The sequence below is a fragment of the Vibrio sp. Of7-15 genome (assembly GCF_022347565.1).
In the GTDB taxonomy this organism is placed as follows: domain Bacteria; phylum Pseudomonadota; class Gammaproteobacteria; order Enterobacterales; family Vibrionaceae; genus NORP241.
This window is the reverse complement of sequence record NZ_JAKRGH010000001.1, coordinates 173,015-288,357: the sequence shown is the minus strand read 5'-3', so window position 1 is coordinate 288,357 and position 115,343 is coordinate 173,015. Positions and strand designations below refer to the sequence as shown.

General features: G+C 41.0%; 84 protein-coding genes and 1 pseudogene (1 of these 85 cut by a window edge). 35 read left to right on the top strand and 50 right to left on the bottom strand.

Annotated features, from left to right (window positions below; translation table 11 throughout):
• The 9 genes from MHO82_RS01115 to gcl all read right to left on the bottom strand — a co-directional run.
• A protein-coding gene (locus MHO82_RS01115) for a hypothetical protein (protein WP_239182006.1) crosses the window boundary here: on the bottom strand, window positions 1-342 show its 5' portion. Its footprint begins 78 nt before the window's first position; 342 of the gene's 420 nt are visible here — the first part of the coding sequence; it begins with the start codon at window positions 340-342; its stop codon lies beyond the left edge, outside the window.
• Between the two features lie 173 nt (window positions 343-515).
• Complete coding sequence (locus tag MHO82_RS01110; protein ID WP_239182005.1) at window positions 516-902, bottom strand: hypothetical protein; 387 nt, start codon at window positions 900-902, stop codon at window positions 516-518.
• A 342-nt stretch (window positions 903-1,244) separates the two neighbouring features.
• Window positions 1,245-2,183 (bottom strand): LysR family transcriptional regulator, encoded by a 939-nt coding sequence (locus tag MHO82_RS01105; protein WP_239182004.1) that lies wholly within the window; start codon window positions 2,181-2,183, stop codon window positions 1,245-1,247.
• A 147-nt stretch (window positions 2,184-2,330) separates the two neighbouring features.
• Entirely contained in the window at window positions 2,331-3,515 is a 1,185-nt protein-coding gene (locus MHO82_RS01100; protein WP_239182003.1) for a matrixin family metalloprotease, read from the bottom strand.
• 279 nt (window positions 3,516-3,794) lie between these two features.
• Window positions 3,795-4,406, bottom strand: a complete 612-nt coding sequence (locus MHO82_RS01095) for a TetR/AcrR family transcriptional regulator (protein WP_239182002.1) — start codon at window positions 4,404-4,406, stop codon at window positions 3,795-3,797.
• Window positions 4,407-4,622: 216 nt separating this feature from the next.
• Entirely contained in the window at window positions 4,623-5,891 is a 1,269-nt protein-coding gene (locus MHO82_RS01090; RefSeq protein ID WP_239182001.1) for a glycerate kinase, read from the bottom strand.
• A 341-nt stretch (window positions 5,892-6,232) separates the two neighbouring features.
• Window positions 6,233-7,147, bottom strand: a complete 915-nt coding sequence (locus tag MHO82_RS01085; protein ID WP_239182000.1) for a 2-hydroxy-3-oxopropionate reductase — start codon at window positions 7,145-7,147, stop codon at window positions 6,233-6,235.
• 10 nt (window positions 7,148-7,157) lie between these two features.
• A complete protein-coding gene (gene hyi, locus MHO82_RS01080) occupies window positions 7,158-7,940 on the bottom strand; it encodes a hydroxypyruvate isomerase (protein ID WP_239181999.1) in 783 nt (260 codons plus the stop codon).
• A gap of 30 nt (window positions 7,941-7,970) precedes the next feature.
• Window positions 7,971-9,746 (bottom strand): glyoxylate carboligase, encoded by a 1,776-nt coding sequence (gene gcl / locus MHO82_RS01075; protein ID WP_239181998.1) that lies wholly within the window; start codon window positions 9,744-9,746, stop codon window positions 7,971-7,973.
• Window positions 9,747-10,075: 329 nt separating this feature from the next.
• Here gcl and aceB point away from each other — a divergent pair, with 329 nt between their 5' ends.
• The 6 genes and pseudogenes from aceB to guaD all read left to right on the top strand — a co-directional run bounded on the left by aceB (window position 10,076) and on the right by guaD (window position 18,612).
• The gene (gene aceB, locus MHO82_RS01070; RefSeq protein WP_239182271.1) at window positions 10,076-11,695 is read left to right on the top strand and encodes a malate synthase A; all 1,620 of its coding nucleotides are present in this window, start codon (window positions 10,076-10,078) and stop codon (window positions 11,693-11,695) included.
• A gap of 80 nt (window positions 11,696-11,775) precedes the next feature.
• Window positions 11,776-12,207: a heme-binding protein gene (locus MHO82_RS01065; RefSeq protein WP_239181997.1), complete on the top strand. Its 432-nt coding sequence runs from the start codon at window positions 11,776-11,778 to the stop codon at window positions 12,205-12,207.
• A gap of 315 nt (window positions 12,208-12,522) precedes the next feature.
• Window positions 12,523-13,968, top strand: coding sequence for a xanthine dehydrogenase small subunit (gene xdhA / locus MHO82_RS01060; protein WP_275440445.1), 1,446 nt, complete (start codon window positions 12,523-12,525; stop codon window positions 13,966-13,968).
• The gene (gene xdhB / locus MHO82_RS01055; RefSeq protein ID WP_239181996.1) at window positions 13,961-16,357 is read left to right on the top strand and encodes a xanthine dehydrogenase molybdopterin binding subunit; all 2,397 of its coding nucleotides are present in this window, start codon (window positions 13,961-13,963) and stop codon (window positions 16,355-16,357) included. Before xdhA ends, xdhB begins: the two co-directional genes overlap by 8 nt.
• Before the next feature lie 75 nt (window positions 16,358-16,432).
• Window positions 16,433-17,197 (top strand): annotated as a pseudogene (gene xdhC / locus MHO82_RS01050) (xanthine dehydrogenase accessory protein XdhC); the annotation flags it as partial.
• Window positions 17,198-17,298: 101 nt separating this feature from the next.
• A complete protein-coding gene (gene guaD / locus MHO82_RS01045; protein ID WP_239181994.1) occupies window positions 17,299-18,612 on the top strand; it encodes a guanine deaminase in 1,314 nt (437 codons plus the stop codon).
• Window positions 18,613-18,705: 93 nt separating this feature from the next.
• Here the strand turns inward: guaD and MHO82_RS01040 are convergent, their stop codons facing one another.
• Window positions 18,706-21,018: a hypothetical protein gene (locus MHO82_RS01040; protein ID WP_239181993.1), complete on the bottom strand. Its 2,313-nt coding sequence runs from the start codon at window positions 21,016-21,018 to the stop codon at window positions 18,706-18,708.
• A 323-nt stretch (window positions 21,019-21,341) separates the two neighbouring features.
• Window positions 21,342-21,467 carry a hypothetical protein gene (locus MHO82_RS25730; protein ID WP_275440444.1) on the bottom strand — a complete coding sequence of 42 codons (126 nt, stop codon included), beginning with the start codon at window positions 21,465-21,467 and terminating at the stop codon, window positions 21,342-21,344.
• Window positions 21,468-21,772: 305 nt separating this feature from the next.
• Between MHO82_RS25730 and MHO82_RS01035 the strand changes: the two genes are divergently transcribed.
• Both MHO82_RS01035 and MHO82_RS01030 read left to right on the top strand, forming a co-directional pair.
• Entirely contained in the window at window positions 21,773-22,408 is a 636-nt protein-coding gene (locus MHO82_RS01035; protein ID WP_239181992.1) for a CatB-related O-acetyltransferase, read from the top strand.
• Window positions 22,409-22,629: 221 nt separating this feature from the next.
• A complete protein-coding gene (locus tag MHO82_RS01030; RefSeq protein WP_239181991.1) occupies window positions 22,630-23,397 on the top strand; it encodes a transporter substrate-binding domain-containing protein in 768 nt (255 codons plus the stop codon).
• An 18-nt stretch (window positions 23,398-23,415) separates the two neighbouring features.
• On the opposite strand, the gene MHO82_RS01025 is transcribed toward MHO82_RS01030, so the two are convergent.
• Entirely contained in the window at window positions 23,416-24,186 is a 771-nt protein-coding gene (locus MHO82_RS01025; RefSeq protein ID WP_239181990.1) for a helix-turn-helix domain-containing protein, read from the bottom strand.
• Between the two features lie 127 nt (window positions 24,187-24,313).
• Here MHO82_RS01025 and MHO82_RS01020 point away from each other — a divergent pair, with 127 nt between their 5' ends.
• Window positions 24,314-25,561 (top strand): MFS transporter, encoded by a 1,248-nt coding sequence (locus MHO82_RS01020; protein ID WP_239181989.1) that lies wholly within the window; start codon window positions 24,314-24,316, stop codon window positions 25,559-25,561.
• Window positions 25,562-25,664: 103 nt separating this feature from the next.
• Here the strand turns inward: MHO82_RS01020 and MHO82_RS01015 are convergent, their stop codons facing one another.
• Window positions 25,665-26,501, bottom strand: a complete 837-nt coding sequence (locus MHO82_RS01015; protein WP_239181988.1) for a bifunctional allantoicase/(S)-ureidoglycine aminohydrolase — start codon at window positions 26,499-26,501, stop codon at window positions 25,665-25,667.
• Between the two features lie 176 nt (window positions 26,502-26,677).
• On the opposite strand from MHO82_RS01015, the gene MHO82_RS01010 reads away from it, so the two are divergent.
• Window positions 26,678-27,544: a LysR family transcriptional regulator gene (locus MHO82_RS01010; protein ID WP_239181987.1), complete on the top strand. Its 867-nt coding sequence runs from the start codon at window positions 26,678-26,680 to the stop codon at window positions 27,542-27,544.
• Between the two features lie 64 nt (window positions 27,545-27,608).
• Here the strand turns inward: MHO82_RS01010 and MHO82_RS01005 are convergent, their stop codons facing one another.
• Together MHO82_RS01005 and MHO82_RS01000 are read right to left on the bottom strand one after the other, a co-directional pair.
• Window positions 27,609-28,439, bottom strand: a complete 831-nt coding sequence (locus MHO82_RS01005) for a transporter substrate-binding domain-containing protein (RefSeq protein ID WP_239181986.1) — start codon at window positions 28,437-28,439, stop codon at window positions 27,609-27,611.
• A 208-nt stretch (window positions 28,440-28,647) separates the two neighbouring features.
• On the bottom strand, window positions 28,648-29,211 hold the full coding sequence (locus MHO82_RS01000) for a porin family protein (RefSeq protein WP_239181985.1): 564 nt from the start codon (window positions 29,209-29,211) through the stop codon (window positions 28,648-28,650).
• A gap of 243 nt (window positions 29,212-29,454) precedes the next feature.
• Here MHO82_RS01000 and MHO82_RS00995 point away from each other — a divergent pair, with 243 nt between their 5' ends.
• Both MHO82_RS00995 and elbB read left to right on the top strand, forming a co-directional pair.
• Window positions 29,455-30,231 (top strand): class I SAM-dependent methyltransferase, encoded by a 777-nt coding sequence (locus MHO82_RS00995; protein ID WP_239181984.1) that lies wholly within the window; start codon window positions 29,455-29,457, stop codon window positions 30,229-30,231.
• A 60-nt stretch (window positions 30,232-30,291) separates the two neighbouring features.
• A complete protein-coding gene (gene elbB, locus MHO82_RS00990) occupies window positions 30,292-30,942 on the top strand; it encodes an isoprenoid biosynthesis glyoxalase ElbB (protein WP_239181983.1) in 651 nt (216 codons plus the stop codon).
• 125 nt (window positions 30,943-31,067) lie between these two features.
• Here elbB and MHO82_RS00985 read toward each other — a convergent pair whose 3' ends face one another.
• The 3 genes from MHO82_RS00985 to norR all read right to left on the bottom strand — a co-directional run bounded on the left by MHO82_RS00985 (window position 31,068) and on the right by norR (window position 35,647).
• Window positions 31,068-32,129, bottom strand: a complete 1,062-nt coding sequence (locus MHO82_RS00985) for a hybrid-cluster NAD(P)-dependent oxidoreductase (protein WP_239181982.1) — start codon at window positions 32,127-32,129, stop codon at window positions 31,068-31,070.
• Between the two features lie 67 nt (window positions 32,130-32,196).
• A complete protein-coding gene (gene hcp / locus MHO82_RS00980; RefSeq protein ID WP_239181981.1) occupies window positions 32,197-33,858 on the bottom strand; it encodes a hydroxylamine reductase in 1,662 nt (553 codons plus the stop codon).
• 247 nt (window positions 33,859-34,105) lie between these two features.
• Complete coding sequence (gene norR / locus MHO82_RS00975; protein WP_239181980.1) at window positions 34,106-35,647, bottom strand: nitric oxide reductase transcriptional regulator NorR; 1,542 nt, start codon at window positions 35,645-35,647, stop codon at window positions 34,106-34,108.
• 157 nt (window positions 35,648-35,804) lie between these two features.
• Between norR and MHO82_RS00970 the strand changes: the two genes are divergently transcribed.
• The 4 genes from MHO82_RS00970 (at window position 35,805) to MHO82_RS00955 (ending at window position 42,481) form a co-directional block, all read left to right on the top strand.
• Complete coding sequence (locus MHO82_RS00970) at window positions 35,805-36,989, top strand: NnrS family protein (RefSeq protein WP_239181979.1); 1,185 nt, start codon at window positions 35,805-35,807, stop codon at window positions 36,987-36,989.
• 171 nt (window positions 36,990-37,160) lie between these two features.
• Entirely contained in the window at window positions 37,161-37,940 is a 780-nt protein-coding gene (locus MHO82_RS00965) for a transporter substrate-binding domain-containing protein (RefSeq protein ID WP_239181978.1), read from the top strand.
• Between the two features lie 140 nt (window positions 37,941-38,080).
• Window positions 38,081-38,932 (top strand): BLUF domain-containing protein, encoded by an 852-nt coding sequence (locus MHO82_RS00960; RefSeq protein WP_239181977.1) that lies wholly within the window; start codon window positions 38,081-38,083, stop codon window positions 38,930-38,932.
• A 153-nt stretch (window positions 38,933-39,085) separates the two neighbouring features.
• The gene (locus MHO82_RS00955; protein ID WP_239181976.1) at window positions 39,086-42,481 is read left to right on the top strand and encodes a S41 family peptidase; all 3,396 of its coding nucleotides are present in this window, start codon (window positions 39,086-39,088) and stop codon (window positions 42,479-42,481) included.
• A gap of 56 nt (window positions 42,482-42,537) precedes the next feature.
• On the opposite strand, the gene MHO82_RS00950 is transcribed toward MHO82_RS00955, so the two are convergent.
• Window positions 42,538-43,272: a GntR family transcriptional regulator gene (locus MHO82_RS00950; protein WP_239181975.1), complete on the bottom strand. Its 735-nt coding sequence runs from the start codon at window positions 43,270-43,272 to the stop codon at window positions 42,538-42,540.
• 190 nt (window positions 43,273-43,462) lie between these two features.
• Between MHO82_RS00950 and MHO82_RS00945 the strand changes: the two genes are divergently transcribed.
• Together MHO82_RS00945 and MHO82_RS00940 are read left to right on the top strand one after the other, a co-directional pair.
• Window positions 43,463-44,548: an endonuclease/exonuclease/phosphatase family protein gene (locus MHO82_RS00945; RefSeq protein ID WP_239182269.1), complete on the top strand. Its 1,086-nt coding sequence runs from the start codon at window positions 43,463-43,465 to the stop codon at window positions 44,546-44,548.
• A gap of 247 nt (window positions 44,549-44,795) precedes the next feature.
• Window positions 44,796-45,821: a leukocidin/hemolysin toxin family protein gene (locus MHO82_RS00940; protein ID WP_239181974.1), complete on the top strand. Its 1,026-nt coding sequence runs from the start codon at window positions 44,796-44,798 to the stop codon at window positions 45,819-45,821.
• Between the two features lie 58 nt (window positions 45,822-45,879).
• Here the strand turns inward: MHO82_RS00940 and MHO82_RS00935 are convergent, their stop codons facing one another.
• Together MHO82_RS00935 and MHO82_RS00930 are read right to left on the bottom strand one after the other, a co-directional pair.
• Window positions 45,880-47,178, bottom strand: coding sequence for a GGDEF domain-containing protein (locus MHO82_RS00935; RefSeq protein ID WP_239181973.1), 1,299 nt, complete (start codon window positions 47,176-47,178; stop codon window positions 45,880-45,882).
• A 111-nt stretch (window positions 47,179-47,289) separates the two neighbouring features.
• Window positions 47,290-48,183 (bottom strand): LysR substrate-binding domain-containing protein, encoded by an 894-nt coding sequence (locus MHO82_RS00930; RefSeq protein WP_239181972.1) that lies wholly within the window; start codon window positions 48,181-48,183, stop codon window positions 47,290-47,292.
• Window positions 48,184-48,314: 131 nt separating this feature from the next.
• Here MHO82_RS00930 and MHO82_RS00925 point away from each other — a divergent pair, with 131 nt between their 5' ends.
• Entirely contained in the window at window positions 48,315-49,202 is an 888-nt protein-coding gene (locus MHO82_RS00925; protein ID WP_239181971.1) for a DMT family transporter, read from the top strand.
• 106 nt (window positions 49,203-49,308) lie between these two features.
• On the opposite strand, the gene MHO82_RS00920 is transcribed toward MHO82_RS00925, so the two are convergent.
• The 3 genes from MHO82_RS00920 to MHO82_RS00910 all read right to left on the bottom strand — a co-directional run bounded on the left by MHO82_RS00920 (window position 49,309) and on the right by MHO82_RS00910 (window position 54,147).
• A complete protein-coding gene (locus tag MHO82_RS00920) occupies window positions 49,309-52,437 on the bottom strand; it encodes a leucine-rich repeat domain-containing protein (RefSeq protein ID WP_239181970.1) in 3,129 nt (1,042 codons plus the stop codon).
• A 412-nt stretch (window positions 52,438-52,849) separates the two neighbouring features.
• Window positions 52,850-53,827: a Gfo/Idh/MocA family oxidoreductase gene (locus tag MHO82_RS00915; protein ID WP_239181969.1), complete on the bottom strand. Its 978-nt coding sequence runs from the start codon at window positions 53,825-53,827 to the stop codon at window positions 52,850-52,852.
• Window positions 53,824-54,147, bottom strand: a complete 324-nt coding sequence (locus MHO82_RS00910) for an antibiotic biosynthesis monooxygenase (protein WP_239181968.1) — start codon at window positions 54,145-54,147, stop codon at window positions 53,824-53,826. The genes MHO82_RS00915 and MHO82_RS00910 overlap by 4 nt, the downstream gene beginning before the upstream one ends.
• Before the next feature lie 104 nt (window positions 54,148-54,251).
• Between MHO82_RS00910 and MHO82_RS00905 the strand changes: the two genes are divergently transcribed.
• Window positions 54,252-55,130 carry a LysR family transcriptional regulator gene (locus tag MHO82_RS00905; protein ID WP_239181967.1) on the top strand — a complete coding sequence of 293 codons (879 nt, stop codon included), beginning with the start codon at window positions 54,252-54,254 and terminating at the stop codon, window positions 55,128-55,130.
• 27 nt (window positions 55,131-55,157) lie between these two features.
• Here MHO82_RS00905 and MHO82_RS00900 read toward each other — a convergent pair whose 3' ends face one another.
• Window positions 55,158-56,054 (bottom strand): LysR family transcriptional regulator, encoded by an 897-nt coding sequence (locus tag MHO82_RS00900; RefSeq protein ID WP_239181966.1) that lies wholly within the window; start codon window positions 56,052-56,054, stop codon window positions 55,158-55,160.
• A 128-nt stretch (window positions 56,055-56,182) separates the two neighbouring features.
• On the opposite strand from MHO82_RS00900, the gene MHO82_RS00895 reads away from it, so the two are divergent.
• Window positions 56,183-57,247 carry an HlyD family secretion protein gene (locus tag MHO82_RS00895; RefSeq protein WP_239182268.1) on the top strand — a complete coding sequence of 355 codons (1,065 nt, stop codon included), beginning with the start codon at window positions 56,183-56,185 and terminating at the stop codon, window positions 57,245-57,247.
• Window positions 57,248-57,250: 3 nt separating this feature from the next.
• A complete protein-coding gene (locus MHO82_RS00890; protein ID WP_239181965.1) occupies window positions 57,251-58,801 on the top strand; it encodes a DHA2 family efflux MFS transporter permease subunit in 1,551 nt (516 codons plus the stop codon).
• Between the two features lie 70 nt (window positions 58,802-58,871).
• Here the strand turns inward: MHO82_RS00890 and MHO82_RS00885 are convergent, their stop codons facing one another.
• The 5 genes from MHO82_RS00885 to MHO82_RS00865 all read right to left on the bottom strand — a co-directional run bounded on the left by MHO82_RS00885 (window position 58,872) and on the right by MHO82_RS00865 (window position 70,669).
• Complete coding sequence (locus MHO82_RS00885) at window positions 58,872-59,456, bottom strand: hypothetical protein (RefSeq protein ID WP_239181964.1); 585 nt, start codon at window positions 59,454-59,456, stop codon at window positions 58,872-58,874.
• A 328-nt stretch (window positions 59,457-59,784) separates the two neighbouring features.
• Window positions 59,785-60,057: a hypothetical protein gene (locus MHO82_RS00880; RefSeq protein ID WP_239181963.1), complete on the bottom strand. Its 273-nt coding sequence runs from the start codon at window positions 60,055-60,057 to the stop codon at window positions 59,785-59,787.
• Between the two features lie 30 nt (window positions 60,058-60,087).
• On the bottom strand, window positions 60,088-66,072 hold the full coding sequence (locus tag MHO82_RS00875; protein WP_239181962.1) for a toxin TcdB middle/N-terminal domain-containing protein: 5,985 nt from the start codon (window positions 66,070-66,072) through the stop codon (window positions 60,088-60,090).
• A gap of 56 nt (window positions 66,073-66,128) precedes the next feature.
• Window positions 66,129-69,395, bottom strand: coding sequence for a hypothetical protein (locus tag MHO82_RS00870; RefSeq protein ID WP_239181961.1), 3,267 nt, complete (start codon window positions 69,393-69,395; stop codon window positions 66,129-66,131).
• Between the two features lie 395 nt (window positions 69,396-69,790).
• Window positions 69,791-70,669 (bottom strand): LysR family transcriptional regulator, encoded by an 879-nt coding sequence (locus tag MHO82_RS00865; RefSeq protein ID WP_239181960.1) that lies wholly within the window; start codon window positions 70,667-70,669, stop codon window positions 69,791-69,793.
• A 268-nt stretch (window positions 70,670-70,937) separates the two neighbouring features.
• On the opposite strand from MHO82_RS00865, the gene MHO82_RS00860 reads away from it, so the two are divergent.
• Window positions 70,938-71,768, top strand: a complete 831-nt coding sequence (locus tag MHO82_RS00860) for a CPBP family intramembrane glutamic endopeptidase (RefSeq protein WP_239181959.1) — start codon at window positions 70,938-70,940, stop codon at window positions 71,766-71,768.
• An 89-nt stretch (window positions 71,769-71,857) separates the two neighbouring features.
• Here MHO82_RS00860 and MHO82_RS00855 read toward each other — a convergent pair whose 3' ends face one another.
• A complete protein-coding gene (locus MHO82_RS00855; RefSeq protein WP_239181958.1) occupies window positions 71,858-73,951 on the bottom strand; it encodes a hypothetical protein in 2,094 nt (697 codons plus the stop codon).
• Between the two features lie 613 nt (window positions 73,952-74,564).
• On the opposite strand from MHO82_RS00855, the gene MHO82_RS00850 reads away from it, so the two are divergent.
• The 4 genes from MHO82_RS00850 (at window position 74,565) to MHO82_RS00835 (ending at window position 80,262) form a co-directional block, all read left to right on the top strand.
• Window positions 74,565-75,296 carry an SDR family oxidoreductase gene (locus MHO82_RS00850; protein WP_239181957.1) on the top strand — a complete coding sequence of 244 codons (732 nt, stop codon included), beginning with the start codon at window positions 74,565-74,567 and terminating at the stop codon, window positions 75,294-75,296.
• Window positions 75,296-76,183 (top strand): amidohydrolase family protein, encoded by an 888-nt coding sequence (locus tag MHO82_RS00845; RefSeq protein ID WP_239181956.1) that lies wholly within the window; start codon window positions 75,296-75,298, stop codon window positions 76,181-76,183. Before MHO82_RS00850 ends, MHO82_RS00845 begins: the two co-directional genes overlap by 1 nt.
• Before the next feature lie 113 nt (window positions 76,184-76,296).
• The gene (locus tag MHO82_RS00840; protein ID WP_239181955.1) at window positions 76,297-79,401 is read left to right on the top strand and encodes a S8 family peptidase; all 3,105 of its coding nucleotides are present in this window, start codon (window positions 76,297-76,299) and stop codon (window positions 79,399-79,401) included.
• A 111-nt stretch (window positions 79,402-79,512) separates the two neighbouring features.
• Window positions 79,513-80,262, top strand: coding sequence for a metallophosphoesterase (locus tag MHO82_RS00835; RefSeq protein WP_239181954.1), 750 nt, complete (start codon window positions 79,513-79,515; stop codon window positions 80,260-80,262).
• Window positions 80,263-80,386: 124 nt separating this feature from the next.
• On the opposite strand, the gene MHO82_RS00830 is transcribed toward MHO82_RS00835, so the two are convergent.
• Together MHO82_RS00830 and MHO82_RS00825 are read right to left on the bottom strand one after the other, a co-directional pair.
• Window positions 80,387-81,751, bottom strand: a complete 1,365-nt coding sequence (locus MHO82_RS00830) for a BspA family leucine-rich repeat surface protein (protein WP_239181953.1) — start codon at window positions 81,749-81,751, stop codon at window positions 80,387-80,389.
• A 63-nt stretch (window positions 81,752-81,814) separates the two neighbouring features.
• The gene (locus tag MHO82_RS00825; RefSeq protein ID WP_239181952.1) at window positions 81,815-83,191 is read right to left on the bottom strand and encodes a leucine-rich repeat domain-containing protein; all 1,377 of its coding nucleotides are present in this window, start codon (window positions 83,189-83,191) and stop codon (window positions 81,815-81,817) included.
• 487 nt (window positions 83,192-83,678) lie between these two features.
• Between MHO82_RS00825 and MHO82_RS00820 the strand changes: the two genes are divergently transcribed.
• The 3 genes from MHO82_RS00820 to MHO82_RS00810 all read left to right on the top strand — a co-directional run bounded on the left by MHO82_RS00820 (window position 83,679) and on the right by MHO82_RS00810 (window position 87,629).
• The gene (locus MHO82_RS00820) at window positions 83,679-84,050 is read left to right on the top strand and encodes a hypothetical protein (RefSeq protein ID WP_239181951.1); all 372 of its coding nucleotides are present in this window, start codon (window positions 83,679-83,681) and stop codon (window positions 84,048-84,050) included.
• A gap of 772 nt (window positions 84,051-84,822) precedes the next feature.
• Entirely contained in the window at window positions 84,823-86,355 is a 1,533-nt protein-coding gene (locus tag MHO82_RS00815) for a phospholipase D family protein (protein ID WP_239181950.1), read from the top strand.
• A 284-nt stretch (window positions 86,356-86,639) separates the two neighbouring features.
• Window positions 86,640-87,629: an immunity 49 family protein gene (locus MHO82_RS00810; protein WP_239181949.1), complete on the top strand. Its 990-nt coding sequence runs from the start codon at window positions 86,640-86,642 to the stop codon at window positions 87,627-87,629.
• A gap of 17 nt (window positions 87,630-87,646) precedes the next feature.
• On the opposite strand, the gene MHO82_RS00805 is transcribed toward MHO82_RS00810, so the two are convergent.
• The 6 genes from MHO82_RS00805 to MHO82_RS00780 all read right to left on the bottom strand — a co-directional run bounded on the left by MHO82_RS00805 (window position 87,647) and on the right by MHO82_RS00780 (window position 93,489).
• Window positions 87,647-89,014, bottom strand: a complete 1,368-nt coding sequence (locus tag MHO82_RS00805; protein ID WP_239181948.1) for a sensor histidine kinase — start codon at window positions 89,012-89,014, stop codon at window positions 87,647-87,649.
• Between the two features lie 17 nt (window positions 89,015-89,031).
• Window positions 89,032-89,775 (bottom strand): response regulator transcription factor, encoded by a 744-nt coding sequence (locus MHO82_RS00800; RefSeq protein ID WP_239181947.1) that lies wholly within the window; start codon window positions 89,773-89,775, stop codon window positions 89,032-89,034.
• A gap of 255 nt (window positions 89,776-90,030) precedes the next feature.
• Entirely contained in the window at window positions 90,031-90,720 is a 690-nt protein-coding gene (locus MHO82_RS00795) for a spondin domain-containing protein (protein WP_239181946.1), read from the bottom strand.
• Window positions 90,721-90,730: 10 nt separating this feature from the next.
• Window positions 90,731-91,393, bottom strand: coding sequence for a spondin domain-containing protein (locus tag MHO82_RS00790; RefSeq protein WP_239181945.1), 663 nt, complete (start codon window positions 91,391-91,393; stop codon window positions 90,731-90,733).
• 83 nt (window positions 91,394-91,476) lie between these two features.
• The gene (locus MHO82_RS00785) at window positions 91,477-92,658 is read right to left on the bottom strand and encodes a mandelate racemase/muconate lactonizing enzyme family protein (RefSeq protein WP_239181944.1); all 1,182 of its coding nucleotides are present in this window, start codon (window positions 92,656-92,658) and stop codon (window positions 91,477-91,479) included.
• Window positions 92,659-92,721: 63 nt separating this feature from the next.
• Complete coding sequence (locus tag MHO82_RS00780) at window positions 92,722-93,489, bottom strand: class II aldolase/adducin family protein (RefSeq protein ID WP_239181943.1); 768 nt, start codon at window positions 93,487-93,489, stop codon at window positions 92,722-92,724.
• Window positions 93,490-93,979: 490 nt separating this feature from the next.
• Here MHO82_RS00780 and MHO82_RS00775 point away from each other — a divergent pair, with 490 nt between their 5' ends.
• The 3 genes from MHO82_RS00775 (at window position 93,980) to MHO82_RS00765 (ending at window position 100,206) form a co-directional block, all read left to right on the top strand.
• Window positions 93,980-95,110 carry a hypothetical protein gene (locus MHO82_RS00775; protein ID WP_239181942.1) on the top strand — a complete coding sequence of 377 codons (1,131 nt, stop codon included), beginning with the start codon at window positions 93,980-93,982 and terminating at the stop codon, window positions 95,108-95,110.
• A gap of 69 nt (window positions 95,111-95,179) precedes the next feature.
• Entirely contained in the window at window positions 95,180-98,998 is a 3,819-nt protein-coding gene (locus MHO82_RS00770) for an RHS repeat domain-containing protein (RefSeq protein ID WP_239181941.1), read from the top strand.
• Window positions 98,995-100,206 (top strand): RHS repeat-associated core domain-containing protein, encoded by a 1,212-nt coding sequence (locus MHO82_RS00765; protein WP_239181940.1) that lies wholly within the window; start codon window positions 98,995-98,997, stop codon window positions 100,204-100,206. Before MHO82_RS00770 ends, MHO82_RS00765 begins: the two co-directional genes overlap by 4 nt.
• Window positions 100,207-100,290: 84 nt before the next feature.
• Here the strand turns inward: MHO82_RS00765 and MHO82_RS00760 are convergent, their stop codons facing one another.
• The 3 genes from MHO82_RS00760 to MHO82_RS00750 all read right to left on the bottom strand — a co-directional run bounded on the left by MHO82_RS00760 (window position 100,291) and on the right by MHO82_RS00750 (window position 102,007).
• Window positions 100,291-101,211: a DUF808 domain-containing protein gene (locus MHO82_RS00760; protein ID WP_239181939.1), complete on the bottom strand. Its 921-nt coding sequence runs from the start codon at window positions 101,209-101,211 to the stop codon at window positions 100,291-100,293.
• 150 nt (window positions 101,212-101,361) lie between these two features.
• Window positions 101,362-101,679, bottom strand: a complete 318-nt coding sequence (cutA, locus tag MHO82_RS00755) for a divalent-cation tolerance protein CutA (RefSeq protein ID WP_239181938.1) — start codon at window positions 101,677-101,679, stop codon at window positions 101,362-101,364.
• A 40-nt stretch (window positions 101,680-101,719) separates the two neighbouring features.
• Window positions 101,720-102,007, bottom strand: a complete 288-nt coding sequence (locus tag MHO82_RS00750; RefSeq protein WP_239181937.1) for a hypothetical protein — start codon at window positions 102,005-102,007, stop codon at window positions 101,720-101,722.
• 223 nt (window positions 102,008-102,230) lie between these two features.
• On the opposite strand from MHO82_RS00750, the gene MHO82_RS00745 reads away from it, so the two are divergent.
• Window positions 102,231-104,150, top strand: a complete 1,920-nt coding sequence (locus MHO82_RS00745; RefSeq protein WP_239181936.1) for an alkaline phosphatase D family protein — start codon at window positions 102,231-102,233, stop codon at window positions 104,148-104,150.
• A 75-nt stretch (window positions 104,151-104,225) separates the two neighbouring features.
• Here the strand turns inward: MHO82_RS00745 and MHO82_RS00740 are convergent, their stop codons facing one another.
• The gene (locus MHO82_RS00740) at window positions 104,226-104,849 is read right to left on the bottom strand and encodes a DNA-J related domain-containing protein (RefSeq protein ID WP_239181935.1); all 624 of its coding nucleotides are present in this window, start codon (window positions 104,847-104,849) and stop codon (window positions 104,226-104,228) included.
• A gap of 175 nt (window positions 104,850-105,024) precedes the next feature.
• Entirely contained in the window at window positions 105,025-106,446 is a 1,422-nt protein-coding gene (gene treB / locus MHO82_RS00735) for a PTS trehalose transporter subunit IIBC (protein WP_239182267.1), read from the bottom strand.
• A 223-nt stretch (window positions 106,447-106,669) separates the two neighbouring features.
• Between treB and MHO82_RS00730 the strand changes: the two genes are divergently transcribed.
• On the top strand, window positions 106,670-107,635 hold the full coding sequence (locus MHO82_RS00730; protein ID WP_239181934.1) for a LacI family DNA-binding transcriptional regulator: 966 nt from the start codon (window positions 106,670-106,672) through the stop codon (window positions 107,633-107,635).
• Window positions 107,636-107,679: 44 nt separating this feature from the next.
• Here the strand turns inward: MHO82_RS00730 and MHO82_RS00725 are convergent, their stop codons facing one another.
• From MHO82_RS00725 to MHO82_RS25840, 6 genes are all read right to left on the bottom strand, one after another.
• On the bottom strand, window positions 107,680-108,594 hold the full coding sequence (locus MHO82_RS00725) for a bifunctional methylenetetrahydrofolate dehydrogenase/methenyltetrahydrofolate cyclohydrolase (protein ID WP_239181933.1): 915 nt from the start codon (window positions 108,592-108,594) through the stop codon (window positions 107,680-107,682).
• Window positions 108,595-108,735: 141 nt separating this feature from the next.
• Window positions 108,736-109,527, bottom strand: a complete 792-nt coding sequence (locus MHO82_RS00720; RefSeq protein WP_239181932.1) for an HD domain-containing phosphohydrolase — start codon at window positions 109,525-109,527, stop codon at window positions 108,736-108,738.
• A complete protein-coding gene (locus tag MHO82_RS00715) occupies window positions 109,514-109,909 on the bottom strand; it encodes a DUF1987 domain-containing protein (RefSeq protein WP_239181931.1) in 396 nt (131 codons plus the stop codon). The genes MHO82_RS00720 and MHO82_RS00715 overlap by 14 nt, the downstream gene beginning before the upstream one ends.
• Before the next feature lie 2 nt (window positions 109,910-109,911).
• Complete coding sequence (locus tag MHO82_RS00710) at window positions 109,912-110,466, bottom strand: SiaB family protein kinase (RefSeq protein ID WP_239181930.1); 555 nt, start codon at window positions 110,464-110,466, stop codon at window positions 109,912-109,914.
• A gap of 38 nt (window positions 110,467-110,504) precedes the next feature.
• Window positions 110,505-112,664, bottom strand: a complete 2,160-nt coding sequence (locus tag MHO82_RS00705; RefSeq protein WP_239181929.1) for an ABC transporter substrate binding protein — start codon at window positions 112,662-112,664, stop codon at window positions 110,505-110,507.
• A gap of 465 nt (window positions 112,665-113,129) precedes the next feature.
• Window positions 113,130-115,241, bottom strand: coding sequence for a plasmid pRiA4b ORF-3 family protein (locus MHO82_RS25840; protein WP_239181928.1), 2,112 nt, complete (start codon window positions 115,239-115,241; stop codon window positions 113,130-113,132).
• Between the last annotated feature and the right edge of the window lie 102 nt (window positions 115,242-115,343).

The window sequence follows — 115,343 nt, the reverse complement described above, 5'->3', positions numbered from 1 at the left end:
AGCTTCCACCCGTTTGTACTTTCGAAAGTAATCAAATACCACAGGGGTAGTGCAGATGTATTCCTTTAACTTATTAGTGTAAAACAACGTTTTCGAGCTGAACTCATCGGGTGACTGAGGCATATTTGAAAAGTTGACATTCAATATTACGTAATCAGCACCACGAAAAAACTTTTTAAGTACCGATTGCTCAGGCTGCCCAGTGGTAATCTCAGCTATATCAACGGCAATAGTCTCATCGTCTCCCTGAACTTTGAAAAAATTAAAAACTAGCGTGACTCCAATAGCAAGTAGAACTCCGATCATACGAATTGCTTGCTGCTTCTCCCGCGTGATGACCATAATTTCCTCATGTTAAATAATGCTAATCTAAGCAGCTTGTTAGAGGATACAAATTCTACAAACTAAGTGCGGCAGCTATGTCAGGCGACCTACACTTATCGTATGTATTCAGCACCTTTTAATCAAAGTGGATTCTTCTCTTCTTTCAAACGAAAGATTAGAGCTTATCTTAACTAGCTACCCGAATAGAGGGCAATGGCTACACGTAATATCTCTTCCCACGGGATATTGCTTTTTCCTCCAAATGATGGGCAATTTGCGTTTATCGCATGCTTTTGAGCGTCAGTTAAATGCTCGCAACAGTTACGCTGAGCCCCCAGCCGGCTAACGCCATTAGCACAAGTCGCATATAAGCGGAATCTTATTTCAGCAGGAATATTAGGCTCTGCTGGCTTAGGAAGGCAAACACCATCAGGGAAGTGTGTTAACCCATTTATTGAACCGCATTGATACGGAGGTTGGTTAGATGCTGTATATTGAAAATTTTGTGCTATTGCAGGAGCAATCCACCCAAAAAGTAAAATTGCATTCAGCACTATTACCATCGCTATTTTATTCATAGACTCCACCCATGCATACAATAACTAAATAATTCCGATAGCTTTTATTAGTTAATTTTTCAGACATAATCGTCCACCTAGGCAGTAACAATTTCCAATTCATCACATATCTAAAAACCTGAATGAAGACAATAAAAACAGTCACATCAGTATATTTAGTTGGGCATTATAAATAATAGATATTAATAACAGTTACGTTCAATAATTAATTATCATTACATATAAATAACAAATATATCATTAGCAATATTCTGCTAGTGCTCCAAGAAAGTAATATTTTTCAGTATTACCAACTACGATCCTCAGCGATCTCACGATTAAAGAAAATAGTTCTGCCAAGGATTACTCATCAATTTCTTGCAATGCTTTGGCTCTTTGCTGACAGCATTTTTCTTGAATGAATTGCTGAAACTTACGAATGGTTGGACTTAAAATTCGGCGATCGGCACACACCATATAAAGCGGAGCATTCTCTCCGTCCCATTCTGGTAACACCCTTACCAACTTTCCATCAATTAAGTCTTGGCTTACGTCCATTAACGACTTATTAGCGATCCCACGACCATTAAGCGCTAACCGACGGATCACATCACTGTCATTACTCGATGGGTTGCCCTGAGCAAGAATAGTTTCTTCTTCCCTACCGTTTTTCTCGATATTCGGAAGTAATCGCCAGTTGTTGTATAAACTGTCTGATGTCATATAACACAAGCAGTTATGAGCCAGAAGATCTTTTGGAATCTTTAGCTCTGGATGTGAAGCAACATAATCAGGAGAAGCGCACAGTACTCTCGCGTTACTGCCGCACAATGGAATCGCGATCAGGTTCGATTCCGCAGGCTCACCATAGCGAATCGCAATATCGACAGGCTTAGAGTACATGTCTGTCAGGCTGTCAGAGAGTTCGACTTTTACCGATACTCGCGGATGATCTTCAATAAATTCATCGATCCAATAGATCAAGAGATTACGGCCAAAATCCGAAGGCGCTGCAAGGTGCAAGTTCCCCGATAATTCACCACGCGATGAAGAAATCAAATCTAAACCATCTTGCAACGTACTCAGTGCTAGAGAAGTTTTATCTAAAAATATTTCGCCTTCACTGGTTAGCCTCAAACTGCGTGTTGAGCGCACAAACAAAGGAAAACCGAGCTGCTCTTCAAGGCGCTTTGCCGAGGCACTGATCGCCGCTGGCGTCATGTCCATGCTGTTGGCCGCTTTGGAAAAACTGCCCTGCCTTGCCGTTTCGACAAAAATATTAAGATCGTTAAGTGCTTTCATTTACTATCCGAGCTAGTGTGAATAAACCGATAGTAAAAGATATGTACGCAGAGATAAATTGATAAATGACATGACGATAGTTTTAAAAGAATTAGATAGTAAGCAGAGTAGAAACAACACCTCATGCTTACTACCTTCAAGTTACTATTACCAATACATCACCGCACTTTCGCCTCTAACATGGCTATAGTAGAGGCGAATTCGTAAAATATATTCACGCCCCGCAACAAGACGTAATTTCAAACTGGCATTTCTACTCCAACCACTATCATCATCGCTGGCTACATGTTCCAGAGTACCATTATTATCTTCAAATAAGACCATAACTGTATCTGATAACCCAAATGTTTGAATTTGATATATTCTTGTTATTTCAGGTCTAATTGCCAAATTAATCTGCTCTGATGGGTTAATATTTAACCTTCTAGCTTCAAGAAACCTTAGTTCATCATATGGTGAACTATCTTCCGGATAAAATAGCCTTACTTGTTCCTTATCATTTTCTGATAGACCCGGCTCGGGATTTAGACCATTTTGGTATAGCTCTGGCCGCAATATTAACCCTCCACGGATACTGTATTGCATAATGGAATTTGGATCCCACTCAGACCCTTCAACACTTTCAGGGCTAAGAGTGCGAAGTACATTATGAAAGGTTTTTTCTCGTGACCAATAATTTGGTGGCCCCATAAAATAACGGTAAACAGCCTCTTCATCCCACTCAATACCTGAAAATGGATTTTGCTGAGCATGATTAAAGCCTAATGTATGCCCAATTTCATGTAAGGCTGTATCCATTCCTGACTGACCATTTAGCTTCCAGCCAAAGTTCATTGTTCTTTTGCTTTTAGGAATTCCCCAAATATCTCTACCAACATAAGACCAAGCTCCATCCCCTTGCTCAAAACCTATTCTTATGTCCGCTTCATCAAGACGATTTACCTTTGTAAATGAAAGCCCAATACCTACATTTTTCCATTCATCAAACGCATCTTCTACTATCCTTTGCTGCCCAAGATCCCCTTTCCATGGACCTTTTGTGAAAAAGCAGTATTTTAGCTCCGTTCCATTGACCCATTTTTTCTCTATTGTTCGAATTAAACTTTCTCGTTCAAATTCTATATCCTTGTCCAGTTCACGTACGGGAACGATAGGGAGTCCACAACACTCAGAAGAACCATCCTCATCATTATTTTGATCTTGGTGACAACAATATTCATGTTTACTTTCATTCCTAGCTTTCATTTCACGCTCAATAATTTGTAATCGAGTGCAAATTAATTCCAATTTATCATTAATATTTTCACCCGAATTTTTCTTACTATTATTCATCTATCCACCCTCTTTGATAAGTACCATCACAGTAATAACAATAAAGTCAATAGTAGTAATACCTTCATGAATGACCAAATTTAAAGACATAGGTGAACAAAAATGAAGTCAGTAAAGGTGTAGAGGATACTTAAAGAGAATTTATTTTAGACTCAGCATGATATGCCAGAATAATTAAAGTATTTATTCTGGCTTGTTTTATTTACTAGAAAAGCGCAATGGATGAAAGAATTTATAATTCAAATACATATACCAAATCATGTCATATAATTAATAGTTCTATCTATTTTTAACATCACAACCATTCAGCACAAACTGAGTTAAGAACTCAGCGGCTTCTGCGTAATCTTCGTTATCCAGCTCGTCTTTGTCCATCACGTTACAGATCTGCCAGCTGAAATCGGCGTACGTCTGAGTCGATGCCCAAATGGTGAACATCAAATGTTGTGGTGATAACTTGGCAATGGCACCTTGCTCTACCCAACTTTCGAATTTCGCGATGATCATCTTAGACTGGGCTAACAGCTCATCAGCAATGTCTTGGGGAAGGTATTTTGCTCCCGACATCACTTCATTCGCAAACACTTTAGAGGCGTATGGGTGATCTCGTGAAATACGCAATTTCGTTTTGATGTATTCCGTTAGCGCTTCCGCCGGATCGTCTAATTGTTCAATAGGTTTAGACGCCTCTAACAAAGGCTCAATCACGCTTTCTAACACCGCGCGGTATAAAGCGTCTTTGGCTTTAAAGTAGTAATACACGTTTGGTTTAGGGATATCTGCTTCTTTGGCAATATCCGCCATCTTGGTTGCCGCATAACCTTGCTGTGCAAATAATCGACAAGCCACATCAATAATAAGGTCTTGATTTTTTGCTCTAATCCGTGACATTAGGTTACCTTCTGAACTCCTTTTAACGCATAGTAATGTATCCGTAAGAAGGGATAAAGCCTTCGATTTCTATTACATTAAAAATATGAATAAAAAAAGGGAATAACAAGCAATACCTATCCTGTTATTCCCAAAAGGCATGAACACCATAAAAGTCATACCATGAACTTCTGTCAGCGCTTTACTCACCAAGGAGTTAAATCGCGGGGTTAAAAATTAGCTTGGCAAAATTAAAATCGCTCTAAAATCGTTAACATTGGTGAGTGTCGGGCCTGTGGTGACCAATCCGTTTAAATGAGAAAAAAAGTGATAACCATCGTTATTATCGAGGAAGTCTTGCGCTTTTAGCCCAAGCACTTGGCTTTGCTGAAAAGAGCTTGGCGTAATTAACGCACCTGCGTTGTCTTCTACGCCGTCGATCCCGTCCGTATCAGCTGCTAATGCATAAATCTGCGCATGGCCTTTCAATTCATTAAATAAGCTCAGTAGAAATTCGCTGTTTCGACCACCACGGCCATTACCCGTTACAGTTACTGTGGTTTCCCCGCCAGAAATCAACACACAAGGTGCACTAAACGGTTGATTATATTTTGCAATTTGTTTAGCAAGGGCAGCGTGCACTTTTGCTACGTCTTTCGCTTCCCCTTCCATACAATCACTTAAAATATGCGCAGGGATCCCCAAACTTTCTGCCTTTTTGGCACTAGCCTCTAATACCGATTGAGGCGTCGCAATAATATGGAATTCGCTATTGTCCAAGCATGCATCGCCTTCTTTCACGGTTTCAGATTCTGGGTTGTTTAACCATGAAAACACTTCCGGAGAGATATCAATTTGGTAACGCTCCAGAATAGCTAATGCTTCAAATCGCGTGGTCGGATCCGCCACCGTCGGGCCAGAGGCAATCACACTCGGGTCATCACCCGGTACATCCGAAATTGCCAGAGAAATGAGTTTGGCAGGAAATACGGCTTTCGCTAATCGCCCACCTTTAATGGCCGATAAATGCTTACGCACACAATTCATCTCATCAATGGCTGCCCCTGATTTGAGCAGCGCTTTGTTAATGGCTTGCTTCGTACTTAAACTGATGCCCGGTGCCGGTAAGCTCAATAACGCCGAACCGCCCCCCGACATTAAACAGATCACCACGTCTTTGTCTGTCAGCCCAGAAACCAACGACAAGATACGCTCGCCCACTTCTTTGCCCGCCGTATCTGGCACTGGATGCGCCGCTTCTATCACTTCGATGGTTTTACATGGCGTAGTGTGGCCATAGCGGGTCACCACCACGCCCTCTAATTCCCCTTGCCATACTGCTTCAAGCTCGGCAGCCATCGACGCTGCTGCTTTGCCTGCCCCAATCACCACTGCTTTTCCTGTTGTGTCTTCGGGTAAATACGGCGCAATATGGCCTTGCGGCAGTGCCTCTTCGACAGCACATTCAAAAAGGGATAACAATAATTGGCTTGGTTCAATATTCATGCATAAGCTCCCTGCTCATCAGAGTGTATTCGCCGTTGTGGTCTATTAGCCGTAACAAGAGCGACTGGTGATATCTCGTCTTAAAAACAAAAAATAAGTATAAAAAAGAAAGAATCCCGAAGCAGAACTCGATGGCCTGTTACATTAAGTAAGCTGTCTACCAGCAGCTACTTACACCCAGTTGCTTCGGGAACGCGCGTAAAGGAGACTAAATAACGCGTTTTATTTAAATATACGCTTGAAGTATTACCGTGTTACCTAAAGAAAAATTACTATGACGTTTAACTATGTATCAAATAGCTATGTATCAAATCATGTATCATAAAATTAAGCATCAGAGCCTATTTTCTGATGTCATGATGAGCCAATTGCTCGATAGCACAAATCAGTGCCGAGTGATCCCAATTTTCACCTCCCATTTCTACACATTGATCAAACAAACCTTGGGTCATTACCGTATTTGGTAAACTCACTTGCAGCGCTTTCGCCCCTGAAATGGCCAGGTTTAAATCCTTTTGATGAAGCGCAATTTTAAAGCCCGGATCAAACGTGCCGTTGATCATGCGCTCGCCATGCACTTCTAAAATTTTAGAGTTGGCAAAGCCCCCCATTAACGCCTGACGAACACGCGACGGATCGACTCCTGCTTTTGAGGCGAATACCAGAGCTTCTGATACGGCTTCAATGTTTAGCGCAACAATGATTTGGTTCGCCACTTTACACACTTGGCCCGCACCGTTGTCGCCCACTAATGTGATGTTTTTGCCCATAACTTCAAACAGCGGTTTTGCTTGCTCAAAGCTGGCTTCTGAGCCACCGACCATAATAGTTAGCGCTGCGTTAATCGCACCCACTTCACCACCAGATACCGGAGCATCTAAATATTGAGCACCAGACTCTTCCACGCGTTTCGCGAACTGCTTAGTTTCTACTGGCGCGATTGAACTCATGTCGATCACCAGTTTGCCCGCACTTACCCCTTCTTCAACACCATTTTTCCCAAACAGAACCTCTTCCACTTGTGGTGTGTTTGGCAGCATTAAAATAATCACGTCGGCTTGTTCAGCGGCCGCTTTAGGAGTAGCACACACCTCTGCACCGCCATCGACCAGATCTTGCGGAGCTGCATTGTGATGCTCAGAAAGAACCAACTGATAACCCGCTTTTTGCAAATTTTCAGCCATGGGTTTCCCCATAATACCAGTACCAATGAAAGCGATGGTTGATGCTGTGTTTGAAGTTATTGCTTGCGTCATGGTTCTCTCCTTAAATTTGATTAAATGATTTTAGCCAGCCAAGCCCTGCTTGAGTGGTGGTTTTTGGTTTGTATTCACAGCCCACCCAGCCCTGATAGCCAATATCATCAAGATGTTGGAACAAGAAAGCGTAGTTAATCTCTCCAGTTCCCGGCTCATGGCGGCCAGGGTTATCAGCCAATTGAACATGTTGTATTTGGCTAAGATTCTGGCTAAGGGTTGGCGCAAGATCCCCTTCCATGATCTGCATGTGGTAAATATCGTATTGCACACGCAAATTTGTACTGCCCACTTGCTCAATCACATCCAGCGCTTGCTGAGTATTGGTTAAGAAAAAGCCAGGAATATCGCGTGTGTTAATGGCTTCAATCACCAAGCTAATGCCTGCTTTTTCAAGCTCATTCGCGGCAAACGTTAAGTTTTGTACAAACGTAGCGGTTGCTTGTTCTTGGCTTACCCCATCAGGCACAATGCCCGCTAAACAGTTCACTTGGCTACAACCCAGTGCTTTTGCGTATTCAATGGCTTTTGGTACACCTGCTTCAAATTCAGCGGTTCGACTTGGGTCAACGGCGATGCCACGATCCCCTGCATCCCAATCGCCTGCCGGCAGGTTAAACAGCACTTGCTGCAAGTTATATTGCTCTAGCTTTTGCTTAATCGCATCGGCTTCAAAAGCATACGGGAAAAGGTATTCTACCCCTTGAAATCCCGTTTCTGCCGCCAGCTCAAAACGATCTAAAAAATCGTATTCTGTGAATAACATGGATAAGTTTGCTGCAAATCTTGGCATCCTATGTCCCTTCTTGTTATTGGCTTAAAATTATTGATTGAATGTAATGGCTGTTGGCGCGTCTTCACTGCCTTCTGCCAACGGTTCAAATTCGTTGATGTTGTTAATTTCTGTTCCCATCGACACGTTAGTCACACGCTCTAAGATCAGCTCAACCACAACAGGCACTTTATGTCTATTCATCAAAGTCTTGGCTTGTTCGAAAGCCACTGAAATATTTTCAGGCTCTGTTACTCGAATGGCTTTACAACCCAAACCTTCAACCACCGCCACATGATCAACACCATAACCATCCAGCTCTGGAGCATTCTGGTTTTCAAACGCCAGCTGGACACAGTAATCAATATCAAATTGGCGCTGAGCTTGGCGAATCAAACCTAGGTAGGAGTTGTTCACCACAACATGTATATAAGGCAAGTTAAACTGTGCCCCTACAGCTAGCTCTTCAATCATGAACTGGAAGTCATAGTCACCCGAAATAGCAACGATTGGGAGATCTGGATCCGCCGAACGTACCCCTAGCGCTGCTGGAATGGTCCAACCTAGCGGGCCAGCCTGACCACAGTTGATCCAGTGTCGCGGCTTATACACATGCAGGAACTGAGCAGCGGCAATTTGTGATAAGCCAATGGTACTCACGTAACACGTATCTTCACCGAACGCTTTGTTCATTTCTTCATAAACACGCATTGGCTTCATTGGAGCTTCTTCAAAGTGTGTTTTACGAAGCATGCTTGATTTACGGTGCTGACATTCGCTTAGCCAATCGCTGCGATCTTTCAATTTGCCTGCGTTTTTCCATTCAGTGGCCACTTCTACCAATAGCTCTAGCGCGGCTTTCGCATCAGACACGATACCGAGATCCGGGCAGAATACGCGGCCAATTTGGGTTGGCTCAATGTCAATATGAACAAACTTACGCCCTTCCGTATAAACATCTACCGAACCGGTATGACGGTTTGCCCAGCGGTTACCAATACCAAATACAAAATCAGAATTAAGCAGTGTTGCGTTACCATAACGATGCGCCGTTTGTAGCCCCACCATACCCGCCATTAGCTCGTGGTTATCTGGGATCGAGCCCCAGCCCATGAGTGTTGGGATCACGGGAATATTCGTAATTTCTGCAAAGCGTTGCAGCAACTCAGACGCGCCAGCATTAATCACACCGCCACCTGAAACCAACACAGGATTATTTGAGTCATTCAGCATACCAAGTGCTTTTTCAATTTGGCTGCGACTTGCTGTTGGTTTATACGCTTCTAATGGTTCGTAAGTGTCGATATCGAACTCAATTTCCGCTAATTGAACATCCAGAGGTAAATCAATTAACACCGGGCCCGGACGACCAGAGCGCATTAGATGAAATGCTTGCTGAAACGCCCTTGGCACTTGCGCAGGTTCCAGTACCGTGGTGGCCCACTTCGTCACTGGCTTAGCAATAGTTTCAATATCTACCGCTTGGAAATCTTCTTTATGTAATCTTGCGCGAGGTGCTTGGCCTGTAATACACAAGATTGGAATTGAATCTGCCGATGCCGAGTAAAGGCCGGTGATCATATCGGTTCCCGCGGGGCCTGAAGTACCAATACACACGCCAATATTCCCTTGTGTGGTTCGTGTATAACCTTCAGCCATGTGAGAGGCCCCTTCAACATGGCGGGCCAGAACATGATCAATCCCCCCTAAGTTTTTCATTGCAGCATACATAGGGTTAATCGCCGCTCCCGGCACACCAAACGCAATGTCTATACCTTCACGCTTTAACACTTCAACTGCTGCTTCTATCGCTTTCATTCTCGCCATACTAAACTCCATTTACAGATTGTATACAATTTCAATCATGATTGTATTCTAAGCATTGTTATGAAAATTAAGCAAGGTTTGATTTACAAATAAACAACAATATTTGTATTACATTTCCGACAAAACCCAATGAAAACGATAAAAATCAAACGAATAATAAAAAATTAATTTTTTATCAACAGCGAACAATGAAAACAAAATGTTAAATATTTTTTGCTTTATTCAAAGTAAAGAGATATAAACATCAATAGATAACAACAATAAATGTACACAATAAAAATTATTATTGTTTTAAAGGAGACAAACATATGATTTCAAATCAAAGAACAATGGAGCAACAAGGAATGAGGATTGATGTACTTGGCGATACAAGTAGAGATGAGTATCAACAAATTTTATCCACTGAAGCACTCGCTTTTTTAGATAGCTTAGTAAGCCAATTTCAGTCGAAACGTGATGAATTATTAGCCGCACGTGAAGAGACGCAACGTCGTTACGATAATGGTGCACTTCCGAATTTTCGTGAAGATACACGCCATATAAGGGATGACAAAAGCTGGCAAATTGCTGATATTCCAGGACCACTACAAGATCGTCGAGTAGAGATCACCGGCCCTATTGATCGAAAAATGGTGATCAATGCTCTGAACTCTGGTGCAAAAGTCTTCATGTGCTGTTTTGAAGATGCTTCTGCTCCAACATGGCAGAACATGGTTGAAGGCCAAGTTAACCTACGTGATGCCAATGCCAAAACCATCAGCTATTACGATCAAGCCAAATCTAAAAAGTACACATTAAACTCAGATCCCGCTCTACTGATTGCCAGACCTCGTGGTCTTCACCTACCAGAAGATCATATTCACTTCAATAATCAGCCTATTGCAGGTTGTTTAATGGATTTTGCTCTCTACTTTTTCCACAACTACCAAAGCCGAGCTAAACAAGGGCTTGGTGTGTACTACTACATTCCAAAACTAGAATGTATGGAAGAGGCACAATGGTGGGATGATGTATTTCGCTTTACTGAAAACTACTTCAACGTTGAAACAGGTACCATTCGCGCAACAGTATTAATTGAAACCCTACCGGCTGTTTTCCAAATGGATGAAATTCTTCATGCGATGAAGGATCACATTGTGGCCATGAACTGTGGTCGATGGGATTATATTTTCAGTTATATCAAGACTTTAAATAATCACTCAGACAAGATCTTGCCTGATCGCCACACCGTTTCCATGGACAAACCTTTCTTAAATGCTTATAGCCAACTGCTGGTTCGTACGTGTCATCAGCGTGGTGCACTGGCGATGGGAGGCATGTCTGCTTTCATCCCTAACAAAGATCCTGAAGTCATGAAACAAGTATTGGCTAAGGTAGTGGAAGATAAGCAACGCGAATCCCTTAACGGCCATGACGGCACTTGGGTTGCTCACCCACATTTAGTGGATACCGCCATGAACATTTTTAACGAAAATCTGACCGGCAGAGCAAACCAGCTGGACTTCGATTCAAGCTATGTTGGCGAAATCACCGCAGACACTCTATTAGCTCCAAGCGATGGTGTACGTAATGAAGAAGGGGTGCGTAAAAATATTCGTATTGCCCTGTATTACATTGAATCTTGGATCCAAGGGATCGGCTGTGTACCGATTTACGGCTTAATGGAAGATGCTGCCACCGCCGAAATTTCTCGTGCCAGCATTTGGCAATGGATCCATCATGGCATTCATCTCGATGACGGCCAAGTCTTCACTAAAGAACTATTCCGTAACTGGCTATACCAAGAGTTGGATACCATTAAATCCGAAGTTGGTGAAACCCGTTATCACAACGGTCGTTTCGAAGAAACTGCGAAACTCTTTGATGAGATTTCCACCTCCCCCGACTTCTCGGCCTTTTTAACCTTACCAAGTTACTCATTATTAACAGATAAACATAAATTAACCTAACGTCACTTACTCTGTTTGCTGTTATTTACACTGTAAATGGCAGCAAATGTGTAATACGAGAGACACAGTCAGGAGATAACATGATCAGTTTGACACTTCAGCAAGCTCTGGCGATCACCCACGGCACTTTTGATGCCGGCGTATCTCAGAAAAGCGCCCCACTCACCGTTGCAATACTCGACAGTGGTGGGAAACTTATTTCCCTTCAAAGACAAGATGGCTCTAGCATGATGCGCCCTGATATCGCTATTGCTAAGGCTTGGGGTGCCCTCGCTCTTGGCTGCTCCTCTCGTAAATTGGCGCAAGATGCCGATAACCGACCCGCCTTTATTTCGGCAGTAAACGTACTGGCTAATGGCAATATGGTTCCTGTGCCGGGTGGCTTATTAATTAAAGACAGTGAACAAAATGTGGTTGGCGCTGTTGGCGTCAGTGGAGATTTGTCTGATCTTGATGAAAACTGCGCTTTAAAAGGTATTCAACACGCCGATCTATATTCTGATGAACTGTAGTTCTATACCTAAAAACATAAAATGTGACAACGTCACCTGAAAATTAAAATTCTATAAAATAAAGGCTTACAGCACTCCGTTTTAAGCCTTATCTCACATCCGAATAAAACTCAACAAGTTAATTACAACTTGCGCTTTGTCATGTCTGATACAAAATCTCATGCAGTAATAACATACTGATTATTAATCATTTGTTTAATATCATATTTATCAAAAATTGTGTTACAAAAGTGTGAATGAATAATTGACTTTTAAGTCAATGTGAACAATTATTGACCTAAGAGTCAGAAAAATTACAGCCTACAAGGAGGTCTCTTGATTAAGTTCTTACTCAACCAGACAGTGCAACAAGAAGATCAACTCTCGCCAAACATGACGGTGTTGAATTACCTGCGTACGAAAGTGAATAAAACGGGAACAAAAGAAGGTTGTGGTTCTGGCGACTGTGGCGCATGTACCGTGGTTCTGGGCGAACTTGTAGATGGACAATTACAATATCGCTCTGTGAACTCATGCCTAACGTTTGTTTCTGCCCTACACGGCAAACAATTGATCACAGTAGAAGATCTGCAAAACAGTCAAAGTCTGCACCCAGTACAACAGGCTCTGGTTGAGTTTCATGGCTCACAATGTGGTTACTGTACACCGGGCTTTATCATGTCAATGTTTGCTCTGGGTAAAAACCACCCAAATGCAAATAAAGAAGAAATTTTAGAGTCTCTTGCCGGTAACCTGTGCCGCTGTACTGGCTATCGCCCAATCGTGGATGCGGCCATGTCGTTAAGCCAAGAGAAACCGATTCTTGATCAGTTCACCCAACTCGAGCAGAAAACCATTGCCGCTCTAAAAAGTTTAAGTGATGAGCCAGCAACCCTTGAATTCAATAACTTAAAGAGTTTTTCACCAACCAGTACTGATGAGCTAGCTCAATTGCTTCAAGATCATCCTTCAGCACGAATCGTCGCTGGTGGTACTGACTTAGCATTAGAAGTCACGCAATTTCGCCGTGAAATAGAAACCTTAATCAGCGTTAACAACGTTGAAGACATGAAAGTGCTGGAAGAAACAGACAAAGAGATCGTGATTGGTTCAAACCTGCCAATCAGTGATAGTTATCAAATGCTCAGTCAATATTACCCCGATTTTGGGGAGTTGCTGCATCGCTTCGCCTCTTTACAGGTTCGTAACCAAGGTACTTTCGGCGGTAACGTGGCCAATGCTTCCCCAATTGGTGACGCACCACCACTGCTGATTGCACTGAATGCAAAGCTGAAATTACGCCGTGGTAAGCAAAGCCGTATTATTCCAATTGAAGACTATTTCATCAGCTATAAAGTAACGGCTCAGCAAGCTTCTGAGTTTATTGAACAAATCATTATTCCAAAACCAGAAACAAACAAAGAATTTAAAGCGTACAAAATATCCAAACGCCTTGATGATGACATCTCTGCGGTGTGTGGTGCGTTTAATTTAGAAATTCATAAAGGCACGGTGGTGTCTGCCCGAGTTGCTTTTGGCGGCATGGCAGCAACCCCAAAACGTGCCTCAGGATGTGAGCAAGCCTTAATAGGTAAAGCATGGTGTTTAAGCACGGTCAAAGCAGCAATGGTGAGCTTAGAGTCTGATTTTGAACCACTTTCAGATTTCAGAGCCAGTAAAGAGTACCGCAGTGCAACCGCCGCTAACCTGCTCTACCGTTTCTTCATTGAACAGCAAAATACCAACAACCAAATTGAAACAAGGGTAACGTCTTATGTCTAATCATAATCAAACAGCCATGAGCTATGACGACATGCTCACGCTGTATAAAAAGGATTTAAAAACGGGTGTAGGTAAAAGTGTTAAACACGACAGTGCTGCCAAACAAGTGACGGGCGAAGCCATCTACATTGATGATCGTTTAGAGTTTCCTAATCAGCTTCATGTTTACGCACGTTTAAGTACTCACGCCCATGCCAACATCACCAAAATAGACGTTAGCCCGTGTTATGAATTTGAAGGTGTTGAAATCGCCATTACCAGTAAAGACGTACCAGGACAACTAGATATTGGTGCGATCTTACCGGGTGATCCTCTCCTTGCTGATGGAAAAGTTGAATACTATGGCCAGCCTGTGATTGCCGTTGCGGCAACCGATATTGAACTCGCACGCAAAGCCGCTCATGCCGCGATTATCGAATACGAACCACTGCCTGCGGTACTGGATGTAAAAGAAGCCTTAGAGAAAAAACTGTTTGTCACAGAAAGCCACCAGCAAAAACGTGGCGACTCTGATACTGCCATCCAAAATGCGGCCCACGTATTAGAAGGTGATTTAGAAATCGGCGGCCAAGAGCACTTCTACCTTGAAACACAGATCAGCAGTGTAATGCCAACGGAAGATGGCGGTATGATCGTGTATACCTCCACTCAGAACCCGACTGAAGTGCAAAAACTGGTATCGGAAGTGATTGGCGTCCCTATGCATAAAGTCGTGATCGACATGCGTCGTATGGGGGGTGGTTTTGGCGGTAAAGAAACCCAAGCCGCCAGCCCTGCCTGTTTATCCGCCGTTGTGGCGCATTTAACGGGTAAGCCAACCAAAATGCGTTTGTTCCGTACCGAAGATATGATCACCACGGGTAAACGCCACCCTTTCTACAATCAATACAAAGTGGGCTTTGATGACAACGGCCGTATTGAAGGGATTGATATTGTCGTCGCTGGTAACTGTGGTTACTCACCAGACCTGTCCAGCTCGATTGTCGACCGTGCCATGTTCCATTCTGATAATGCTTATTACCTAGGTAACGCTACAGTAACCGGTCATCGCTGTAAGACCAATACGGCATCCAACACTGCTTACCGTGGTTTCGGTGGCCCACAAGGCATGATGACCATTGAACATGTGATGGATGAAATTGCCCATTACCTAAAAAAAGATCCTTTAGAAGTTCGTAAAGTGAACTACTACGGCCACGACGAACGTAACGTTACTCATTATTATCAAACCGTTGAAGATAACTTCATTCATGATATTACCGCCCAGCTAGAGGAAAGCAGTGAGTATCATGAACGCCGCAAAGCCATTGATGAATACAACAAAATCAGTCCGATTCTAAAAAAAGGCATAGCAATTACCCCAGTGAAGTTTGGTATTTCTTTTACCGCGACTTTCTTAAACCAAGCTGGCGCACTGGTACATATTTATACGGATGGCAGTATTCACCTTAACCATGGTGGTACTGAAATGGGGCAAGGGCTGAACACCAAAGTCGCCCAAATTGTAGCGCAAGAGTTCCAAGTTGATATTGAGCGCATCCAAATTACCGCAACCAATACCGACAAAGTGCCAAACACCTCGCCTACAGCGGCATCATCAGGGGCGGATCTCAATGGTAAAGCGGCACAGAATGCGGCTCAAACCATTAAAGGTCGCCTTATTGAATTTGCCAGCAGCCACTTTAAAGTCAGCCCAGAAGAAGTCACTTTCAGCAACGGTATGATCCAAATTCGCGACACATTGATGACATTTGAAGAGTTCGTTCAGCTCGCGTATTTCAACCAAGTGTCCCTATCGAGTACGGGCTTCTACCGCACACCGAAGATTTACTATGATCACGAACAAGCTCGCGGTCGCCCGTTCTATTACTACGCTTACGGCGCTTCTTGTTCAGAGGTCATCATCGATACCTTAACGGGCGAATACAAAATCTTACGCGTGGATATTTTGCACGATGTGGGCGCATCACTGAACCCAGCTATCGACATTGGCCAAATTGAAGGTGGCTTTATTCAAGGTGTTGGCTGGTTAACCACGGAAGAGTTGGTATGGAACGATCAAGGTCGATTAACCACTAATGGTCCGGCGAGTTACAAAATCCCAGCCATTGCCGATATGCCAATCGATTTTCGCACTCACTTGTTAGAAAACCGCAGCAACCCTGAAGACACCGTCTTTAATTCAAAAGCCGTTGGGGAGCCACCGTTTATGTTGGGTATGTCGGTATGGAGCGCAATGAAAGATGCCATCACCTACGTGGCAGACAATGGCGCCATTCCTAAGCTAGATACACCAGCTACCCCAGAGCGCGTACTGTGGGCAGTAAAAGCCGTTCAGCAAGAGGAAGTAACAGAGCAAGAAGCCACTGTAGAGCTGAATAAAGAGTAATTGAGTACCGAGCCCCTTGCTCTTTGCCTTCCCCCGACTTATTGAAGGCAAAGAGCAACTTACAAGGAGTTTATTATGTTCAACGACAACTGGATCCATGAGCTAGCAAAACTAGAACAAAAAGGCGAAGCTTGTGTCATGGTCACGGTATTGGAAGACAAAGGCTCAGTCCCCCGCGATGCTGGCACTAAAATGCTGGTCACTCGTGACAAATTAATTGCCACCATTGGCGGTGGTCATTTAGAGCATTTAGCCACAAAAATGGCCCGTGAAATGCTGTTAATGGGCGATAACCACTTAAAAATAGAACGATTTAACCTAGGTGCTCGCCTCGGCCAATGTTGCGGCGGCATGGCTACATTAAGCTTTGAGCCTATTGGCCAACAACAGAAACACCTTGTTTTATTTGGCGCAGGCCACGTTGCGAAAGCACTGCTGCACATTGTGGCGACGCTTCCATTCAAAGTCACCTGGGTAGATGAGCGTGAAGAAGAATTTCCTGACTCTCTGCCTGCCAGCGTCACCAAACTGGTGAGTGATGATCCCGTCGCCGAAATCAAATCCATGCCAACCAACAGCTATTATTTGGTCATGACCCACAACCACCAGCTGGATTTTGAGTTAACCCGCGCGATTTTGAACCGCAACGACAGCGCCTACTTTGGCGTGATTGGCTCAAACACCAAGCGCAAAAAGTTTGAATATCGTCTAACCGAACGAGGTTACGATCAAGCCGCCTTAGAGCGCATGATCTGCCCTATCGGTATTGCTGAAGTGAAAGGAAAACACCCAGCTGAAATAGCTGTTTCTGTTGCTGGCGAGCTGATCGCTCATTACCAGAATGCACAACACAACAGCACTGAAAACGCCGAGAAAACACTGGAACAAACGCAACAAGCCATCAATAAGATTGCGTAACCCACACGAAAAGGAATAGAACAATGACATCCGAGAAAGTTGCTTATCACTCTGCCATTTTGCACAGTATCGCCGATCCAAAAGATGTGGGGCTAGATAACTCCTATCAATACTTTAACGATGGCATCATGGTGGTTGAAAACGGCCACATTACCGATATAGGTGCTGCCAAAGACGTACTGAGCCGACAGCCAACCGATCTTGTGATCAAGCAGTTTGCCAACAAGCTGATCACCTCAGGCTTTATTGATACTCATATCCATTACCCACAAACGGGGATGATTGCCTCTTATGGTGAGCAGTTGCTCGACTGGCTCGAAAACTACACCTTCCCAGAAGAACAGCGCTTTCAAGATCCAGAATACGCAACGAAAGTGTCGAACATCTTCTTAGATGAGCTCGCTCGCAACGGCACAACCACTGCCCTTGTTTTTGGTACTGTGCATAAAGAGTCTGTCAATGCGTTTTTCACCGAAGCCAAAAAACGCAAACTAAGAATGATCGCAGGTAAAGTGCTCATGGATCGCAACGCGCCAGAGTATTTAACCGACACGCCTGAAATGGGCTACTACGACTCTAAAGAGCTTATCGAACGTTGGCACCACAACGATCGCCTATTGTATGCAGTAACGCCACGTTTTGCGCCGACAAGTACCAATGAGCAGCTAGCAACGGTAGGACGCTTATTAAAAGAATACCCAGATGTGTACATGCACACCCACCTCTCTGAAAACAAGAAAGAAATTGAATGGGTATTGGATCTATTCCCTGACCGCGACAGCTACCTAGACGTATACGACTATTATGGCCTACTGCACGATCGCTCTGTATTTGCCCACGGTATTCACTTATCAGACTGCGAATGCCAACGCCTATCAGACACCGGCTCAGCCATCTCTTTTTGTCCAACATCCAACCTTTTCTTAGGCTCAGGGCTATTCAACCTACCTAAACTAGAAAAATTCAATGTGAACGTGGGCATGGGCACCGATGTGGGTGCGGGGACCAGTTTTTCCATGCTTCAAACCATGAGTGAAGCTTATAAGGTCATGCAGCTGCAACAAGAAAAACTGCACCCGTTTAAATCTCTGTTTTTAGCCACATTGGGTGGTGCTAAAGCATTACGCTTGGAAGATAAAATAGGGAACTTAGAAGTTGGGAAAGAAGCCGACTTTTTAGTGATGGACCTTCACTCTACCCCACTGATGACGTTTAGAATGGAACAAGCGAAAACTCTTGAAGAACAGCTGTTTGTTTTGATGAGCTTAGGAGATGACCGAAGCATCGCTGAAACCTATGTTTATGGTGAACAAGCGTATAGTAGTAAGTCTAAATAAAGCGTAAAAAACTCAATCGTACTAAGCCCGTATCTTTTTGAATGCGGGCTTAAAATGATAAAGGCGAATAAAATCATTGATCATGGTTGGAGTTTACCTCTTCTTACAAGCTACTATTATTGCAGCTCTCTGATTTTCAGGTTTAATAGCATACTGGGGATACAACTCAGTTAATGGTAGCCTTATAATATATTTCTTATCCGAATTAGTTAAACCTATAACATAATCCATTCTCTCATGCGATAGTTCAATATTCCTAAGGTAAGCATGATCAATGCTAGCGTGGCCAGAAACAAAGACATCTATTTGTTCATAACCATATCTCTCTATGTAATCGTCATACCGCCTCTTTATATATTTACCTATCGCGTTTTTTTTCATATCAGTATTAATTTCCCCCATATCAATACCAAACACACTTTTTTTGCTATTAATATCAACTTCTCTTTTATCAAAAAAAATAGTAACTTCACTTACATCACCTATTTTATCTTTATAATAAAAGTCTTTAGTTATATCAAAGCTAATAAAATCCCTATCAATAATTAAGCTATATTCTAAAACTACATTATCTGAATTATTCTCAAAACTAGCCTCTAGGTAATATGACCCCGGTTCTCCATTTTTCGCTTTATCATAACATCTAATATAGTCACCCAAAAAATCACGCCCATCATTGATATTTTCCTTATTATAAAACACATAAAATGAGTTATTATTTGTCAAATTTTGTTTGCTACTATTAATACTTTTACAATCATCATACTTGTTCTTTGATATACAATTGACATTTTTAATTGGAATCCACTTTCTTGTCATACTATTTACATTTATTTCTGTAGAGTCTAATTCATCAACTAAATAGTAACCACTAAATATAGATATCAATTTATACTTATCGTTCCAGTTTGTATAAACAACTTCATTAAATTCAGGCATGATTTCATTTTGAATTTCCAAACCAATCCAATCCAATCCAATCCAAACTAGAAATGTCATACAAATAAAGAAAAAGATATTTAATACTTTCTTTGGGTTAGTTATTTTTTTACTGGTTCTTTTTGATTTAACCCCATAACCTGGAGGAGTAAAAAAAATGCTTCTTACTAAACGTCTTACTAGTACATATAAAAAATAGAATATAATTAAAATAATGTAGAAAAATATTGATGTAAATGAAAATAAAAATACATCTTCTTGAGATATATATCTATACCATTCAAAAAAATTTACGTCAAAAAAAAATAAATAATTAACAAACCCATATACATATGCAATAGAAACTAACAATGTCGGGTATCCCAGATTAAATGTATCTACCCATAAAATGAAATTTGATTTCTCTAAAATTTTTGATTCTTTCAACCTATCAATCCATGAACTAAGATCATCTTGCTTCTCTTGAGCTAAGGATATCAATTTTCTTGCTTCTTCTTCAAATTTTAATTTCTTAATTATTTCATTTTTGTTTTTATTAAAAGAGGTACGATTAAATAAACTTAAAGAGATATTTAATATTTTCATATCATAATAATTTAATAAATTAACTGATGAATTCAATTTATTACTAATATCAATAATTTTACAATCAATAGATGATAATTCATCTTTTATTTTTATCATTTTATTATCTAGGCTATTTTTTTCAAAAATTGTTTCTTCCTTCAATCCATTTAACCTTTTAATAATATCACTAAAATATTCATCAAAAGATTCAATGTAACTTTCTCCTTGAAAAAAATCTTCCTTTTTAACCTCTCTATTGAAATAATGAACTATTCCTTTTAATTTACAATCAACAAACTTTTCAAAAAACTTTTCTTTCTTTATGAATTTTTTATAATCAATAAGTATCTTCTTCCTTTTCACCTCACCTTGATTATCTTCGTAGAGTAATTCTTTAATACCTTTAAAGTAATAATTTAATTTTATTTTTATGATTTCTTTATTGTCACTATAGTAATTAATACCGTTATCTATATTAATTACTACACCCGACAAATTAACAAAAGACTTACCATATTCATTTAATTTAATAGAAAAAAAACTAAGATCTTTACATAGTAACTCTTCACATGATTTAATATAATACATTAAATCTATTGCTCTTCTTTTAGATTTAGTTATTTCTAACTTAATGCTTTCACTTCTAGCCTCAATCTCTCTAATTACCTTCTCATTAGTCGAAAGTTTATGAAACACTATATTCTCTATAATATTAATTTCATTTATTCTATCTTTAAAACTTATAATGTTTTTTTCTTTAATCTCATCCACATAACTTAAGTTACGGACTTTTTCTTCTACTAATTCCACCTCTCTTCTTATCACACATAAATCGTCATCAATATTATTTAATATCAACTCGATCATTCTTATATGATTTTTTATATTGTAGTATTCCATATCTAATTTACATCATTGTTAATAAAATTCAAAGGATAGCAAAATTCATACCCCTATTAATTTTCAACAAGTTAATGTTTAAACTAATCTAAAATGTAAAAAAAATGACACGAGTGCCTTTATAACAAGACATAAATTCAACATAAATCATTTAAAGTCAAACAGTTAAATAAAATTGAAGTTGTAAAATTTACAGGTATATATGATATATACTTGAATAAGAATGACTTTATTTTTTAAAAATACACACAACTTGATTTTATAAATCCCATTAAGGGTGTAATCATGTTGACTCTCACTTTTTAAGGTGTACCATCACTTCTCTAACCCACATAATCGTAAAGGAGATGCACCATATGACTTCCATCAAGCGTATGCAGCAATGTATCTTCTTTCTGATCGCCTACCTTAAGCGCCCCCTGCTCGCTTAGCTGAGGCAGTGAAGACATTTTAATTCACTGCCGCATGACAAACTCATCACTTCACATTAATCCAGAACTTTTACTGGTGAGTTCTGTGTGATTTTTTCATGCGAAAAGCTTCAATTCGATTATTGAAGTCATTTTATAGCGCGCTTCCAAGTGGCACTCATAGTTTAAGTAATATAGCTGTTTATATAATACTGCGGCTTAAGTACTAATGAATGATATGGGCTTAAACGAAATACCTCTTGGATGCGCTGCCTTTATAAGCTAATGAACTGAACCATTCCGCAATACAGACAGGTTCATTAAAGCGAACAGGAGTCACAGCGATGACAGTAAAACACTGGTCTAAAATGGAAATGCTCCATGAGACAGTCAAAAACAAAAATATCTCAATTAAAGGGACACACAGCTACTACAGCGATGCCTACGACAATGGGTTCGAGCAATCTGTAGTCCGCTACCTTCATGGCGATGAGATCAGTAAGCACTGGGAGCCTAGGTGGGAAATAGATAAGTTAGCCATTGGTGACTATGTTTGCATTGGTGCCGAAGCCGTGATTTTAATGGGTGGAAACCACACACATCGCGCAGATTGGATTTCCCTCTACCCGTTTATGGATAACATCGAACAAGCGTATGAATCAAAAGGCGATACAATACTAGGAGACGGCTGCTGGATTGGAATGCGAGCTATGATCATGCCCGGCGTACACATTGGTGAAGGGGCCATCGTAGCCGCAAACAGCGTCGTCACAAAAAGTGTCGAACCCTATACTGTTGTTGGAGGAAGCCCTGCAAAGAAAATTCGTTTACGTTTCCCTGAAGAAGATATCAAACGCTTACTCGCTATGAAGATTTATGACTGGCCAGAAACAAAATTTGAAGCCTTACGAGATGTTATTTGCAGTAATAATATTGATGCTCTTGAACGGGCTCATTCCCAGTTTCAAGAACAAAAATAAGAGGCTTTAGCGAGTTAAAAACACCACTGTAATTGCATCTAAAGCAGGTGCAATTACACCCTATAGTGATATCTCTTCCACTCTGCTCAATGAAACTCTAAGCACATGCAATATAAACAAAATTTTGTACTCACAAGCAGGCTGAGATCGTCTCTGTTATTGAATTAACCTTTTGAAGCACTACGATTAATAATATAAGCAATTTCAAAGGCGCTTCTATTATGTTGCAACAACTAAAAGCATTAGTGTTAGCGAGTCTTTTCATAGCCAGCGCCTTGGCTGTTGCAGACGACAGTGTTTTGCCAAAAACTACTCTCTCACCGAGCCATACAATTCGTATCAGTGCTGGTGAATGGCCACCTTTTATTGGCCCCAACCTTGAAAATAATGGCTTTATTGCCGAAATCATCAGAGAAGTATTTGCAACGCAAGGTTATCAGGTTACGTTTCATTTTCTGCCGTGGTCGAGAGCCTATCACGAAGCCAAAGTAGGTAACTACGATGCCACTGCAATATGGATGTACGACGAAGAAAGAACCAAGGATTTCATCTATAGCGATCCCGTGAGTAATGAGGAGTTTGTCTTTTTTTATCATGTAGATAGTGAATTTGACTGGCACGAAATTGAAGACATTAAAGGCATGCATTTGGGTGGTGGATTAGGCTATAGCTACGGTGAAGAATTAAATGAACTGATCGAAAATGAAGACGTAAAAATGAGCCGCGTTAATAAGCTCCAACAGAATTTACTACGTTTAGCACACAAGCGAATTGATTTATTACCCGAAGAAATACATGTCGCTTACCACATGCTTAAACAGCAAGACCCAAAAATCCAGCGACAGATCACTCATCATCCTATGCCATTTCTACTTAATGCTAACTATCTGTTGATTCCTAAAATAGGTGAAAAAAGCCCTGAAATCCTTTCCATTTTCAATCAAGGATTAGAAAAGTGGAAAACGGGCAATAAAACCCATTCGCAATAATGCCCTATTATTTAACATTTAAAACTCTTCATCCAAAACATGGATCTCCGGAAATTTATCATGAAAGGCACCTTTCGCCGCCATAAAACCAAAAGTATAGGGGCTTACTACCAGCCCTTCACGCGCTTTTCGATCCTGACTGTGGCCAAGTAAGTTAAACATCCAATCATCCAGCTTGTGAGTGATGTCCAAAAACTCTTCATGGGTCAGCTCTGCTTTTAATGTAATCAGAAACGCCTGATCATCTTCGACTGGTAAATCAATCACCCTTTCCTGCAAACGAGTCAGTACTTGGCTGGTAAAATAAATCGGGTATTTTGAGCCTTTTTCAAAAGAGGTATGTGTGGGCACACAAAGCTTACACTGGTTATCAAGCCCTAGCTTAATCAGGCCAACCTGTTCTAACTTCCTTAAATATAAGTACGTTGATGCTTTGTCTAACTGGTGACGCTCTGCAATCTCTTTTGCTGTTCGGTGCTCTGTTAACTCAATCCAAAAAGTATGTAGAGCTGGGCAATCAAAAAATGCCTGATCTTGCTCTTTGGTAAACAAGGGGACGGTGTTGATATTGCGCTCCGCCTCTTCCAGCAGTTTCGATAATGTCAACTTCAAGAAAGCACTAATAGCAATGAGCCTTTGCATTGAAAGTGATTGATGGTTATTCAGCAGTCGCTTAATGCTCACCTCAGAAATACTCAAATGACTTGCCAGCTCTCGGTACGACATCCCCTCTTTCTTCAGCTCTCTTTTGAGAATACTGCACACCTCTTGTGCCAATCTGCTCTCCATAACTCCCCACCATAACTCTAATCGACACCATAAGTATCAATATACTACCTTTTCCATAAAACCATTGAGCAAAAGAATCATGGTGAGAGACTGTTCATGTTTATAAAAATAGATAGAGAGACAATACATGGATAGAAATGCGCTCACGCTCCGCTATGGCTTTCACCAAGCTCTGCACTGGTTAATTGTCGGCATTGCCATCCCTGTATTGGTGCTAATCTTCCAATCTCGTGGGCTCAACCTTCAAAAAATAGGCCTAGTCATGGCGGTATGGGTTGGCAGTACCGCCGCATTAGAAATTCCCCTCGGTGGTGTTGCAGATAAATACGGCCGTAGAAATACGTATTTATTCTCATTATTGGTTAATGTATCGGGCTGCATTACTCTGTACTTTGCAACGGATCTTAAGCTTTTACTCTGCGCTGCATTTTTACTGGGTAGCGCCCGCGCCATTTACTCAGGCACCCTAGATGCTTGGTTTTACGATAGTTTCCAGAGTCTTCCGGGAGAGCAGGCATTTTACAACGCTGTTGCCAAAGTCAATGTAATGGTCACGATTGGACTCGCAGCCGGCTCACTCATTGGGGGGTTACTGCCGGATTACGTTACCAGAGCTTCGCTAGAAGTTGGCACTGTTTATGATTTGAATATCATTTTAGTTGGCCTTGCTAATCTCATGTTATTTACTCTTACTTTGTTCATCATTAATGAGAAAAGTGCTTCTCAGCCTACTTCTGTAGACAGTAAATCAAATAACCTCGTTCGCCATAGTATTAATGTGATCAAAAAGTCGTTTACTCACCCTGTATTAAAAAGGCTAATGCAAACCACCCTTGTCTATGGGATGGTATTAAGCAGTGCAGAGAATTTTTGGCAGCCTTATTTATCAGAAATCGTCAATAACACTGGCTATGGCGTGGCTGTATTTGGAGTAATTTCGGCTCTGTATTTCCTTATGTCTGCCGCTTCATCACTCGTATCTGTACCGTTACTCCGCCTCTTTGATGATTCACATAAAATGCTTATGTTTGCCACTCGTGGGTTATCTGGCCTTGTGTTCGTTGCATTAGCTTTCAGTGACAATTTGTATTCCTTTACCTTCTATTACCTTACCTTTTTCTTCTTATTTACTGTTGGTAATAATTCCGAGAGCGTTTTACTGAATGACAATACACAAGAAAGCGATCGCTCTACCATGTTGTCGATTAGCTCTTTTATCGTTACTTGCGGTGCTGTTATTGCCTCACTCTTGCTGAGTTATGTATCAGAGCATTATGGCATTACTATCAACTGGGTAATGTGTGGGATGCTGCTGACAATAACTTCGGTATTATTTGTTTTCATTCCAGAGAAAAACACCGCAGTAAAGGCTTAGCGTAATTATCTTGGTATCACCGCAGACGCCATTACTTTATTCAGATATAAAAAATCCGATATCTATCCCATGTAATAGATATCGGATTTTATGATAGAAAGAATTAATTTCTCGGGCGGATAAAAGGCATATGGCGGTTCACGTCTTTATATAAAAGATAACGGAACGGGCCTGGGCCACCGGCATAACAAGACTGTGGGCAGAATGCGCGAAGCCACATAAAATCGCCAGCTTCCACTTCTACCCAATCTTGGTTTAAGTGATACACGGCTTTACCTTGCAGTACATACAAGCCATGCTCCATGACGTGAGTCTCATCAAATGGGATCACGCAACCTGGCTGGAACGTAACAATGTTAACGTGCATGTCATGACGCATGTCTGTTGGCTCCACAAAACGTGTTGTAGCCCAGCCATTGTCGGTATCGGGCATGGCAATTGGGTCGAGGTCATTTTCATTGGTCACAAAAGCGTCTGGCACTTCCAAGCCATCCACAAACTGATACGCCTTTCTCACCCAGTGAAAACGCACAGGTTGATCACCATTATTATGAACCGTCCAGTTACAACCCGGTGGAATAAACGCATAGCCACCTTCTGTCATGTGGTGTGCTTCACCCTCAATGGTGATGTCCATTTCACCAGCAACCACAAACAGTACCCCTTCTGCATTTGGGTCAAGCTCTGGCTTATTTGAACCACCAGCGGGGTCTATCTCTACAATGTATTGTGAAAACGTCTCAGAAAATCCGCTCAGTGGCCGAGCAATCACCCACATGCGCATGTTTTCCCAAAATGGCAGAAAGCTGGTCACAATATCGGTCATAACACGTTTAGGAATAATCGCGTAAGCTTCAGTCAATACCGCACGATCGGAGAGCAATTGCGTTTGCGGAGGAAGGCCCCCCTGTGGTGAATAGTACTTGTGTTTATCAGTCATATCTTGTGATCCTTCAATACAAGAGAGGTTATTTATAATAGGCTGGCATCCTGAATCCATTGCCTAGATATGCGTAATTTGGTGAGCTAGTAATAGTATGCACCAAAGTATAATGATTGATAATTTAAATAATTTAATTATTATCAGTGGAATTACCACTAGTTAGAGGCAATGGAATGCAGCACACTTTAGATCCGGTTTTGTTACGCAGTTTAGTGGCGGTGGTGGATACCGGCAGCTTCACCCGAGCCGCAGAAAGTATTCATTTAACGCAATCAACAATCAGTCAGCAAATCCGCAAGCTAGAAGCACAATTAGGCTGTGAGTTACTAACCAGAAAAAAGCGCCATACCACGGCAACGTTAGAGGGCGAACGAGTGGTGACTTATGCGCGTCGAATTTTAGCCATGATGGAAGACGCCATCACGCAAACCGCAATCAATGCCGAGCAAAGGCCCATTCGTCTTGGCGTTCCTGAAGATTTTGCAACTCATGAATTGATGCCAACCTTAACTCGCTTTGCCAAGGAATTTCCAAATGTCCGGCTGGAAGTAAAAAGTGGCATGTGCAGCGATATTTGGACACAATTTCAAAACCAAGACGTAGATATCGCCTTAATCAAGCATCGCTTAGGCAGCGCGCAAGGCATAGCAAACTGGCCTGAACCCTTATGTTGGATTGATAGCCAGCAAGAAAATAACCTAGACCAAGACACCATTCCTCTGGTGGGCCTACCCAGCACAGGGCTTTATCGCAGCGAAATGGCTCATACCTTTGACTCATTAGGGAAAAAATGGCGCATGGCTTACATTACCACTAGCTTATCAGGGGTGGGATGTGCAGTAGAAGCTGGCTTAGGTATTTCACTATTACCAAAACGCTTAGTAACGGATAAACACCGCATTTTGGGACAAGAGCAAGGGTTGCCTGAGGTGGCACCACTGGAGTTATTACTTCATGTTGGGCAACAACAATCTAACCACATGAGGTTACTTTCGGAATACTTAACTGAAGCGTGCGACAACATTTTTGAGCACGTTTAAGAGAGAAGTTCTTTATAGCAACTTAACAAAGTACCAGAGCCATTAAAAGTGGTGGAAAAACAGATCAGTACCGAATAAACCTGTTAACAATGTTTTGAATTTCTCCACTTTTCTTCATTTTGTAAATCTCAATGTCAAACTTGATTGAAAAATCTTTTTTAAATGGGAAATTTTTCTCTGCATTAATATCTGTATACCCTAAGTACCCTTCGTTACTGGAAATAACAGCGATTTCTTTTAAAGTAATTTCGCTCTGGTTATATTCATCATACTCACCCGATTCTTTCATTTTTTTCAAATACCAAGCGAAAGGTATTCTTGAAGTGACGGTACAATCCGCTCTTCCCGACAGTAGAAAAGGGATCGTTCCTTTTATACTATTAAAAAGGTGTAAGTTTATTTTTTTCTCTTTTGCCATCCGGGCAAATTTTTCACCCGCTCTCCCGTCACCTCGCCACATAACGAATCTCAGCCCCTGATAGTCATCTGGATATACAGATCGTGGTCTAATCAAGACTTTTTCATTACAGATCACTACATCATGTTGAGTAAAAAGCGGAAGTGAATACGGCCAAATATAAGGGCGTTTAGGCTCCGATTTTGTCAACCAATCATGAGCGTGAAAATACGGTGGCAAAATTGCAAACGCGACCCCAGATTCTGCCTCTCTTTTTACCCTAGCCCAAGGAGCTGTGTTGAAGGACACAGTATAATCCGGCATTCGAGATATCGCTTTTTTTACTATCTCAATATAAACCCCGGTTAATTGCCCCTGTACATCTCTAAATACAAACGGAGGTAATACATCAGACGTGGACACTTTCACTTCTTGTGCCGCTAAAACGACTGAGCTTGAACTAAAATAAATGAGAAAGCAGAAAATGATTTTTTTCATACGATACAAACCTATGAAATATAAACACAGCTTCTAGTATAGCGTTACCCATTTCTATCGATTACCAATTAACGATCATATCAAAAACTAGGGTATACAGCCCTACATCACAAAAGCGCTTAGTAACCCCAATCTCCTTCTCAATAATACCTGCCTTGTGTATAAAAAGCAGGCAATATCACTATTTATTGATTAGAATCTAAGCGTCTTAGAATTTATACGCAACGCCAATGTAGTTAGTGGTGAATTCAGCATCTTCTGTTACATTATCAAAACGTGTATCGCCTTGTTTATGGCCAGCTTTTACCATAAAACCGTTACTAAATTCATAACCAATTTCTATACCAAATACAGATCCCGATCCTTCACGTGTATTCATAAAACCAACGGCTGCATTCATCAGATACTCTTTCATACCGAGTAAACCAGCAACATAAAAGCCATCATGGTCATCAAGATTAAAGTAATACTTAGGTTTTACATTTAAACCCAATCCATCAAAATCTAAACCAAGCCCTTCACCTAAATTTTGGTATTCAGCTTCAAGTGCAATCACAATACTTTCATTTAACTGATAGTCATAACCCGCTTGCAACGTATAACCACCTGACAAATCCTTTGTAACACTAGGTGTGCTAAGTTCAGTCGGTGCAGCATCCACACCTATATAAAAACCACTACGATCAATCTCATATAAAGATTCTTCAGAATCAGCCAAAGCCGAATTTGATACAGCCAACATCATCAAACTACAAATAACTGCTTTTTTCATTTTTATTCCATTTATAAAGTTGATATGAAATCGAGCTGTATTCTATTGATTGAATTTATAAACACAACAGGTATATCAACTTAATTTATAGCTATATCGCAGCTTTTATTCCCGATCAAATAAGTGGTTAACATAAAATTTACAAAGACAAGGATTTCGTATTAAAAACATACAGCTATTGAACTGAACTCATAAATGTAATATTTACGTCTGTAATACATATCCCAATAGGAAACTAAATAAATGGACTATTTAGAAATCAATAAAAAAGCATGGAATCAAAGAACAAGAGTTCATGTCGAATCAAAGTTTTACGATGTTGCCGGTTTTCTAAAAGGCAATAACCCTCTTAACAGCATCGAGCTAGAAGAACTTGGCGATGTAAATAATAAAAGCTTACTCCATTTACAATGCCATTTTGGTTTAGACACATTGGGCTGGGCACGCCTTGGTGCTCATGTCACTGGAGTCGACCTCTCCTCTGTCGCCATAGAAAAAGCCAACCACATCGCGCAGCAAGCACAGCTTAACGCCGACTTCATCTGTTCAGATGTGTATAAATTTGGTCATGCTGATGATAAGCAATTTGATATTGTCTTTACGTCTTATGGGGCCTTGTGTTGGTTACCCTGCTTAAAAAAATGGGCTCACACTGTCGCCAATCGCTTAAAAGATGGCGGCACCTTTTACATTGCAGAATTTCATCCTATTTATGATGCGCTGGAAGGCTATTCATATTTTCATAATAGCGAACCCGATGTAGAAGAAGGCGGAACTTACACTGAAAACTGCACTGGGGAGACGTCCACGATGGCTTCTTGGGCTCACCCATTAAGTGATGTAATCAATGCGCTTATTCAAGCGGGCATTCAAATAGACCATGTTAATGAATACCCATACAGCCCCTATAACTGCTTTGATAATATGGTAGAAATCGAGCCCAATCGGTTCTGTATTTTAAAAGAAGGCAACCCTGTACCACTTATCTATACAATTAAGGGAACTAAAAAGCCGAGCTAATGCCGAAAAGAGTGCTTAGTTATATCAGTGGCTAATTACCTACTTATAAAGGGACTCATAATGAAAAAAATTGCCGTAATTTTAAGTGGTTCAGGTGTTTTTGATGGTGCTGAAATTCATGAATCGGTACTGGCATTGCACGCTATTGAAAAAGAAGGCGCAAGCTGGCACTGCTTTGCACCAAATGTAGATCAGCACCATGTGATCAATCATATTACTGGCGAAGAAATGTCGGAAACACGCAACGTTTTAGTAGAAGCAGCTCGCGTGGCCCGTGGTAATGTACAAGATGTTGCCCAACTCAACGTTGCCGAGTTTGATGCGCTATTAGTACCAGGTGGCTTTGGCGCTGCGAAGAACTTATCCGACTTTGCCTTTAAAGGTGCTGAATGTCAGGTTCACCCAGATGTAGAAAAAGCATGTAAAGCGTTTGCCACAGCGAACAAACCAGCTGGCTACTTATGCATTGCACCAGCGCTGATCCCGATTATTTATGGATCTGGTGTAAAAGGCACGATTGGCCAAGATGAAGCTACTGCCTCGGCATTTAACCAATTAGGCGGAGAGCACATTAACTGCTGTGTTGATGAGATCGTATATGATGACAACCACCATGTACTCTCTACCCCTGCTTATATGCTGGCTGAAACCATTTCGCAAGCAGCAAGTGGCATTGATAAACTAGTACACCAGTTAGTGAAGTTAAGCTAACGAAAAAACAGGCTGTGTTTAAATGCAGTGGCTATTCTTGTAAGTGCTACGTAGATGTTCAATCAACACGCAATAAACAAGACATGCTATCCATATGAAGAGACAAACACAGCCTGCAAAACTGATTAGTTCAAACTGATCTCTACATCAGATAATGCTCGGCTAGAGCACGCTAATACAAACCCTTGCTCAATCTCTTCTGGGGTTAATGTTTCAGTGCTACTCGATTCCACCATTCCCACTTTCACTTTACATTTACATGAACCACACACACCGCTACGGCACGCTGCAATCACAGGGATCCCGCCTTTTTCCAAGGCATCAATCAATGCGGTGCCTTTATCTACACTGTCTGAGAAACCAAAGTCTGGTACAGAGATGGATACCACACCCGTGTCTTCTCCTTGCTCTTCATCGGTCACGTCTGAGTTTTGAGGTTTTAACGCTGGCGTAAAACTCTCTTGATAAAAATGCGTCATATCGAAGCCAGTCACTTCTATGTAACTTTTTACGTCTTCCATAAAACCAATTGGACCACATAAGAATACGGTTCTTTGTGTAAGATCTGGGCATAAAGATTCCAGCCAATCTTGATCCATTCGCCCTTGCTGAAAACGGCTGTTAGTGGTGTTTTTCAACAATACATTTAAATGAAAATGTGGATGTTTATCCGCAAGCTCTAGTAAATTTTTCAAGTAAATGAGGTTATCTTCATCACGCGCGACATGAATAAAGTTAATGTCGATATTAGGCTGATTCTCTAACCAATTTTTAGCCATCGACATAACCGGAGTGATCCCACAACCTGCGCTGATCAGCACAACCTTATCACCATGCTGACAATCCATACTGTTAAACTCCCCCGCAGGAGACAAAGCCACAGCAGAATCGCCAAGTTTAAAGTGATCGATAAGGTGATTCGATACAATCCCTCCATCAACTCGTTTTACTGTCAGCTGTAATCGATCTTGTTTGGGTAACGAGCTGATCGAGTAGGCACGGTGCTCTTTTTGTCCATTAATATCGACACCAAGGGTAATAAACTGGCCAGGTTTAAACTCAAAATGGCGAGGAAGGCCATCGTCACCCTGTGATTGAAAAATAAAACTGGCGGTATCGGGGGTTTCCATCCAACGCTCTACACACACCAATGGCATGCTTGGTTCCCAACATTCAGATAGGTACATAACTTGCTCTTATAATGAAGAAAATAAAAAGCGATAAGTGCGCCAAAACCCACTTACCGCATAAAGGCTAGGCCGCTAGAATGGTCGCGAGATCGCTGTCCACATTACCAATGCTTCGCATATCAAACTTCTCTTGAATAATGGCCAGCAGATTGTCAGTTAAGAATGCAGGCGCCGTTGGACCGGTATAAATTCCTTTTACACCAAGTGCAAACAAGGTAAGTAGGATCACAATGGCTTTTTGTTCAAACCACGATAACACCAGAGTCAGAGGCAATTCGTTAATATCACAATCAAACTCTTTAGATAAGGCAAGTGCAAGCTGAATCGCTGAGTAAGCATCGTTACATTGGCCTACATCCAGCAAACGAGGTATCCCGTTAATGTCGCCAAAGCTATTCTTATTAAAGCGGAACTTGCCACACGCCAAGGTTAAGATCACGCTATCTTCAGGGGCTTTTTCCGTAAATTCGGTGTAGTAACTGCGTTCAGATTTATCGCCATCACACCCCCCTACTAAGAAGAAATGGCTAATGTTGCCTTGCTTAACTTGATCCACCACAGCAGGAGCTGCTGCCATCAGTGCGTTTCGGCCAAAGCCAACGGTGATCATGTGCTCTATTTCGTTATGTTTGAAGCCTTCTTGAGCTAACGCACACTCAATCACAGCGCTAAAATCATCCCCTTCCACATGTGCAACACCCGGCCAACCCACAATACTACGAGTGAATAAGCGATCCGCATATTGGCCAACGTTTGGATTTAATAAACAGTTCGATGTCATCACAATTGCGCCTGGGAAATTAGCAAACTCTTTTTGCTGATTTTGCCAAGCACTGCCGTAATTACCCACAAGGTGAGGGTATTTCTTTAATTCAGGGTAAGAATGGGCAGGTAGCATCTCACCATTGGTGTACACGTTAATGCCTTTACCTTCCGTTTGTTGCAGAATTTTCTCTAGATCATGTAAATCGTGGCCCGACACCAAAATACATTTACCAGCAACGGTTTTCACGTTCACCTGAGTTGGCTCTGGGTGGCCAAACGTACTGGTTTCACCCGCATCCAGCATCTCCATAACGCGATAGTTCATCAGGCCAATTTGCATGGAGGTTTCCAGCAACGCATTCAGATCCGTTGGTTCAGTGCCTAACCAAGCCATAATACGGTGGTATTCAGCAAACACCTGCTCATCAGTTTGGCCCAGAACTCGTGCATGCTCCATGTATGCCGCCGCACCTTTTAAGCCATACAAGCACAATAAACGTAGGCCGATCACATCTTCATTTACACTTTCGTGACCACGGTTTACAGCCGCTTGATCCGCAATAGCTAAAATGGCTTCGGCTGTTTGAGGAAGTTCGAACTTCGCAGCAGGCGACAGCTCAGGTAACTCTTGATTTGATAACAGTGCCACCGATTTTACTTTTTCTTCTAAGCGCTGTTTATATTCTTGCGATTGCTTCGCCATTTCTACAATGCGCTCAGGATCGAAGTTCACGTTGGTTAATGTGGCAAAAAACGCCTTTGGTGCCCAGCGATCAATATCTGGATCCACAATCCCCATCACGCGGCCCAGCTCAGCCCAAAAAGACACCCCTTGAAGAGAGAAAACAAGTACATCTTGCAAGTCTGAAACTTCAGAGGTTTTACCACACATCCCCTTTGCATAAGAGCACCCTTTAGAGACAGGTGTTTGAATAGTTTGCTCACATTGAATACAGAACATATTGGCTCCAACTTATTGTTATATTTGAAATTCGCTTATTTGAATTTATTTCGTTGGTAGCCCTAGAGCAGGTTATGTGCCAAAAATTAACCTGCTGTTTTATAAGGTTTTTATCTTTTACCCTTGCTTGACTTGATGTTATTTTAACAACAGGTTGCGATGTAAAAAAAACATCAAAACAATCACAACTAATTGTTTATAAAGATATTAATAACATATTTCTCGCCAATTCGTAACGTTACACTAACTACTTAATCCCTAGCTTTTTACCCATTTTGTATAAATTACCACGATCCATTTTCAGAAATTCTGCAGCCTTAGCCCATATGCCCCCCGATTGAGCTAACGCATGCTCGATCAGCTGTTTTTGGTACTGCTCAACAGCTTCACGCATCACAATAGGCTCACTCGGCATGGCCGATTTGCTGGTTTGACTCAGCTCTGGCTCAGAGGCAGCGGTGACATCATCACTAATATGGCCATATGTAATCACCGTTTGCTGATCCTGAATGGCTCTTAGCCCAGCGCGCATCAAAGTATGTTCTAGCTCACGCACATTCCCCACCCACGGTTGAGACTCTAAGTACGACAAAGCTTTAGGATGAATATGAAGGGCATCTACATTAAACTGATGGCGAACCTTGTCTAAAATATGCCCTGCAAGAACCGCAATATCTCCTTCACGTTCACGAAGTGGTGGCACAGAAATAGGGAACACATTTAAGCGGTGGAATAAGTCTGAACGAAACTGCCCTCCTTGTACTTCTTGCTCTAGATCTCGGTTCGTTGCAGCAATGATCCGAACATCAATCAACAGGTTTTTATCGGCCCCAACTCGTTGTACTTCACCTTGCTGGATCACCCGCAATAGCTTAGCTTGCAGCAGAAGTGGTAACTCACCTATTTCATCTAAAAAAATAGTACCACCATCGGCCAATTCAAATTTACCCGCCCGTTGTGAATTCGCACCAGTAAACGCCCCTTTTACATGCCCAAACAGTTCACTCTCTGCAATTGATTCTGGTAATGCCGCACAATTGACATACACCATGGGCTTATCACTGCGTTGAGATTGAGCATGAACCGCATGAGCCACCAGCTCTTTACCTGTGCCCGTTTCACCGCTGATGAGCACCGCAAAATTAGATTGTGCCACCATACGAATACTATCTCGAAGGCGCTGTATTTCTGGGCTCACTCCCACCAGCTGACCACCTTTATTTCTGGCCTCTTCAATCAATAACTTATTGATGCTTTGCTGACGTCGGTTCGTTCGCTTCAGGGCATCCATCATTGTAATGTTACGAATGGTCGCCGCCGCGAGAGCTGCAAAGGTTTCCACCGTAATATCATCCACTTTCTTGAAAGCCCCGACTTCCATGGCATCTAAGGTTAACACCCCCACCAAATTATCCTCTACATAAAGACTACACCCCATGCAATCGTGCACGGCGATAGAGCGATTTGGGTCTTCTTCTAATAAACCATCAAATGGATCGGGCATGTCTGAGCTAGCAGGAAACCTTACAGGCTTCTTACTCTGTAAAATCGCGTCTAACCTTGGATGTGTTTTTGGGAAAAATCGCCTTCCAAGCACTTCTTGTGACAGCCCACTCACCGCCACTGGCTTTAAAAAACCTTCTTGATCAAGAATAAACAGCGCACTGGCATCACAAGGAAGCACCTGATTTAACGATGCGATTAAGCGTTGATAATGATGCCCTGATGGTAAATTCACGTTCAGATCTAACGCGATTTGTAATAAAACTTGTTCTATTGAAGCGGTCATAGGCTTACTTCTTGTAAGGATACTTTATTTAGCCTACCAGAAACGATGTTATTTTCACATCGTCAATATTTATACAAAAGTGAAAAAGCTTATAAATCAATAAATTAAAAGTCGGCACATATCTTGATATATCAAAAGAAACGATAAAGGAGTTTTTATGATAAACATTGTTGACCGTGCCGTTGAAGAGCGTATTCCGCCCATTTTACGATTAGGCTTTCGTCCATTTTTCTTATTAGGTTCCATTTACGCCATTATTGCCATTGTGATTTGGGTGTGGGCGTTTCGTCATGGTCAGCCAAGTGCCCTAAACGTACCTGCACTGTGGTGGCACGTTCATGAAATGCTGTTTGGTTTTGCCATGGCGATTGTCGCAGGCTTTGTATTAACCGCCGTACAAAACTGGACAGGGGTAAAAGGCACGAGCGATAAAAGATTGGCAATCATTGTTGGCCTCTGGCTATTGCCACGGCTTCTATTCTGGACGCCCACTCCTCTGTGGCTTATTGCCAGCATAGAAGCCCTATTTTTAGCCGCCGTCGCTTTTGAGATTGGCTTTCGTGTTTTCCAAACCAAAGGCTGGCGTAATTTATTCTTTGTGCCTTTGTTTGTTTTAGCACTCATCGCTAATTTTGCTAGCTACGCCACCATTAAAGGACTACCACCATTCCCAGCCTCAGCAGTGTGGCAAGCCATGTTGTGGTGGTTTGTGTTGTTATTATCAGTCATGGGGGCGCGTGTTATTCCATTTTTCACAGCCCGTAAATTTAACTTTGAAAAAGCCCAACCTCAACTTTGGTTAGATATCGCGGCCAATCTTCCTATTGGTTTATTGTTTCTTCTGAGCTTTTTCCCGCTAGCTGCCGCCGATCTTTCTGCTTCCCTTATGGTATTTGCAGGTTTAGCACAACTGGTGCGCTTTGCACGCTGGAAACCCTACCTCACTCTAAGTGAACCACTCGTATGGTCGCTGCATACGGCTTATTTGTGTATTCCGGTGATGTTATTGATCCGTGGATTGAGCAATGACGCTTTTGTTAATCACACCATGATCCACCTATTTGCAGTCGGCAGTATTGGAGGATTAATTCTTGCTATGATTGCTCGCGTGACCATGGGGCATACTGGCCGCCAGATTTACAAAGGCCCAAGAATGTGGCCTGCTTTTCTCGCTATTTTCTTGGCTGCCATTGTGCGCAGTATTGGGATCGTCATCTGGCCTGAATACACATTCTCGTTGATTTCGCTAGCCGCTTTGCTGTGGTGTGGGGCTTTTGCGCTGTATGTTTGTCAATTTGGCTTAATGCTTTGTAAACCAAGACTCGATGGCCACCCAGGTTAAAAATACCCGCCTAAAAACATAAACAACACTGGCTTCTGCTCTTGAGAGACCTCTCATCCTACCGCCCTCTTGAGCAGAGGCACCTTACCAAGCCTTAACTATACTTAACCAGTAAATACACGACGTTAAATGCCAATGTATTAATAGTATCTACGTAAAACTGGTGATTACATGCCCATCAAACCTGCCTTGCTTATCTTCTTTCTGCTTTGGCCACTGCTTTCTTATAGTAGCAAAATTACATTTTATACTCATAGCATAGAGGGTAAGTTTTATATTGATGAGAATGAAGAGCTAAGAGGGATTGCTCACTCAGGTCGACGGGCTTTTAATATTGAACTCATTAGAGAAATGATGGACTTGGTTAATCACAGTCCGAAGATCATCCACAATACCACTTTCAAACGTGGCTTTAACGCTGTTGCGAACACCAACAACATCGCATTCTTTAATATGGCACGCAGGCCAGACAGAGAAGGAAAAGTACAATGGGTAGGCCCTTTACAAACCGATACCATTATCGCCTATCAATTATCCAGTTCACCGCAAGACATAACAGATCTGGAAACGGCCAAAAAAGCGCCTAGTATTTGTGTACTAAGTAGTGGCAGCCATGAAAAATTTTTGAAGAAAAACCACTTTACTAACGTCATATCCGGCACCAGTTATGAAAACTGCTTTCGACTTTTAAAGCTTGGTCACACAAGGCTTGCTGTCGTTGCCAACACCAGCCTCCATGAAACATTGACCATAACCCAAATTGCCCCAGATGAAGTGACCAGCGCTTTTGTTCTCTATGCCTCACAAGGTTATTTAGGGCTATCGAATAACATCCCTCAAGAGATCGTGATGAAATGGCAACAAGCATTGGATGAATTGAAACAAAACGGCCGCTACCAACAGATAATGACTCAATTTATGGAGCCAGATGTAGCAACAGAAGCGAACTAAACACTCTGATATTTTGGGTTTAAGACCCTAGCTTAATGCCCAACTTATTATGAATCGCTATCTAAAATACCATTTAGCCATTTTACTTATCAGCTACACTTACCCTGTACATAATTTTAACCGAGATGCTTGGCTCAATAATGAAAACAATTCTGCTTGCTGATGATAACGAATTTATTCGAAAAAAAATGACAAGGGAGCTCAACAAACTCGGCTACAACACATTCTGTGTTCAAAATGGTACAGATGCGGTGTCTTTTTTAAATATGGTAAAAACAGACATGGCCGTCGTAGATATGAATCTCCCCGAGCTGAATGGCTTCCAACTCATCTCCTACATTAAAGAGCATACCTCCACCACAAAAATCATTGCTATTACCAGTAATCGTCATGTGAACTTAGACATTGCCAGCCGACTCGGGGCCGATATGGTACTAACTAAGCCCATCCCTGCCGAAAAGTTTCAAAATGCAGTCATACAACAATTCAATCAAATTAATGAGCTTTTAGAACTGTTTCCCCCTCCCGTACCACAAAAACCCAAGGCTGCGAATACTCCCCCTTTGCATTTGCTCGTATACACCAGTGAATACACCGGGAAAGATGAAGACATAAATAACGTTTTAAAGGATATTATTAGATATTCAAAAATAAATAACCGCCAATATAATATTACCGGATTACTTTTTTATCACTCACGCAGTTTTGTTCAAATCCTTGAAGGACAAGACAACGATTTAGAAGAGTTAATGTCTATTTTAGAGTCGGATCCTCGCCATAAAAACATTATTAGGATTGTTTACGAGCCTATTGAAAAAAGAGCGTTTTCAGATTGGAACATGAGCTCGTTCGATTTATCCGATCATATTGACATTAACGCAGATAAACTCTGTACAATAAAAGAAATGTACAAAGAAAGTTTGAAAATAAAAACAAACATTCTTGTACACTTTTATACTGCTATGCTGCGTGCCGAAGACCTAAGCACATAAAAATAAGCAACTTTTGATTTAATAATCCTTCCTATCGACGTAATATCACTTACTTACGCAGCTACTTGTGTAACGCCATACACTACAATCAATTATAAAGCTGTTAACAACATAAATATCACTATTGCCTGAATTCAGGAAGGACCCACTTAAATGCATTCTCCTTTTCGAAGCTTGTTTTCTCGAAGCTCTTTCATCAATACGGTCACACTCACTACGGCATTAACAGCCGCAGTAGTTGTGCCAAACCTTGCCTTAGCTAATAATGACCCTTTATGGTTGCGAAACAGCGCCATATCACCCGATGGCACAACTCTCGCTTTTACTTACCAAAGTAAGATCTACTTAATGCCCAGCGAAGGTGGACAAGCACATGCCATCACCTCTGGCGATTTTTACCCGCATTCACTGCTTTGGTCACCAGATGGCGACAAAATAGCCTTTGCCGCTAACCCTTATGGCAACGATGATGTCTTTGTCATGTCACTAGAAAAAGGCAGCCTAACCCGATTAACTTGGGATTCTGCCGATGATACCCCGGCTTCTTTTAGCCCTGACAGCCAATCTGTTTTATTTAACTCATCGCGTTTAACAGCCGAAAAGCAAGATTTTTACAGCCTGCCTTATTACTACTTTGGGTTTAATGGTAATCAGCTTTATTCTGTTGATCTTGAAAGTAATCAAACAAAACAAATACTACCGCTACCTGCCAAACATGCGGTATGGAGTCCAAGGAAAACAAAGCTTATCTATAATACTCCACACCAAGATCAGGCTTATCGTAAACACCAAACGTCACGGGCTGTACCAACGATTTGGCTGTACGATAGCGCAACAGAACAGCACAAACAGATCACAGAACCACGAGTTGCTGCTCAATCACCAATATGGAATCAAGATGAAACAGGGTTCTATTATTTAAGTGAACGCAGTGGTAACTTCAATGTATGGTTCTATAGCTTAGCTGACGAACAAAGCACCCAGCTCACTAAGCACGAATTTCACCCAGTCCGTCATTTATCAGTAGCCCAAAACAATACTGTCAGCTACTCCTATAATGGTGAGCTGTACCGACTCACACTGCCTACAAAAACAGATGACAAGGCTGAAAACACAACAGCCATCGTTACCGCAGATCTTCCTCAGCCAGAAAAGATAGCCGTGCGCATCGCGTCTTTCTCTCCAAAGAATGTATCGTATTTTGAGGACAGTTATGCCGATGATTTTATCCCATCAAACGACGGTATTGAGTTTGCGATTACCAGCTATGGCGACATCTACGCGTTTGACAGCGACAAAGAAGTGATTCGACAAGTAACACGCACAGCTAGTGAGGAAAAAGATCCAGCTTATACCCCTGATGGCATTGGTATTATTTATTCAGCCTTTAGAAATGGAAACTGGGGGTTATATTACTCTCGCTCCGTTGCTGATGAGGAATATTTATCTGAAGCACCATTAATAGAAGAATTTCCATACTATCTGTTAGATGGACATGACATTACCCAAGCACAATTCGCGCCTAACGGTAAACAACTTGCTTTTGTATTGGATGGCCGAGCTGTACACGTGATTGATGTTGCAGAATACACTCCCGTTCAGCCTTCAGAGTTTGAAGCGGAATCCATTCTTGCTGATGCCAATATCTCTGCGGCGCAGAACACCATTAATACCCCGCAAGCACAAACAAGCAGCTTACCCGCTAGCCGTGAATTGATTAAGCCTCAGTGGGTCAGTAACAAAAATGAAGTGTCTTACCAGTGGTCTCCAGATTCTAGCCAGCTTGCGGTTCAAGTCAGCCCAGATGTTTACAGCACTGAAATTTATGTTGTTGATGCAAAGGGCCAGAAAGAGCCGGTAAATGTCTCTCAAAATGGCTTTGATGATGTCTTTCCTAACTGGAGTCAGGATGGCCGCTTACTCACGTGGGCAACCAATCAGTTTGGTTTAACCAGCACCGATGGCACCAATATCGACTTCTCCGTAAAAGGTATGTTTACCAACACAACCGCACAAATGGATCACCGAGACAACGTTGAACTACCGGAAGAACCAAAATTATACCCATTTTCAGGGAAAAACTTAGAATATCGCGATACTTTCCAACTTCCTTATACAGGTCAAATCATTGACTTTAAAGCCTCGGGGGATCATCTTGCCTTTATTACCAACGACACCACGCCGACAGGTGAAGTCACGGTAAGCGGGTACATTTATAATATTCGTACACAAGAAACGGAAACCCTGTTTTCTAATCTGCCAGAAGTACAAGCCAGCTATATCAGCGACATCGCGCCTTTTGCCTACTTGCTTCTTGATGGTGAGATCATTCAAATCGATCTAGAAAGTGGCGAGCAAACTTCACATTACTTCACACTGCCCGTCAATTTTGACCGCGATGCGCGTAAGAAATCGGCTTACTTAGATGTCCTCAATACTACAAAAGACAACTTTTATTTGAGTGATTTAGGTCAGGTTAACTGGACATTATATGGCGACAATTATGCTCGTTTTTTACCGCACATAAATAATGATAAAGATTTTGCCATTATTTTGTCGGAATTACTGGGGGAGCTCAACGCCTCGCACACAGGTGCTTACGGCAGCTCTCATTCGGAGATGACGTTTGATCAAACCGCAGAGCTTGGGCTTGTTTTTGACACCAACACGCAAAGCCCAATCGAAAATAACAACTTAGTGATTGCCGAGATCTTACCAGGCGGTCCATTTGATACCAACGCGACCGATATCCACCCCGGAGATGTTGTGGTTTCCGTTAATGGCCAGCCAGTCAATCATTTCGCCAGTTTAGCCAAAGCGCTGAACCACCAAGAAGGTAAAAAAGTTGAAATTGGCTTCCGTCGTGACAGCACACAAAAATGGAGCGAACGTGTTACACCAATAAGTCAGTTTGAACTGCAAGAACTCATGGTAAAACGCTGGGAAATACAACGCAGGAACTACGTGACAAAACAAAGTGATGGCAAAGTAGGCTATATCTATCTGCCGGACATGAGTAATGAAACCTATCAGCACGTTGTTGCTCAAGCACTTGGCCGCTTTAGAAACACAGACGTTTTACTGCTGGATATTCGATTTAATGGTGGAGGCTTCTTAGCCGATACCCTGATTGAGTTTTTGACTGCAAAAAGCGCAGCCAATGTGCAGCCTAAGCAAGGTCAGGCCGCTGCCGATGCTAACCGCCGTAGATGGATCAAACCATCAGTGGTATTAACTAATGCATCGGCTTATTCGGAAGGCTCAGCATTTGGTCAGTATTATCAAGATCTCAATGTTGGCCCTATTATTGGTGAACCAGTTCCAGGTACAGGAACGGCGGTAATGGACGTCAGCTCAACCGTGTACCCAGGTATCCACTATCGATTCCCATATCTGCCTTTAAAACGCAGTGACGGTAAACTATACGAAAACCTAGAACTGATCCCTGATATTGAAGTTCACAACCAACCGGAAGATGTGATTAATGGCATTGATCGCCAACTTGATACAGCCATTAGTGAAGCTCTTAAGCTAACAGAGCACGAATAAAATATTCATTACAAACAAAACACCAGTCACCTTCCATGACTGGTGTTTTTATTGCTCTAAGCTTTATTTTTTATAACGTTAGAGAAAACAACATGCAGGTCGTTCGATGCGGTTTCACTATCTAGATTCAACTTAGAACGAATATGATGTAAATGCTCAACCATTAACTCAAGGGCTTTTTCTTTGTCACCCGATTCAATAGCGTCCAATAAAATCGTATGTTCATCGAGCGAACAATTCGCGTTGTTCCCCGTTTCATACTGAGCGATCAGCAACGAAGTTTGAGAAACTAAACTGCGTTGGAAATTCAATAAAGGCGCATTATTGGCCATTTCAGCCAGTTTTAAATGAAACTCACCAGACAAACGGATCCCACTGCCATAATCACCTTTATCAAACGCTTTATTTTCATCAACCACTAATTTACGCAACTGTTTGATTTGTTCTGCCGTTGCATGTTCCACAGCCAGTTCCGTAATCGCCAATTCCATCACTTCACGAGCTTTAAAAATCTGTTTCGCTTCTTCCACAGTTGGAGCCGCAACAATAGCACCACGATTAGGGCGAATCACAACCACTTGCTCTAAAGATAAACGCAATAAAGCACGGCGTATAATAGTACGGCTCACGCCAAAAATTTCACTTAACGCTTCTTCATTAAGCTTGGTACTTGGTGGTAGCCTTTGCTCCAAAATCGCATCAAAAATATGGCAATACACTACGTCATCTTGGGTTTGATTAGACGATTTGGGTTTTGTTTTTTTGCCAACAGATTTACTTAAATTAGACATAATATTGTTAAGCCCTCTACCCAGCTTACTAAATACAATTATTCGTCATACTACTGGTTTTTGTATACAATTTACTACATTTATTGTCACTCAGACTGGATTCAGTGATGTTGAGTCGCAAAAATAGCCCTTCATTTACCATAAACTGAATCTCCTACTTTTTCTTTTTAACATGATACACTTATCAGTAATGCCCTTGATTGAGTATCAACCTGTGCCACTAAATACATCTGCTTTTTCCGCTCCTGAGCTTTCGTCTGAGACACTGAAAATCGCGACGTTCAACCTACTTAACTATTTAGAGCCTCCGTTTGCGTTCTATGATTTTGAAAACATTTACAGCAATGAAAACTGGCACAAAAAACAACGGTGGATACGTGAATATTTAAAAGAGTACCAACCCGATGTGATTGGTTTTCAAGAAGTGTTTAGCCCTGAATCACTCAAAGAGCTGGTTCGCCTTGAAGGGTACGATTACTTTAACGTCGTGGCAGAACCAGAAGTGATTGATGATTACATTTACCAAAGCCCAGTGGTTGCCATTGCTTCTCGCTACCCCATCACAGAAATCGAAGCGGTGCCATTTCATTCCGAGTTAGCGACGACGATGGGGCTAAGTAGCGACGCTCAATTTAGCCGACCTCCGCTACGGGCTACAGTAGATTTACCACATATTGGCTTATGTGACTGCTATGTGGTTCACCTTAAATCTAAACGCCCAAAAGATCTCAATCCGGCTACTAATGAAAAACAGATGCCCGTAGCAACTCTTTTAAATACCATACAATCAGAAGTTGCTGGCCGCTGGGCTTCTGACTTACAACGAGGCACAGAAGCAACACTACTTTACCTTGCGATGATAAATCAGCGTGAACAAAGCAATCGACCAATGGTATTAATGGGAGATTTTAATGACACTTTAGCAAACGGTGTTGTGTCTCAATTACTTACTCAATCTGTGCGAAATACCAATGACAATAACGGTGACATCAATCTTGCCAAATATAGATTAAAAGACGCATTTGATTTATACCAACGCACCAGCCATTGCCCCAATGACTTTACACGAGCCCCGACACATTACTTTTTATCGAAAGGCTCTGTACTCGACTATATTCTTCTCTCATCAGAATTTGACGCAGAACACACCACCAGCTTGTTAGAAGTCTGCCAGTATCATACCTACGATAGGCATTTAATTAATCCGTATTTTGAACGAGACGGATACAGTACTGATCATGCCATCGTGACCATCACTCTCGCATTTCGACACTAGATTCATCCGCTGGACAACTTTGATCACTAAGTGATCAAAGTCACATAAGAACGATTAAAAAAGAAGAAACTGACGTAAAATCAACCCTCGAATGTATCAAATAATTTATATGACAAATACCCCAAAATCATCTTATTGATAAAATACATGATATGGACCCCAACTTTAAATGATTAAGTTGCCAATAACATCAAGCACTTTTAGTTTCGAGTGATACTAATTATCAATACAAGTAGTAGGGGTTAAAATGAAAAAAACATTAAGTCTATCCGCAGCAATTTTTGCAGGCTTAATTGGTTTAAGCAGCACATCACTTTACGCTCAAGACACCATCAATGACGCTATTCCAGCCAATCTCATTGATCAAGTTGAGCTTGATGGCTATAAAAAATACAGCTACCAAGTGGTATTAGGTTCAGATTCTCAGTGGTATGCACAGCCTTACGCATTCAGAGGCAGTAAGGTTCAAATGAAGCTGCTGGTCGAGTTGTTCCATAATGAGCACAACAATAAAAAAGCCGCGCGGATTATCACTTTAGGTAACGGTTTTATACCGGGTAAGTCAGGCGTAGAACAGACTTATGATGCCCCATTATTAGCGCGCTTTACCCAAACCTACCCTACCGACTTCGAGTTCTCAGTTCATCAGGCAGGTGGTAACCCTATTTTCAGTGAAGATTATTCTCCACAAAATGAAGCAACTGATGTTTCTATTTCAAGTACAACTGTATCACCGTCTATTGGCTTAAGCTTAACATTGAGCCCAGCAGAAGGTGGCGGTGTGACGCCAAGTGCAGGTTTGAACGTAACCAGCCAACTCGGAGTTAGCTACACCACGCGTTTCTCCACTAAAGACTACGTGACAGCAGTTATTCCAAAAGTAGCGGCCTACCAAGGCACTGGGGTGAAATGGAAAACATCACTAAGCCAGCTTTATACCAATGATTACCAGTATTACAACAAATGGGCTGGGGTTTACCATTACACCGATTGCTACAACACAAACTTAATCCCGGAAGAAAACTTCCCACGTTTAATTTATGGTTACAAACCAAAGTTCCAATACGTATTCACACCTGATGTGGACGTTGCAGAACAAACACAAACAACACTGATTGCGACAGCAAAAATGAAAGAAGTACAGGAAGGGTTTAAAAGAGGCGCTTGTACTTGGACAGATTACGGCACTAAAACTCACCACACTGAAGCACAAGTTCGCTTCACCATTGACTGGGATGCATTAAGCGTAAACGTCACCTCGCAAGAGCAATAAAGAGACACGTAAGTTCATCTGAACTCAACGTAACTTAAGTAAGGTGCCAGATAGCCCGTTATCTGGCATCATTCACCGCCACTTGATAGCGGCCTTTCCCTTGATCTTTTGCCGAATACATTGCCATATCAGCGTATTTTAAGAGCTCATCTAATCCTTCACCGTGACGTGGATAAAAAGCAACCCCGACACTGGCACCAATATTAATGCTATGGTTTTCGATCGTAAATGGTGCAGAAAACGCCGAGACAATTTGCTCCGCGCGTTTACACATAAAACCATCATTTAATTCTTCAACAATTAAGACTGCGAATTCATCGCCACCAATTCGAGCTAAAATATCTGAATCGGACACTATGGCTTTTAAACGAACAGCAATACTTTGTAAAAGTGAATCCCCGACACAATGCCCATAAGTATCATTGACCGCTTTAAAACCATCAAGATCAATGAACAATAACGCAGGCTTTAGCTTATTTTGCTGCGCAACACCTAAAATTGACTCCCCAAATTCATAAAACTGATGACGGTTGAATAAATGGGTTAACGGATCATGTTGAGCCATATAACGTATTTTGTCTTCTACCTTCTTTCGTGTCAGGTTTTCTTGGTGTAAATCCTCAACCGTTTGCTTTAACTTTTCTTCCGCTTGTTTAATTTTAGTAATATCTCGCCCAACACCTAACACACCAACCACTCGCCCATCTTCCGATTTCAAGGGTGTTTTCGTTGTGTACAATAGGGCTCGCTCTCCTGTATCCGCAAAAGTGATCCACTCTTCATTACTGCTTGACTCATCTGTCTTCATTGCCGCTCGATCATGATTGGTGAAAAAGTCGGCCTGTGCTTTATCCAAAAAATCATAATCCGTTTTTCCTATAATATCTGCTTCCTTAGCACCAAAGAAACGCTCAAAGGTTGGGTTGCACGCTAAATAAGCGCCATCCAGATCTTTTAGCCAAATGAGATCAGGAAGCGTTTCTAAAATAAGCCGTTTTTGCCGCTCACTGCCTCGTAATGCTTCTGCACAGGCTAAAGGGATTGCGGTAAGTTCGGCTGCTCGCCTCTCCACTAAAGAGTCCAACTGAGCTTGAGACTGAATATATTCCTCTTCCAATGCTGTTCTGCGGAGCAACATCAAGATCAAAGTAATAACAGCAACGGCACTCACTACAATGAGCCCAGCCATAAAAGCCCAAATGAAATAACTGTTATTACGATAAAAAAGATCTAATTGTTCCATTAACAGAGGCTCAGCCGATAACACCTGAGTGCAATAGAATGAAACAAAAACTCCGACTGTAACCCCTATAACGGTTTTCATATTAACCGACGAAATAGTAACCGTACTGTTCAACCTAGCATCCTTACTTACTTGTCTAAATTAATTGACATCCATTTATCGATAGTAAGAAGTTTAGTTACTTATTTTCATATAGTTATAATATTTGATCATTTTTATCTATTTTTAATCATAACATTGCTGCTGTAGCCACCGCCCTAAGGTAATTATTTCCGACTGCGAAGCACGTGCCTTCTTATAAACAAAATAAAAACTGTCGCCAGTAAACAAGTCATGCATAGGAATCCGAACAAAGTGATCCAACCTATCTTGGTCCGTCATAAAATAGTGATTTAAAAGGGTTATTCCTTGATCATAACGGGCCGCTTCAGCCGCTAACAACATGTGACTAAAATGATTTATTCGCACATTTGAAGGCAATTCGAAACCTCCTTTTTTGCTCCACTCCAGCCAATCTTGCCCAAGCTGTTTATCTGGGTACACTGACTGTACAGACAATAATGGGTGTTCCCACAACGCATCTGGTAATGGTTTGTCTTGTATTTGCTGCCAAATTTTATGGCTACACACTGGGTAAAGCTGCTCTTTATACAGAAATTGACTAACAAAATTACGTTTAGGTGGGTTCACTGTAATGAAACAATCGGCCACCTGATCACTGCATTGCGGTTCATCGGCGACCATGTTCAGCGTTAAATCAATTTCAGGGTGCTGCTGACGTAAATTATCTAGCCGAGGGATCAACCATTTCACTGCTAACGAGCTGTATAACGCTAGCCTAACCTTACCACTTTCCCCTTCTCGGATCTGCTGACTGGCATTGGAAATATTGATTAACGCATTGCTGACTTCTTCAAAGTAACGCTCTCCTACGGGCGTTAAAGAAAGCAAGCGCCCTTGGCGGTAAAACAAGTTTTCCCCTAAATATTCTTCCAATAGCTTCACCTGATGACTTACCGCACTTTGAGTCACATTCAATGCGTCGGCAGCCTTTGAGAAACTGTTGAATCGAGCCACCGCTTCAAAGCTTTGCACTGCCCGGAGAGGGGGTAATTTCATTATTAATTTAACTCATACTAAGATAATTTTTATCATTATACTTCATCATGATTATTTCATACTCTGCCCACCTCACGCTTTACCATCACTTCGATTGAAAGCTTTACCCACTTGTTATAAGGAGCGGCGATATGCCAAATATGTCTGTCGGCTTAGCCATGACTCTTCTTATTGTCGGAAATATTATTGCGGTATTTTCCGATGCATTAATCAAAACCCTTGATGAAGACATCGCTGTTTTTCAATTTGTGTTTTTCCGACAGTTAACGGCCGTATTAATATTGCTTCCTTTTTGTTTAAAAGCCTCGAAAAGTAATTTAATTGAAGGGCTAAAATGGCATGCTCTGCGTGGCCATATTTGGCTAATTGGCGCTATTTTTATGGTGGTTGCTATCAGCACCATGCCACTAGCGACAGCCAATGCTATTTTTTATGCTGCCCCTCTCATTATGCTACCAATGGCGATGATTTTTTTCCGTGAAAGCCTAAGTAAACATTCTATTGCTGCTGGTATACTCGGCTTTATCGGGGTGCTTGTGGTTATTCGACCAACCGAGATCAGCTGGGCTGCTATTGCCGCCATTATTGTGGCGATTACTCTAGCAGCAAACAACTTGTTAATCCGTAAGTTACCTAAAAATCAGACCGTTGCGCAAACCTTGCTGTTAACTAACTTGGTTGGTATGCCTGCTTCTTTAGGGTTAGCATTATGGGAAGGCCTCCCTTGGGATTGGGCTCCACTGCTCACCGCAGCCGGATCGAGTGCCTTTATTTTGATTTATGCTGGTATGTGTGTGGTCGCTTACCGCTCTGGCGATGCGAATAAAATCGCCAGTGCCGAATACAGCGGCCTACTTGGTGCCGTTGGTGTTGGCCTTATTTGGTTTGATGAAGTGCCCGATTTAGGCATGGTGATTGGTACTTTATTTATTATTTTACCGCTGATTTGGCTCGCTAAAGTTGAGAAAAAAGCCGCAAAAAATAAGCCAGTGGAACCCGAACGTTTAGCGACTGAATAGGGCTTTGCGATAAAAAAGCCCAATAAGTAACACCCAAAACAAAAAACCCTTGAGTAGCACCCAAGGGTTTTATTTTGCTAGTTAAGTATAATCACAATCACTGACTCTAATTTGCAGCACAGGTTACCCCAACCTCCACTGTTAGGGCAGTTTGAACCCCTAAGTCAGCTAAAGCCGTTACCTGACTACACGGCACACTTGGCGCACTTTCCATATACACCGTTGTTAGGCTGCTATTTGATGAATTTTTTAAATCAATAAAAGGACTAATGTCGGATCCTTTATAACCACGTAAATAAACAGTTCTCAATCTACTTTTATTAGAGAACACAGACAAGTCAGTCACTTCTGTACTGTCTATTAAGACTGTGCTTAAACTGTTTAAATTAGAAAGCGGAGAAAGATCACTAACATTGGTATTGCCCATGTAAATATTAGAAATACCTGTCAGGCCACTCAAAGGAGAAATACTAGAAATAGGATTACCCGAAAAACCAACCGTAAATAGGTTATTTAGATTAGTAAGATCTGAAATGTCAGTGATTAGATTATTATACAACCAAACAGTTCGTAATGTATTCAACTCTCTTAGAGGGGTGATGTCATCAATTTGATTATAATTAAGGCTTAACCACGTCAACTTTTTGAGTGTTGATACTGGACTAATATTGGTCAGATTCGAATGGTCTAGCTGCAAAGATTCAAGCTGAGGTAAGTCCGTTACAAAACTTACGTCATTGATCGAAGTTTTACCTAGATTCAACCTTGTCAGAGACGGAATATTTTTAAGAATACTGACATCACTAAATCCGGTACCATAAAAATCAATACTCTTAAGTTTTGGAAATTCAGGTAATGAACTGAAATCCGTAAGAGAAGGATTATTCGTAAGGCTTAAAGTTTCTAAAGCAGGAAGTGATTTCAAAATACTAAAATCACCCATAACCGCTGTACGAACATAAAACGATTTTAGTTTACTTAATGAAAGCAGCGGCGTTAAATCCGTTAACGTGTTTTGAGCAATAAGGCTTAAATGGTTAAGATTAACAAACTGCTCAATACCATTTAAGTTAGCAATGTTTGGGTAGCCGTAACCACAACTAAAACTACTCACAGCTCCAACGTCTGTTGCACCGCGTAAATTCCATGATATACAAAGTTTTAGGTTAGCATCGGTTATAGAATCTAAATTAATTTCCGCATAAGGAGTAACAGAAACAGACGCTACTTGAGTATCCGTCAAACCACCTTTATCCGTCACTGTTACTTTAAACGTCAGCTCTTCTGCACTTGTCACATCAGGTAATGTTACCGTAACACTGTTACTGGAAGAAGAATAAGAAAGGCTAGCACTACTTCCCGTTAATTGCTGCCACTGATAACTCAGTTGATCACCATCATCGCTCGCAACAACACTAAGGCTTACTTTTTCTCGCTCATATCCGTTTGAGTTTGCGATAGGCTCAATCGTAGGGGGGGTATTGCGATAGAACAACGTATCCAACTGCGTATTATCAGCTACAATATTAGCCGCATTGTAAGCAGAGCTAATAAAATCATTAACCCCTTTATTTAACGTATTTAGTAAAGCCACTTCATCAAGCTGACCGTTATCATTCAAATCCACCGTAGCACTATCAAGCCACTGTGCTAGCGTTTGACCATTTGCTTCCATCCCTGTCAATGCCCCCGCAAGTGCAAGAGCATAATCGGTTGAAGTACCAACCATACCAGAGTTATTGCTGTCCATAAGGTTAATTGGCTCTACATCAATCAAGCTAGACAAGCCAAACACCGAAGCAACTTCTGAATTCGCTTGTGTGACATTTTCAACCGTTAATACATTTGCCAAAGCATAAGCACGACGGAGCGCTAACTCACTTAATGGCGTAATGCTAATAGCCGTATCTTGAAGCGCCATTTCAGAAGCAGCACGCAACGTTTGAGCAAGGTTTTCACTCTGACCCGTCGCTTCGCTAATGTAGCTGCCACCAGTAACGGCAACGGTTACTAATCCTTGATATAAACCATAATTTTTAATTTGATATTCACCCGTATCAGACGTTGTAGATTGACCGATTTCAGTTCCATCTTGTTGATATGCAATGACTGATGCGCCAATTAACGGCCCTTTAAACGCCACGCCGTGAATAATAGGAGCCGGGTTTACTAACACACTGTAAGCTTGCTGGGTACTTAACCCACCCTGATCGGTAACTGTAAGCGTAAACTGCAACTCGGTTGCTTGATTGGTGTCGGCTGGAATTAAACTTAATGCCGCAGTACTAGCACCACTAAGTTGAGCTGATGGGCCCGACGTTTGTTGCCACAGATAAACAAGAGAACCTTTATCATCGCTAATTGTTGGGGCAAGGATTACTTGCTGGCGTTCAAACAGCGTTTTTTGATCCAGTGTATTAATGGTAGGAGGTGTATTACGGTAAAAATCTTCATCTATTGATGTTGTATCTTTATCAACAATCACTTTATTGTTATCAGAGTCAATAAACTCATTAATACCAGAGTGCAAGTCATTTAGCTTTTCAACGTTATCTAGCACCCCATTATCAGATAAGTCTGAGCTGATTACGGAAATAACATCCGAAATATCCGTGCTATCGGTATGAGCTAATTGAGTCATACCTGCAATCAACAATGCGTAATCAACCTGCGCGCCTGTTTTCCCTTGATTATCTGCATTAAGAAGATCTAACGGTGCAATACCAACAATATCAAAGCTCAGCCCCATTGAATTGGCAACTTTCTCATTCGATGCTTTAACGGTATCTGCATTAAATTCTGCGTTATTTAGCTGCAAATCACGGACGGCCATCTCCGTAAGCAGAGTAACGTTAACCACTTCATTAATATTTTCTATCTGCTTCATTGCTTGAAGCGGTTGAGATAATGCCGTTAAAAGGCCTGTCGCTTCATTAATATATTCACCACCACTAGCTTGGATTCGAACAACACCTTGATAATTTTCCTTCAGAGATAATGAGTAATGCCCTTCATTATCGGTAACGGCATTCCCTATTTCATTACCTTGGGCATCCAAAGCAATAACATTCGCCTTTGATAATGGCCCCTTAAAGACTTGCCCAGAAACAGTGGTAACAGGCACATTAGAAGTAGTGCTCTCATTATCAGTCGAGTCCTTATCCCCATTACAGGCCGCCAACATTAACGTGGAAAGCAGAATAGCCACTTTTTTTAGTTTGAATTTTTTTAACATAAGATGATTAATTACCTGAAGAGCAGAAGCAAAATCAGTTGTAAATCAGGTTTGATGAGCTAAAGATGTTATGGGTTAAAGCCAAATCGAAGACTTACTAACGACATACCCCACCGTCTTTTTAATATCTAGCTCATCGAAACAGCACAACATTCAATACAACCATGAAAACAAAAGTATACATTTGTGAAAATGATAATCTATATAATTAACATAAAGAAATAGATTTGTTCACAAGTGAGATCGTCAAACTATAATAAGTAGCAATGCATCGAAATTTCAAAAAAGCATTGCTTTGAAGTGAAGCTTATTAACTGAGCTGCTTTCTAAATGAAGTAGAGAATAAGAATGGCGAGTAAATACTAAAAATACACGCCAGTTTAAGGAAAGGGACAGAATTAGACTAGCTTACCTACAGTTTAGTCGCTGACTCCCAAGCCGTTAATAACCGCATTACCGACTCAGATGTTTCCAGTGTTGCTTTCGGAAACTCTAACGACTTTCTTCCGCTTTTAAACGCTTCTCTGATTGCTCTTACCTGATAATAAAAAGCATCGCCAGACGCTTCAACCTTAACGGTTTCTTTGGTCGACTCGTAAATTTCAAGCTCTAATTCATTCACTTCGCCCGGTAGCCATGGGTTAGAAATAAATGTCAGACAACCTTTACTGCCTAATACCGTAAAACCATGTTTTAGCCCATAAGTTTCGGCAGTATGCAGCTGCGCAGTCACTTTATTGGCAAAACGAAACGTGGCGCTGGATTCACAAATATTGCCATCATTCCCTACTTTTCCATAAGCAGAGAGTTCAAAATCCATTAACTCTTGGTTCGTCATCATTTGGCTCAAGACTAAATAAGTCAGAGACAATGGGTAACAGCCCAAATTATAAAGTGCGCCTTTACTGCCTGGATTTACAAACTGTGAAATCGCCGCGACATAAGAAGCTTGTACATGTTGAATGTCGCCAATTGCTCCTGAATTAAGAAGACTCAAGGCTTTATTGATCAGTGGATGACATAAATACATTAACCCTTCTGCAAAAAACACATTGTGTGCTTTCACTGCTGCAAGTGCTTGCTCGGTCTTTTCCATATCAATAGACAAAGACTTTTCACACAACACCGCTTTACCTGCCTGAGCGGCCTTGATAATAAACTCATGATGTAGGTGATTAGGAAGCGCGATGTACACCATCTCAACATCGGGATCTTGAAGTAACACATCAAAATCAGTGACGATTTTTTGAGGGTGATGTTTTTGTGCGAACGCTTGTAGCCTAGCTTCTGATCGTCCGACTACTGCATACAGCTCACTTTTGTCATCGCCATTAATCGCTTCAGCCATGACGTCGGAAATAAAGCTCGTCCCTATTATTGCCCACTTCATGCCACTGCTCCTACTGCTTGCTTATCTAACGGATAAGACTCACTTGCCCAATTTAACTCGGTAATACCTTTTTCAAAAAACGCTTGAGTATGAGCTGCTTCAAAGTGCGCTTGAAATGCTTCTTGGTCCTTATACACTTCCCACAAAATGATGTTACGCGGATCGTCTTTACTTTGGTGTGCCACGGCCAGATCACAGCCGATCTCACTGTTCATATCGACACAAAACTGCTGAATGGCTGAGATGCCTTCTGCAAGAGCCACCTCTTCCTTGATCCTAATTTCCGCCGTTACGGATAATTTCACTTGCTGATTTTTCATTCTTATTGCTTCGGTCTACTTATTTTGTAAACCATCAATATAATTGCAGCCTTATAGTGGATAAACTAGACTACAGTTCATTCTTAATAAACCTAGAGTTGATAATGGACAAGCTAAAGAGCATGCAAATTTTCATTTATATTGTTGAAAATGGAAGCTTTCGCAGCGCTGCCGATCATTTTGATCTTTCTGCCACCATGGTAGGCAAGCACATTCAATTCTTAGAAACGTCCCTTGAAACTTGTTTGTTAAATAGAACAACCCGCAAACAATCCCTCACTGAAAGCGGACAAATATATTATGAAGAATGTAAGCGAATATTGAGTGATATTACGTTCGCTGAAAACCGCATCCAAACATTAGAAAATACACCAATGGGCACCATTAAAATAAACTGCCCTGTCACACTTGGCAGTGAATGGCTAGCCCCAGCCGTTGCCGATTTTTTGCAAGCGAATCCCTTACTCGATGTAGAGATGACCGTTGATAACTCAATCATTGATCCGTATCGATCTGACGCAGATGTTTTCATTCGCATTGGTGATCTGCACGACTCCACGTTGATCGCTCGAAAAATCGGAGACTATCAGGTGCACTTTTGCGCCTCACCCAATTACTTAAAACACAATGGTGAACCTGAAACATTAGAAGACCTCAACAACCATGCCTGTTTAGGCTTTGTATTCAGCCAAGGGCAAACACTGCAAAGTTTAAAATTAGATACCGATGCATTTAATAAAAATAATGCTCGACTGGCTTCTAACAACGGGCACGTACTGAAAGCCGTAGCACTTAAAGACGCAGGGATTATTCTGCAACCTGAAATGCTCATCGAAAATGACATAAAGCAGGGCAAACTAATAAGAATACTAACTAATTTAGAACCAGCTCCTAAACCTATTCATATTCTATTTAGAAGCCGAACTTTATCACTTAAAACTCGTACGTTTGTCGACTTTATGATTGAGAACCTAAAGAAGTAATTCACTAAATATCGATTACTGAACAGTCTAACCACGTTGCTTAAAAGCGGTAAGGAGGTAATCAATAAATACCTTTTTACGCTTAGGCATTAATTGCCGATCTGCATACACTAAACTCACCGATACCTCTGGCATTTTGTATTCTGGCAGCAAACGTACGAGCTTGCCTGATTTGAAATGATCAAGACAAATAAACTCAGGCAATACGGCGATCCCTAAGCCATCAATGCACGCCGTAAGGCAAGCGGTAATGGTGTTTACCCTCAGCTGACATGGCATATCAATTTGTACCGACTCCCCTCCTTCCGGCTGAAGGTGCCATTTAGGCAAACGAGCCGCTTTGTTAAACACTTCAATCATTTGATGCGGCGCTTTAAGATCTAAATGTGTTTGAATCTCCCCAAATCGATTCAAATAATCTGGGCTTGCCACTAAAGCGCGCTTAGAGGCCGTGAGGTATCTGGAAACTAAATTGGAATCCACCAGCTCACCGATTTGAGCATAGAGATCGATCCCCTCACCAATAATGTCCACTTCCCTATTCGTTAGTTCTAAGTTCATGGTCACGTTTGGGTATTCGTGTAAAAAGCCATGAATGTAAGCCGCTAACACTTGATGGCCCAATTCAACTGGCAACACGACATTTAACGGACCTCTTACCAAATCTTGATTGGCAGACACTTCAAGCTCCGCCTGATTCATGATCTCTAGCATTTGAATACTGGATTGATAGAAGCGCTCCCCTTCCGGCGTAAGCACCAAACTGCGAGTTGAACGAGTGATCAACCTCACACCTAAATGCTGCTCAAGCTCTGCCAGCTTTCTACTCACCGTAGATTTCGTCATCTTCAGTATTTCAGCTGCATGAGTAAAACTACCAGAATCAACCACTTGAGTGAAAACGCTCACAGCATTTAAGTCCATCCACTTTCTCCACACGCTCTATTAGTAAGATTTTTACAACAGTGTTTCCTTTTTTTCCTATCTTATCAATCAATGGTAATCATTTACAATTCGTTACATCTAAGGCAATAACATGAATGAGTAAGCAAATGGCCGAGAACAACACCACATCGCAGGTAACCAATAATAAAAAACGCAACAAAGCCCCACTGATTGCCACTGCGATTATGCTGACATTGGGCCTGTTAGGGAGCGCTTACTGGTTTAGTTACGGCCAGTATTTTGAATCTACCGACAATGCTTACCTTCAAGGGGATATTACGAATATTAGCCCTAAGGTTTCTGGCTATATTGTCCAATCCAACGTTAGCGATAACCAATTTGTTAAAAAAGGCGAACTGCTAGTGCAAATTGACGATCGCGATTATCAATCCGCTCTCGATCAAGCTAATGCTCATTTAACTGTCGTTCAATCCAATGTGAATAACCTTGAAGCACAACAAACACTGCAACACAGCCAAATAACCCAAGCAGAAAGTCGTGTCGATTCGGCTCAGGCAGAATACGATCGCGCTGTTCAGCAAGCTGTTCGATCTCGCAGCCTGCTTAAGCGCAACTACGCCTCACAAGACGAAGTAGACAGCATGCTAGCGCAACAGAAAATGACGCAAGCCGCCTTAGAAGAAGCCAAAGCCAATCTTGCTGCTAGCCATGATCAACTCTTGGTAATTGCCAGTGAAATCGAGCAAGCAAAAGCCTCAGTGACAGAGGCTCAAGCCCAACAAGAACAAGCACAACTCAATCTTGATTACACCAAAGTGTACGCCCCGGCAGATGGCATTATAGGAAAGCGTAGCGTCCGAGAAGGATTGCTTGTTCAGGCTGGTGCTCCCCTGATGAGCCTAGTACCTAATAATGAAGTGTGGATCGAAGCCAACTTTAAAGAAACTCAACTTAACGGCATTCATAAAGGACAAACTGTTGAAGTGGAATTAGATGCCTTTCCTGATCAGCCTCTTCAGGGTGTTGTCGATAGTTTTTCTCCAGCAACAGGGGCGAAGTTTGCTCTACTTCCACCAGAAAACGCGACGGGCAACTTCACCAAAATTGTTCAGCGTGTGCCAGTAAAGATCATCATTCCTGATCAAAAAGCACTTCAAGGTCGTTTACTGCCGGGGTTATCTGTTGTTGCAACCATAGATACACGAGGCTAAGCCATGAGCAGCGCTAGTGCAATAAACTCAAACCCAGAAGAGACAGAAGTACCAAGACGCCACTGGATAGCCTTATTTGGTGGCCTAATTGGTGCTTTTATGGCGATTTTAGACATACAAATCACCAACTCGTCACTCAAAGATATTCAAGGGGCTCTTTCTGCCACATTGGATGAAAGTTCGTGGATTTCAACCTCGTATCTTGTCGCAGAAATGATCGCCATTCCTCTCAGTGGGTGGCTCTCTAAAGCATTGGGTAAGCGCCGCTACATAATATGGACAACCGCTGTTTTTACCCTTTCGTCCCTTTTATGCTCCTTCTCATGGAATATGACATCAATGATCACATTCCGTGCCATGCAAGGATTCAGCGGCGGGGCGTTAATCCCTCTTGCTTTTTCATTGGTGATCCAACTTTTGCCCGTTAATAAACGCGCTGTCGGCATGGCCCTGTTTGGGGTAACCGCAACCTTTGCGCCATCCATTGGCCCTACATTTGGTGGGTGGTTAACTGAAAACTTATCGTGGCACTACATTTTTTACATTAACATCCCACCTGCAATTCTCGTTATCGCGATGATCCGGTATGGGCTCGATGATGAAAAACTCAGTTTAAACACACTCAAAAAGGCGGACTGGCTGGGCATTATTACCATGGCCCTTGGACTAGGCTGCTTAGAGGTGGTGCTAGAAGAAGGCAATCGCGAAGAGTGGTTTAGCTCTAGCCTTATTATCGGGTTAAGTATTCTCTCTGCGGTGAGCTTGGTCTATTTTGTAATTAACGAGCTGCAACATAAAAGGCCACTGGTAAATTTACGCCTACTTAGGGATCGACAGTTTGCCATGTCTTGTATCGCTTATTTGATTTTAGGTATGGCACTGCTTGGCTCGATTTATGTATTGCCTATGTACCTAACTCAGATCCAGCAATATAACGCGATGGAAATTGGCGAAGTATTAATGTGGATGGGTTTTCCGCAACTGCTCATTTTCCCTTTAGTGCCTAAGCTGACCCAGTTTATTAAACCGAAATATTTAGTGACGTTTGGCTTTGTCATGTTTGGCCTCAGCTGTTACGTGAATACCCATATGACCATTGATTTTGGTGGCCAGCAGCTGATCCTCTCTATGGTGCTTCGTGCTATTGGTAGCCCGTTTATTATGGTGCCATTATCTCTGGTAGCGATGAAGAACGTCAGCAATATGGATACGCCTGATGCTTCTACATTAACTAACGTCATGCGCAACTTAGGTGGCGCGTTCAGTATCGCGATTATTGCTACCTTGCTGGATAACAAAACCCGTGAACATTTGGCTCACATTAAAGAATCACTCCCTTCCGTCAGCCAACTCGGGTGGAATACATTACATCAGCAACAAGCGTTTTTTATGCAATCTGGCAGTGATGCAGCAACGGCAATGCACCAAGCTCAGGCGAGCTTACTTGCTACCATGCAACGCGACGCCGCTATTATGGCTTACAACGACGTATTTTTAATGATGACCGCTTTCCTTGCCTTTGCCGCAGTACTGATTTTAAACATGAAAGATTAAAAAAATGTATTTGATAAAAAAATAAAAGGATTCCGCAGAATCCTTTTATTCTTCATATCAAGTGCTTGTATTAGTATTCGAGCTCAATGTGATGCAACTTAATACTTCCTTGATCCCAAGTTGTACGGCACGTGATCTGAAGGGATGATGAACGCTCGTATTGATTATCAATAAATTGAGAATAATTCACAAAGCCGCCATTTTTTGGTAAATCTGTCCACCAAAAGCCACCCTGCTCTTTGAAAGAAAATACTTTCCAACCCTGTCCGTCATCCACACGGCGAATTCGTGAAAACTCACACCCTCCAGGACGGCCCGGGTTCATGTTTTCAAGCTGTGCATGAACATTAACCTTAAACTTTCCAATTTCATCACTCAAAGGGATCGAACAAGTAAACTGACGATTACTTCTTTCAAATGAAGGGTTATAGATGAATGAATATGATCTCGCGTCTGGCCCCACTTGCTCTGTCATTAGGCGTTGCATTGCCTTCTGAGCATTTCCCTCTTCCTTTAATAAATTTTGGAAAGCGGCATTTCTCGCCGTAATATTCTCACCACAAAAGGATGCTGCAGGAAATGTTTCAACTTTTGCCAAAACATTTGATGAAAAAACAAGTGACATTGCCGTTAAAATAATTGAACGCTTAAACATACATAACCTCTATCAATATTAGAGTTATTACTCTATATGCAACTTAACCAATTGAAAGCGATTTAGTAAAAATATGCGCTCATTATCACGAATAAAACACATTGCGTAATCACTATAACTAAATGAAATAATTCACTTATCTCGTGATTTTTCATCCAATACAATTAAGAGGTGTTAACAGCAAGCAACACCATGCTTCCTCTTCTATTTACGTGATACTTACCGCTATTTCGGCTACAAAGTCTTCAGACTGAAAATAAAACAGGCCGTCAAATCGACGGCCTGTTTTGCTTATTTACAGAGTAACGAATACATAATAGCTAATCCGTTAAACGCCAAGTGCTCGACAAATTTTTGAGCTAATATGTAGCCCAAACATCATGGTGGCGCAAGCTACAGCCATCGCCAGTACAAATACAATCCAACCTTTCACTCCTTCTTCATCTGCTGGGCCCTTGATATCGACCTCCATAACAATAGAAAGGTAATGCATAGCCAACATACCTACCGCTCCGGTACTAAAGGAAACCGGGATCAAGAAAAGATGTCTAACAAATCTTTTAAATAGAGTGTCCGCCTCTAACGAGTATACATGTTTCATTTTTCCATTCTCATTTCATTGGTTTGGCTACTAAAAAGTACACTGTGCTCCAAAATCAAAACCACCAGACGAAGGAGAAGAGTTATCGTTTCCATCATTCCCTTGCCCCTTACTATATTCATTATATGCAGCTTTACCCCCAGACCACACGGCACCACCAGTTGTCCCGATCGCAGTTTCAGCCATAGAATTCGCTGTTGGTGACATGGTATCGCTTAACGCTTTACTGCCAGCCAACATCCTTGGTGAAAGAGACTCCGTCATGTTGTGCTGTGCCATGGTTGTGGTTACATCACCATACACACCAACCTGCTTCGCGGTCTGTTGAGTAGCAAATTTTGCAGCAGGCCCCAACACACCACCAACAATCGCTGCTTCACCGACCATCTCTGGTGTTACTTCTTGACCATCAATGACACCATTATTTATTACTGCTGCTCCTGTATTTGTAATTGCACCTGTAACTGCTGCAGTTACATACCCTCCACCAGGTATCGTTGACAATGCAGCAGCAGCTCCACCAACTAAAGACTTTTTACCAATATTTGCCCAACCTTGACTCGGGTTAGTTGCATATTCAGCAACCCCTGTGATTGCAGCTCCTATAGCAAATGCTGCAACTTGTGCAATACCGATATATTCGCCTGTAGGATCAACATACATGACAGGGTTACCTCTGGCGTATGCGTAAGGTGACCATTGCTGTGGATCTGTGAACCTGGCATCCATGGCAAACACTGGATCAGGCGTAATAAACTGAGCAAAGCGATGATCTAAATAACGGTGATGGAAATAACCTAAACCTGTTTCTTTATCTCTTTCCTTACCGGTAAACAAATACGCTGAATCTTGATTAGGGCCAAATCTTTGTTTAAGACTGCCGTAAGGTTCGTAATTGTAGCCAGCTACCGCTTCCGCTTTTTCATTCAGCGCTAACTCCACAGAACCAAGGTGCTGATGCAAATAATAACGGCTCGCTTTAAACGTTCCGCTACGCTGCCTAGATTCCGCAATTCTCTGCCCACCAATAGCGACAAACTTAACCAACTGGTCATTACGAATTTCTGAGCTGTCATCAATATAAATAACATGCTCTCTGGTTCCGTCGGCCTGAGTTACAACTTTAAAGCGCCTTTTATTCGTAGAATCATAGCCGTATCGAGTAACACTACCTTCAGCAGATATTGATTCAACCAACCTTTGGTAAGCATCCCATTGATATTGGTTTTTGCTATCTTTTAGGCGATTCCCGGAAAGATCATAACTGATCTCAGAAGTGGTAAACGTTAGCGCATTCGGGCCCGCTCTATTTGTTGAGTGGCCGATGTTATTCCATGTATTTGCATTTGTTAGATCAACACTATCTCCATACCGAACAGACAACTCAGAAGTATTAAATGCATTCGTATCAGTAATGCCTAATAAATTACCAATTGGGTCATACCGATAAGATAAGTCATGATTCTCAAATTGCGATTTAGTTAAACGATACCAACTGTCATATTCAAGACTTGTGTCTTGATTTAACGTCGCGGGTGTTGTGGCCAGCTGCTTGGCCAACGCCATTAATGAACTGTGGGAACGTTCATCGTCTATACGCGTTATATTAGAAACAGGATCTAATTGATATGCGAGGTTTTGAAGCTCACCACCACTTGGTAAAGAAGATTCGATTCCAGTCAGGCGGTGACGACTGTCGTAGTGATAACGTGTATTTACACCATTTGATAGTGTACGCTGCTTTGGTAAACCTGCGGCAGTATAATCCATATTGGTTAACACGCCATCCACCTTTTCGAGTAAACCTCCTTCGTTATAGTGGAACTTAACTTGATCACCATCTGGGTACGTTTGTTGTACGACTCTTCCTACTTTGTCATACCGCTTCGAAGTGCTGTATTGCTGATTTAAAACGTTAGGGACTTGTATATTCCTATTTGTTTCAACAATTAACCCACGAGGGCTGTAACTCCAATTCGTATTTCCTGAAAGGTCTATTACTTGTGATAATCGACCACGAACATTCTGCTGACCTGCCGAGATTACATTGTCATAAAAATAGCGTGTATCTGCTGCTGTTGCTTTAAGAGAAGGTGCCCACTTAGTACCAGATGCAAGCTGCTCACTAGTTTTTTGTGAGTACTCTGCCACTTTGCGATCTTGACCGTCATAGCGATAGTGTACTTCCCACCCTCTTGCATCACGTGTTCCAGTAAGGTTTCCATTTAAATCATAATGATGCCAAGACTCACCTCGGTTTGGATCATTAATGTACGTTTGTCGACCCAAGCCATCATAATGCATGGTCCGAACATTACCTTTCGCATCCGTATACTGGGTAAAGTTTCCTAACGAATTAAATTGATAATTACTTGTCCAAACCTGTGTGCCCGATGCTCTACCAAATTCATCCACTAATGTATGTTCAGAGACCTGTCTGATCCGACCGTACAACTCACTTTCTGGCGCTAACCCATCATAAACAAGGTGTTTTTTAGCCCCTGAGTACCCAGTGATTCCTGACGTTTGGGCTTCATCTTCAATCCACTTCGCTAAAGGCTCATAATGAACCAAGCTAAACGTCCTTCCTCCATCTTGCACACTGTGTGGCTGAGTAGTTTTTACTATTCGGTTTAATCCATCATATTCATAGTCCGCCCCTGAACTTGGAGCTAAAGCACTATAAGCTAGCCCAGATGAAAAATAAGGCAAGTAACTGGTTTTTAACATTCCCCGACGGTTATAGACATGATGCTTAGTAACAGAAACTTCATGTTCAGCATCTTGCCGCTGCATCAGTGAACGACCACTACCATCATAATAATGGCGGCTACTTAACTTATTCCCCGAATCATCTTGCAATGTTTTCGTTTCAACCCAGTTAAGTGTTTTTCCACCAATGTTCTTCGCTATTTGATACGTATAAGCAACACTCGGGTTTTGATGACTGTCTTCAGGTAATACAGAACGAGTTAAACGGCCAAATTTGTCATAACCAAATTGAGTTTGATGGCCGTTAAAGTCGCTAAAAGATTCCAACTTTCCATAATCGTAATTATAAGATGCATTGACTGTCAGCTGGTGACTCCCTAAGTCAAATGTTTCTTTTACAGGGTAGTGATTAAACCTAACGTCATATTCAAAATAAATGGCGTGACCCGGCTCACTTCCCCACAAAGGAGCAAACTTTGAGATAACATTCCCAGCACCATCAAACTGCTGACGTATTTGATATCTAAAAGCCGTCTTATCTGAAGGCTCATACCAATCTAGCACTGCGGTTAAATTGCCTTTTTCTACATAACCCAACCGAGAAGCAGAAAAACTTTCATCGTCATAAAGCCACTGCTGCTTAGCGATGATATTGCCTTTACCGTCTCTTACTTCCTCTTCCACGGGCAGGCCAACCATGTAACTCGAATGGTTTTGAGAGAAATTTCCACTGTAACGCCAACGTGTAACGCGCTCGTCATTCCACCCTTCATCCAAACGGCCTTTCTCGTTTAAATAGGTTTGGTTGCCGTAATCATCAAAATCATATTCCCAGCCAATAGAAACTGGGTCCGCACTTCCCTTCTCTTCCCACGTTCTTTTTTTAGATATCAAAACCGTGAACTGTACTGGCTCCGAACTAGGCACAGAACCTTTAGCAATATCCCTAACCTGGCGTTGGTATTCATCCACCCAAAAAACACGACCATCTGCCGCTTTGGCTTCCACTTTTCGGGTATGTCCTTTTAGCGCCCTTGTGGTTTCTCCCGAATAAAAGTCGTATGAAGTGACTAAATCTGGAATAGAGCTATCGCCTAAGTCTCTGACACTGGCACGTTCAAAACCAACAAACTGCTTTTCTACTGCATCGTAATAACCACTGCCATAATCAAATATTTTAGTGCTTGGAATATTAGAAACACCATCAAAACGATCCGTTTGCTTGATCACTTGCATAGCAATAGGAACGGTATGAAGCCAGCGCTCATTGTCTTTCGCGTCGGTCACCATTTCATTAGCAACAGAGGCGTAAGAAATATCGGTACGGCCACCAATTCCATTCGTAAAGCTGGTTAATAATGAAGGAGGCGTATTCGGGTACAGATCTGTATAACTGTACGTCATTGCACGTCGGCCGCGCTTGTACCAGAGAATATCCGTAGAACCGTTACCGTTCATGTCTGCTAATCGGATTAAATCAGGTGATATACCCAGCGGATTCTGTAAGGTAATTGGTAAACTTAAAGCAGCACTTGAAGTAGTCTCACCTTTATTTGACCATATTTGTACTTGTTTACCACTCAAATAAACTAAATCGGCAAAACCGTCTTGGTTCATATCCTGAACCTTTATTTCTCCTCTATCAATCGTTCGAGGAACTCGCGAAAACTCCACTTTACTGCCAAAACCATTTAACCCTCGGCCAGGCCAGTAGCGCATTACACCCGGTGCCACAAACGTTAAATCTTGTAGGCCATCACCATTCATATCCGCTAAATGTACGCGGTTATCCCTAAAACTAAGGGAAGAAAGGTCACGATTTAATGGCAAGCGTATTGGGTTACTCCAACCATCAGGTAAGTTAAGAGACACAATATGTGAGGTAACTCGCCCTCCAGACGTCAATAACTGTAGAGCATCGATACGCTTATCATTGTTAATGTCCACAAGACGAACATCTGGAGAATCGAGCTGTAATCTAGCTTGTTTTAATTGGCCGTTATGCTGCCAGTTTAAATTACTGTCTAATGTAAAATAGTTCGTGCTTCTCGAATTATATTGAATGAGATCGCTTTTGCCATCTCCATTAATATCTGCCCACTTCGTTGCTGGATGTGACAGTCGAGTTCGAGTGTGGACAGCCATTTTTTTCATTGGCAACCAGTCCACTTCATGGTTACTGTTTTCACCTGAATTCAGCCAATACTTATGCTGGCTTTGGCTGGTATCAATCACATCTGGAAGCCCGTCGCTATTAATATCCACCATATCTACGTCTGGAGAGTAAATTGGGATATTTTGCATCGAGGGTAAATAGTGAGATTCAGTCTGCACTTCTGGCTTAGAATAAGTAAACGAAACCGGAGGCAAAGATTCAGAACGATCACCACTTCGTGTGGCGACAGAGGCTAGTATCGACTGATATTGGTTTTCTGAAGTCGGGAGGTAACTAAAATCATACTGTTTAACTGGTTTTCCCGAAACATCTACCGCAGCGGTTTTAATTCTAAAAGCAGTATCGATCTTATACCCTGAGACATAACTAACTAAACGATCAGGGCGAGTTTCATAGGTAAATTGCATCGAAATGCTGTTTGAGCCTAGCTGATTGTACTCTATTTCAGAAAGATACCTTTGAGATCCTGAGTCTAAAGATTGATAGCGATACACTATAACATTGTTATTTGTGTCTCTAACTTCTCCGACATTCCAACGAAACGTTCCAGACTCAGTTAACACTTTACTATTAACAGAGTTACCTAATCGATAAGTCAGTCCATCGGGCCAACTAACTAACCATTCATCGCCTTTTTTCTCATAACGTGCAAAATTTTCGCTGTATCTAGCACGATATTGATTATTTCCAATATGAATAAGTTCGACACCATTATTGGTAATATAAGTATCAAACTCGTCATTTTCATCGACAATGCCATCATTATCGTTATCTTTTCTGTCTCCATGAGGCCAATCAGTATAATTTGGAAGCCCTTTGTTCGTTCTGCGTTGTATGTACGGAAAATCAAATTTTCGGCCAAGGCCCGCAATATCATTACCAAAACCACTGTTATAGCTAAGAGTAACTGAAGGCGTCAGCCCCGCGCGACCACTAGGTAACGCCAAAGAATAACTGTGGGTACTCATTCCCGTGGATAAGTTGGGTTGAAAAGACTCACCCAAACCTTCAATGGTTCCGGGTCCAGAAGGCAAGTTGATCAGCGCTGGCTCCAACGCTGATTTTTCATTTGAATAAGAAGCAAAGGAAATGCTTCCTATCAAAGTAAGAATAAAAGCATTTTTCATAGAAAGTATCTTAATAAAGTGCTGCCAGCGGAGTGCTGGCAGCGATTAGTGGAGAGTTATCTTAAACCTAAACTTAGAGGTGTTAACAAAGGGCCGTTATTACAATCACTGTAGTTTGTTGAACGGTAGCTGTGTACGATATGAAGCTGAATATCATCAATATCTTGCGTGGAGATATACGATGAACTGTTTTCTTCACCAATTTGCAGTGACAGCCTCCAATTTGATGCTGCTACACTTCTCTCGGCAAATGCATAGGTTGGTGCTAATTGGACAAAGTTATTGATCCTTGCCGTCATATTTTCCCTATATTGGTTTTCAAATGCTAACTTATCAAACGTACCTTCCCAGAACTTAGCAGAAACCACTTTCAAACCACCTGTTAAGCTTGGGTTTTTAGGCCTTAAGAAACTGTTACCGCCGTACGTCAGATATGCGTGAATAGAATTACCCGATATGGTTTGCGAATAATTCACAACATCAATACCAATAGAGTGGAGCTTATTATCATAAGTTCCTCCATCCACAATACACTGCTTACCACTCTGATCGGTAATCACTTTCGGACCAACAAAAAGCATTTCAGAAGGTACAGGTTTCACCGTACTAAATGGAATTGAAATATAAGAAGGTACACTCGCATGACGTGAAGACTCTAACTTCAACCTAAACGCATCATCTGCACTAATCAGGTTTCCATACTGATCTTCATATCTAAAGACTTCATAGCCGTATCTATCAAACTCAGGAACAAAGCCCCAAATATCTTCTTTTAATGAAAGAACTGAATTTTTCAGTGCCTTGTTGCCAGATTGATTACTCTTAAATACATCATAGTTAACGACCTGAGCATAAAACTCTTCTAATTCAGCTGCACTAGAAATAGCAAGAACATCGAGTTTTGTTTTTCCTGAGCGAGAAATAAAGGGCTCATTCCACTTATATTCGAGTACATTAATAGCGTATACCAACCAGCTTTGTGCATCCCACATATAGCGTTCTGCCAGCTGCACTTTAGATCGAATATCTAAACCATAAGCAGGGTTATTGAAATACAGACTGTAGTCGGTAACAGATCGTGCTGCAATAAGATCGTTGTAATAGTTAGCCATTGCAAGAAGCGCTTGCATACGGTTGTTTTCCATTACCAAACTAATTTTCTCAATATCAATATCTAATTTTAATGCCTTTAATTCTAAATTCATTCTAGCTACTGATGTTGAACTCTCTATTTCATTTCTTTCTTTCTCTTTAAGCAGGATCTCCGTACGTTCACTAACCACTAACTGTTCTTTTTGAATTTCAATATCCAACTGCTCTGTTAGTTCTTTTTTACTTAATGGTGAATTTTCAGGAATGTTGTTTATCGCAATATTCTTCAACTCTTCCATATAATCCGTTTGCTGAGCACCATTATCCTCAATAATATCAACATGACTTTGTACCCAATCGTTCAATTGAATCTCTTTTTGAATTTCAAGTTCAATATTCTGCTTAAGGTTGTCAAAACGTATTTCTGCCAATTCAAGTTGCTGAACTTTGCTAGCAATCAAATTACGCTGAGTATCGATAACACTACCAGGAGAAGCGGTACTAGGTGTAACTTCACATGAACTACTTTGACAATTCAGGTTACCTACTAATTGCATTAACTGAGTACGATAACTTTGTGTTTCTTGTCGAATTGAGTTTGCCAATGATTCTTGGCTCACAATTTTGTTCTGAAGAGCTGTTTTTGCTTCCGTAGATTTCCGGACTGCTTGCTGAATTAACCCCGAAGGAGAATCAAGAAAAGCCTTAATTTCAGTAAAGGTATCAAATTCTTGATGGCCTTGATATCCATACTGATTAAAAGGAACAAAGTCGCCTTCTATACCGTAGATAACATAGTCATCCGAATTTAAATGCCTTAATTTATCTAAGTTTTCCAACGAATTAACAAATTCAGTTTCCGCATTTTGAAGAAGATAATTACCCTTATAAATAGAATTATACTGACTTCCGAGTAAACGCTTAATTTGATCAGATTTACCTTGCAGGTTTTTATGCAACAGATCGGCTTGTGTTTTCAGTTGCTCTTTCTCAAAAAATGAAGCATTATTTTTAATCGCATTCTTAGCCAGTTTATTCTCAACTTCAGCCAATTTTGCCATCACTTCAAATACCAATACGAGGTTATCTGCATTGTTATTTCTTTGAAGGTTATAATAATCCCCCGCACTATGAGGTACACGTTCAACAAAAACAGAACTGTGCGTATCAATTAGATTCCAATATTCATTTAGTGATTTAGTTAATATATCTTTAGCATTGCTTAAGAAAGCGTGCTCTTCTTTCAATGACACAGATTCATAAGGGATAGTATGAACTTTATTTAACCAATATGTCGCTTTTAGTTGCTCAGAAGCCGCCGTGAAGTAATACACATTCAAGATTTGGTCTTTTACTTTAATCAAATCGACGGATGTGGTAATGATATTACCATTAGGGTCAACTGGACCTACTTTGTTTTTCAAAGTCTTCAGCCAGCTATTCAACGTGCGTTTTGCTTCATTGATTCTGTTATAATCATTTGTGCTTAGAATATTCGCATACGTAGAATCATTCAATTTTTCAAACGAAAGTCTAGGACTTGTCCCACCCTCATATAAAGAAGCTAGGTAGCCAAACGCAGCCAAATCTGAACTCAACTCATAAGGGCCAACTATCTCACTTACCATACCATTTGAGCTAGATGGATATAATAGCCGTTCCGCATACAACGAACTCGTATAATAGCCCACACACATTTTAGTCGCAGGGTTAAGCATACCACCATCGGGGCAACTACAACCATCTATCTGTAGTTGCGAACCATCTACTAGTATTTGCGAAGCATCTATTTCATTTGCAAATTGATATTCAACCGCAGCCGGTGTGCTAAAAGTTCGGGCTTCACGGAAACTACCAGATGTCTTTTCTGCAGAAACTTGTACCCCCGCCGAAAATGACGCAGGCTCTGAAGGAGAAAACTGACTAACACTTGCAAACTCCATTGGCCCTATTGGCCCCACTGGACCAATCGGCCCAGGACCTATAGGGCCAGGGCCTGGTTCTGGACATGATATACAAATTGGTCCCGGCCATGGTTCAGGCCATGGCGTAGGCGGATGAATAACATCTGGTGGCAATATTATATCTGGTGGTAACGTAGGGCACGATGCTGGCCCCGAACCCACCTCACATAATTTATTTGTTGCAGAGAAATTTCCTGTTTCACAAAGCATTGCAAAGCTGCTTGAAGAAAATACAAACAGCCCTAAAGGGAGTATTTTTATAGACACTTTATTTAGCCTTATATTAAAAAACTAAGAAAGAAGGCTACCATTTATTTATATAAACAATATCTACAAATATATAAATATAATATAAGTGCGATAAGAAACACATTCTTATAACAATGAAGTGAAACAGCTAATTTTGTAAAAAAACATGTCAGTTAAATTGAAGTAAGAATATAAGTCTAAATTTAAAACACATTATAGATAAATATATCTGCAATACCAATCCAGTTAAGATACCATTAAAATTTTATAAAAACAAAACAGATTAATAATTTAGAGATATATTTGTTAATTACAAATTTAAATTATTTATCAATTTCAACACTTTCAAACCAATTAAATTAATTAAAACTAAAAAAACCATATTTTAATTAACTGAGTCTCATAATGTGACATCAATTAAATAGGACTTTATTTATCCCTTGATAACGCTTAGGTAAATCACGATTTCTTTTATGTACTAAATACAGCTTTTCAACCACTATTTTATTTGGTGTATGGATGAAAAGTTGGTCGCGGTGTGGAAAACTGACTAACGCGCTTTTTGGTAATACCGTAAAACCAATCCCTTGGGATACTGGTAATAAAATCTGGTGTAATTGATTAATGTAGCTTGCCGTGGGCAGTGTCTGTGTATTGAGGCTGGCTAGCTCTGGATCATCACATTGATCGAAATACAGCGATAGATAATGTGCGGCATCAGGGTGCTGGATCACACCACAGCGCACTAATAACTCAGCCGTCACAATCTTACCTTCATGGCATTTAGGTAAAATCAAACACAGCGGCTCACTACCAAGTTCTTCGCTGTAAAACAAGCTAGAGCTAGGCAGATGAGTCACTACACCTATATCCACTACCCCATTCTCAATATCGCGCAATATTTTATCATTTGGGGCAACTTCTAAGTGAATCGTCAGCCCTTGGTGCTGCTTTTGAAGTTCCAGTAACTGGGGATACAAACGCAACGCTAAAGAGCCTGAGCACGATAAACGGCACTCACCAGAAAAAGGATCATCAAAGTTTAAGTTATCTAATAGAGCCGCTTCCTCTACGGCTACTTTCACCGCGTAGTCATACACCAAACGGCCTTGCTCTGTTAACTCAAAGCTCTTGTTTTCACGTTTAATCAACGCATGCCCACACGCCTGTTCTAACTTTTTCACATGTTGGCTCACACCCGGCTGAGTCATATACAGCTTCTCTGCCGTTTGAGTAAAGTGGCCAACATCAATAAGCGTTTTAAAAGTGTGTAACCATAGAGGATTCAGCATTTTGGGCTGCCATTACAATCATTAATAACAAAAGGTTATCATAATGGGGAATATTAATAATTCAAACACCTAAGCCAGAAGCATTCCTCAGAACGCAATCACCACTCAAATAGATTCACAATGGAAATATCATGACACCCTTTAATAAAACCTTTGTTCATATTTTTGAAATAAAGTAAGTAATTCAAAGTAAAGGCTGCAAAACATTCAATTCAGCAGGTAAAGTTAGCGCCCATACAAATAATCAGATTTTAGTAACAAGGATATTATGATACCTGAACCATCAATTTGGATTTGGTTGCCGCTCGCCATTGCCATTTTACTTGCTTTTTACAAACAGACTAAAGCGGCTTTCATCTTGCTCGCTATCGCTTTACTCGGTGGATTCTTGGAAGATCGGCTTCAACTCCCTACAATGCTGTTCGTGGTTGCTTCTCTGGCCCTTGCGTATCAAACCCCAAGACTCAACAAGCCATGGCGACACCTCTCTTTAGGGCTAATTGTTCTTGGAAGCCTTGCTTTGATGATGCATTGGATCCCTGGTTTTAGTAATGCCAAAGTACTTGATGGCGTCGTGTCTGGGCCAAGCAGCGCTCCTTTCACTATGTACCTCAACCTTGATAAACCTCTTATTTTCTTTCTCTTGTTACTGGCATGGCCACCATTGCTCGGCAACGCTTCACATACTAACAAACGCGTTTTATCGCTAACCGCCATTTTATTGTTTAGTTTATTACCCATTGCATGGGGGCTGGGTGCATTAAAACCTGAGCTGTCTCTCCCATCATGGTGGTGGTTATTTATGGTCAATAATCTACTGTTTACTTGTGTTGCTGAAGAAGCACTATTCCGCGGCTTTTTACAACAAGCGATCAGTAACAAATTTGGCTGGATACCAGGGCTTATCATTACCAGCCTCTTATTCGGCTTGGCGCATTTTGCAGGCGGCCCATTATTAATCGCTTTTGCAACACTTGCAGGAGTTGGATACGGGCTCGCTTTCCACTATAGCTCTCGCCTTTGGGTGGCTGTTTTGTTCCACTTCTTATTTAACCTATCCCACCTTTTATTTTTTACCTACCCGATATTGGCTAAATAATCAAAAAACTAGTTAAAACTAACTAAAACGCACCAAAGTCTAGGTGCGTTTCTTTTTGCTACATGGAGCAATAGATATGAACTATTCTCTTAAGGCGAAATTTTCCCTAAGTGAAGTAGATGTTTAAAATATTCTTGCTCAAACTTTGTTAGGGCATCCATATTTAATGCAGCGGGAGAGTTATTCATTTTTTCTTCAAAATAGTTATCATGTATCTCAAGCGCTATTTCCGCAGCCTTTTCCATTTCTAATTCACCGGCTCTACCGCGCTTACCTATCCTTCCTGCACGGTGAGAGTAAATATTATCATGGTCTATTTCAATAACCTTAACTCGCCCAGATTTATAAAAACGCTTATATTCTTGAATCGCTTTAAAAGAATTTAAAGATTTAATGACTTCTTCTCGTACTTTTTTTTCTATTGCATCTCCTTTTAATGAAGATATTCTTTTAGAATATGCTTGAAATGCATCAGCAACTTCCAATTTAAACTCTTTAGATTCAGATATTTTTTCATGAAGAAACCTAGTTATTATTATAATATCTATCGATTCTTTCGTTATCTTATTCTTGCTCCACTCGACTCTCACTTGCGGATTTACCAAGCTTAATCTAGAGTTTAGCTTTTCATTTTCAAAAATTTTTATCTTTTTCCCTGAACTTTTTTTGTAAATAGGTCTCAACTTACCATTATGACCTACAATATTTTTTAACTGACAACACCTAAAGTCAGAGATGCTTTCAACGTATTTAAATAATTCTGGCGTCATCGCATCATCTGGTTTTTTATCACTTAAAAATATTCTATTTTGTTTATATAGATCATGTTCTCGAATATCCTTGTAACTGGTTTCGAAATTATCTTTCATTACAAAAGTAATTCCTCCAGCATAACGAGAGTCCATGCCATACCTAAAGTTAACACTACGCTCAACACTACCAATCATCCTACTGGATAGAATACCTAACATTCCATTCAAGCTTGTATTATGTGTATACAGTAATTTCTTAACCCTACCTTTGATTGACTTATTTTCATCAATTCTTTGTTCGGTATTATTACCAATGAGCTTTTCTGTCACATTTGAAATATTAATTACCGGAACTTTTTCGGGTATATTTTTTGAGTATGTAATATTACCTACACCAACCATTAAATCACGGGCATATTGTTTCTCATATGTATCTCCATAAGGGTAGGCATCTTTTATACACAATTCTTTTAGTGGAGAATCATCACCTCCCTCCCCTTTGCGAGAAATTAACTCCCTCTCTCTTGCATTCGTTAGTTCATTAGTATCTATTAGTGACGCTTCTGTATCCAACCAATCCATCCCCTTATCCTCCGATATTTTTGAGAGAAGTTCAGATGTAATTTTATCTGGCTGATACAATATATGCTGTCTCGGTAGTGGGTTACCTTCAACTTCAAGGGGCAATAGGATAGATAAACAATGCTGTTCAGATAATAACCTATCGTCTAAGTCTAAACATTCTGAGGTAGATAATGTTGCTTGAAAATTCCAATTATCCCCTCCAATAATTTTATATTCCCGAGATAATTTTCCATCAATAAAATGATAAAAATACCCAGTTTTAGCCCAGCCTAATTTATTATCTACTTGTACTGCTAACTTAACTGGAATGAATTTGGCGTTAACCTTCTTACTTCCAATTAACTGAGGCTTTATGGATTGAAAATTCTCTGTGTTGCCAACCTTAGGAAAGAGCTCATAACGTAACTCAGTTAAGCTTTCTTCCAAGCATTTTGCAGTATATAAAATATAACCTTCTTCGTCGCATGACTTCTCCCATGTTGTCACAGCCTTACTTTTTTTCTCAGGATCACTCAGAATCCATGAGCCCACTTGTAATTGAGGAAGCTCAGACATTGAACAAAGCACCTGAACATTACATTCATATTTAGGCTCTTTTTCCGGGGGAAGATCTTGAACGGGTGGCGCTTTCACCTTACTACCCCCCTGACTTTTAGCGGCACTGCTTTTTGTTGATGAAGTAGACTTAACCTGGCTTGTGCCAACACGATTTTTAGTTTGTGGGCCTCGCTTGGTCGGGTTAGAACTGCTTTCTCCCCATTGAGGCTTAAAACCCGCTGTTCTTACTTTACCTGCTGGTCTGGTTTTGCTCTCTGGGCTTACTTTGTTTGTATTTTGTTTAGGCATAAGAAAAATTCAGTTAAATACAGTCTAACCAATATACTTGATATGCACTCAAATGAATAATTGATGTACATGATGTAAGAAGCTATAACTAAAAGCCATGAATGTATACTAAGCACTCAGGTCAATTCATCATACCAAGGAAATCGTGATTATCACTCACAAAAATAACTAAGAAAGCTTGTATTACGTCAAATTGACGTGGGTGATCCAAATGTTAATCTTGAATCTTGATGAGACAATTAACATGCCCTAAGACATAAGAATAGAATATAGAAAATAGGGAGGTGACGTAGCCAAGAACAACCTGTGGCAAATGTGATCAAGTCAGCCATAGGACAATGCATAACGACAAATAACAGCCATATTGTTTGCCTCATGCACGCATTGCTGCTCTCGCGGCTACGTGTTTTTATTGAACCACAAACAAGCCGATTTGAAGTAGTACAGTTAACCTAATAGCTTTTAGAACAGTTCCCTTTTTTGCTCAATTAAATATATGCAACCAAATGCATTTTATTTAGTTATCAGCTACACTTAGGCCAAATTATTACAATTACATTGTCGCCATATTAATTATGATTATAAAAGGCGAGCAATAAGGATACTGAGCATTATGGTAAAGAAAGTTGCAGTCGTTACAGGTGGATCAAAAGGAATTGGCTTAGCCATTATTAACAAATTCGAAAGCGAATCTTACCGGGTTTATAACCTTGACTTAGAGCAGGGGCCACATGGTGAGTTTGTTGAATGTAATGTAAGCCAAGCATCACAAGTAGACCATGCTATCTCCACTATCATGGAACAAGAAGGGCGCATTGATGTATTACTCTGTAACGCTGGAATACATTACTCTGGTACGATTGAAGAAACCTCTGAAGCCGATTTTGATCGCGTGTTCGCCATTAATGTTAAAGGTGCTTACACCTTAATCAAAGCCACTATTCCTATCATGAAACGGCAAGAACACGGGGTGATTGTAATCACTGGCTCCGATCAATCTATGATCGCGAAACACAATTCATTTGCTTATAACCTCAGCAAGCATGCATTAGCTTCCATTGCGAAAACGACAGCTCTTGATTACGCAGCCTATAATATCCGTGCCAACGTGGTATGCCCCGGCACTATTGACACACCATTGTACCAAAATGCCATCGACAACTATTGCGCAAAATCTGGAGCCAATAAAGAGCAAGTACACAAAGAAGAAGCGGCCATGCAGCCATTAGGCCGAGTCGGACAACCAGAAGAAGTGGCTGAACTGGCCTATTTTTTAGCCAGCGATAAAGCCAGCTTTATAACAGGTAGTCTACAAATGATTGATGGCGGCTACACAACCCAATAATGCCGAATACGCCCTCTCCTTTAATAAAAATTATTGATCCGCACTTACATTTTTTTAATCTGAAGTGCGGTGACTACCATTGGCTACAACCCCAAAATCCGCCATTTTGGCCCGATAAGGCTGCTATTCACCGCTCATATACCGAGCACGATTTATCGCTTCCTTCATCAATTCAATTATCTGGATTTGTGCATATTGAAGCTGGGTTTGATAACCAGCGGCCATGGCGTGAAATCGATTGGCTTGAAAATACAGTAACTTTACCTTTTAAAAGCGTCGCAACCATTAACCTAACTAATGATCCAACAACATTTCAATCCGACATCAATAAACTATCTAAATATTCGTCGCTCATCGGAGTCAGGCATATCCTCGATGAGCAAGCTCAAGCTATATTAAGCTCACCTGATGTCTACGAAAACTTTGCGTGTCTGGCCCACCACTCTTTATTGTTTGAAACCCAAGTCAACGGATCTGATACCCAAGGTATTAAGCAATTAGTCCACCTTGCTCAGGCTCAGCCAACACTGCATTTCGTCATCAATCATGGTGCTTTTCCACCGCAATGTGATGATGAAATTGAGGTATGGAAGGCCAACATGAAGTATATATCGTGCTGCCCAAACATAACCATCAAAGCCTCTGGCTGGGAAATGATCAATCGCAGCTACTCAGCCAACTGGATTAATTTCATTGTCTGCGAGCTGTTAAGCTTATTTGGCCAACAACGAGTGATGCTCGCAAGTAACTTTCCTTTATGCACTTTTAGTCAGGGTTATGCCGCGTTATGGAAACTCTACCTGAACCTTTCCATACCTGAGTCCATAAAAAAACGCCTCATTTATGATAATGCCCTTCAAATTTACCACCTTAGTCACACTGACTAATCAGGTAATGACTACACTTATTTTATAAATCCCATCAATTACACATAGAAGCGAAACCACGTAAAACAGCATGATGAAATAAAATACTCACCTCAATAACGAAAGGTAGCTAAATGGTTTTATTCAAAAAGCCTCTTACTTTGGCGATTTTCTTACTCGTAACTTGTGTCTTTTTGGTGTCTTGCAAAGGGGAAACTACCGTCACGCCTGCGCTTACCAACCAAGAGCCTAGTATTCAGATAGGTTCCGATCAGTCTGTTAATGAAAATGCAACCGCCACTCTTTCTGCCTCTGCTACCGATCAAGACGGCACCATTGAGCGTTACCAATGGGCACAGACCACAGGCATTAGTGTGGTATTAAATAATGCCAACACCCAAACACCAGAATTTACCGCTCCCAGTGTTAATACCGATGAAACACTGACCTTTCAGCTAACAGTGACTGACAATGAAGGGGCCACATCCAGCGATACATTAAAGGTCACCGTCTTAAATCAACTGACTGTCGGTGGCACCGTAAGTGGATTAACGGGCACACTCACCCTACAAAATAATGGTGCTGCCACTCAATCGCTACAAATTACCACCAATGGTAATTATCAGTTTTCCCAGTTCTTCAATAATGGTGATATTTACAACATTACGGTAAGTCAGCAGCCTCAAGATCAAATGTGCTCTGTCAGCAATGCAAACGGCCAAATCAACAATATTAACGTTACCAATGTCGCCATTTTATGTACTGGTAATACACCGACCGTGACGCTTTCAGGCAGCTACCAAACTACCCCATTATTGCAATTAGACAACGACATTAATGACCCAAGTGCCGCGCCTAACGGTAACAACAACACGTTAGATACCCCTCAGGCCATACAAAACTTGGTGTTAATTCAAGGTTTTGCTACCGCCGTTGCCACAGGCCGACAAGTTGAGCGCGATCGCTTTGCCTACAACCCAGATCCGAACGATGTGTACCAAGTGATCTTGCAGCAAAATCAGTCCATCCGCTTACAAGTGGTCGATTTTGCAGGCGCTGATGTATTTAAAGGCGATTTAGATTTATATCTTTATGACAATAACCGACGTTTAGTTGGGTCTTCACTCAGTGTCACAGAATTTGAAAACATTACTGTGCCTAGTGATGGCCAATATTACATTGTGGTGCATGCCTATTCTGGTACTTCGAAATATACACTGTCGCTGAATGCCGTCAGCCAACAAAATCACTCTTCTCAATCGGTAGAGTTTCAAACTGAGCAAGCCATTATTCAGCTAAAACCCACGGCTAATATCAGCCGCTTTACCTCAAGTAACAAAGATCTAACGGCTGATTTGAATACAAATGCAGCAAGAAGCACACTGGCGACTTTTTCTGTTTCTGCTGTCCCTGTCAGCCAAGCAAAAAACAACACCTCTGGAACACCGAATGAAACCCTCAGTTTTGATCAAGTGTTAGCCGCAGCCAACCCAACCAGTTTTAAAAAGGTCAAAACACTGCAACACATCAAACAGCTAAACCAACAACCCGATGTGCTTTTTGCAGAGCCAAACTACCTTTATCAACCACTGCTTGTGCCTAACGACTCTTATTATGCACGCCAATGGCACTACCCTGCGATTAACCTTCCTCAAGCTTGGGACATTACCACAGGCAGCCGCACTGGCAGTGATGTGATCGTCGCGGTGATTGATACTGGCGTGTTCCTCACCCACTCTGATTTGGCTGGGCAGCTTGTCAGCGGTTACGACTTTATCTCCAGTAGCTCAAACGCTGGGGATGGTAATGGTATTGATAACAACCCTGATGATCCCGGCGACAGCACCCAATTAAACAACAGCAGTTGGCACGGCACACATGTTGCTGGCACCGTCGCCGCCAAAACCAACAATAATAATGGGGTTGCGGGAGTCTCTTGGCACGCTAAGATCATGCCTATCCGTGTGTTAGGGCTCAATGGAGGCACAAGCTACGACATTATTCAGGCAGTGCGCTTTGCTTCAGGGTTAAGCAACGACAGCAACACAGTTCCCACCCAAAAAGCCGATATTATTAACCTTAGCCTTGGTTGTGCGAACTGCTTTAGCCAAGCGGAACAGCAAGCCTATACCGATGCCAGAGCTCAAGGTGTTATTGTTGTAGCAGCGGCAGGTAATAACAACAGTAGCCAACTTTTCTACCCTGCTTCTTTTGATAGTGTAGTTTCCGTCAGCGCTACCGATTTTTCGAACAACAAAGCTTATTACTCCAACTTTGGTAGCCGAGTAGACGTCGCCGCACCCGGTGGAGACATGCGTGTGGACAGCAATGGCGACGGTTCTGCCGATGGCGTATTAAGCACACTTGTGGACGATTCTACAGGTATTCGTGAGTCGTCAATCAGTTTTTACCAAGGCACCTCCATGGCGTCACCGCATGTTGCAGGTGTGTTTGCCTTAATGCGCGCCCTGTACCCTGCTCTTTCCCCAGATGATGTGGATAATCTATTGGCTGCCGGAGCCATTACAACCGATCTAGGTACAGCTGGGCGAGACAATACCTATGGCTACGGATTAATTGACGCGTTAAAAGCCACTCAGCAAGCACAACAGCTCGCAAACGGAGGCTCAACCCCAGATCTGCCTCCTGTTATTGTGGCAACCCCGACCCAACTCAGCATGGGGCTAAATAGTGAAAGTACCCTAACAATAACCAATGAAGGCAAAACCACCACTTCTATCACCAGCATCAACACCGAAGCCAGCTGGTTGAATGTGAGTGCCACCAACGTAGACGCAAACGGGCTAGGCGAATACCGAGTCCAAATAAATCGTGCGGGATTAAGTGATGCCGCCTATCAAAGCAACATCATTTTTAATCTAGCAACAGGAAGCAGCGTCAGTGTTCATGTTTCGATGCAGGTAGCACAGCTGGATACAACCGGAAGAACCGCCAGCATTTATGTAATGCTACTCGACAGCAATAACAATGTGATTTCAAAAATCTCGCCTACCGATCAGGGCAATGGCCAATTTAGCTACCGTTTTAGCAATATTGTGGCTGGCAGTTACCGTATTATTGGCAGCTCCGATATTGATAACGACCAACAATTCTGCCAATACGCGGAAGCATGTGGCGGCTACCCGACGTTAAATGCCCTAAGCCCTATTGAAGTCACCAACCAAGATATTGCAGATTTAGACTTTATTATTGGTATTCAATCTAACTTTGGCCAATAACACAAAAAAGAGGCCGTTCACCGTGCCTCTTCTTTACACAGCTCCTGAGGCCATGACATCATAACGAGAAGGAAAACAGCCCATAATTACAACCATATAAATATAAAAATCATGAATAAAACGACTGTATTTTGCCAAATATCCGACAGCCATTTTTCAAAAGGCTCAACGTCAGAAATACGCCTTAAGAACGTCATTGACGATATAAATAAAAAAGACGTGCACCATGTTATTTTTAGTGGTGATTTAGTGTTAGAGCCCACAACACAAAATTATGCGGAGTTGTATCACTTTCTTGATACCCATTTAAATAACGATATTAACGTTTATTCCATTCCCGGTAACCATGATGATGTGGAGCTACTAAAGCAAACTGCTCCTCATTCACGTTTCTCATCCCCAGAATATATCGATATTACAGAGCACACCCGAATCCATCTGATTGACTCAAGTAAACGATTTGAAGGCACGGTATTAGGTTCAGGCTATGTTCCGCAGTCTGCACTAAGTCAGTTACGAAAACGCATCAAGCATACTCACAAGCTCAATTCTGTTTTTGCCATTCACCACCCTCCCGTTACTTTTGGAGCCGATTGGTTTCAAAAAATCTGCTTAACCAATGGCGATAACTTTATTAAAACCGTGCAGACTAACAAACAAAACAGCCATATTATTTTTGGCCACTCACATGTTTATTTTCAGATTAAGAAAGACGACATTGAGTATATTTCTTGCCCGAGTTCGTGGGTCGGCTTTAACCACCAAAACCACACTAAAACAGAAAAAACGGATGACTTTGGTTATCTTGTGTATTTCGAAAATGAGCACAATGAAATAGAACACGAAGTGATTATGTTGTAGAGGATAGAAGACTCATGATAATTCCGTATGAGCCTTATTCAAAGAGCATACGGAATTATTTACAGGGTCCAGAGAAGGGATAGAGAAAGAACGCTTCCCTATCCCATCTTAATTACCAAACAATTTAATGTGTAAACTTAGGTAAGTCGCTCTTATTTAAACCAGTACCGTCGGCAAATTCTTCGCTGTGGTTCACATTGGATACATTCCACTCACTAATATCTTGCTTGAAAGATGCAGCTTCAGAAAACATCCCCCACATTTGACTCACCTTCGACGTATCCCACTTACTTATGTCTTGGTTGAATGCTGTGGCCCCCTGAAACATATAACTCATGTCTTGCACCTCCGAGGTGTCCCATTTACTAATATTTTGGTTAAATACTTTAGCAAACGAAAACATAAACGCCATGCTCTTCACCTTCGATGTATCCCACTCGCTAATATCTTGGTTAAATACTTTGGCCTCTTCGAACATTACGGCCATGTTCGTGACATTAGATGTATCCCACTTGCTTATATCTTGATTAAATGCAAAAGCACTTAAAAACATCTCTTGCATGCTCGTCACCTTCGATGTGTTCCATTTGCTGATATCTTGGTTGAATGACCTCGCATCAGTAAACATTGAAGCCATATTCGTAACATTAGATGTATCCCACTTACTGATGTCCCGATTAAATGCAAAGGCACCGAAAAACATATCTTTCATGTTCGTCACCTGAGATATATCCCACTTGCTAATATCTTGGTTAAAGAATCGGGCACAAAAAAACATTTTCTCCATGTTCGTCACCTGAGATACATCCCACGCACTCAAATTTCCATTGAAAGACAATGCTTTATGAAACATAGAAGTCATATCCGTTACTTTGGAAGTATCCCAATGACTCAGGTCTTGGTTAAACACTTCCGTTAAGGCAAACATTGCTTTCATGCTCGTGACATTTGATGTATTCCAATGTCCAATATCTTGATTGAAAGACAAGGCCTTATTGAACATAGAAATCATATTCGTCACTTTGGATGTGTCCCAATGACTAAGATCTTGATTAAACGCCTCTGTTAAAGCAAACATTGCTCTCATGTTCGTGACACTAGACGTATCCCAATGTCCGATATCTTGGTTGAATTTAGAAGTACCGTAAAACATTAGCTCCATATTCGTTACCTTTGAGGTATCCCAGTCACCAATGTTCTCATTGAAAGAATAGCGTTCAAAAAATAGCTTATTCATATCGTCAACATGAGAAGTACAAAAGCGTAACTCGCCTTTCCCAAAGGCACTATACTGTCCGTTATCGCGGATTGTGTCGTTATCCACGACCAAATAAAGCTTGTTATTAACTGTAAAGGTATCGCCGACTTCTCTGTCATCACAAGTTGTCGTTACAGAGGCATTCGTTGATACGTCATTTTGAGCAGCAAAGGCGTTGAAACTCACAGCCAATGTTAAGTATAACGGAGTAAGGTAATAGTTAATGTTCATCGTCGTATTAATATTTAATGGGTTCAAAGAAATGATAAGAAAAGCCAATCCGGAAAAGATGAATTATAAATCACCAAAATCTTCATCACTGAATATATGGCTAGATTTATCTTGCTCACTCTGCCTTAAACAAGATTCCGAATAGCTCATCTCTTCTTCCTCTGAGTCTTTACAAAAGATATCGCTTCCAATTGAAATGACAGAGCTTGGAATGAGTACGTTTTTTAAATTATTCTCAAAAAATGCTCTATTTCCAATCGAAGTGACCGAATGTGGAATGGTTATATTAGTGAGCATGTTAGTTGAAAATGCACCATCATCGATTAACGTGACCGCATCGGGAAGCGTCACATTTGTGAGCGTATTTCGGTAAAACGCGTAATAACCAACAACGTCAACAGAGTTAGGAATAACCACATTTATTAATGCATTATCTGCAAAGGCTTTTCTTCCAATTACAGTAACATGACAAGGCATAACGACATTCGTTAACCCATGATCATAAAATGCATAATCACCAATAGTAGTGACTGGCGTTGTACCCAAAACATCAGGAATAATTATATTTTTATAATCTGCAAAGTAGCGTGTAATTTCACCTGTATTATGATCAAAAGCCACATCATCTAATGTGATTGTATAAGGGTTACCTTCACTAATCTCAAGATACGTTCTCAATTCAACTCTTACCTTCTCAGCCAAAGCAACAAACCATTCCTCCCTTTCAGTTTCATCAAGTATAAATTTTTCAGAAGCCTCGCTCACAGCATCAATAATAGAGTCATGATTATCCGATTCTTTTAACACATTCATTTGAACTCTTGCTAAAGAATCAAGATAAGTATGCCTCATTGCCTTATCCGATCTGATTACCTCTTCCCACTCATTCTTGATTCCATGATCTGAGTACTCTTTACCGAGAAGTCTAATAATATCGGTACATAAGCCATGTTGGTGTATGAGTGCATCAATATGATCAAATTGCCCAGCTTCTGAAACTCTTCGGCTCTCTTCTAATGCTTCACAATAGAGATTTAGATACTTTGAGTCTTGAATACATAAAGCATAAGCGGCAGTTTCTGCTAACAGGGTTTCATCGCACTGCCAAATCACACTATCGTTAGCTTTGCACCATTGAATCAAGTTTTGAGTAAAGGTAACTAACTTGGACTCTAATATCGGATGCCCGTAAAACATCCGAAAAACATCTTCAAGATCATCTTCGTTCGGCGTAAGTACATTTACGCTATAAGTAGGGCCAGAACAACAATCCAAATCCACATCGTATTTTTCTATATTCTCATCAATTTTTTGAGAATACTGAATCAAAGCATCAGCGATAAAATTCAAATTATCTAAAGAGTCGAGGTTCTGGACACTAATATCGCAACAAACATCTTGCCAGTCATCATTATTTATATTTATTGTTGGTTGATTCATTACTACTCCCTAGCTGATTAACTTAATGGCATCAATTTAATAAGCCATATACTAACATCAATACATTAGATTTGTTCCAACCACTTACTCCCCCCCTCTCATCCTTTATTTTCTTCTTGCATTCAAATAATAAGTGCAACACTCATGGGTATCGCTAGGCTGTAACTCAAACAGAGTGAAATACACAAAAATAAATACCCAATACAAACTTAATAATTCAAGATCTGAATAATATAGTTAAAACCCATAACAAAAAAGAATTTAAAACCAATTAAATAGAAAAATACAAACACTAAAACCATAAAAATGATATTTTGCAGTTACTTTAACCACAAAACCCACACAAAATAAGATGAATATCACAAAACAATCACAACTCAATATACATAAAGCAACTTTATGCATATTGTTCTTTCCGCAAGGAGCTTGTTATGCACATGGATGTATTTACTCGTTAATAATGTATTTAAATAAATAGAGAATTATCATGAAAAATAAAACAGCACTGATTTCTATCGCTTTTGTCGCTAGCACACTTATGTCAACGTCTTCTTTCGCTGAAAGCAAAGTGTGTGTCACTCTTCCTTTTGGGGTTGGTTATGCGGCATCGTTTGATGTTGAAACTGTGGACGGGCACTTTAAAACTCAGAACACCGACAGATTTAACGTAGGTGAAACTAAATGTATTGATGTAAGCCCACTTGAAAGTGGTACTCAATACAAAGTTACTATTCACCCATTCTGGGGCACGAGCAGAGACTGTGATCCAGTAATAACAAAAGAAGATGGTGACAGTCACATTACGTTTAAAGCAACAGGAACCACATTAAATCCGCACTGCTCTATGTATGGCATGTAATACGCGTATCTCATTTTAGAATTCGATATCTTTAATATATGTTAGCTGCGATCTTTTAATTTTTTATCCACCTTTTAGAAAAGTCGCTACTTTTATTAGTGTTAGAGATACCTCTTAAATTAATAGCTTCTATTTAGATAATTTCTTATATAAGAGGTTAACAGCGAGTTAAAATTAATAAGCTTAATACTACCTGAGATAACTCTATGGGGTTATCTCAGGTTTTCTAAATACTCATTTAGCCCTGCTCCTATTATATAACTACGGATGTACCAAATAGGCTTTCGTATCTAGGGTTTACCTGTGACTATTTTGGTATCATCTCAAACGTTATTTTCAGTCAGAACAATGAAAAAACCTTCCCTTTAGCCCACTACATAAAGAATTGTTGAAATCGTACTGTGCAAAAAACACCCACCTGATAGCCTTAGAAGCAAACCAGTACTAATAACACAAAATCTTTTGAAAAGAGCCTCCCTTCCCTCAACACTTTATTTGTTCCTCCAAACTTTTCTCTATAACGATGATTCAAATAATTGAAAGGCACAAACTAGCCGTTATTAATGCAATAATGCAGGTCGAACAGAGTAAATAACCAACAAACCACCCAGTAACAGTTCACCACAATGCCTTTTGGACATTCAATTCCTATATACTGTAAAACATTGGGAGGAGGCTTTGATAATGCACCTTGACTCAAGCCATTAACCAGAAATAATTAACAAGATAAAACCAACCTTGGTTATTCAAATTTTAAAAGGAAATACCATACATGCCTATGCTCCAACGCATTAGTATAGCCATACTGTTAGGCTTAATTATCACTGGGTGTACGTCGCTCCCTGAAGAAATTCAGCATCCGGTTGAACCTGTCGTCAGCCAATCAACCAGTACACTGCTCGAATTAAGCAACACTTATTGGATACAACAGCCTCAACAAGAAAAAAGTGCGGTTCTGTTGCAAGATACGGGCTGGGACGCACTCGCTCAGCGATTGGCACTGATCGAAACCGCTGAACACAGTATCGATATCCAATATTACATCTGGAACTCCGATGCTTCAGGGCATTACCTAGCAAGCCGTTTACTCGCAGCAGCAGACCGCGGGGTTCAAGTCCGGGTCATGCTGGATGATATCAACCTTAACGAACGCGAGGATCTGCTCACCACCCTTGATTCTCATCCACACATTGAGATCCGCATATTCAACCCTATTCCAACTCGTCGTGGGGTCGCGAAATGGCTGAATGTTCTGGGCGATTTTTCCCGTTTGAATCGCCGGATGCACAATAAATCATTTACTGTCGACGGTGCTCTTTCTATTGTCGGAGGGCGTAATATTGGCGATGAATACTTTGACCTTTCTGATGAAATAAACTTTCGTGACCGTGACGTACTGGTCATGGGCTCTGTGGTTGCCGATATCCAAGCAAGTTACAGAGAATACTGGGATAGTCGCTGGTCTTACCCTGTAAACCTATTGGGTGGAGAGGTTTCACCCGAGCAGCCCATGTTAAATGAGATCACAGCTCCCCAATACAAGCATTACCCCGCCTTACCGGAAGGCACTGCGGTAGCCAAACGTTTCTTAAAAGAATTAATGGATAAAATGACTTGGGTTCAAGCAAGCTATATATCTGATCAACCCGTACCAGACGACGCTAGCAATACCAATGAACCTAAACGAACAGCCGTCTTTTTATCTGATCTGGCTCGCCAATCAGAGCAAGAAATTCTATTAGAATCAGCTTATTTGATCTTTGACGACGCCCACTTAGAAGGGCTACAGGAATTAACAGACGATGGCGTTCAGGTAAAAGCCCTGACCAACTCCATGGTCTCGAATGATCTGCTCACCAATCACTCTGGTTATGCGGGTCGACGCGATGACATGCTTGAACACGGCATGAAACTATTTGAGATGAAACCTGACACAAGCCTTTGTGAAATGTCGACCAGAGATGAGTCTAAATGTGCACCAACAACACCTTACGGTCTGCATACAAAATCTGCTGTCTTCGACAGAAAAATTGCGGCCATCGGCTCATTTAACTTCAATTTACGTTCAACTTACCTTAATACCGAGTCACTTCTCGTACTCGAAGATCAAAACGTCGCTGAAAGCCTCGCAAACGCTATGGATCAGTCAATGAACGACGAGAATAGCTGGCGACTGAGCCTCAACGAAGGCGAAGTGCACTGGCATTCTGGTGAAAAAAGTTGGGATAAAGAACCAGAAACAGGCCGCTGGGAGCGAATTAAATCGCACTTTTTACAATTGCTGCCAATAGAGAAATATTTATAACGTAAAAATATTATTCGCTCTGTATGATGTGATCGCTTAACCGTCTTCTACGTCATACAGAGCTATGCTACCAAGAAAGCCAAACTACCTTAGTTTCATACCTTTCACCCTATTGTTTAATACCTTCCGGTTCTGCACCACTTTGTCATCGAAGATAATCTCGAACTTTACCAACAAAGATAACAATTTCAGTAATTTTTATATGTAAAATATGCTGCTCTAAGACTAGTCCTCTTAACCATGACACAACAACCAAAAAAAACAATAACGAAAAAGGGATCCCCATGTTAGATATTCAAGTTCATCATATGTATGAGAGATATAAAAAAAATTACGCCATAAAAAGTGAGTTCCTTGTCGAAGACATAGAAGGTCATTTAAGTTTTGTACAAAAAATGTGGACTGACGAAATAATCGAAAATGCCATTTTCTCTCGAAGTATTGGGTATAGAAGTAGCTGGAATATCTCTAACCTACTGGAATGGCCACAGGCTCATAGCCAGTTTCTATTAGCTTACAGCTCACAATTAGGCTACCAAGGCTTTCATATTGTCAGCAGCCGAACTAACAAAACCGTGGTTACTCTCGGCAATTTAGAGCTTGAATTTGTACCGAAAGGCTTATCCGCAGGGCTATGGGACTGGTTAAATGCCATCAGTTCTTGTGCTCTGTTACGCAGACATTCAGCAGTCGAAGAGTTATGCCAAGTAAATCCTGAAGCCATGAATCGTACTTACGACACTCCTTATCGAGAAATGCAAGATGCCTATTACCAAGTTTTCCGCCTGTATTACTTGAATGAACAAAACCCTGAAAACAGAGAAAACGCATTAGCACGCGTACGTGACATGCTTGAGCCCGGGCTCATTAACCAGCGCTGTGGCGGTGTACCTGAAGAGCGTATTCATACCTTAGCAACGCCTCTTTATCACCTTGTCGAAGCAATTTGGCGTGATGATCATACAGCCATAGAGGCCGCCATCATCAAGGCAATGGAAGCAAACTATCATTATTTTGCTTATGTGTACCCATCTCCAGGAGATAAAACTGGCCCAGAGTCGCACGGACTAGGTGATCCTGATGCCATTATTCACGATAAAATCATGGCCATTGTGGCGGTGTACCTCGACAGAACAGGCCGAAAATTAAGCTTTGAAACCCGTTATATGCCTAGCTGGGTGCTTAATAATGAAGGGCCAAGTTATGAGGAAATCATGGCAAACCCACCAGAATTTGACCTCGATAGGCTATTGGAAAATAAACTGAATTCTTAAACCCTTCTGTCACCGTATTAAGCCATAGCCAATTGGAAAGATTGGCTATAAACCTCACTATCTTGTTTAGTAAACAGCTGGCTATGATGCAACATCAAAATAGACTGTATAATTCGAATGCCAACTCCTAACTGGCCTTTGGGCGCGCTCTTATCCACTTTATTTACGATCTCAACGTGCAGAAACTTCCCCTTTTTCCTGACCGTCATCGAAATATTGTGATCGCATGGGGAATGACGAATCGCATTTTCAAATAAGTTAGCAAATAAACGCAATAACAACTGCTTATCTCCTATGATTCGTTCCTCTTGCTGAATATCGGTATGGAAAAGTACTTTCTTTCTCTTGGCATCAATGGCTAAACTTTCTTCAGTTTCAGCAATGATCGGTGCAAGTTCTACTGGCTCAAAATGCGGCTCAGGAGAAGGACGGTGTGCCCTTGCCAACGACAGCTGTTGTTTCAGCTGCTCTGCTAACTTATTCGCATTACGGTGCGCTGTATCAATCAAAGGATCATGGCTTTTTTGCTGCATTTGCCAGGTTTCTAAATAACCCAAAATACTGGACAACGGCGTTTTCAAATCATGACTTAGCTGCATTAATAATTCTCGGCGATGATGCTCTTCATGCTGTAATTGCAGAAACTGCTGCTGGATTCTCTGGGACATTAAATAAAAATGCTTAGCAATGGGCTTTAATTCAGGCACTTGTTTTACAAAATCAGGCCGCAAGCGAAAATCTTCTTTCGATTGAGAATGGAGCTGCAAAGTAACGCTCTCTATGGGGTTAAGTAACGTCCGCTTAACCAGCAGGTACACCAAAAAACTAAAGCTCACAATCAACCCAAATGATAATGCCAACATAGCGAGCAAAGGCACATAACTGGATTGACTGGCTAGCACCCCTCGTTGTTCGCTACCAATCACCACGTATAAATAACCAATTACCGAATCAAACTGAGTAATCGGCGCGGCAGAAAATACCTTCTTCAAATGCGGGTTACGAGGATCGGTTCCTAAAATAGGCAACTCTTCTTGCGTTAAAAACTGTTGAATAGGGTTAAGATCCACTTTCCCCATAACCGCTCTGCCATCAGGAGCGGCGTGGCTTCGAATATTACCTTGCTGATCCAGAAAATAGATTTCAAAATCAGGGCCTAATAACATCAGGGTATGAAAAATAGATTTAAGGGCAGAAGGGTTATAATCGGTTCCTTGCATCAGTGGGCTGTCGTCGCGCATATGAGCCGCCAAATCTCTGTGCAGCATTTGTTGTGTTCTCTGCTCTGTTTTTTGTTGCTGTTCGCTATACAACATGCAAACCAGCAGTGCCGACAAAGAAAACCATAAACACGTGATGATGAGCAATCGCAGTTTAAAGTTCATATCAAAGTTCCTCGCCGCTAGGCCTCAAACTTATAGCCAACGCCCCAAACAGTATGAATATATTGATGCACAGAGCCCGAGGGCTGCACCGATTCTAGCTTTGTTCTAAGCCGATTGATGGTGCTGCACACGGTATGGTGATAACCAGAAAATTGGGTATCCCACACTTGCTCTAACAAATCGTCTTTACTGTAAACTCGCCCCGGTTTTTGAGCTAAAAAGTGTAATAAAGTAAATTCCGTTGCGGTTAACTTAACTGGTGAACCATTGACTTCAGTTTGATGAGATTGAGGCCGTATTACCAGCCCTTTAAATTCAAGGTTCGGGGTAAGCTCTTGGGGCTGAATTTCTTTTGTATTAGTATGAGTCCGGCGGCGCAATATAGCCCTGACTCGCGCTTGAAATTCCAGCACACTAAAAGGTTTTGTTAAATAGTCATCCGCTCCGGCTTCTAACCCTTCTACTTTGTCTTTTTCACTGTCTCTTGCGGTTAACATTAAAATTGGTAGCCAGTTTTCATTTTGGCGAAGTTCATGACAAAGATGCATACCATCACCATCGTCTAGCCCTCGGTCTAAGATCATCAAATCATAATGCTGGGAGGAGAGCTGCTGCTTACCCTCTTGGATCTTGTCCACGCGCTCGATTTGGTGCCCTTGCAGGGTTAAGTGCATGCTGATCAAATCTGCTAAATCATTGTCGTCTTCCACAATCAAAATATTGGATTGCACCACTGGGTTCGATACCGATCTTTCCAACATGGATCTCTCACCTTATTTAGACCACTTAATCACCAGACCGGACATTGAGCACTTTCTTTCACCGTAATTTATAAAACTGTTTGTATGTTGATATAAGTGTTAAAAATATCGACAAACAATTAATAACAGCGACAACGCCTTTTTGTGGCTACATCGCATGCACAAAGTGTTGCTCACATTAAGCCTCATCGCTGTTTTTGGTGCTGTCGCAGGATCCCATGGTTTTACTTTCTAAGGGTACTCAGGCACAACTCATTATTGAGTTCTGGTGATCGTTAACTTAGCGCCTGGATTTAAAAAACGGTGATTCGCTTTTAACACCGAGGTTGCTAACCCGTCATCTTGGCTTACTACCCCTGCGTGAAACGAGATTTTATCACTATCGTCTCTGGTGCTATTAAACCCTTCCCCGCCACCAGCAGGGCCCGGAACCGTTGCTGCGGTTTCTGCATTCGCCTCGGTGCCTGAATCCCACACGGTCATGTTCATGGTAACGCTTTCACCAACACCTAACTGGCTCACTTTCACTTTAGTTTCACCAACAAACGCATCATTGGTGTTCACTAGCATGCTTGCGACAGAGACTCGTGAAGCCCAAAATCGATTCATCGTTAACGTCACAGTGTCACTGGAACCGGGCAGAATAACACCACCTCCCGATGCACTGTAACTCACATTTCGAGAACTGTTTCTAATAGCTAACACGGCTGAGTTATCACCACCTTCGGCCAACATTTCTAATGCTTGTGTTGCAGCCGAGCCAAGAGTAAACAACTGGTAGTGACTGTTATGCCCTAAGACCGCTAACGGGGAAAGCGGCTGATTCGCCGTTAAATTCGTAACGCTGATGGTGTAAGTCCGCTCATAGCTTGAATCATCGTCATCGTATGGGCAACCCACTAGCATCAGTGCACTGGCTGCAATAGTAAGTAATCGAAGTTTCATCGCAACCTCCTTATTTCACTGTTACGGTAACAATCGCCACAGGGTTCAACCAACGGTAAGCGGTATTACTAAGATCGCTCAACCCGCCCGTTGCGTTGCTATCGCCAATATTGCCCGGATGAATATGCACTTTATTATTTGAAACCGCCGTTTCAACGCCAGTACCACCACTACCAAACGTAATAAAAGGCGGGTTTGGCATGCTGCCTGCCAACTCATCATTGGCTTCCGTTCCCGCATCATAACTGTTTAACGTAAACGTATAGGTTCCTGCGGCAGATGGAATTTCCCAGCTATCTAACCCAACAAAACCATCATTGGTGGGCAATAACATCGCCGTAATCGACAAACGATCTAAAGAGCCCGTATTCATTGAAGCGGTGGCTGAAATGCCCGGGTTTAAAATACCGCTAGCAGGATCAGACACGACCATACCACCAGCATTCGTGACCATGGAGGATAAACCAGAAATGTCTCCCCCTTCTGCCATGGCTTCTAGTTCTGTGGTCGCAGATTCACCAGTGCGAAATAAGTGTGAAGAGGAGCTGTGAGCGGCAATTAATATCGGGGTAAAAAATATTCCTTTTGTGGCGTTGGTAATGGAAATATCAATATCAGCAGCATGTGTGTTCATTGCCGTTAATAGAGTCAGAAATGCGAGAGTCTTTTTCATTTTTTTGCCCGTCATGTTATTGGTTACATCAACAGCATGGCGGACAAAAATGGCAATTCTCTCGCTAATTTCTCATAAAATTCTCACAAGTTTTTTATTTCAATTCTTGGTGAACGCATGACGATTTCATCGTTTAACTCAATGCCAATCCCCGGCTCTTCCGACACTTCAAACCAGCCATTTTTAGGTTGCGGATCTTGTAAACACAGCTCTCGGTTCCACGATTTAATGGCATAGGTATGGTGTTCATGGATCAAGAAATTAGGAATCGCGGTTTCTAAATGCAGTGATGCAGCCGTCGCCACAGGCCCACCACATACATGGGCCTGAATACGCACATCAAAAATATCGGCGTAATCGCACACTTTCTTTGTTTCCGTAAAGCCACCACATAGCCCAATGTCCGGTTGCAGCACATCCACACTTTGATCTTCAAGATAAGGGCGCACTCCCCAGCGGTTATATAAGCGCTCTCCTCCGGCAATAGGCACCGCCACTTTATCGGCCACTTTGGCGTGTAAAGAATGATTTAAATAGTTCACAGGCTCTTCGTAATACATACAGCCCACTTCTTCAGCAATTTCCCCAAGCTGAATGGCGGTGGTCGCTCCCGGTAAACTGTGGCACTCAAAAATAATGTCCACTTCATCACCAACCGCTTCACGTATGGCCAGCATGCGGGCACGATACAGCTTCATTTCAGCCTTAGAGATGATCTTGGTTCGTTCATAATAGGTATTACCATTTTTGTCGTACATAATAGGGTCGACTTTTACGGCATCATAACCTTGCTCGATGGCCTTTACTGCCGCCTCTGCGTACTCTTCTGGTTGAGACAGCGCTTTAAATTCCTTATCCCAATCAAACTGCAACTGAGAAGCATAGGTTCTCAGCTTGTCATTCACCTTTCCGCCTAATAGTTGATAAACAGGCACACCCAACGCTTTGCCTTTGATGTCCCACAACGCCGTATCAATCGCACTCATTGCAGCGTAAACCACAGGGCCACCACCTAACCCCCAAAAGCTTTCACGGAGCATACGTGACCACAACTGCTCGGTTTGAAACGGATCATGACCAATCAGAAAAGCCTCAGCCATTTCTTTGATCATATTTGCTGCGGCGCTGTGGCCCAAATCGTAAGCCAGCCCGGCTTCCCCTACCCCGTTAATGCCTTCATCGGTGTGAATTCGCACAAAAACAGGGTTCCATGCTGGCCGCTCTGGGCAATGAATATCAAACACCTCAACTGACGTTACTTTCATTTACACTCTCCGTTGTTATAAATAGACCAAAAATGCCAAATAAATCCATATTTAACGCCTAAGTCATTCCATAAAACTCGGATCTAATCGCTGAGCTTTACGTAACATGGCAGGCCAAGCCACTTGGCCACCCGTTGATCCGGTGTGCACCACTTTGGCTTGCTGATAAATGTTATCGAGAATAGGCTGAGGCACAGGTGATGCCTCTTGACCGGAAGATTGCAGCATTAATTGAATTTCGCACGCTCGCTGCAAATCGTACATGCGCATAAAAGCATCCCCCACCGTTGGCCCTAGCGTTAAAGCCCCGTGATTTACCAACAGCATATGATTATTTTGGCCAAGATCAGACTGAAGCCGTTGCTTCTCACCTTCGTCTACCGCGAGCCCTTCATATTCATGGTAAGAAAGTGAAGGCAGGGAAAACATAGAATATTGGCTGTAAGGCAACAGCCCCTGCTTTTGAGTCGCCACCACTGCGGTTTCTCGTGTGTGTAAGTGGATCACACAATGGGCATCTTCACGCACTTCATGAATCGCACTGTGAATGGTAAAACCGGCAGGATTAATCTTAAATGGGGTGTCATCCAAAATATTCCCCGCCAGATCAACCTTCACCAAATTTGATGCCGTGACTTCATCAAACGTCAGCCCAAACGCATTCACCAAGTAGTGATCCGAGCCGGGCAAACGCGCCGATAAATGAGTGTAAATAAGATCATCCCAACCAAAATGAGCGACAAGGCGGTAACAAGCCGCAAGATCAACTCTTAACTGCCATTCTTGTTCACTCACACTTTCTTTTAAATCAAGATGAGGTAATTCATGCATCGGCATCTCCTTATGCCAACTCTATCTACTGCGTAAAGTTAAAGTCGGTTAAACAATGGGTTACCCATAAAATCTAGACAAGGGATAACAAAATAGCGAATTGGTTTTCATACTCTATCTTGTCATTACGCAGCGCTTTTTATTGCTTCTTTATTCAATATCGCATGAGCAGAAACCATAGAGCTGGCCACTCACTCTTGTGGCAAGCAATATATATTTTGCCGAGAGTTCTATAAATAATTTTCAACACGTTAAGATTACACTCAAATTATTGGCCACAAAATGATAGCTAAGCCATTAATTCTATAGTTATTTTTATGAAAATCATTGCTGCTATATCAGATAATCCCCCCCCCTCATAAGCCAGAACAGCGCTCGGCTTCCAGTCAACAAAAATGCAACAAGTGTCACACTAACAAAATAACAGAATTGCATTCTGATTAAGGCAAAAGCAATATCTTCGTCGAATATGATAAACAGGATGCATAACATGAAAAAATCAATTTTATTTTTAAGTTTACTATTGTCAGGGAACGCATTAGCCAACAATGTGTGTTATGGCGTAATTCCAGAGGGCCCTATTGATACGTTAGAAACTCCAACAATAGAGGTGCTTGGTAACGGAAACATTTATGCGAACGGCAACATGCAGGCAGAACTGGCTGTTAACTATAAAGCTCTTGATAGTTTCTCTTTCACAGATATTACCTTCTGTGATTTAGGTACAATGCTTCCCATAGAACATACAGAAGAATGGAAAGTGGATGCAGAAGGAAATCAATATTTACATGAAATTCTGCCCGCTCAGGCTTCCACTAATAGAAGTAATACTGATGAAAACATTGTTATAAATAACGAATGGACGTGGTTTCATGAAACACGTTTTTTGAGAAAGGCTAATAATATACCAGCCTCGGCAGAAGTCTGTGTGGTTATAACAGGTAACCAAACCAATATGGAAGGCGAACAAGAAGTTATCTCTAAAACATCATGTATCGGAGACAGCACCTCAAGTGTTCACATCATAGCCCAAGAGCCAGAACCGATTGGTTTTGAATTACAACAGAAAAAGTTCACTGATAAAAATGAGCATTTAGGTAAAGTGTATGAGCTGCATACTCAAAGTGAGCACGTTCAAATTCATGATATTAAATACAGCAGTACTGCCATTGAAGCGACAGAGTCACCCTTTCGTGTCATTAGCAACTCAGCATTTAATGTTTTGAGAGATTATCAAGGAGGAAATACCTCATCTTGGGTTGGCGTATGGGCTTACGATTCAAAAAAAGTAGATAAAGTTGAGGTCATTAATGAAAAGAGCCATACAATAGGAACGCTTTCCCTGCCAACCATAACTCCTCCTTCTACGCCATCATTAATTACGTCATTCTTTTTATATCAAATTCATAACCATCACTACATGATTGAAGATGCACTTTGTAGTAAAGCCCATGATGGAAGAAACCTTTGTGTTGATTATAAAGGTAACGACATCTACAAAAAAGGCGAATCAGACAGGCTAACGAATTATATCACCATAACAGACTTTTATGGCACCACACATTCTCTTACCGCTAAATTCGGCACTGGAAACGATGATGATGATTTATTTATCTACTAAGTAAATCACAAAGGCTCAGTATATTTATTGAGCCTTTCTTATATAAATCTCATAAAATATGGTGGTCATATGGATGTTGTAAGTAACGCATTTAATTTTAACGAATTTATCAGTTCTGGGGTCGATATTCGTACCGGATCATTTTCGTTAGAATTGAGTCTTGGTACATTATTAGCTAATAACTTATCTGGTCCTAATTTTGAAAAAAAGATCGTTTACAGCCCTTTTGATAAACAAGATTACGGTTATGGTATTGGTTGGAAGTTACATATAACTAAGTTTGATAAAAGTAATTATAATTTGACCTTAAAAAATGGCCAAACCTTTCAAATTGAATATAATTCAAACCTAAAAGAATTTACGGTTCCATATAAAAAACTCAAAGACACAAAATTATATTACCTAAGTAATATTTCCAAACCGGGAGAAACATCAAAACCGGGGATAAAAATTTATTATAAAGATGGTGAAACAGAGTTTGTAGACTGGAATAAAGGCACGCTAGAGCGGCGTGTCTCTCCACATGGTCATGAAATATACTTTACCTACGTTGCTCATAGTGGTGGCTACCGCTTAATTACCGTGGCAGATAATGAAGGAAACACGCTTAATACGGATTATTGGAGCTCAAACAGTTTAACAAAGGTCAGCTTAATATCACTAAATGGAGAACAGCGAACGACCAAACTTTACAAAATGGGCTCTGAATTAGATAAAGTGACGTTACCAAACAACGAAAGTTTATTTACTAAAATCAACTACACCACATTATATAACCTTAATATAAGAGTAATTGACACTGTTACGCACTCTACCGGTCAAGTAGATTATATATGGTATAAAGAATTAGGACATAAAACACCATCTGGTTCTCCTATTAGTCACTACCCATATGTTATAAAATTTCAGAGTATTTACGATGATAACCAACCACCGAAAAGTATCGAGTATAATTATTCTACTCTTAACTTTTTAGGCTATAACAGTGGCATATCATGGCAGGCAGGGGAAGATACCTTATTTAAAGCATTGTCCGATTATACTTACTCCTGTGATGAGATCATAAATGGGAGTGTAAAGATTTCACGAAAATACAATAAATACCACCTAATAAATAAAGAAAAATTTTATTCCGATGATTATCTTTATCAGTCCATTCAGTACAACTACTTTGCTAACTTAAATTGGACTATCGACCACCAACCAGAAAACTACAGCTTAGTACGTGAACAAACTGTTACCTTCTTTAGTGAGAGTGGGAGTCGAACAGAAACCAACAGCTATGACTATGATGAGTACGGTAATTTACTGGCCAATTTCCACGAAGATGGCAGCTCCACTTTTTATGAATACTACCCTTTAGAAGGCAGCGAAAATAAGTGCCCTACCGCCGTGAATGGAATCGTAAAACACTTAAAAAGTGAACACTTTTATTTACCAAATACAAATACTGAAGCCTCACCCTACCGCTCCAAACGTATCGAGTATAAAGCCCTTCCTATGTTAAATAATGAAGGGGAATTCATCGTTCCTATCAAACAATTCAACCACAATAACGACGTATCAATGTCTTACTTCGAGGAAGTAAGTGATCGTAACCTGTTTGGTCGTATTGCGAGCAAGTCTACCACCATTAATGGTTTCACAAGCCAGATCAACCATCAGTACACTTTTGAAACTTCGCTTCTTTCCATTATCAGTACATTACATACTCATGACGGACTCACCACATTAAAGAGAGAAGATTTTAGCTACCTCACAGGTAACATGGTGTATTCACATGATGAACAAGGAATTGAAGTAAACGTAGAACATGATGACTTAGACAGAGTCACTACTGAACGCTGGTCTCATCATGGGGTGACTAAATTATCTAGAGACTATGGCTACAGCATCGGAAGTGAAAAAAACCAACTTGAAATAAGCGATTCAACAGGAAGAAGAAAAGTATTCAAATTTAATAATGCTAACAACCTGATCAGTGTGCACCAACAAGATAACGACTTCAATGTCTTCAAAGTTAACGAATTTGAATACGATGCTTATGATCAAGTTATACGCCAATCCAGCTTAGATATCGTCCATTCAAAAACACTGCCTATGCACGAATACCGTGAGTATGACCACTGGGGGGAAGTATATAAAATCATACATCCAGATAATACCAAAGAGTTTATGATAAATGATGTAGTCGCCATGAAATCCACTCACTATATCGAAGGGTTAACCTCCACGGTAAAACAGTACAATATTGTAGGTAAAGAGCTTTCTACCATAAGATATGACTCTGATAACATAGAAGTATCCAAAGCCACTAACGAATACAATAGCGCTCATCAATTAGTGAAAACTGTCGATGAAAATGGCTTGGAAACTGTTTTTTCTTATGATAATTCTGACCGGTTAACAGAAAAATATTTTTATGATAATGAAGAAAAAATAACAATTCGTATTGATTATGCATCATTTAGTAATGAATTATTAGCAACAAAAATAATGGTGAATAACTCATCGATGGGACAACGAAACTATGATGGGTTAGGAAGAATAGTTTCCGAGTCAAAATTTAACAATACATCTCTCGACTTTGAATACACAGGCTCTTCCGCGAAAGCAACAAAAGTCCGCACTGAATCGGATAATATTATTGAAATTAGCTATGATCCATTCTGGGGTGAAAAGTCAGAAGTCATTATCGATGGAGACGAAAATAGTAAACTCAGTTATCAATACGATGCTCAAGGCCGCTTAATTAAAGAAAGCAACTCGAATTCAGATATTTCATATCAGTATAATAATTTAGATCAACTGATTGCTGAAACCGTTGATATCTCAGGCTCGAATACGCCTCTTTCGGCAAGCTACTCTTATAGCCCAATGGGGGTGCTTTTAGAGCAAACAGACTTTATTGGCATGTCTAAATCTGTCACTTATGACTCATTAGGCCGTATTGAACGAGCTGAATTTATTACTAAAAATGGATCATCCCAAAATTCTATTAATATTTCTTATGATGTATACAGCAGGCCAATTGAATATATCTATAGCAATTCAAATGATACCTTTTCAAATAAAGTGTATTACAACTCTTTAGGTATAGAGAGCAGACAAACGACACATAAAAACGGCGCTAATTCAGCCGATGTTGATCTCTCACAGCACTATTTGAACAACTTAAAAATTAAAGAAAGAACAATAACCATTCCAGGGAAAAGAGACACCTCCGAAAATATGGAATATGACCAAGTAGGGAGATTGACCCAATACCGGACTGTTGGGGAGTTAACCCCTCGTGATCATATTGACCAAATCAGTTATCAAAATTTCCACTTTGATATTTACGATAACATTGATTCAAAAGAAACCAACTACAAATCCATTAACGAAAACGTTGTTGTCGATTATCAATACAATGACCAGAATAAAACGCAGCTATCCCAAATCTCTCAGACTGGCGAAAACCACATAATAAGCCATGACATTTCAGGGAACTTACTCAATGATGAGTTTGGTAATCAATATGAATACGATGCTTTTAATCGACTAATATCGATCCATGATAGCTTTGGTAATGTCATTAATCAGTATCAATATGACGCTCGTGGTTTTTTAATTTCGCAACGCCCTTTTAATCACCCGCCTATTTATCTTTATTACCAACATAATTCAATAGCAAACGAATACTCACCAGATCACAGTACGAGCTATATCGGCGTGGATAACAAACTCATAGGAAGAGTGATTGATGAGCAACATAACCAATACATGGCAACAGACACTAACGGCAGTGTTTTGTCTACTTGGACTCGTTCACAAAATCAAATAACGCAATCGCTAAACACCTACACACCTTTTGGTTCAAGCCATAAACAGGAGTTCTCTTCATGAGTAACGGACTATCTAGAAGACAGTTTTTTAAATACAGTGCAATCATGACAGGCATGGCCATTTCTATGCCCAAAACTCTGTTGGCTAAATCCACTTCCACCGTTGACCCAACAGTGATTTTTGACAACCCCATCGGCTTTAACGGCCAACCGAAAGACTTTGCCGTAGACATGTATCACCTTGGCAATGGCTACCGTGCGTACAACCCAGCATTAGGTAGTTTCCATCAATTTGATGGTGAAATGGCCCCATTTGGCGACGCAGGCATCAATGGTTATGCTTTCGGTGCCAACGATCCCATCAATAATATCGATCCCAGTGGCAGGCTGGATGTAAGTGGGATTGTCGGTGGTATTTTGGGCGTGTTATTTTCTATCGCGGTGGCCGCAGCGACGATTATGAGTGGAGGCTTAGCTACGGTACCGACTCTAGCTCTTAGTTTAACTACACTCACTGCGGGGATTGTTTCTGGCTCCACTGGCATCGCCGCGGCAGTGATAGATGATACATCTCATCCCGCTTATAATGCTCTTTCTACTACCTCCACTCTTTCTGGCCTCGTTATCGATGTTGCCTCCGTCGCATTGGGCGGAATCGGAGTCGTAAAGCATGGCGCTAAAGTAGCAGGAAAATCCGCTAGCCTTGTGAAAAAAACATCAAAAGCTAAGTGGTTATCTAAAGCAGAGCTGGCACTTGAAAGTACTGATATGGTTGGCACATCCCTCGGCGTCGCCTCCACCTTTAGTGAAAATGAAACCCTCGCTAAAGTTGGACTCGGGCTGAATGTTGGAAGCAACGTACTCAAGCTAGGGTTTTACTCCCGAATGCCCATAAGAATGGCAAAAGATAAAATAACAAAGCCTAAAAGTGAACGACCAACACTGATAAGAACTAATTCTAATTTAGGCTCTAGTAAAGGCCCTAGCCTCGGTTCCTATACCCAAGGCCAAATAGCTACAGCCAAATTAGTAAAAGAAACCATTCGAAGTGCTCGTGTCGCTCGAAATGCCTACCGAATGACGCATCACTCATCCCCTTCTCCCGCAGTTGAAATAGCGCAGACGGGCAGTTTTTCGGTTTTATCAGACACCAGAAACGAATTACGTGAAGACTTTATTGGCTCGCTTGATGCCACATACGAAAGACACCAGCACTGGAAAGGCCCAGATAAATTAGAATACGGCTTTGGATTAGGCCACTTGAACTAATCCGAACCCAAAGGTAGCATTTGGACGATGATAAGGTTTTTATATTCTTTATCATCGCCCTTCTACTTATGAGAAAAAATTAACCTACAATGCAGTGCGTAATTTAGAAGCCAGAGTAACAACACCCACTACAACCGCACCAGCCACTAAACCGACAACCCCATTCAGCAGAGCAGGAACAATGGCTGTGACTAACGTAATTTTCGGTAATTCAAACAGTATAGGTTCGATAAGGTGATGGATAGCAGGAACACTGTGTACCACAATACCACCACCCACTAAAAACATAGCCGCTGTACCAATGACAGTTAAAAATCGCATTAATTTAGGAGCAAAGGAAACTAACCCTGTACCGATAACCGCTAACGGCCCTTTCCCTTCACTTCGACGTTGAAAGTAAAAACCCAAATCATCGAGCTTAACGATCCCCGCAACTAAACCATAAACCCCGATGGTCATAACGAGCGCAATCAAACTCACCACTAATACCTGAGTAGCCATGGCTTGCTCTTGAACTGTACCTAAAGCAATCACAATGATTTCTGCTGAAAGAATAAAATCTGTTCTTATGGCCCCTGCAATTTTTTTCTTTTCGTATTGCTCAATACTGTCACTGTCTAGCGCAGATTCACTTTGTAAGCCGTTTTCTTCTTCCTGTGAATCTTTTTTATGAAACAGTTTTTCAATGATTTTCTCCGCGCCTTCAAAACAGAGAAATAGTCCACCAAGCAATAAACACGGCACAATCAACCAAGGCGCAAGTGCGCTCATAAGTAACGCTGCTGGCACTAAAATCAATTTATTACGAAAAGAGCCTTTAGCCACCGACCATACCACAGGGATCTCACGTTCCGCAGCCACACCCGATACCTGCTGAGCATTCAGCGCTAAATCATCCCCCAACACACCTGCTGTCTTCTTTGCCGCAACTTTAGACATGAGTGCCACATCGTCTAAAACCGTGGCAATATCATCCAATAATGTTAATAAACTCAGTCCCGCCATTACCTAATTAATCCAGTTTGATTTGTATGGCTGAATAATATCACCGAATATTAATAACTTGGTTAACACACAGCAAAAAAGTAACAAAATATTTCAAAGCTATAGCTAAAAAGTAACAAAATATTTCAAATCTATAGCTAAAGATGCAATTCATCGGCACTCGTCTTCAATCCAATCAAGATAACCAATGAATCCTCCAGTTATTGGCAACTGGATAATTTCTGGGGTCTCATAGGCATGGTGAACAAGAATATTTTTTTCCACTTCTAGGTACAGTGACTGCTTAGTTTTAATGAATAACAGCTTTTCATCATCACAATGTACTGTGCCTTTCCAGCGGTAATAGCTTTTAATGGCTTGTACTTGAATACAAGCCGCTAAATGCTCTTTTATTAATGAGTTTATGATTAATTGACCATTTTCATCATCTGTAAACGTGGTCAGTACCACACAGTAATCCGACTTCATTACCACAGCTCCAAATCACCATCACTCATTTAAAGTTAAGCTATTTGGAGAAAACGCGCCCTAAACCGTGAAAGAAAGTGGCTGGGAGCAATACTAAAAATACAATTGGCATAAGCAAAACAAACAGGCTAGCGATAACAAATACACCTCCGCCCGATAAATCAGAAAACATCATGGTTGCTAGAGGTAAAAAAGAAAACACAATTAAAGTAACAAGTAAACTCACTGCGGAAATGGCCATCAAGCTCAAAAATACTTTTAGTGGTTTGTTGTCCACCTCCTTTCCATTAACAAAAAGGGTTTTATCATCATCTACTTTGATCTTCATTCTATAACCTCCGTGTATGTAAAAATCAAAATAAGCGTAGCAACAAATCATTAAAGCTCTTCGGTTTCTAATATATTCATGCCATTGATCTCACAATCTATACATTATTTCTTAAAATTGTTGATCTAACTCTGCAATATAAAGTAACGCAAAGGCAATTGGAGCCGCTCTTCTAACGAGGTATGATGCGGTTTGTTTTCTTTTTCATTGGATTATTTGTTTCATGTTTCTTCATGCTGCTTCATCAACAACAGATCTACCTTTGATTATTGCTGGCCCTATTCTTAGGAAAGTCACTCCCACTGAAATCACAGTGTGGATAGTGACGACGGAGCCTTTGATCGGAAAATTTGAACTGTTTAGCAAACACGAACCAAACAGTGCCATTTTTAGCGCCCCCATGAAAAATGAACAACAAATCCAAATTGGTACTCACGCTTGGGTAACCCTAGCCCACTTTACTGGGCAATTCCCAATAAATACACCATTGGAATACCAGTTAACCACACCTGATGGCACCTTATCTGAGCTAATACCTCACCTCCTATACACAGATGCACAGCGCCCAAGCTTTGTTATTAAACCAGCGGCTGATTATGTGTTACACGGCTCCTGCCGAAACCCGCACCACAACAGCCCAGATAGTTTGGTGGCAGCAGACAACAAAATAGCCACTCTGCCAGAGAACGATCGCCCAGCACTATTAATGATGAGTGGTGACCAAATCTATGCCGATCATGTCGCAGGGCCAACACTGGATGCCATCCAACAAGTGATTTCACTGCTAGGACTACCCGATGAACACTTCACAGATGGTGAATTACCGGATTCCCGCTCGATTTATGAACATCACCATAACTTCTATGGCCGAGATAAATTATTACCTCATTACAGCGACCCTCAATCATGGCTTAGTAAGATAAAACCAAATCATGCCATTCCTATTTTTAGCTCTCGTGAATCGGAAAACCATTTAATTACCTTTGCTGAGTTTTTCGCCATGTACTTATTAATGTGGTCACCTCAGTTATGGGATCTAGTAGACAGAGAGCGACTAAAACATCAAAATTTTCAGTGGGCAGGTAAAACCATTCCTGAAAAGTGGCAACAAGCTTGGCATGAAGAGAAAAAGCACATCGACGATTTTGTGGCTGGTTTAGCTCAAGTTCAGCGCTTACTGGCCCATATTCCGACGTATATGATATTCGACGATCATGATGTAACGGATGATTGGAACCTAACGGTTGGATGGGAAAAAGCCGCTAACGACAACAATTTCTCACGCCGTATTATCGGTAATGGCTTATTAAGTTATTGGTTATGCCAAGGCTGGGGGAATGCGCCAGAAAAATTTAATTCGGAGTTTCTTACCCTAGCTACACAGTACTTCAAAGCACCAAACGCCCAAAACCAAGATCGCTTTATTGCTCACCTTTATCGCTTTGAACAGTGGCACTACACCATTAACACGACACCCAAAATGGTGGTTCTTGATACTCGCACCCGTCGCTGGCGATCTGAGTCTAAAATGAATAAACCATCCGGCTTAATGGACTGGGAAGCCCTAACCGAATTTCAACAAGAATTACTGGATGAACCCGCGGTGATCATCATCTCTGCGGCACCCATGTTTGGTGTGAAATTCATAGAAATGCTGCAACGTGGGATGACATGGCTAGGCTACCCACTGCTCATTGACGCCGAAAACTGGATGGCACACCCAGGCTCTGCCAATACACTACTTAGTATTTTCACACACACAAAAACCCCAACCAACTTTGTGATTTTATCGGGGGATGTGCATTATTCTTTTGCCTACGACATCAAATTGCGTTTTCGAAAATCCAGCCCCAACATTTTCCAGATCACATCGAGTGGTATTAAAAATGAGTTCCCCAATGCCTTGTTGAGATTTTGTGATGTGATGGACCGAGCGCTGTACAGTCCGCATTCCCCCTTAAACTTACTAACAAAGCGTAAACGGCTGAAAATTCTTAAGCGAGATCCTGATCTGCCAAATAATAACCGCCTAGTCAATCAAAGCGCCATTGGTGAGTTACATCTCGATAAAGAAGGCAAACCGACAAAAATTGCTATTTTAACTGCCACGGAAAAGGAAATAACATTCCCACCCGTAGGCTAAGCTGCGCATTATAAAAATCCGTAAACGAACAACGGGGCGTAAAAGTCGCCCCGAAGAGAAAAGAAGTAATAACCGTTAAAGTTGCGTATCCATTTCACGCAAACTATTCCAGGCTTCACATGCTGCACGGAAACGTTGCGGATCACCATCAGGGCGATCAGGATGCCATTTCAACGCCAGCTTTCGCCACTGACGACGAATGTCTTTTGACGTTGCCGTTTCATCCAGTTCAAGAATTCGTAAAGCTTTGAGGCGTTTAATTGGCGTAACACTACTGCCAATGTGTCTTTTATATCGCTTCCAAAATGTGTTGAGTAACAGCTTCACTTCTTCTTGGTTCGCCTCATAGTGAGACCAATCCATATAGTATTCTCGTAATGGATCATCCACTTCGATTTCATGATCATCAAAACCCGTCGCGTGACCGTGCCACATTAAGCGAATGTCCATCGCTTCTACTTGCAACCACTGCTTTGGCATCAAAATTTCTTGGAGCTGATATAACGCATTCATCATCAAAAAGTTACGCTTGAATAAATCCAGATCTGAATTATTATCTAACCCATGCATCAGCCCTTGTTCTTTCAACTTTGCTGCTAATGTATGAACTTTCCAATCGTTTGGTTGCTCTTCCAAAATACTGAGAATTGGCCAAATAAGGGGGTTATCTATTTCTTCATGGCTGTCTAATGCATACATTCAAACCATCCTTTGTCACTAGCCGTTTACCTATTAGTATTCTTCAACCATAAACCAAAATAGAAAAATTTGCATACTTGAATAGACAACAAGCCGTAAGCTTATTTATAAATTAGCGAATAAACACAAAAAAACGCCGCCTCAAAACAAGGCGGCGTTAATAACCTAAAAGTGTTTAAGCAACAACTTTTTGTTTCGCGCTAAACTTCCCCGATTTAAATACCATCATGGTTAATGCAATAGGAACAATAATCGCCACTAACATCGCCAATAAGAATGTCATCCAAAATTGCGGCTGAATAGATAAAATCCCCAACAAACCACCATTACCAATACCGTTTGATAAGACACCAGACAAACCACATACCGCAGCAGCTGTTGCTGAACCAATCATGGCACATAGCATAGGGAATTTGTATTTCAGGTTCACACCGTACATGGCAGGCTCGGTCACACCAAGGTATGCCGACAATGCCGCAGGAACAGAAACATCACGCTCAGATTTTTTCTTACTCGCCAACAGCACACCGATAACCGCTGAGCCTTGAGCAATGTTTGATAACGTGATCAAAGGAAATACCGGAGTGCCTCCTACAGTTTGGAACAATTGCATATCTACAGCATTGGTGGTGTGGTGAATGCCTGTTACCACTAATGGTGCATACAAGAAACCAAATACCGAAGAGAACAGTACCCCATACTCACCCGTCATAGCGGTTAACACTAGCTGCCCAAACGCATCACCAATCATACGACCAAATGGACCAATCACAGCATGTGCCACAAAAACAGCTAACGTGACACTAATCAATGGCACCGTGACTTGGTGTAAATAAGAAGGAATTAAACGCGCTAAACGGACCTCAACCATTGCCAGAAAAACACCAGCAAGTATGGCTGGAATCACCTGTGCTTGGTAACCTACTTTTTCAATGGTGATCCACCCAAAGTCCCATACTTCAGGTATCTGAGAACCAATCCCATACGCATTCATTAATTGTGGAGATACCAAAGTGATCCCCAAAATAATGCCGAGAACTGGCGAGCCACCTAGTTTTTTCACCGTAGACCAACAAATTGCTACTGGTAAGAAATGAAATACTGCTTCGCCGATTAACCACAAAAATTGATGTAACGCTGTCCAAAACTGTGATTGGTTAACCAAAGCGCCATTCCCCGTAAAATCAATTTCCATGATATTACGGAAGCCTAAAATTAGACCACCAGTGATAATGGCAGGCAAAACAGGAACAAATAACTCAGCAAGATTGGTTAATCCACGCTCGAACCAATTCATGTTCACTTTAGCAGCCTGCTTTGCTTCTTCTTTGGAAGCACCACTTGATCCCGTTTGTGCAATCAGCTCTTTGTAATACTGATCAACATCTGTACCAATAATCACTTGAAATTGGCCTGCATTAACAAAGCAGCCTTTAACAGCAGGAATTTTCGTTTCTATTTGCTCCGGTGAGGCTTGAGCCGTGTCTTTTAACACAAAACGCAAGCGTGTTAGACAGTGTGTGACAGAAGCAATATTATCTTTTCCACCGATCAAATCGATAAGATGTTCTATTTGTTTTTTTGTATCCATATTTATAATGGGACCAGTCCCACCTCCACGTAAAAAAGACACAACCCCATTTTTGATTTATAATTTAACTCGCATTGGGACCGGTCCCTTTATAATCCATAAATCATCAGAAAGAATAAAGTTGTAGTGCTGAATTTGTGATCAGAGGCACATTGATTTTCTAAATAGTCTTTCTCTATTTGGTCGTTATAATAAGGCTCTACAGCACGAGTATTTAAAGCGGAAGTTAATGAAAAAATTAACAATTAGAGACATAGCAAAGCTAGCTGGCGTGGGAAAATCAACAGTATCTAGGGTTATCAACAATGATCCTAATGTGAAACCTGAAACCCTAGCTAAAGTAAACGAAATCATTAACGAGGTGGGTTATACCCCTTCAGCGGTTGCTCGTGCTATGAATAATCAGCCAATAAAAACCATTGGTATCATTATTACCCGCTTACAATCCAGCGCCGAAAGCCAAGCACTAAGTCAGCTCAGCCAGTTTTTTCATAGCCACAACTACGAGGTAATGATTTTAGAATGCCAGATGCAGCAAGAGTTATTCGACACTTACGTTCGCCTTATGGCACAAAAAAAGGTCGAAGGACTCATTTATTTTGGCTATACCGGATTAATCACCCCAGATCCTGAACTGTTCCAAGGCAATATTGTTACGATTGCAAGCAAACCAGACAATATTTCTTCTGTGACCACCAATAACACACAAGCCGTTGAAGCCTGTTTTGACCACTTACTGGCTCAGGGCTGTAAAAGTATTGGCTTTTTGGGTATGCATGAAGAAGACTTAGTAACTGGTCATGAACGTGTCGAAACATACAGAAAATGCTGTGAAAAATCGGGATTTCGTCCTATTTATCGCTTATCCGACATGAAATACCAACAAGGTGAAAACGGGTGCCAACAACTCCTCGAACAAGGTATCGATGGCCTGCTTTGTGGTACTGAACGCTTAACAACTGGTGCCCTCATCCATTTGTTACGAGAAAACAAAACCCAATTCCCACTTACCGCAGTGGGGATCAATGATCAAATCCAGTTTATTCGCCCCGATATATTTGCGGCCGATTTACAATACGAACAAACAGGGCTGGAAGCCGCAAAGCTGTTAATGGAAAAAATGGCGGGGGACTCAAAAAGCATCCAAGCCATCACGGTGGCTCTCAAACTATTACCCGCAGAGTTAACACGTTAGACAACATGCTCTCCAATTTCGGCCGCCTCTCTGTACTGCTTTAACTACTCCGAAGTATTGAGTGCGCGGTTGCTGTGAAAGTTTCGATACAAACGCAGTGCATTTCGCATACACATGGTGACCGTTACCGGGCCGATGCGTAAAATGGTTTTATCCGCAAAGTCGGTCACATCATCCGCTAAATTTGTGCAGGAGGAAAAGTTAAATGCAATCACTCCAGGCTTTAATTCACTGGCATGGATTTGAGGAAACTCGTTACTTGGGACCCCTGTTATCACAATGTCAGACAAGGATAGCGCCTCTTCCCGAGAAATTTTAATATCCTTTGCGTTTTCCCCTTCGATTAATTGAGCGCCATTTTCGTCAAAAGAATACACTTGTGCCCCGTCGTTAGAAAGCATGGCTGCTAACGGTCGGCCGACCACTTCACTGCGATTAAAGATGCTCACGACTTTACCATTGAGCGGCGCTGAAACTGAATTATCATACGCCCCAACCGCTTCCAACAACTTAATCATCGCCAACGGCGTACATGGCAGAATCGCCTTGCGGGTATCTTCGTGATCATGGCTGACACATCGATCGTTCGTGTACAGTTTATGAGTCCAATGCTGACACAGCCCTTCCACATCTTTTGTCGGATCCACTTGATTGCGAATACGCTCATCTTTTTCGCCAGTGAAAACCGGATAATAAACAAAAATACCATGTACCGATTCATCTTCATTTGCAACTAAAATCGCCGCTTCCAGATCCTCTTTGGGCAAAGTACAAAGCTCAAATTCAATGCCAATTTCTTCGCAAGCTTGCTTGGTATATTGAGCATAAGTATGAGATGGACCATTATCGGTAGATAAAAAGCCAATAATTTTTAGTGGTTCGGGTAACGTACTAATTTCGGACCGAATGTCTTGCTGGAATTGACTGGCAACGTCTGCCGGATTAAGAATAAAACTCATGAATATTTTGTCCTCGCCTATCAACCACCAATCAGATTAGCACCTCAGAATCCATTATGTATGCCGATTTTTCATAAATCATCAATTACCATGACATTGAAAAAGATTACTCTGAAAAACGTCATCAGAACCCAAAAACAATTAATGCTCTTTATATTTCATTCGAATACCAAAAAAAACGTCTATATTATCAAAAAATATATCAATCAACTTCGGATCAAAATGACGGCCTTTTTCCTCATTAAATAGCTTAAAGATATTTTCATCTGGCCACGCATCTTTATATGCTCGTTTGCTACCTAACGCATCAAACACATCAGCAATGGCGGTAATACGCCCATAAATATGAATGTCTTCACCTTTCAAGCCTTGGGGATAACCTGTTCCATCGTATTTTTCATGATGCTGATGGGCAACAATGGCTGCCATTTTTAATAATGGCCGCTGAGAATGCTTGAGCATCTCGTATCCTAAGTTGGCATGCTCTTTCATCACCAACCACTCTTCATCAGTGAGCCTAGCGGGCTTATTTAGAATTGAGTCTGGTATCGCGACTTTTCCAATATCGTGCATAGGTGAGACTTGCTTTAACATCTCAGCATCTTCTAGAGACAAACCATAAAACAAAGCAAAGTTTTTCGAATATTCCGCCACTCGCTTTACATGATTGCCCGTTTCTTTACTCCGGCTCTCACCAATAGCACCCATGGTAAAAATCACTTCTTTTTGAGTGTCTTCTATCTCTTTTTGAAGTGCCGCAATTTCCGTAAATTTACGCTGCAGCTCATCATATTCAAGTTGTTGCCTCTTATCACTCCGCGCCATGATTTTGTCTTGACGACGGACGTCTTTAATCAGCTTTTCAGTGACTTTAACAAAGTCTTCCTGTAACGCTTCAATTTCAGAAATAATTTTATTTTCATGAACATCCATCGTCACTCCCAATTTTAACCAAATTAATGGTTAATTCTTCAAAATCTTCAATAAAATCTTCACCAGCTTCTTCCGCACTTTCATTTTCTTCTTCATACCTCCAATTAATTGTAATATCAAATTCGTCATTTTTTTCTTCTAACAAATCAAAAAAATCAAAAAACAGCTTTGAGCTACTAGAGTTAAAATAGGTAATCTCAAAATTTATCACCACTATATTCGTATTCTCTTGCTCAAAAAGTGCCTCCATCCAAGCCATGACTGGCTCATAAAATTCAAATGTATTTTCAGGGTAAGATTTCCCTTTGATTGAAATCGTGCCATCTACATTCATTTGAATGTTAGGTGTATATTTGGTTTCTACAATATCAAGATTTTCCATATTTATTTCTCCTTCTTAGAATTAACTAATGTTTTAAATTGGAAATAAAACATGTCATCACTATAAGGAGTAAACTCATAGTCTATACTTGTGCAGCGTTTGGCAATTTCATAAAAACCAAAACCTGCACCTTTATGCTCTCCCCTTTTATTATTTTTTCTAATTTCTCGATACCGTTTTTTTATATCGACACGACCTAATGACTTTATTTCACTCAATATTGGTGTCATTAGTTCCACATCATTCTTAGATATGATATTTTGACTGTGTATATAGTAATTATCTTCGCTGTCTTTTCCGACAACAATCAACCCCTCAGCTCTTTTCGGAATTTTTCCTTCATCAGAAGATTTTCCATAATGCATGATATTTTGGGCTAGCTCGATAAATATCGTGAATATGTCGTTTGCAATTCCCATTCTTAATTCATTGTGTTCAGCTTCTTTTTCTAATGCCTCCGTCATGCTTGATATTAAAGTTTGAGATAAGAAACCGCCATATGTTAGAAATATGATTCCTTCATTCTCAACAATATTTTGTATTTTTCTAATATCCATAATACTGTTATCCCTATGGGTTTATAATCATAGAATATCTATATCTTCACCGCGACTATTGTAATATCATCTGTTCTAGATTCACTGTTTTGATATACTCTTAGCTGTTCAATTAATGCTTCTCTTTGAATAGTCATACTTTGATCTAAGTTATCCATAATTGTTTTCTTAAACTGTTTTTTACCCAATGGAAACCCTTTCTCCCCACCATTTTGATCAACATAACCATCCGTAGATAAATAAAACTGCATGCCTTCTTTAACCTCAATCGTATGCTCAGTAAAAACATAATTACTATCGCTTTTTCTATAACCCACAGAGTGGCGGTCGCCTTTTATGATGTTCATTTCTCCCTCCTCAACGTAAAATAGTGGGATCACCGCTCCAGCATATTTAAAGGTATTATTTTCTTTATTGTAATAAACAATTGCCGCATCAAAGCCCGCATTGCTCGTGCCATCCTCACAGTCTTGTCTGAGTAGAGTTTTAATGGTTTTGTTAAAGTAGCTAAGCATCCAAGCTGGGCTGACTTCTAAACTTGGATCACTGAATATTTTAGCAATAATTTGTCGCTCTACCGCTTTTACTAACATAGTGACGAATGCACCAGGCACACCATGCCCTGTACAATCAACCACCATGAGCAAACACTCATTACTGGTACGTAACTCTTCAAATAGGTAGATATCACCACCAATCACGTCTTTGGGTAACCAAAGAGCAAAATGGTCACTAAAATAGCGCTGAAAGACATCATCAGAGGGAATAATCGCGTGCTGAATTAACGAAGCGTATTTAATGCTGTCATTCGTTTGTTTGAATGCATCTTCAATTTGATCTTTGGCTAAATTTAACTCTCTCGTGCGGGATAAAACTTGTTGTTCAAGATCTTGATTTAAAATACGAAGCTCTTCTGAGATGTTTTTTAGTTGAGTGACATTAAAAATTGATCCAACCAAGCCTGATATTTCATCATCTTGATTATAAAATGCATTTTTATAAAAAACTAAATGACGTTCATCTCCATCATGATCAATATCACTCCCTTCATACTGTAAACTTTTTCCATTTCTAAGAAGTTCTTTATCCATATTGGTATGAATACCTTGATCTTCGATAATTTCATCGGTAGTTTTTCCTATTATTTCAGAGCTTGGTCTAGAAAAAAAATCTTCTAATGCTTTATTACAACCTTTATATACCCCTTTTGTGTTTTTAAAATAAATTGGAGTATCAACCGTATTAATTAATGTTTGTTGGAATGTAAGGTTTTCTTCAACCCTTTTCTTTACCAAATTAATTCTTTTTATATTAAACATCTGAAGTATCATTATAAAAATACAAAAAACAAATAAAACTATCACGCTTATTATTTCTTGCTTATACAGTTCAAACATAGAAACAGGCTGATTAATAATATAACTTTGTAACGGGATTACTGAAGGATCTAAGCCATACTTTGTTAATTTTTCATAATCAAACATATAATGGTTAGGGCTTTTATATTTTATCGGTATATCTTTTATATATTTACCATTAAGTATTTCAATCCCCATCAAAGCGGCTTCTTTTCCTTGGAACAGTCCACTGGTTAAGTACCCACCAATGATTCCATTCTCAAAATTAAAATCCCATAACCCATATAAAGGCACTTCTGAATATTCTGATAATGCCAGTGAAGATTCATAATATTCATAGAATTCACCTGTACGACCTTTAAAAAACACAGTGAGTAAAATAGCACTGTCTTTTGAGAAGTTTTTTGCTTTTTCGGTCAGTTCCTCTAATGTAACATTAGTGATAATTTCATATTTAATACCATCTTTAAAATCAGAAACAATATTATTTACTTGTTTTGTTAATACTTTTCCTGTTGTCGTTGAATCAATAACAATATAAATGTTTTTTACTCTAGGTTGAAATCGTTTGATCATCAGAAAATTTTCTCTGATATTGGCAAGCTCATTAACCCCGGTAAAGTTGGTAAAACCCATCACATCCGATTGCTGTAAATTGTTTACACCACAAAAAACAACAGGAGCAGTATTAAATAGTTCGCCATTATGTTTTTTTAAAAAATTAAACGCGTTATTATCAGAACTAATCACCAAATCAATATTAATGTTTTGATACTTAATTCTATATAAATCAAATAGATATCGATAATGCTCATCAGTACTGAACCGCTTAGTATCCATATACTCAACATATAAGTTTATATCTTTATACGTGTCTCCAAATACTTGCTCTATCCCTGAATTAATATCATCTGTCCATTTGAAAGATTGATGATATGAGTGAAGAATTAATACATTTTTTTTAGGCCCTTCGCTCGAATACACTGGAAAAAGGGGAAAGTAGGTTACCAAGATGATCAATAATGATAGACAGTGATATAAACTTCTCATACGCTACCTTTTATTTTTCTATAATCATCTGATTATTATTGTTTTTCTTTATATGGCTATAAACACATTATTTACATTCCTATTGATAATAAATTTTAGATGACTACACGCCATGCGTTAAAAAAAATTATTTTATAAAACAAAAAACTGCTAAGAATAGGTAGCACATGAAAATGAAGTTTGCAGAAAAGTAAATGAAATTTAGATCGGCCGAGAGACGACACTCTCAGCCTCTATGTAATACACGAACTCCGGTTATAGTTCTTCGTAACAGCTCCGTATCACCGCATTCACTTCATCTTTATTAAACACCGAAGGTGTAAGCTCTTCTTCAAGCCAGCCATAATCTTCTAGAAGCTCTAAGTCATCGGTATTGCGCCTACGATTGGCTTTTAGGAGCTGCTCGTAACAAAAAACCCCACCACAATCTTCTGGCGGACAAGCATTACGACCAGCCGTTACTTTGGGAATATCGCAATCCGCTTTTTGAATTTTTTCTAGCGTGATTTTATGTTCCCAACAATCACCAAAATCATACGTATAAAGCATACTATCATCGGGCTCACACAACAAAGCACCCAATGGAATGCTTTCCAGTAAAGTCATATCGCCCTCTTCCGAGAAGCGATAATTTTTCTGTCCATGTGTAAACTCAAACAAATGTTCGTTCTCCCACCCCATCACATCTTGAATTAACATATGGAAAGACAACAAGTCCATTTGATTTGATACTGTAAATCGACGCCACACTGAAGGCTTGCTCTCTAACAGCTCTACTTTGATGACATACCCTTTACCTTTCTGCCCTTTAAGCGTATTTTGATTTTTCATCAAGATAAATTCTTGATCTTGGGTAATAGACAAATTTGACAGATGCTCCAAAAGAGGAAGTTTTTTCCGTTTTAAGTCTTGCGTTAATAAGGCATAGGCATTTTGCATTAAAATTTGGGTAATGTGCTGATCCACATGTTCTGAGCTAGAGGAGACCAAACCCGCTAACACTAGCTTTTGTATTACTTCATGACGCTCTGAAAGATAACCACGATTGATTACATTACGAACAGTTTTAGCTCCTTGTGGTAGCGGCTGTATTGTCCATGTATTGATCAAAGGAAGATACCGAGGTAATACATCACCAATCAGTCTTGAACTTTCTATTTCTTGCTCACTTAAATCGGTTACGTTTGCTGTGATAATATCCAAAAAGTTAGCGGCTTGTGGCATGCACCAAGCTTGAGGCAACATAGATAAAAACTGTAAAGTTTCAAAGTGAGGTGGTTGCTGGTTCTCTTGCTGAATGCTCATGGCCCAAGGCAAAATAGAGCTAAGATAAGTGGTGTTCACATGGCGAGCATCTGAATGTTCTTGCAACACCTTCACCATATTTTCCCAATCAGCTGATGAGATATTTGGACGGTAACTCTGATCCACAAGCCCCAAATCTAAACGAAATACACAAGCAAACATGTGAAGGCTTTCACCTTCTTGAATGAGTACAGCCAAACACGATGCATTCTGTCCATCTGGAATGCTGGCAACCATATCCACCACTTCACAGGAAGGTAAAACATGGTGGGAATATCTCATCGCATGTTTAGACCAGCTATCAATTCTATTTCTGAGTTCATCATCAACAAAATGACGGATCACATTCAAATATTGCTTATTTTTTAAGTGCCCCCATTCTTTAGCGCTTTGCGTATTCAAAAAGTCACTGGCTTCAGACACTACCATGGCATTGTTGTGCGTTAGCAGCAGTACTCCAGCATCCATCCCCCATTCAAAATGATGTACTAAACCGAGAATCGCGGTAGTGCCGCCCATGGGCAACATGCCAAGCTCGCTGGACATTTCAAGTACAAATTCTTCCGCATTAGTAATGCCCATTTCATGGATAAGATTATTAAATGACGCTGCTGACTGCTCTGCTGTAAGAATGGAAGATTCCGCATTTTCTAGTTGGTTGGCTTGCAGTGCAGAAATAATGTCTGCTGCAATCGTGATGTTTTTATCACGCAGAATTTTCACAGCATGATAGGCCTGCTCAATCGCAAAATCTGGCCCAGCAATAATGTCTCGTAAAACAGCATTAAGTTCTTGCAATGAGGCTTCTGCTTCATCAGTAAATTGCCTACTGAAAATCACAAACTCAGACGCAGAATACTCCAACCATTCCAGCAACTGGATCATCGGCTTATCTTGGCTTGGATAAGGGCTAATAAAAGCCATTACCGTGAGATAATCCATCGTAAATGGCTGACTCAATACTTCATAGAGTTCATTGCGCGCCTCAACAGGCAGCTCATTTAGTTCATCGTATATATCTAGATAATGTTCAAATAAATCAACAAACTCATCAAATTGCACAGATCAACCTTAGTTACTAAAGAGAGGGAGGGAATAACTTAAAGGTAACACAGCACAGCAGTTCTTATAGGGAAAATTGATCATTATTTACCAAGAAGTGGT

What these genes read in the sequence shown, in the direction of transcription:
- MHO82_RS00840 (WP_239181955.1), top strand. Translation starts at nt 76,297, where the DNA reads ATGGTTTTATTCAAAAAGCCTCTTACTTTGGCGATTTTCTTACTCGTA.
- MHO82_RS01110 (WP_239182005.1), bottom strand. Translation starts at nt 902, where the DNA reads ATGAATAAAATAGCGATGGTAATAGTGCTGAATGCAATTTTACTTTTT.
- MHO82_RS01000 (WP_239181985.1), bottom strand. Translation starts at nt 29,211, where the DNA reads ATGAAAAAAGCAGTTATTTGTAGTTTGATGATGTTGGCTGTATCAAAT.
- MHO82_RS00745 (WP_239181936.1), top strand. Translation starts at nt 102,231, where the DNA reads ATGTTTCTTCATGCTGCTTCATCAACAACAGATCTACCTTTGATTATT.
- MHO82_RS00985 (WP_239181982.1), bottom strand. Translation starts at nt 32,129, where the DNA reads ATGTACCTATCTGAATGTTGGGAACCAAGCATGCCATTGGTGTGTGTA.
- aceB (WP_239182271.1), top strand. Translation starts at nt 10,076, where the DNA reads ATGGAGCAACAAGGAATGAGGATTGATGTACTTGGCGATACAAGTAGA.
- MHO82_RS00790 (WP_239181945.1), bottom strand. Translation starts at nt 91,393, where the DNA reads ATGAAAAAGACTCTCGCATTTCTGACTCTATTAACGGCAATGAACACA.
- guaD (WP_239181994.1), top strand. Translation starts at nt 17,299, where the DNA reads ATGACATCCGAGAAAGTTGCTTATCACTCTGCCATTTTGCACAGTATC.
- MHO82_RS00775 (WP_239181942.1), top strand. Translation starts at nt 93,980, where the DNA reads ATGAAAAAATCAATTTTATTTTTAAGTTTACTATTGTCAGGGAACGCA.
- MHO82_RS00900 (WP_239181966.1), bottom strand. Translation starts at nt 56,054, where the DNA reads ATGGACTTAAATGCTGTGAGCGTTTTCACTCAAGTGGTTGATTCTGGT.
- MHO82_RS00880 (WP_239181963.1), bottom strand. Translation starts at nt 60,057, where the DNA reads ATGAAACATGTATACTCGTTAGAGGCGGACACTCTATTTAAAAGATTT.
- MHO82_RS00730 (WP_239181934.1), top strand. Translation starts at nt 106,670, where the DNA reads ATGAAAAAATTAACAATTAGAGACATAGCAAAGCTAGCTGGCGTGGGA.
- MHO82_RS01020 (WP_239181989.1), top strand. Translation starts at nt 24,314, where the DNA reads ATGGATAGAAATGCGCTCACGCTCCGCTATGGCTTTCACCAAGCTCTG.
- MHO82_RS00835 (WP_239181954.1), top strand. Translation starts at nt 79,513, where the DNA reads ATGAATAAAACGACTGTATTTTGCCAAATATCCGACAGCCATTTTTCA.
- MHO82_RS00905 (WP_239181967.1), top strand. Translation starts at nt 54,252, where the DNA reads ATGGACAAGCTAAAGAGCATGCAAATTTTCATTTATATTGTTGAAAAT.
- MHO82_RS01100 (WP_239182003.1), bottom strand. Translation starts at nt 3,515, where the DNA reads ATGAATAATAGTAAGAAAAATTCGGGTGAAAATATTAATGATAAATTG.
- MHO82_RS00740 (WP_239181935.1), bottom strand. Translation starts at nt 104,849, where the DNA reads ATGTATGCATTAGACAGCCATGAAGAAATAGATAACCCCCTTATTTGG.
- hyi (WP_239181999.1), bottom strand. Translation starts at nt 7,940, where the DNA reads ATGCCAAGATTTGCAGCAAACTTATCCATGTTATTCACAGAATACGAT.
- hcp (WP_239181981.1), bottom strand. Translation starts at nt 33,858, where the DNA reads ATGTTCTGTATTCAATGTGAGCAAACTATTCAAACACCTGTCTCTAAA.
- MHO82_RS00915 (WP_239181969.1), bottom strand. Translation starts at nt 53,827, where the DNA reads ATGAAGTGGGCAATAATAGGGACGAGCTTTATTTCCGACGTCATGGCT.
- MHO82_RS00800 (WP_239181947.1), bottom strand. Translation starts at nt 89,775, where the DNA reads ATGTTGGAAAGATCGGTATCGAACCCAGTGGTGCAATCCAATATTTTG.
- cutA (WP_239181938.1), bottom strand. Translation starts at nt 101,679, where the DNA reads ATGAAGTCGGATTACTGTGTGGTACTGACCACGTTTACAGATGATGAA.
- MHO82_RS00805 (WP_239181948.1), bottom strand. Translation starts at nt 89,014, where the DNA reads ATGAACTTTAAACTGCGATTGCTCATCATCACGTGTTTATGGTTTTCT.
- MHO82_RS00925 (WP_239181971.1), top strand. Translation starts at nt 48,315, where the DNA reads ATGCCAAATATGTCTGTCGGCTTAGCCATGACTCTTCTTATTGTCGGA.
- MHO82_RS00705 (WP_239181929.1), bottom strand. Translation starts at nt 112,664, where the DNA reads ATGGATACTAAGCGGTTCAGTACTGATGAGCATTATCGATATCTATTT.
- MHO82_RS00810 (WP_239181949.1), top strand. Translation starts at nt 86,640, where the DNA reads ATGTTAGATATTCAAGTTCATCATATGTATGAGAGATATAAAAAAAAT.
- MHO82_RS00955 (WP_239181976.1), top strand. Translation starts at nt 39,086, where the DNA reads ATGCATTCTCCTTTTCGAAGCTTGTTTTCTCGAAGCTCTTTCATCAAT.
- MHO82_RS01025 (WP_239181990.1), bottom strand. Translation starts at nt 24,186, where the DNA reads ATGGAGAGCAGATTGGCACAAGAGGTGTGCAGTATTCTCAAAAGAGAG.
- MHO82_RS00855 (WP_239181958.1), bottom strand. Translation starts at nt 73,951, where the DNA reads ATGCCTAAACAAAATACAAACAAAGTAAGCCCAGAGAGCAAAACCAGA.
- MHO82_RS00780 (WP_239181943.1), bottom strand. Translation starts at nt 93,489, where the DNA reads ATGCATGAATTACCTCATCTTGATTTAAAAGAAAGTGTGAGTGAACAA.
- MHO82_RS00970 (WP_239181979.1), top strand. Translation starts at nt 35,805, where the DNA reads ATGATAAACATTGTTGACCGTGCCGTTGAAGAGCGTATTCCGCCCATT.
- MHO82_RS01065 (WP_239181997.1), top strand. Translation starts at nt 11,776, where the DNA reads ATGATCAGTTTGACACTTCAGCAAGCTCTGGCGATCACCCACGGCACT.
- MHO82_RS25730 (WP_275440444.1), bottom strand. Translation starts at nt 21,467, where the DNA reads ATGTCTTCACTGCCTCAGCTAAGCGAGCAGGGGGCGCTTAAGGTAGGC.
- MHO82_RS01040 (WP_239181993.1), bottom strand. Translation starts at nt 21,018, where the DNA reads ATGGAATACTACAATATAAAAAATCATATAAGAATGATCGAGTTGATA.
- MHO82_RS00865 (WP_239181960.1), bottom strand. Translation starts at nt 70,669, where the DNA reads ATGCTGAATCCTCTATGGTTACACACTTTTAAAACGCTTATTGATGTT.
- MHO82_RS01095 (WP_239182002.1), bottom strand. Translation starts at nt 4,406, where the DNA reads ATGTCACGGATTAGAGCAAAAAATCAAGACCTTATTATTGATGTGGCT.
- MHO82_RS00965 (WP_239181978.1), top strand. Translation starts at nt 37,161, where the DNA reads ATGCCCATCAAACCTGCCTTGCTTATCTTCTTTCTGCTTTGGCCACTG.
- gcl (WP_239181998.1), bottom strand. Translation starts at nt 9,746, where the DNA reads ATGGCGAGAATGAAAGCGATAGAAGCAGCAGTTGAAGTGTTAAAGCGT.
- MHO82_RS00715 (WP_239181931.1), bottom strand. Translation starts at nt 109,909, where the DNA reads ATGGAAAATCTTGATATTGTAGAAACCAAATATACACCTAACATTCAA.
- MHO82_RS00845 (WP_239181956.1), top strand. Translation starts at nt 75,296, where the DNA reads ATGCCGAATACGCCCTCTCCTTTAATAAAAATTATTGATCCGCACTTA.
- MHO82_RS00765 (WP_239181940.1), top strand. Translation starts at nt 98,995, where the DNA reads ATGAGTAACGGACTATCTAGAAGACAGTTTTTTAAATACAGTGCAATC.
- MHO82_RS00950 (WP_239181975.1), bottom strand. Translation starts at nt 43,272, where the DNA reads ATGTCTAATTTAAGTAAATCTGTTGGCAAAAAAACAAAACCCAAATCG.
- norR (WP_239181980.1), bottom strand. Translation starts at nt 35,647, where the DNA reads ATGACCGCTTCAATAGAACAAGTTTTATTACAAATCGCGTTAGATCTG.
- MHO82_RS00825 (WP_239181952.1), bottom strand. Translation starts at nt 83,191, where the DNA reads ATGAATCAACCAACAATAAATATAAATAATGATGACTGGCAAGATGTT.
- MHO82_RS00710 (WP_239181930.1), bottom strand. Translation starts at nt 110,466, where the DNA reads ATGGATATTAGAAAAATACAAAATATTGTTGAGAATGAAGGAATCATA.
- MHO82_RS00885 (WP_239181964.1), bottom strand. Translation starts at nt 59,456, where the DNA reads ATGTTTAAGCGTTCAATTATTTTAACGGCAATGTCACTTGTTTTTTCA.
- MHO82_RS01090 (WP_239182001.1), bottom strand. Translation starts at nt 5,891, where the DNA reads ATGAATATTGAACCAAGCCAATTATTGTTATCCCTTTTTGAATGTGCT.
- MHO82_RS00785 (WP_239181944.1), bottom strand. Translation starts at nt 92,658, where the DNA reads ATGAAAGTAACGTCAGTTGAGGTGTTTGATATTCATTGCCCAGAGCGG.
- MHO82_RS01005 (WP_239181986.1), bottom strand. Translation starts at nt 28,439, where the DNA reads ATGAAAAAAATCATTTTCTGCTTTCTCATTTATTTTAGTTCAAGCTCA.
- MHO82_RS01105 (WP_239182004.1), bottom strand. Translation starts at nt 2,183, where the DNA reads ATGAAAGCACTTAACGATCTTAATATTTTTGTCGAAACGGCAAGGCAG.
- elbB (WP_239181983.1), top strand. Translation starts at nt 30,292, where the DNA reads ATGAAAAAAATTGCCGTAATTTTAAGTGGTTCAGGTGTTTTTGATGGT.
- MHO82_RS01030 (WP_239181991.1), top strand. Translation starts at nt 22,630, where the DNA reads ATGTTGCAACAACTAAAAGCATTAGTGTTAGCGAGTCTTTTCATAGCC.
- MHO82_RS00815 (WP_239181950.1), top strand. Translation starts at nt 84,823, where the DNA reads ATGCCTATGCTCCAACGCATTAGTATAGCCATACTGTTAGGCTTAATT.
- MHO82_RS00910 (WP_239181968.1), bottom strand. Translation starts at nt 54,147, where the DNA reads ATGAAAAATCAGCAAGTGAAATTATCCGTAACGGCGGAAATTAGGATC.
- MHO82_RS00795 (WP_239181946.1), bottom strand. Translation starts at nt 90,720, where the DNA reads ATGAAACTTCGATTACTTACTATTGCAGCCAGTGCACTGATGCTAGTG.
- MHO82_RS00725 (WP_239181933.1), bottom strand. Translation starts at nt 108,594, where the DNA reads ATGAGTTTTATTCTTAATCCGGCAGACGTTGCCAGTCAATTCCAGCAA.
- MHO82_RS00850 (WP_239181957.1), top strand. Translation starts at nt 74,565, where the DNA reads ATGGTAAAGAAAGTTGCAGTCGTTACAGGTGGATCAAAAGGAATTGGC.
- MHO82_RS00770 (WP_239181941.1), top strand. Translation starts at nt 95,180, where the DNA reads ATGGATGTTGTAAGTAACGCATTTAATTTTAACGAATTTATCAGTTCT.
- MHO82_RS00890 (WP_239181965.1), top strand. Translation starts at nt 57,251, where the DNA reads ATGAGCAGCGCTAGTGCAATAAACTCAAACCCAGAAGAGACAGAAGTA.
- MHO82_RS00945 (WP_239182269.1), top strand. Translation starts at nt 43,463, where the DNA reads ATGCCCTTGATTGAGTATCAACCTGTGCCACTAAATACATCTGCTTTT.
- MHO82_RS00720 (WP_239181932.1), bottom strand. Translation starts at nt 109,527, where the DNA reads ATGGATGTTCATGAAAATAAAATTATTTCTGAAATTGAAGCGTTACAG.
- xdhB (WP_239181996.1), top strand. Translation starts at nt 13,961, where the DNA reads ATGTCTAATCATAATCAAACAGCCATGAGCTATGACGACATGCTCACG.
- MHO82_RS01035 (WP_239181992.1), top strand. Translation starts at nt 21,773, where the DNA reads ATGACAGTAAAACACTGGTCTAAAATGGAAATGCTCCATGAGACAGTC.
- MHO82_RS00860 (WP_239181959.1), top strand. Translation starts at nt 70,938, where the DNA reads ATGATACCTGAACCATCAATTTGGATTTGGTTGCCGCTCGCCATTGCC.
- MHO82_RS00875 (WP_239181962.1), bottom strand. Translation starts at nt 66,072, where the DNA reads ATGAAAAATGCTTTTATTCTTACTTTGATAGGAAGCATTTCCTTTGCT.
- MHO82_RS00830 (WP_239181953.1), bottom strand. Translation starts at nt 81,751, where the DNA reads ATGAACATTAACTATTACCTTACTCCGTTATACTTAACATTGGCTGTG.
- MHO82_RS00920 (WP_239181970.1), bottom strand. Translation starts at nt 52,437, where the DNA reads ATGTTAAAAAAATTCAAACTAAAAAAAGTGGCTATTCTGCTTTCCACG.
- MHO82_RS00760 (WP_239181939.1), bottom strand. Translation starts at nt 101,211, where the DNA reads ATGGCGGGACTGAGTTTATTAACATTATTGGATGATATTGCCACGGTT.
- MHO82_RS01085 (WP_239182000.1), bottom strand. Translation starts at nt 7,147, where the DNA reads ATGACGCAAGCAATAACTTCAAACACAGCATCAACCATCGCTTTCATT.
- MHO82_RS00940 (WP_239181974.1), top strand. Translation starts at nt 44,796, where the DNA reads ATGAAAAAAACATTAAGTCTATCCGCAGCAATTTTTGCAGGCTTAATT.
- MHO82_RS01015 (WP_239181988.1), bottom strand. Translation starts at nt 26,501, where the DNA reads ATGACTGATAAACACAAGTACTATTCACCACAGGGGGGCCTTCCTCCG.
- MHO82_RS00895 (WP_239182268.1), top strand. Translation starts at nt 56,183, where the DNA reads ATGGCCGAGAACAACACCACATCGCAGGTAACCAATAATAAAAAACGC.
- MHO82_RS01010 (WP_239181987.1), top strand. Translation starts at nt 26,678, where the DNA reads ATGCAGCACACTTTAGATCCGGTTTTGTTACGCAGTTTAGTGGCGGTG.
- MHO82_RS00750 (WP_239181937.1), bottom strand. Translation starts at nt 102,007, where the DNA reads ATGAAGATCAAAGTAGATGATGATAAAACCCTTTTTGTTAATGGAAAG.
- MHO82_RS00960 (WP_239181977.1), top strand. Translation starts at nt 38,081, where the DNA reads ATGAAAACAATTCTGCTTGCTGATGATAACGAATTTATTCGAAAAAAA.
- MHO82_RS00995 (WP_239181984.1), top strand. Translation starts at nt 29,455, where the DNA reads ATGGACTATTTAGAAATCAATAAAAAAGCATGGAATCAAAGAACAAGA.
- MHO82_RS00930 (WP_239181972.1), bottom strand. Translation starts at nt 48,183, where the DNA reads ATGAAATTACCCCCTCTCCGGGCAGTGCAAAGCTTTGAAGCGGTGGCT.
- MHO82_RS00820 (WP_239181951.1), top strand. Translation starts at nt 83,679, where the DNA reads ATGAAAAATAAAACAGCACTGATTTCTATCGCTTTTGTCGCTAGCACA.